Origin of the sequence: Sphingobium sp. DN12 (assembly GCF_051058005.1) — a bacterium.
In the GTDB taxonomy this organism is placed as follows: Bacteria; Pseudomonadota; Alphaproteobacteria; order Sphingomonadales; family Sphingomonadaceae; genus Sphingobium; species Sphingobium yanoikuyae.
This window is the reverse complement of sequence record NZ_CP173717.1, coordinates 2025587-2138098: the sequence shown is the minus strand read 5'-3', so window position 1 is coordinate 2138098 and position 112512 is coordinate 2025587. Positions and strand designations below refer to the sequence as shown.

Below are 112512 nucleotides of genomic sequence, written 5' to 3'. Positions count from 1 at the left end.
ACGACAAATATACCATGCCGCAGCTGTGGAATTTCTACATGTCCTCGCGCGAGAACCACGGCTCCTATTTCTACGACTGGACCACCGCGATCGAGGTGAAGTGGCGGAATTTCTACCACAAATATATGCGCCTGATTAACGACTACAAGAATATCGGCGGGCGCGTGACCACCGGGTCGGATTCCGGATTCATCTTCAAGCCCTATGGCTTTGGCTATGTCCAGGAACTGGAGTTGCTGCAGGAAGCGGGCTTCAATCCGTCACAGGTGATCCAGTCGGCGACGCTGAACGGCGCGCTGACGCTCTATGATCCCAGGGGCGAAGTGCCGCCGATCGGCACGGTTCGCGTCGGCAAGCTGGCGGACCTTGTCATCCTCAAGGAAAATCCGCTGCAGAATTTCAAGACGCTCTACGGCACCGGCACGCTGCGCCTCAACGAACAGACCCAGCGGCTCGAACGGGTCGGCGGCGTCAGCTACACGGTCAAGGACGGCATCGTCTATGACGCGAAGAAATTGCTGGCGGATGTCGCGGACATGGTCGTTGCGGAGAAGCGGCGCATGGGCATGCCGGAACAGGGGCTGCCCCATCCCTGACGGGGCGGGGCATCATAATTCAACAGGGACGGGAAAAGAATGAAGAACAAGATGCTGATCCGGTCGGGCCTTGCTGCGCTCGCCCTCATGACGGTCGCCAGCGCCTCCCAGGCGCATGATCCGGACGAATGGTATGTCGGCGGCGCGGCCGGCATCGTCAATGGCAAGAAGCCGACCTTCGTGCCCGCGCCGGCACGCGGCAGCGCTGACAATGTCGGTCCCTTCCGCAAGCTGGTGATCCGTGGCGTGACCCTGATCGACGGCACCGGCGCGCCGCCGCGTGGCCCTTATGACATCGTGGTGGAAGGGAACAAGATCACCGCCATCACCCAGGCCGGCTGGCCCGGCCTGCCACAGGCGAAGGGGCGTGCGCCGACCGACGCCGATTATGAAATCGACGCGACCGGCATGTATGTGATGCCCGGCTTCAACGACATGCATGTCCACACCCCCGCCAGCGACAAGGCGCCCGACATGAGCTATGCCTATAAGCTGTGGCTGGCCCATGGCGTGACCACGGTGCGCGGCGTGCCGCTCGCCGATCCGGTCGTCGCCAGTTCGGAGAAGAACCGCTCCGCCGCCAACGAGATCGCGGCGCCGCGCATCTTCAACTACCAGACGCTGGGCGCCGGCTGGGACGGCGGGCCGATCGACAGCCCAGACAAGGCGCGCGCCTGGGTCAAATGGGCCGCCGCGCACAATATCGACGGCATCAAATTCTTCAATCGCCCCGAGGAAACGCCGCAGATCATCGCCGCCGCCATTGACGAGGCGCACAAGAACAAGATGGGCACCACGGCCCATCTGTCACAGACCGGCGTCGCCAATTTCAACGCCTATGACGCGGCCGAGGCGGGGCTGGATACCGTCACCCATTATTATGGCCATTTCGAATCCCTGCTGAAGGATGGGACGATCCAGCGCTTTCCGTCCGACTATGACTATAACAACGAACAGCATCGCTTTGGCGAGGTGGCAGAAATCTGGAACCAGACGGTCGAGCCGGAATCCGAACGCTGGTGGGATTATCTGAAGCATCAGAAGGAGAAGCATGTCACCTTCGACCCGACGATGAACATCTATGCCGCGTCCCGCGACCTGATGCGGGCGCGCAATGCCGACTGGCAGAATCTCTACACCACGCCCCAGCTTTGGGCCTATTTCCAGTCGACCCGCGACAATCACGGCTCCTATTTCTACGACTGGGGGACCGAGAACGAGTTTGCGTGGAAGAAATTCTACAATAACTATTTCAAGCTGGTGAACGACTATAAGAATATTGGCGGCCGGGTGACGGTCGGCACCGATTCCGGCTTCATCTACAAGGTCTATGGCTTCGCCTATATCGAGGAGCTGGAACTGCTGCGCGAAGCCGGCTTCTCGCCGCTGGAAATCATGCGCTCGGCCACCATGTGGGGTTCGCAGACCCTCTATGAGCCCAAGGGCATGGCGCCGCCGACCGGCGTGCTGCGCGTCGGCATGCTGGCTGACATGGTCATCACCAAGGAAAACCCGCTGGCCAATCTCAAGACGCTCTATGGCACCGGTCATTCGCGCCTGAACCCGGAAACCAACAAGCAGGAAATGGTCGGCGGCGTCAGCTACACGATCAAGGACGGCATCGTCTATGATGCCAAGAAGCTGCTGGCCGAAGTGGCCGAGATGGTGAAGGCGGAAAAGGCGCGCACCGGCCAGGCTGGCGCCGGCCCGGCCAATCCCAACGCCATGTAATGGATCGAAAGCGGCGCTCTGGGAAAGGGCGCCGCTTTCATGTCATAGCGGCAGCGCCGTCGTCGACTTGACCTCTTCCAGCACCGCATAGGTCCGCGTCTCGCGCACGCCGGGCATGTCGACCAGTTCCTCGGCCAGGAATTTCCGATAGGCGGCCATGTCCTTCATCCGGACCTTGATCAGATAGTCGAAGCCGCCGGCCACCATATGGCATTCCAATATGTCCCGCTGCCGCCGCGTCGCTTCGGCAAACTGGCGGAAGATGTCGCCGGTGGTGCGGTTGAGCAGCACTTCGATGAAGATCAGCAGCGGCCGCTGGTTGAGGTGCGGGTCGAGCAGCGCGACATAGGAAGAGATATAGCCATTGTCGCGCAGCTTGCGCGTCCGGTCGAAACAGGCCGATGGCGAGAGGTTGCAATGCTTGGCCAGATCCTGGTTGGTTATGCGACCGTCGATCTGAAGCTTGTTCAATATCTTCCGGTCAGTTTCGTCCAGGTTCATCGAAACCCCCAAAACGCTAGCAGTTGGCCAAACCTCAACGATATCTGTGCAAGTCGCGGAAAATGCTGGGCTGCGATCCCATGGGCTCATGTCGGGGATAACGTATCGCTGTGGGAAACCCTCAGCGGCATCGCACGTCCCTCGCGGGATTTGCGCCCAACTTGCCAGCGAGGCAGGAGTGTACTAAATGGTACACAATGTCGCAGCCGTCAGGGCTGGGCGACTCGATCGGCCTGTGGACCCGTGGGCACCGCTCTCCGACGACCATAAGAGATGAAGGAGGTGCCGCGTGTCAGGCACGAAAATGCACGGCCAGCCGCTCGTTCGCGGTTGGCTGCTTCTGTTGGGGGCGGTGATCCTTGCCGCTGGCCTCTTTTTCGCCATCGGCGGCGGCAAGCTCGTCAGCTTGGGCGGCAGTCCCTATTTCCTGATCGCCGGCATCGCGCTGGTCCTCGCGGGCGGCCTCATTGCCCTGCGCAAGGCCAGCGGCGGTCTGCTCTTCGGTGCCACCTTCCTGCTTACGGTCCTCTGGGCGCTGTGGGAAGTCGGCTTCAGCTTCTGGCCGCTCATTTCCCGCCTGTTGGCGATGGGTGTCGGCGCGACCGTCGTTGCGCTCTCCTATCCGCTGCTGTGGCGCGGCGACGGTTCTGCGCCCGCCTGGCGGCCTGCATTGCTGATGGCAACGCTGGTCGGCCTGGGTTCGGCGGCCGGTGCGGCCGGCATGTTCATGGTCCATCCGACCGTGCCCTTTGCCGGGCAGGTGGCATCGCTGGTGCCGGTCGATCCGGCGCGCGAGCAGAAGGACTGGACCGCCTATGGCAACACGCCCGGCGGCAGCCGCTTCGTCGCGCTCGACCAGATCACCCGCGACAATGTGAACAAGCTCAAGGTCGCCTGGACCTATCGCACCGGTGACGTAGCGCAGAGCGACGGCAATGGCGCCGAGGACCAGAATACCCCGCTGCAGGTCGGCGACACCCTGTTCATCTGCACCCCGCATAACAATGTCATCGCCCTCGACGCCGATACCGGGCGCGAGAAGTGGAAGACGCTGATCAATGCCAAGGCGTCGGTCTGGATGCGCTGCCGGGGCCTTGCCTATTTCGACGCCCATGCGCCGATCCAGCAGCCCAGCCTGCCCGGCGCAACGCCGGTGACGGCAGCTACCGTGCCGGCCGGCGCCGCCTGCCAGCGCCGCATCCTGATGAACACCATCAATGCCGAACTGATTGCGCTCGATGCCGACACCGGCAAGTTCTGCGCCGATTTCGGCACCAACGGCCGGGTCGACCTGAAGGCCGGCCTCGGCGATGCGCCCGATCCCCAATATCAGCTCACCTCCGCGCCGACGCTGGCGGGCACGACCGTCGTCGTCGGTGGCCGTGTCGCCGACAATGTGCAGGTCGACATGCCGGGCGGCGTGATGCGCGGCTTCGACGTCATCACGGGCAAGCTGCGCTGGGCCTTCGATCCGGGCAATCCGGCGATCACCGGCGCGCCGCCGGCGGGCAAGAGCTATGCCCGATCGACCCCCAATGTCTGGGCCGCCATGTCCTATGATCCCGCGTCCAACACCGTGTTCATGCCGGTCGGCAGCGCCTCGGTCGATCTCTATGGCGTCACCCGCAGCGCCCTCGATCATAAATATGGCGCGTCGATGCTGGCGCTCGACGCCACCACCGGCCGTGAGAAATGGCATTTCCAGACGGTCCATAACGACCTGTGGGACTTCGACCTGCCGATGCAGCCGAGCTTCGTCGACTTCCCCGTCGATGCCGCCCGCAAGGTGCCGGCTTTGGTCTTTGGCACCAAGGCGGGCCAAGTCTATGTGCTCGATCGCGCCACCGGCAAGCCGCTCACCGACGTCAAGGAAGTGCCGGTCAAGCCCGCGAACATTCCGGACGAACCCTATTCGCCGACCCAGCCCAGGTCGCTCGGCATGCCGCAGATCGGGGTCGGCCCGCTGACCGAAGCGGACATGTGGGGCGCCACTCCGTTCGACCAGCTGCTCTGCCGCATCGCCTTCAAGGGCATGCGCTATGAAGGGCTTTACACCGCGCCGGGCACCGACAAGTCGCTGAGCTTCCCCGGATCGCTGGGCGGCATGAACTGGGGCGGCATCTCGACCGATCCGACGAGCGGCACCATCTTCGTCAACGACATGCGGCTGGGCTTGTGGGTGCAGATGTTCCCGCAGACGGCGGCGCAGAAGGGGCAGTCGGGCAGCGCGGGCGAGGCGGTCAATACCGGCATGGGCAGCGTTCCGCTGAAGGGCACGCCCTATTCGGTGGTGAAGGATCGCTTCCTGTCGGCGCTGGGCATTCCCTGTCAGGCGCCGCCCTATGGCACGCTGACCGCGATCGACCTCAAGAGCCGGGCCATCAAGTGGCAGGTGCCGGTAGGCACGGTGCGTGACACCGGGCCGATGGGGATCCGCATGGGCTTGCCAATCCCGATCGGCATGCCGACGCTGGGGGGCACGCTGGCGACGCAGGGCGGCTTGGTCTTCATCGCCGGCACGCAGGACTTCTATCTGCGCGCCTTCAACGCGGCGACCGGTGCGGAAGTGTGGAAGGCCCGCCTACCGGTCGGCAGCCAGGGCGGCCCGATGAGCTACAAGTCGCCCAAGAGCGGCAAACAATATGTCGTCGTGACTGCGGGCGGTGCGCGCCAGTCGCCCGACCGGGGCGATTATGTGATCGCCTACACGCTGCGCTGAACCATGGGCGGGGCGGCCCGGCGCCGCTCCGCCTGCCTATCGTCATCTATCATGTCACCGCTCGCAGATGTGCCGCGCGGAAGGGAGGGGCTTTGGCCCAACATCTTCACCTCCATGCCCGCCTGACCCTGGCGACGTTGCTGACCCTGCTGCCGGTTGCGGGCGCCCATGCGCAGGAGGTTGCGCCGGAAAGGCCGGTGACGGCCCCGCGCGAGACGCTGACCGGCGACTGGGGCGGGCTGCGCACGCGGCTGAAGCAGGCTGGCGTCACTGTGCGCGCGGACTATGTCGGCGAAGCCTTTGCCGCGGTCGATGGCGGCCAGCGGCAGGGCAGCGCCTATACCCAGCAATTACGCGCCAGCCTCGATTTCGACATGGACCGGATTGTCGGCATCTCTGGCGGCATCGCGCATGTCACCATCAACGACCGGCGCGGCGTCGGCCTCTCTTCCGACATTGTCGGCAATCGCCTGCCGATCCAGGAGGCGGCCGGCGGCAATTATACCCGTCTGTCGGAACTCAGCTACGAACAGAATATCGCCAATGGCCGGCTCAACCTGCGCCTGGGCTATTTTGCCATGGGCAATGATCTGGGCGGGATGATCCTGGGCTGCAATTTCGTCAATGCGGCCTTCTGTGCCCATCCGTTGTCGGAATCGGGCAATAGCGGCTGGTATAATTATCCCAATGCCCGCTGGGGCGCGGCGGTGCGCTATCGCATCCGGCCGGATCTGGCGCTGCGCACCGGCGTCTATCAGGTCAATCCCCGTCTCAACGATCCCGACAATGCCTTCCGTCCCTTTGCCGGCGGCACGACCGGCGTATTGCTGCCGCTGGAGCTGGAATATGATCCCGGCATCGCGCCGGGCAGCGATGTGCTGCCGGGCCATTACAAGCTCGGCGCCTATTATGACACGTCGCGCGCCGCGCGGCGCGGCGAGCAGGGCATGTTGCGGGGCCGCTATGGCGTCTATGCGCTGGCCGACCAGATGATCCTGCGCGAAGGAACGGGCAATCGCGGCCTCTCCATCTTCGCCCAGTTCACCGCCAATCCGGAGGCATCGGCCCAGATCACCCACTGGTATGCCGCCGGGCTGGTCAAGACCGGCACCTTTGCAGGGCGGGACGCCGACAGCATCTCGATCGGCATCGTCCATGCGCAGGTCAATCCGCGCCTGCGCCGCGCCGAGGCCGATGCGCAGGCTATTCCCGGCGGTTATGCCGCGCTGCCGGTGGGCGAGACCGCGATCGAAATGAGCTATGGCATCCAGTTGCGGCGCTGGCTCAGCATCCGGCCGGACGTCCAATATATTCTCGATCCCGGCGCCTTTTCCTACCGCCGCACCAATGATGCGCTGGCGCTGGGCGGCCAGGTCAAGATGCAGTTCTGATCCGGTCCATGGTCCCGGCCCAGCCTTCAGCCTTCTGCCCGGCAGTAGCGCAGTACATTGTCGATCACCTGCGCGCGGCGCCGCTCGGCTGCCGCTTCGCTGGTCATGTCGACGCCGAAGATCGCGTGGAAGCTGTGACGGTTGGACACGAAGTAGAAGGCGAGGGCGCTGATCGTCATGTGCAGGTCGACGGCGTCCAGTCCGGGGCGGAAGCTGCCATCGGCAATGCCGCGATCGATCAGTGCCTGGGTCTTGGGCAGGACGATCTCATTATGCCCTTGCGAAATCTCGCCGACATGCGGGCCGCCCCGGATATTCTCGTCCATCACCAGCCGCACCAGTTCGGGATGGTTGAAATGATAGTCGAAGGTGAGGGCGGTCAGCCGCTCCAGCGCGGCGAGCGGCGGCAGGTCGCCCAGTTCGGCCTCCAGTTCGGCCGATCTGATACCGCGATAGGCCTCGGTCAGGACCGCGCGATACAGCCCGTCCTTGCTGCCGAAATGATAATAGATCATCCGTTTGGACGTCGCGGTCGCCGCCGCGATCTCGTCCACCCGCGCGCCGGCATAGCCTTTTTCCGCGAAATGCTGGGTCGCGATCGCGACGATGTCGCGCCGGTTGCGTTCGGTGAAATTCTGCTTGTCCACGCCTCGCTTTGCGACGCCGGGCGGCCTATTGCAATGCACAACCGGCGCGCCGGATCGCGATCCGCCGGCCCGTTGATCGAGGAGGAATGCGCTTGATCCGCGACAAGAAGACCCAGATCGTCATCGTCGGGGGCGGCGCCGCCGGCCTCGAACTCGCGCGCAAGCTCGGCGCCCGCTACGGCCGCAAGCGGCATGACATCATCCTGATCGATCGCAACCGCACCCATATCTGGAAACCGCTGTTGCACGAGGTCGCGACCGGATCGCTCGACGCCAGCCTGGACGAGGTCGGCTATCGCAGCCACTGCCATCGCTGGGGCTATCGCTATCTTTACGGCACGCTGCAGGGCATCGATCGAGCCGCGCGGCGGGTCCATATCGCGCCGGTGTTCGATCCCAAGGGGCGCGAGGTGGTGAGCGCCCATTCGGTGCGCTACGATTATCTGGTGCTGGCCTATGGATCGGTCACCAATGATTTCGGGACGCCGGGCGTCGCCGACAATTGCCTGTTCCTCGACAGCCGGGCCCAGGCTGACAGCTTCCGCGACCAGTTGCTCGACCATTGTCTGCGCGTGTCGCGCGCCATGTCGGCCGATCCCGCGTCGGATGCACGGGTGCGGATCGCGATCGTTGGCGGTGGTGCCACCGGGGTCGAACTGGCGGCCGAACTCTATAATGCGGCCGATGCGCTGGGCTATTATGGGCTGGAGGTGTTCGATCGCCAGCGGCTCGACGTCACCCTGCTGGAGGCCGGGCCGCGCATCCTGCCGGCCTTGCCCGACCGGCTGGCCGATGCCGCGCGGGAGGAACTGGAGGTGTTGGGCGTCAAGGTGCGCGCCGGCGTCGCCGTGACCGCCTCCACGCCCGAGGGGATGGAGACGAAGGATGGCGGCTTCGTCCCCGCCGATCTTCAGGTCTGGGCCGCAGGGGTCAAGGCGGCGGCGATCCGCGATGGCCTGGATGGGCTGGAACTGTCCCGCGCCGGCCAGGTGATCGTGCGCCCGACGCTACAGAGCCTGGCCGATGACCGCGTCTTCGCGATGGGCGATTGCGCCTCCTACACGCCAAAGGGCGCCGATCGGCCGATCCCGCCGCGCGCGCAGGCCGCGCATCAGATGGCCGACACGGTGTTTGCCAATCTCGGCCGGCTGATGGCCGATCGCCCGCTCAAGAGCTTCGTCTACAAGGATCATGGCTCGCTGGTGTCGCTCAGCCGCTATTCGACGGTCGGGTCGCTGATGGGCAGGCTGGTCGGCGGGCGCATGGCGGTGGAAGGGCGGCTGGCCCGCTTCGTCTATATGTCGCTCTATCGCATGCATCTGCTCGCCGTTCACGGCAACATACGCGGCCCCGCGCTGATCCTGGTCAGCCATATCAACCGCTTCGTGCGCCCCCGCCTCAAGCTGCATTGAGGCGCCGGGCGGCTGCGGCGGCAAGTGATAGGGCCATCGCTACAGTATTGCTGCGATCAAGTTGAGACGGGCGGCTGCCTGCGGCCTGGTCTGTCGCTTGAACGCGCCCTCAAGGGCCATTTTCGATGTCTTGGAAATGGTAGCGGAGGACCGTTTCGGTCGATCCCCCTGACATCAAAACTGCGGTTCTCGCTCAAATGTTGAAATGCTGCACCTGGTGAACAAAGCTGGACTGCTTGTCCGCCCTAAACTGGACCAGGAGTCTCCCCCTGGCACGAGTCGATTAGCGATCCAGGATCGACGGTATTGGGGGCGAACTGGCTGGTTTGGCGTTGACGGGGCGTCAATTTGCCATAAGCAATCCGATCATGACCAAGGAGCGGTTTGAACTCGCGTCGCCATCAGACCGCATTTTGCAGGGATAGACCGATATCGTGATATGTGGGCCTACGAGATACCGCATAGCTGATCCCAATGGCGACAGCCGCCACCCCCAGCCCGGCCACGACATCGATAAAATAGTGTCCACCGATGATAGGTGTCGAAGCCAGCATAAGCCCCTCCGCAAGCAGAATGGGCACTCGCAGCTTGCGCACCGGCCAACCGCCCCAGGCAAACAACAGACTGGTTGCAGCATGGAAACTGGGGAGAGAAATCAGGCCGTGCATTTCGGCGAGTTCGATAATCTTTATAGATCCATCGCGCAGCCCTTCAATGACCGGGATGTGTAGCAGGCCGGACCCTGGTGCTAGCGGATGCCCTGCCGGTAGCAGGTTGGCCGCCGCAGACCGAGCCGGAAACAGCAGCATGCAGATGTCGGTAATCACGAGCGCCAGCACGAATGCAGAAATAAAGCGATAGGCGCCCTTTATTTTGCCGGTCGATATAAGTGCGATTACGATGACCGACGGCATGATGAAGAATGTGTTATATGCAAATGCCAGAGCGTAATATAAAATGGGGTTTCCCGTTGTAAAAGCCCAATATGCTGGCCAACTAATCCCAATGGCGGCATCGGCCGCAAGGAATTCACTATCCCACCAACCAGTGCTCATTGCAGCCAGAGGGTAGGTTGAAATACTGGCTGTCGCCGAAGCCAGCGATAACAGCGCAAGGCTCTCCACGATCAGGATAGTGCGATTAAGTATCTGGTTCGTACCGGGTCTGTATGCATAACCGCACAGGATTCCGGTCAGGATCGAGATCGGCGGTCCCAACGGTATATTTTTGAAGGAAACGGATAGCCCAGTGGCATAAAGCAGGACCACACAGCACAGCCCGCCAAGGCCCAATGACATCAAGATAAAATAACGTTGCTCAGTCATGAAGAATCCCCCAGGTCGAACCGGTGAATAGGGTGCCGTCGTTAATTTCACGTTATTTCGCAATGCAGCCCATTTATTGACGCACAGAATACGACAGATTTTCCAGCAGAAGCGAACAAGCATCTATTGGTCGCTTCCTGTCAGGCAGCTTCTCAGGGAACAGACCAGCAATCCGACACCGTGCGGCTCCGGAACATTTCCAGGCGAAATACAGATATTGCCGATCGTGCTCGAAATCGACCGCTTACGATACAGTGACTGTATCGTAATATAGTTTGGCGGAATATTCGATACACCATATGTATCGATACGTCATTTCGATACAGGAAGTGAAGAATGAGCCGCACATTTGCCTATTGTCGGGTTAGCACTGCCGATCAGACGACTGACAACCAGGCCCAGGAGATTATGTCGGCTGACTTCGCCGTCGATGCCAAGCGCGTGGTGACTGAAACGATCTCCGGGTCAGTGGCGGCGATGGAACGCAAAGGCTTCGCCCGTCTGGTCGATAAGCTGGAAGCGGGCGACGTGTTGATCGTGACCAAGCTAGGCCGTAAACTCATAAAATGGCTTGAGGGTTGACCATTTGCGTGATTCAGGAGCCTCCAGATTTGGAGGGCTTGATGGCACGGCGGCGGTATGAACTGACAGATTGGGAATGGGCCATCATCGAGCCGTTGTTGCCCAACAAGCCGCGTGGCGTGGCGCGGGTCGATGACCGACGAGTGCTGAACGGGATCATGTGGCGTTTTCGGTCCGGCGCGACATGGGCGGAAATTCCCGAGCGCTATGGCCCATCGACGACCTGCTATAACCGGTTCGTGCGCTGGCGCAAAGCCGGGGTGTGGGACCGGATTCTGGCTGAGGTTTCCGCCGGATATAATGGCGAACTGGTGATGATCGATTCCACCTGCATGCGCGTCCACCAAAATGGTGCGACGGGCAAAAAGGGGGAAGCTACGATCGTGGCATGGGACGTCCCCGGGGCGGCCTCACCAGCAAACTCCACGCTCTTGTCGATGCTGACGGGCGCCCTGTCAGCCTGAGACTGACAGGCGGGCAGATTCACGATGCCTGCGAGGCGGAGGCGCTGATCGAAGCCATTCCCGAGGGTGCAACCCTGCTGGGCGACAAGGGGTATGACAGCAACGCCATCCGTGAAGCCGCTGCGGCCAGGAACGTCTGGGCCAATATTCCCAATCGATCCAACCGCAAGCAGCGCTTCGCCTTCTCGCCATGGCTCTACAAGCAGCGCAATCTTGTCGAGCGCTTCTTCAACCGCATCAAGCAGTTCCGCAGCATCGCCACCCGCTACGACAAGGATCCCGCCAACTTCCTCGCCGCCATCAAACTCATATGCGTTCGCCTCTGGTGCAACGCGTAATGAGTCTACGCGCTAGATCGCGTTGACAAAATGCTTCAACCATAGCCTTGCTGCGGCAAGGTTGAGGAAGCTGAGGTAGGATAGCGCGGTTTTCTCGAAGCGGGTTGCGATGCGGCGTTGGTGTTTGAGGAAGCCGAACATGCGCTCGACGCGGTTGCGATCGCGATAGCGGCGATAGTCGGAGTGCTCTGGTGACTTGCGGTTCGAACGCGGCGGTATGCCGGCAGGATGCTGTGCAGGAGCAGGTTCTCGCGGAAACGGTCGCCGTTGTAACCCTTGTCGGCGAGCAAGGCCGCAGGCTTTGGCACCGGCATGGCCATGAGGCTATCGACACCGCCGTAATCGGAAGCCTCGCCGCCCGTCAGGTGGAAGCCGAGAGGGAGGCCTTGATTGTCGCAGCGGGCGCGGACCTTGCACGTAAAGCCGCCGCGTGATCGACCAAAAGCCCCCCCCCCTTTTCCGTCCACGGCCGAAACATGACCGCGAACCGTGGTGCTGTCGATCATGTGCTGCCAGTCGTCGGTCAGGCCGAGATCGACCAGAGTTTGCAGCATGGCATCCCAGACGCCTTGCTCGGCCCAGCGCCGGAACCGGACGTAGACCGAGTTCCACTTCCCATAGCGCTCATGCATGTCGCGCCAGGGGCATCCAACTCGCAGGACGTGCAGCATTCCATTGAGACAGCGCCGGTTGTCTCCGGCCGGGCGAGCATGCCTGCCTTTCCAAAAGGCGGGCTTGAATCAGAACTTCACCGGGTTGGGAACCCCTTTTGTCAACGCGACCTAGCTTGCGGCGGGATTGGTCGTCACATCGCGGACGACCGCGCTCCATTGGAGGCTGGCGAGCGCGCGCTTCGGCAATGTCGCGGGCCGCGATCTCGACCTGGCTTAGCCCGGCTCGCGTTTTGAGCAAGACAGAGAAAGCATCATGCTGCCGCTCGCTTTTCCGCTCGCTGAATAGCTGCCCGGCTGACGTTGTATTGCTTTGCCAGAGCACCCAGGGATACGCATGCCCGGCGCTTGGCGTGATGTCGCTCTGCTGGTCGTCGGTGAGGCACTGTGGTCGTCCTAACAACGTGCCAGCCGCCTTTGCACGGGCGAGGCCGGACTGCGTTCGCTCAATCAAGAGGTCGCGTTCAAATTCCGCAACCGCCGCGATAACCGCCATGGTCATTTTTCCGGCCGGACTGGTGAGATCGACCCTGCCGAGTGCAAGGCAATGGACCCGCACACCCTCCGCTGCCAACTTCTGAATCGTGGTCCGCACGTCCATGGCATTGCGGCCAAGGCGATCTAGCGCGTAGACTCATTACGCGTTGCACCAGAGGCGAACGCATATGAGTTTGATGGCGGCGAGGAAGTTGGCGGGATCCTTGTCGTAGCGGGTGGCGATGCTGCGGAACTGCTTGATGCGGTTGAAGAAGCGCTCGACAAGATTGCGCTGCTTGTAGAGCCATGGCGAGAAGGCGAAGCGCTGCTTGCGGTTGGATCGATTGGGAATATTGGCCCAGACGTTCCTGGCCGCAGCGGCTTCACGGATGGCGTTGCTGTCATACCCCTTGTCGCCCAGCAGGGTTGCACCCTCGGGAATGGCTTCGATCAGCGCCTCCGCCTCGCAGGCATCGTGAATCTGCCCGCCTGTCAGTCTCAGGCTGACAGGGCGCCCGTCAGCATCGACAAGAGCGTGGAGTTTGCTGGTGAGGCCGCCCCGGGGACGTCCCATGCCACGATCGTAGCTTCCCCCTTTTTGCCCGTCGCACCATTTTGGTGGACGCGCATGCAGGTGGAATCGATCATCACCAGTTCGCCATTATATCCGGCGGAAACCTCAGCCAGAATCCGGTCCCACACCCCGGCTTTGCGCCAGCGCACGAACCGGTTATAGCAGGTCGTCGATGGGCCATAGCGCTCGGGAATTTCCGCCCATGTCGCGCCGGACCGAAAACGCCACATGATCCCGTTCAGCACTCGTCGGTCATCGACCCGCGCCACGCCACGCGGCTTGTTGGGCAACAACGGCTCGATGATGGCCCATTCCCAATCTGTCAGTTCATACCGCCGCCGTGCCATCAAGCCCTCCAAATCTGGAGGCTCCTGAATCACGCAAATGGTCAACCCTCAAGCCATTTTATGAGTTTACGGCCTAATAGCCTCTATCAGGGTGTCCGGACTTGAAATCGGGTCCGGATGGTCAAAGACCCTGACACTGGCAGGCGCGTGTCGAGGTCGAACGATGCGGCGGATTGGCAGGCATCCGACCTGGATGAAACCATCAGGGTTATATCCGATGACCTTTGGGACCGCGTCCAGGCAGTAAAATCGGATCGCGCGGTTGGCGAGTATAAACCGGGCCATGTGGTGCGAGCGCCCAAGCGCGTCCTGTCTGGCCTCCTTAAATGTGGCGCCTGCGGCGGTGGAATGGGCAGCAAAGGGCAGGTAAGACGCGCATTCACTGCACCCGACACGCTGAATCGGGCGACTGTTCGAGCCCTCGCTCATATTATCTCGATGATATCGAGGCGGACGTTATAGCGCAAATAGCTGGCGAGTTCCGCTCGCCTTGCGTCATTCAGGCATATATCGACGAGTATCAGCGCGAGACCAAAGCTCTCACTGCAACCATACGATCGGAGCGCGACGGTATCGAGCGGCGAATTGCAACGCTGGATGGCGAAGCTAGGCGGTCATTCGACCTGTTGGCGGCAAGAGTTGTTTCGGGTGAACGGGCCGAGCAGAAATTGCGCCATATCGAGGCCGAGATGGTCGCCCTCAAGGATAAACTTGCCCGCATCGAACAGCCCACCCCGGTGATCGCCCTCCATCCGACTGCATTGGTGTCGAATCTGGCCGCCATCGACACGCTGAGGAATGCGCTTGCGAGTGATGGTCAGAGCGAGGCCGCAAGGCTGCTGCGGGCGGTTATAGACAGTGTGACGCTCACCCCGACGGGGGAGGCAAAGCATCGGTGGACGCCGCCACCGCAGATCGGAATTTTAGGCAAGCTCGAAAGCCTTAATGGCGCTCCGGCTATCCCTTCCACATCTATCAGGGGGGTGAATGGTAGCGGAGGAGGGACTTGAACCCCCGACACGCGGATTATGATTCCGCTGCTCTAACCAGCTGAGCTACTCCGCCCCATGGGCCTCGCAGGGGGTGTTTCCCTGCGGTGAGGCGGCGCTATACGCAGGGGATGGACGGTGGTCAACGGGGCGATTGCAAAAATCTGCATTCTTTTTTGAGCGCCCCGCCAGAGGCCCCGTCGCGCGCTCGTTTGCGCGCGTAGAAACGATCGGCGCGACCTATTTCCGCAATCCTGACATCGACGAAGGAACGCTTTTTCCGCTCCGCCATTTTTGTCTTGCAATCGCAACGATGCGGCGCACTATTGTTGCAATGCACAACCGGCCGAGGGCCGAGGGAGGAACGACAACTTGCCCTTCCATGAAATGTTTGAGCCTGATGGTTCGCTGCGCCCCTGTTACGACGAAGTGCAGAAATGGGTGGAGCGGACAGGCATAGCCGGGCTCAATCGTCGCATGGATGAGGCGGAAGCGATCTTCCGGCGCATTGGCATCACCTTCGCCGTCTATGGCGAGGGCGGCGACCCCGAACGGTTGATCCCCTTCGATCTGCTGCCCCGCATCTTCACCGCCAATGAATGGCGCATCCTCGACAAGGGTATCCGCCAGCGCGCCCGCGCCCTCAATGCCTTCCTGCACGACGTCTATCATCGCGGCGAGATCGTGAAGGCGGGTATCATGCCGGCCGACATCATCTATCGCAACAGCGCCTATCTCGCCGAAATGGCGGACTTCACCCCGCCGGGTAAGGTTTATAGCCATATCGTCGGCATCGATATCGTGCGCACCGGGCCGGGCAGTTTCGAGGTGCTGGAGGATAATTGCCGCACCCCCTCGGGCGTGTCCTACATGCTCGAAAATCGCGAGATCATGACGCGCATGTTCCCCGAGCTGTTCGCGCAGGGCATGGTCGCGCCGGTCGACGATTATCCCGCCGAATTGCTCAAGAGCCTGAAGGAAGTCGCGCCGCCCGCCTGCAAGGGCGATCCGGTGGTGGTGGTGCTGACGCCCGGCTCGCTCAACAGCGCCTATTATGAGCATAGCTTCCTTGCCGACCTGATGGGCGTGGAACTGGTCGAGCCGGCCGATCTGTTCGTCGATAATGACCGGGTCTGGATGAAGACGACGCTCGGGCCCAAGGCGGTCGATGTCATCTATCGGCGCATCGACGACGAATATATCGACCCGCTGGTCTTCCGCCCCGACAGCCTGCTCGGCGTGCCCGGCATCTTCAGCGTCTATCGCAATGGCGGCGTGACGCTGGCGTCGGCGCCCGGATCGGGCATCGCCGACGACAAGGCGGTCTATATCTATGTGCCCGAGATGATCCGCTTCTATCTGGGTGAGGAACCGATCCTCGACAATATCCAGACCTGGCAATGCTCCAAGCCCGACGAAATGGCCTATGTGCTGGAGCATCTGCACGAACTGGTGGCCAAGGAAGTCCATGGTTCGGGCGGCTATGGCATGTTGATCGGTCCCAAGGCGAGCAAGGCCGAGGTCGAGGCCTATGCCGAGCGGATCAAGGCCAACCCCGGCGAGTTCATCGCCCAGCCGACGCTCGACTTGTCGACCGTGCCGACGCTCGGTCCGGCGAGCGTAGTCGGACGCCATGCCGATTTCCGTCCCTATTGCCTGGTCGGCAAGCAGTTGCGGCTGGTCCCCGGTGGCCTCACCCGCGTGGCGCTGACCGAAGGGTCGCTGGTGGTCAATTCCAGCCAGGGCGGCGGGGTCAAGGATACCTGGGTGTTGCAGGACTGATGGGCGCGACCGCCTCCTTCCTTCCGATTGCCCCTGATGATGCCGGGCCGGGCGCAACGACGCCGGCTCCCACGGTGAAAAGAGCCAAGACATGCTGAGCCGGACCGCCGAAAATCTCTTCTGGATGGCGCGCTATATGGAGCGCGCCGAAGCCACCGCCCGGCTGCTGTCGATGGGGCAGCGCATGGCGATCCTGCCGGGCGCGCATCATCGCGACGAATGGCGATCGGTCGTGCGCGCGACCGGGGCTGGGCATCAATTCCCCGACGGCGTGCCGGTGACGGAAAGCGATGTCGTGTCCTTCCTGATGCTGGACGCCGACAATCCCAGCTCGATCCGCTCCTGCCTGCTCAAGGCCCGCGCCAATGCCAAGTCGGCGCGCACCATGCTGACCCAGGACATGTGGGAGGCGCTGAACGACGGCTGGCGCAAGCTCGACAGCTATGACGTGGCCGAGGCCAAGGCGCAGCTGCCGGCGCTGATCGACTGGGTGAAGACCCGCGTCATGACCTTCCGCGGCGCGGCCCATTCGGGCCAGCTGCGCAATGAAGGCCATGACTTCCTGCGCTGCGGATCGGCGCTGGAGCGGGCGCAGATGACGCTGCGGCTGCTCGATGTGAAATATTATGTGCTGCTGCCCGAAACCGAGGTGATCGGCGGCAATCGCGACCATTATCAATGGACCTCGGTGCTTTATGCGCTGTCGGGCGCGCGCGCCTATCATCATGTCTATGGCGGCACCTATACGCCCTGGCAGATCACCGATTTCCTGATGCTCAACCGGCTGTTTCCGCGCAGCGTCGCCTATTGCTGCGATCAGCTCGCCTATCGGCTCAACCGGCTGGCCGGCTGGCACAATGCGCGCGGCACCTGTCATGACACGGTGAAGCAGTTGGTGAGCGAACTGGAAGAACTGGACGCCGGCGAGATTTTCCGCCGCGGCCTGCATGAAACGGTGCAGTACAGCCTCATGATGAGCAACCGGCTCGGCGTCGAAATCGCCGAAACCTATCATTTCGGCTGAAGGGGGAGGGGAAGCGCGCCATGAAATTGCTCGTCCGTCACCAGACCGTCTATGGTTATCCCGCCTCGGCCGGCCGCGTCGCCATGCGGCTGAAGCTGGTGCCGGTCGATACGCCGGGCCAGAAGGTCCATGACTGGCAGGTCAGCATCAATGGCGAGGCGCTGACCAATTTCCGTCCCAACAGCTATGGCGAGATGGAGGCGGTGTGGGTCCGCCATGACTGCCTCAGCGAGGCGGTGATCGTTGCCGAGGGGCTGGTCGAGACGCGCGAGACGCATGGCATTGGCGGTCTGCCGCAATGCCGGGTCGATGCCCGCTATTTCCTGCGCGACACGGCGCTGACCAGGGCGTCCGATGCGATCCGCGCCATGGTTGCCGCCCTGCCGGAAGGAGACGGGCCGCTGGCGCAACTCCATGCCCTGTCTGCCGCGATCAGCGATGCCGTTCAGTATCGGCCGGGCGTGACCGGCGCCGACACGACCGCGGCGCAGGCCTTCGCGCTGGGTGCTGGCGTGTGCCAGGATCATGCCCAGATATTCCTTGCCGGTGCGCGCCTGCTGGGCGTCCCGGCCCGCTATGTCTCGGGCTATCTGCTCGCGGCCGAGGGCGATCTGCTGCACGAAACCCATGGCTGGGCCGAAGCGCTGGTGCCGGGGCTGGGCTGGGTCGGATTCGATCCGTCCAATCGCGTCTGCGTCACTGAACGCTATCTGCGCCTGGCCAGTGGTCTGGATGCCGACGAAGCTGCCCCGATACGGGGCTCCGTTACGGTCGCGGGCGATATCAGCATTGACGCCGATGTCCGGATCGCGCAGGCGGAAGACGGAGTCGAGGAACGGCAATTGCAACGCCAGCAACAGCAGAGCACGCCCACGCCCCGCTCCTAGGGTAGAGATAAGCAGGACTTCGGGGCGATGACCTATTGTGTGGCGGTACGCGTGGACCAGGGGCTGGTCATGCTGTCGGACACCCGGACCAATGCGGGCATGGACAATATTGCCCGCTTCCGGAAAAGCTTCACCTATCATGTCGAGGGTGAGCGGGCGATCACCTTGCTCTGTTCGGGCAATCTGTCGATCACCCAAGGGGTGAAGACGATGCTGTCGCGCGCGATCCGCGAGGCGGAGAGCGACCCCGAGGTCGAAACCATCCTCAATTGCGACACGATGCACCGCGCGGCGCAGCTGGTGGGCGACGCGATGCGCACCATGCAGGGCCGCTATCGTGAGAGCATCGCCATGGACGGATCGGCCGCCAGCGCCTCGATCATGATCGCGGGCCAGCGCAAGGGCGGCAAACCGCGCCTCTATCTCATCTATTCGGCCGGCAATTTCATCGAGGCGACCGAGGACACGCCCTTCTTCCAGATCGGCGAGCATAAATATGGCAAGCCTATCCTCGACCGCATCATCCAGCGGGAGACGAGCCTGGAGGATGCGACCAAGGCGGTGCTGGTTTCGATGGATTCGACCCTGCGCTCCAACCTGTCGGTCGGCATGCCGCTCGACCTCACCGTGATCGAGACCGACACGTTCGACTTCCGCGTCCGCACCCGGATCGAGGCGGACAATGAGGAATTTGCGATGATCTCGCAGGGCTGGTCCGCCGCGCTGCGCAAGGGGTTCGAGGATCTGCCCAACGTCCTCGACTGAGGAGGAAGCGGGCCTTTAGCCCGCCACCTCCAGCAACATGGTCGCGACCGCTTCCGGCTCGGTGATCATCAGGTCATGGCCGGTATCGATCTCGAAATTGCGATGGCCGTCCAGCTGGCGGGCGCGGGCCTCCTCCGGGCTGTTCTGCAAGGCCTGGGTGCAATTGATATTGGTGCGCGGCAGGCGGAGGGCGGCATCGCCATTTTCCAGCCGTAGCGGCTGGGCGAAGCATTTCCACGGATGCGGCGTCAGCCGCGCCTCGGTCCAAGCGATGTCCGCCGGATCGGTGATGCCGAAGAAGCCCGCCATGCCGGGGAAGGGCCACATCACCAGTTCGATCCCGTCGACGGTGCGGCCCATGGCACGGGTCGGCTCCATCTGCGCGGGCGCCACTATTTCAAGCGATTCCCCGTCCCTGGGATGGGCGGCATCCAGATAAACCAGTTCGCGGATGCGCTCGGCCGCGCGATCGGCGACGCCGGTGATCACCATCCCGCCATAGCTGTGCCCGACCAGGATGACATCCTCCAGTCCCTCGAACGTCATCAGCGCCACCACATCCTGGATATGCGTGTCGAGATCGATGTCGGCGTTGAGCAGATGGGCGCGCTCGCCAAGGCCCGTCAGCGTCGGGCAATGCACCTCATGCCCCGCCGCGCGCAGCCGCCGGGCGACCTTCTGATAGCACCAGCCGCCATGTCCCCCGCCATGTACCAGCACGAATGTCGCCATGCTCGGTCTCTCCCATTATCTATCGATCCGCCATTTGTGATATATTGTGGATCATAAGGCAACGCGACTTGCGCATCGCCTCGGCGATGCTGCGCCTCAACCTTTGGCCGTCCCAAGCAAATCTCCTGCCCAACTCCTGCTTGCGCGGGGGCTGGCAGGGCCTATCTCTGGCGGCCACACGAATCGCAGCTGGAATTATCGATGACCGCCACCCACTCCACCCGCATGCTCATTCTCGGTTCCGGCCCGGCCGGCCTGTCCGCCGCCATCTATGGCGCGCGCGCGGGCCTGGCGCCGATCGTCGTGCAGGGCATGCAGCCGGGCGGCCAGCTGACCATCACCACCGACGTCGAAAATTATCCGGGCTTCAAGGATGTGATCCAGGGCCCCTGGCTGATGGAGCAGATGCAGGCCCAGGCCGAACATGTCGGCGCGCAGATGATGTATGACCAGATCGTCGACGTCGACCTGTCCGAACGGCCCTTCAAGTTGAAGGGCGACAGCGGCACCCTCTATGTCGCCGACACGCTGGTCATCTGCACCGGCGCCCAGGCCAAGTGGCTGGGCGTCGAGGGCGAGGAGCATCTGCAGGGCAAGGGCGTCAGCGCCTGCGCCACCTGTGACGGCTTCTTCTATCGCGGCAAGAAGGTCGTGGTCATCGGCGGCGGCAACACCGCGGTCGAGGAAGCGCTTTACCTCACCAACCACAGCCATGACGTGACCCTGATCCACCGCCGCGACTCGCTGCGCGCGGAAAAGATCCTGCAGCAGCGCCTGCACGCCCACCCCAACATCAAGGTGCTGTGGAACAAGGCGGTCGACAAGTTCGTCGGCGGCGGCGCGCCCGAAGGTCTGGTCGGCGTCGACCTGATCGACACCGTCACCGGCGAGAAGTCGCATGTGCCGACCGATGGCGGATTCGTCGCGATCGGCCACCACCCCGCGACCGAATTGTTCGACGGCAAGCTGCCGCTCGATGAAGGCTATATCGTGGTGGAAAAGGGCACGACCCACACCGCCATTCCCGGCGTGTTCGCGGCCGGTGACGTGACCGACAAGATCTATCGCCAGGCAGTGACCGCAGCCGGCATGGGCTGCATGGCCGCCCTCGACGTCGAACGCTTCCTCGCCGAAGCCGACTTCGAGCAGCTGGTCGAAGCGTAAGCTGCCAGCACCGGATTATTTGGCGCCCGCCTGTCGCGCGCTTTGGATGCCTTGCACCTGATACTCTATCATGTTAGTAGAGAATTTAGATGCAAGGCGTCATCCGTCTCTACGGTCCGCCACAGGACCATGTAATTTGGGCAGCCCTCTCAGGGTATGAGATAGGTCCGCCCGACGCGGCCTTTTCCTTCACTGCGCGGCTGGCGCGCGAAAATGGCTGGGCCGTCGCTTATGCGGCGCGGGTCGTGGAGGAATATAAGCGCTTCTGCTTTCTGGCCGTGACCGGGGCGGATCAGCAGACCCCATCCGACGCGGTCGACCAGGCCTGGCACCTCCATCTCACCTACACGCGCGATTATTGGGAGCGCTTCTGCCCCCATATATTGGGCCGGCCCCTCCATCATGAGCCGACCAGGGGCGGGCCAGTGGAGCAGGGGCGCTTCTTCGACCAATATGCCCGCACCCTGCACCGTTATGAGCAGGTCTTTGGGACAAGTCCCCCGGCCGATATCTGGCCCGGCGCGGCGCAGCGCCTGCTGGACGATCCCAGGGCCCGGCGGGTCCATCCCCGCAACGCCCTCATCCTGCCGCGATCCGTCCTCCGCCCTGCCTCCTGGTTGGCGGTGCTCCTCGCCCTGCTTCTTATCCTCCTCTGGACCGGAAAGGCGTTTCATCATGCCCCTTGGCCCCTTTGATTGGACCGGCGGCTCCTTCCTTGCCCTTTATGCCGGCCTCCTCGTGCTGGCGCTTGTCGCGGCCATCAGCATCCCGCGCCGCCTTCGCCCGCAAGGGCGCTGGCAAAGGCTGACCGACCCGGACGAACTGGCCTATCTCGCGGGCGGGCCGGTCCGCTTCGTCGATGCCGTGGTAGCCCGGCTGCTGACCAATGGAGACATGTCGCTCCATGACAGGCGCAAGCTGCTCGCCCGACATCCGGGGCAGGGGCGTACCGCCGCCGAAATGCGCCTGCTGGCCTTGCCGGGGCCGGTCGGCTGGGGGCGCATTCGGTCCGAAATCATCGACTATGCGCAACCTGTTCGCGCTACGCTGGAGCGCAAGGGCGCGATGCTGGACGCGGCTGAGGTGCTGCGCCTGCGCCTGCTGGCCACCTTGCCTTTCGCAGCACTGTTGCTGTTCGGTGCGATCAAATGGCAGATCGGCCTGGCCCGCGACAAGCCGGTCGGCATCCTCGTCATCTTTCTGATCGCCACGCTGGTCTGCGCCGTCATTCGCTTCGCCATCGTCGACCAGCGCACGCGCGAAGGCATCGCCACACTGGAGGCGGCGCGTGCCAAAGCAGAGCGGCTGCAGCGCGCACCGGTGACTGAGGAGATGGCGTTGGCCGTCGCCCTGTTTGGAACGACGGTGTTCGTCGGCTCAAGCTGGGCGGGCTACCATGAGCTGCGCCGGGCAGGTGGATCGGATGGCGGCGGCAGCAGCGGCAGCGATTCGTCGCCAGGTGACGGTAGCTGCGGCGGGGGAGGCTGCGGCGGTTGCGGTGGTGGTGGCGATTAAGCGCCCAACTTGGCGCGCAGGAAGGTGACCAGCGTGCCGAAGGTCTCGAACGTGTCGCCGTCGATATCCTCATCCTCGATCAGGATGTCGAAGCGATCTTCCATCTCGGTGAGCAGGCCGGCGACGGCCATCGAGTCCAGCTCGGGCAGGGCGCCGAACAGCGGCGTGTCGGCCTCGAACCCATCGGCCCGCTCCTGCGACAGGCTCAGTACGTCGCGCAGCAGCGCCCGCACCAGGGTTTCGATATCGTCTGTCCGGTCGACCGGCTGAGTGGATTGCGCCCGCATGATGGCGGCTATCTAATGGCTCGCTGCCTATCCGACAAGCGCGGAAATGCAGGTGCGCGCGGCGGGAATCCAGCTGGATGCGCGGCGCGGATTGAACAGGTCGATCTGATGGAGGGGAATGCGCTCGTCCATCCATTCGCGCTTATAGTCATTGTCACCGGTGCCATAATCGATCGTCGCGACCCGGTCCTGGTCGATGGCGTGGGCGAACATCGCATGGCTCAGCAAGGTGCCGGGCGATCCTTCGTCCTGAGCGCTGTCATGGGCCAGCTTGTGGATCAGCGCCGTGCCATGTTCCACCGTCCATAATTGGGTCGCCACGGCGCGGCCGTCCAGACGGGCAAAGCCCAGTCGCAAGGTGCCGGCATCGCTTTCCCGCTGCGCCAGGACGCGCAGGAAGTCGAGGCCAGGCTCGGGCGCCTTCCAGCTATGCGCCTGCACATCGACATAATCCTGCCACAGCGCGTTGGTCAGCTTGTCATGGATGCTGAGGTCATAACGGCCCAGTCGGGCCTTGCGCCGCACCTGGTTGCGCAACCGGCCGGGACGCTGCGCCCAATAGGTTGCGAAATCCCGGCCATCGACGTGCAGCAGATATCGGCCGCCCATCGGCCGTTGCACCGCGAACCAGCCGGCGCGGCGAAAGGCGCCGATCAGTGGGCCGGGCAGGGCAAGCGGATAGAGGTTGATCTGCGCCTGTTCGCGCAGAAGATGGCGGGCGATATTCTCCAGCAGCCGGGCCTGTTGCCGCGCGTCCGGCGCCCCCAGGAAAATCGGGCTCCAGGCGAAACTATACCAATTGGCAAGGGCAGTTAGGCGACGAGCCGAGGGCGCGAGAAGGAACAACCAGGCCTCGCAGGCGTCCTCTGTCTGTTGGAACGCCCTGAGCGGGGTGTCGCCAAGGCAAAGGGGGTGCAATGTTTCAAACCAGTCCAGCCGGTCGAACAGGCTGTCGATATGGGCGCGGTCCATCCGGCCGCCGATCGCCGACCGCACTTCCGACAGCGTCCGATATTCCCTTGGGACCAGCAACCTATTATCTCCCGGCACCTTAGCTGCCCTTAGGACCTAATTCTGGACATGACGTTAAGCGACCCCCTGTTGGCTTCCAAGGCGCCAATCGACGATGCCGATGTGCAGCCGATAGACCATCTGCTGCTGCGTGGCGATCCGGAACGGCCGGCGCTGGCGGGGCGGTCGGGCGCGCAGGATTATGCCGAACTGGAACAGGCCCTTGGTCGCCTCGCAGGATGGCTGGCGGGCTTTGGGCTCGCGCCCGGCGCGCGGGTGGCGAGCTGGGTGGCCAAGGGGCCGGTCGCGGCGCTGATGCCGCTCGCCGCGCCGCGCGCGGGGCTTGTCCATGTGCCCGTCAATCCGCTGCTCAAACATGCGCAGGTCGCCCATATCCTGGCCGACAGCGGCGCGGCGCTGCTGATCGGCACGGCCAGCCGCCTGTCGACGCTGGCACCCGGCGATGTCCCGGCCGGCTGTCATCTCCATCGCGAGGATGATGCGGCCGCGGGGATGAGCGGCGGGGCGGCGTTGCCGCCGTCCGATGCCGCGCCCGATGCTCTGGCCGCCATCCTCTACACCAGCGGATCGACCGGCCGGCCCAAGGGGGTGATGCTCAGCCATGCCAATCTCTGGCTCGGCGCGGTGTCGGTGGCCCATTATCTGGGTCTGGCGCCGGAGGACCGGACGCTGTGCGTGCTGCCCTTCAGCTTCGACTATGGCCAGAACCAGCTGCTTTCCACCTGGTATGCGGGCGGCTGCGCTTATCCGCTCGACTATCTGACCCCGCGCGACGTGGTGAAGGCGGTCGATCGCTGGGACATCACCACCCTGGCCGGGGTGCCGCCGCTCTGGGTACAACTCACCGAACTGGACTGGCCGGCGGAGATCGCGACCAAGCTCCGGCGCCTGACCAATAGCGGCGGGGCATTGACCCGGCCGCTGGTCGCGCGGCTGCGTGCGCTGTTCCCGCAGGCCGATCTCTATCCCATGTATGGCCTGACCGAAGCCTTCCGCTCCACCTATCTGCCGCCCGCGCTGGTTGACAGTCACCCGGATTCGATGGGCGCGGCCATTCCCTTTGCCGAGATATTGGTGGTCCGCCCCGACGGCACGCTGGCCGACGATGACGAGCCAGGCGAACTGGTCCATGCCGGCCCGCTGGTGGCGCAGGGCTATTGGCAGGATGCGGCGCGCACGGCCGAGCGCTTCAAGTCGGCGCCATCCGCCTCGCGGCATGGCGGCACGGCCGTATGGTCCGGCGACACCGTCCGCCGCGACGCGGATGGGCTGCTCTATTTCGTCGGCCGCGACGATGCGATGATCAAGTCGGCCGGCAATCGCATCAGCCCCACCGAGATCGAGGAGGCGGCGGTCGCCGTTCCCGGCGTGGCGGAGGCTGTCGCTCTTGGCGTCAGGGATGAGCGGCTGGGACAGGCGGTGCTGCTGCTGTTGCGCGCCGCCGATCCCGATATATCCGTGGCTGTTGCCGCCCATCTGAAGGCCGAACTGCCCAATTTCATGCAGCCGCGCGAGACGCTAGTGCTTGCACAGTTCCCGCGTAACCCCAATGGCAAGATCGATCGAGTCGCGCTGGCCAAGGAGTATGCGTCATGAAGCCCATGGGCCCCATTCCCGCCTGGTTCGCCGAGGAAGAAGGCATGCTGCTGATCGGCGGCTGCGGCGCGGCCAGCCTGGTCGACGAAGCGGGCGACACGCCGCTGTTCGTCTATGACATGGGGATCATCGAGGCGCAGGTGCGTCGCTTCCGCGAGGCGATCCCCAAGCGGATTGATCTTCATTATGCGATCAAGGCCAACCCCTATGCGCCGCTGCTGGCGCGCATGGCGGGGCTGGTCGACGGTTTCGACATCGCCTCGGGCGGCGAACTGGCGATGGCGCTGGAGGCCGGCATGGACCCGGCGCGGATCAGCTTTGCCGGGCCGGGCAAGCGCAATGACGAACTGGAAGCCGCCATCCATGCCGGCATCACCATCAATCTGGAGTCCGAGGGGGAGGGCGCGCGCGCGCTGACCGTGGCGGAGCGCCTGGGGAAGGTGCCGCGCCTCGCCGTGCGGGTGAACCCGGATTTCGATCTCAAAGGGTCCGGCATGCGCATGGGCGGCGGCGCCAAGCCCTTCGGCGTCGATGCCGATCGCGCGGCCGCGCTGGCGCGTGCGATGATCGATGGTGGCGCGGACTGGCGCGGCTGGCATATCTTTGCCGGCAGCCAGGCGCTTGATCCGATGGCGATCATCGAGACCCAGGCGGCGACCATCGATCTGGCGGCGCGCCTGTCCGATGCCGTCGGCGCTGCGCCACCGCTCGTCAATCTGGGCGGCGGTTTCGGCATTCCCTATTTTCCCGGTGATGAGCGGCTGGACATTCGGCCGATCGGGGTCGCGCTCGACACCGCGCTCAACGCGCTGCCCGACATCCTGACCGACAGCGCATTCGCGATCGAGCTGGGCCGCTGGCTGGTGGGGGAGGCTGGCATCTATCTGACCCGTGTGGTCGATGTGAAGCAGAGCCAGGGTGAAACCTTTGTCGTCGTGGATGGCGGCCTGCATCATCAACTGGCCGCCAGCGGCAATTTCGGCACGGTCGTGCGGCGCAACTATCCGATTGCGGTGGCCAACCGCTTCGGGCGCGAACCGACCACCCAACCGGTCAATGTCGTGGGCTGCCTTTGCACGCCGATCGATCGGCTGGGCGAAAAGGTGGCGCTGCCGCCAGTCGATGTCGGCGATTTCATCGCGATCTTCCTTGCCGGTGCCTATGGCGCGTCGGCAAGTCCCGCGGCCTTTCTTGGCCACCCAAGTCCTCGTGAACTATTACTTGGCTAATCCATGTCCGACAGCAGGCCTAACCCTATCTTTACCCTTTTCCGGCATGACGAGGATGAAGCCATGGGCCTGCACGCGATCATTTTTTCCGGTCGCGCGTCGGCTATGATGGTATGAAGGGGTGAATTTTATGCGTTTCCAGCGGATTTCCAGGCTCCTGATCGGTGCATCGCTGCCTGCGGTGGCCCTGTCGGGCTGCGCTTCGACCAGCTCCGCGCCGCAGCTTCCCCCCGCATCCTTCGTCGCGACCCAGGAGGGGCCGGGCGAGGAATATATCATCGGTCCGCTCGACAATCTGACCATCTTCGTCTGGCGCAACCCGGAACTGGGCGCCAAGGTGCAGGTGCGTCCCGATGGCCGCATCACCACGCCGCTGATCACCGACATGCCGGCCGTCGGCAAGACGCCCAAGATGCTGTCGGACGATATCAAGCTGGCGCTGAGCCAATATATCGAAAATCCGCTGGTGTCGGTGATCGTCGACAATTTCTCCGGCACCTACAGCCAGCAGGTGCGGATCGTCGGCGCGACCGAAAAGCCGGCCTCCATCCCCTATCGCGCGAACATGACGCTGCTTGACGCCATGATCTCGGTCGGCGGCCTCAGCGAATATGCGTCCGGCAATCGCGCCCGGCTGGTCCGCTTCGACAAGGCCAGCGGCAAGCAGAAGGAATATCAGGTCCGCATCGGCGACCTGCTCAAGAAGGGCGACACCAAGGCCAATGTCATGCTGGCGCCCGGCGACGTCATCATCATTCCCGAAAGCATGTTCTGATCATGGCGGGTCTGTACGACGAACTGCAGGTCCTCCTCCACGGCATATGGAGCCGGCGCTGGATCGCGCTGGCCGTGGCCTGGGGCGTGTGCATGCTTGGGTGGCTGGGCGTATCGCTCATTCCCAATGGCTATGAATCCAAGGCGCGGGTCTATGTGAACACCCAGTCGCTGCTGGAGGACAAGATCGGCATCACCCAGGTCCAGTCCCAGCAGGATCTCGACCGGGTGCGCCAGACGCTGCTGAGTGCGGAAAATCTGGAAAAGGTCGTGCGCGGCACCGACCTTGCCCAGACCATTTCCGGGCCGCGCGACGTGGCGGGCAAGATCACCACCCTGCGTGAGCATATCACAGTGCTGGCCCAGGCGGACCCCAGCATGATCGACATCAGCGCGACCTCGGCCGACAGTGGCCTGTCGGATGGCGCCAATGCCCGCATCGCCCAGCAGGTGGTGCAGAAGCTGATCGACATCTTCCAGGAAGAAAATCTGACCGGCGGCCGCACCGAAACCCGCCAGAGCCTGGCCTTCCTCGACCAGCAGATCGCCGGTCGCGGCAAGCAGCTCGAAGCGGCCGACAAGCGGCGCGTCGAATTTGCCCAGCGCTATGCCGGCGTGCTGCCGGGCGCCGGCACGATCAGCCAGCGCATGGATGCGGCTCGTCTGGAGATCAACAATATCGATGCCCAGCTGGTGCAGGCGCAGAGCGCGCTCAGCGCAATGAACGGCCAGCTCGCCGGTACTCCGGCGACCCTGCCGGGCGTGGCGGTCGGTGGCGGTGCATCCCCGCTGGCCCAGGCCCAGGCCGAACTCGCCGGCATGCGCGCGCGCGGCTGGACTGCCAGCCATCCCGACGTGATCGCCGCCCAGCGGCAGGTCGACAATCTGCGTCGCCAGGGCGGCGCCAGTGGCGCGGCCGCTGCCGGCACGCCCAATCCCGCCTATCTGTCGATCAAGTCGATGCAGGCGGAGCGCGCCGCCACCGTGCAGGCGCTATCGACCCGCAAGGCGCAGCTTCAGGCCGATCTCAACACCATGACCGCGCATCAGATCGATGAGCCGGGCGTGGCGTCCGAACAGGAAAAGCTGGATCGCGATTATGCTGCGCTCCAGACCCAATATGACAAGCTGCTCGCCGACCGCGAGGAAATCCGCCTGCGGGGCGATGTGAAGACCGAAACCGGTGCGGTGCAGTTCAGCGTGCTGCAGCCCGCCAGCCTGCCGACGGCGCCGGCTGCACCCAACCGGCCGCTGTTGCTGCTGGGCGTGCTGATCCTCGGCATCGGCGCCGGCATTGGCGTCGCCTTCGCGATCGGCCAGCTCAAGGGCACCTTCCCGACGGCCGCCCGTCTGGAACGGGCCGTGGGCATTCCGGTCGCCGGGTCGATCACCCAGGTCGCCAGCACGGCCCAGGTCGCTCTCGACAAGCAGCGGATGAAATGGTTTGCGGGCGCCAGCGGCGGCCTGGCTGCCCTGTGTCTGTTGTTGATCGTCGTCGAATTCATCCAGCGCGGTACGGCGTGAAGGAGCCTGATCCCATGAACCAGCATAGCCCCATCAAGGGCCGCGGCTCGCTGATCGAACGCGCCACCGAGATTTTCGATTTCCAGGCGGCCCTGCGTGGACGCGCAGCACCGGCCGTCGATGTGCCGGCCGATGCGCCGCCACCGCCGCCGATGTTCGATCCCGCGCCGCCGGCGCCGGCCCCGGTCATGTCCGACGAGGCGCCGATCTTCCGTGCCCAGGCCTGGACCAGCCCGGCCCAGCCGGTCGATCGCGACCGACTGACCGAAGCCGGTTTCCTGGTGCCCGGTGCGCCGGTCACCGCGATGAGCGAGGAGTTCCGCCTGCTCAAGCGCGGGCTGCTGACCCATCTTCAGGACAATCCGCGCGGCAACCGCATCCTCCTCTGTTCGCCCCATAGCGGCGAGGGGAAGACCTTCTGCGCGATCAACCTGGCGCTCAGCCTGGCGGCCGAACAGGATCGCGAGATTTTGCTGGTCGATGCCGATTTCGGCAATCCGGGCATCCCTGAAACGCTGGGCCTGCAGGCCGGGCCGGGGCTGATGGACGCGCTCGCCGATCCGCTGGTCGCGATCGAGGATTGCGTGCTGCGCACCGACATTCCCTCGCTCTCGGTCCTGCCGGCGGGCCAGCGCAGCCATGCCGACACCGAATATCTTGCCTCGGCGCGCACCGAAATGCTGCTGCAGCGGCTGACCGAGGGTCGGCCCGATCGCATCATCGTGTTCGATTCGCCGCCCTTGCTCGCGGCCTCGCCCGCCGCCGTGCTGGCCAGCCATGTCGCGGTCGCGCTGCTGGTCGTACGGGCCGACAAGACGTCGGAAAGCGCGCTGCGGGAGGCGGCCGCACTGCTCAAGGGCGGGGCGCAGGTCCAGTTGCTGCTCAACGCCGTCCGCTACACCGGCGGCGCCCGTCGCTTCGGTTCCTATTATGGCAAGGGGGAGGCGGGATGACCGCGCGCGCCCTGATCGCCGGCACCTCGCTGCTGGTGCTTGCCAGTGTCAGCGCACCGGCGCTGGCGCAAGGCACGCCTGCGTCGACCAGGAAGGTCGATGTCACGCCTTATCTTGGTATCGACCAGGTGGTGATGGTGCCGCTCAAGGGCGACGGCGATGTCGTGACCTACACCAATCTCACTGCCGGCGTGACGGTGGAGGTCCAGACCCGTCGGCTCAATGCGGCGGCGGACGTCCAGTATATGCACAGTTTCGGCTGGGGCCACGCGACCGATTCCGACGTGCTGAGTGGGATCGCCAATGCCGGCTACAAGCTGACCCCCGAACTCACCCTGCAGGCCGGTGGCATCGCCTCGCGCGTGCGGACCGACGGCTATTCGGGCGCTGCGACGATCGACAACCGTTTTACCAGCCAGATCTGGGGCGGCTATATCGGGCCCAGCTACGCCACGAAGGTCGGCGATCTCGACATCAAGGCTTCCTATCGGCTGGGCTATGCCCGCGTCGATGATGATGTCGATGTGAATGTCCCCGGCGCCGCGATCGCCAATGGCTCCTTCGCACAAAGCTGGTCCCATGACCTGAATGGCTCCGTCGGCTTCGCGCCGGGCACGATATTGCCGGTCGGCCTGACCGCCAGTGCCGGCTATAGCCGCGAGGATGCCAGCCAGCTCGATCAGCGGTTCGAGGATGTCTGGGGTCGGGTCGATGCGATCATGCCGGTCTCGCCCACGGTCGCGCTGCTCGGCGGCATCGGCTATGAGGATATCGAGATCAGCCAGCGCGCGCCCTTGCTGGACGAGGATGGCGTGCCGATCATCCGCAACGGCCGCTATGTCACCGACAAGAGTTCGCCGCGCGAACTTTATTATGATTTCGGCGACCTGATCTGGGATGTGGGCGTGCTGTGGCGGCCCAATCGCCGCACGTCGCTCAAGGCGACGGTGGGCGAACGCTATGGCGGCATGTCCTATCAGGGCCAGTTCACCTGGCAGGGCCGCAACAGCAGCATCGGCATCGCCGTGTTCGACGGCATTGAAAGCTTCGGCCGGATGATCACCGCGGACGCTGCGGCCTTTACCGGCACCAACCTGATCGTGCCGCGCAACCCCTTCACCGGCGATCTCACCGGCTGCGCCTTCTCGCCGACCGGCGGGGGCGAATGTTTCAACGATGCGCTGGCCGGCATCACTGGCGCCAATTTCCGTTATCGTGGCGTCGCCGGCCAATATTCCACCCGGCGCGGCCCCTGGGGCTTTGGCCTTGGCGGCGGCTATTCCAACCGCAAGTTCATCACGCCGACGACCCAGAGCGTGCTGATCAGCGGCACCCGCGACCAGAATTGGTATGGCAATGGCACCGTCACCTACGCGTTCAACGATCGCGATTCCCTGGATACGGCGGTCTACATCAATTATTTCGATGCCAGCGGCGCGCGCGCCGATGTCTTGAACTATGGTGCCTTCACAAGCTATTTCAGGGGCTTGACCAGGAAACTTACGGCATCGGCTTCGCTCGGCGTCGATGCGGCGAAGGCGGATGATTTTGACACGCTGATCAACGCGATGGGCCAGGTCGGCCTGCGTTACAGCTTTTAAGGAAATTCGGGCTATAACGGCGTCTATGCGACGCCGGTCGGCCGGATGGAGACGACAGATGTACGATCAGTTCTATGGATTGCAGGGGCGCCCGTTCCAGCTGACGCCGGACCCGCATTTCTATTTCGAGAGCACGACGCATCGCAAGGCACTGTCCTATCTGGGCTATGGTCTGGCGCAGGGCGAGGGCTTCATCGTCATCACCGGCGACATCGGCGCCGGCAAGACGACGCTGGTCGGCCATCTGATGAGCACGATCGATCCGGCGCGCCTGACCGCGACCAAGATCGTGTCGACCCAGGTCGAGGGCGACGACATGCTGCGCCTTGCCGCGCAGAGCTTCGGCTTGGCCACCGACGGCGTCGCCAAGGCGCAGATATTGCGCCAGATCGAGGCCTATCTTCAGGGGCAGGCCCGTGCCGGCCGCCGCTCACTGCTGATCGTGGACGAAGCGCAGAACCTGCCGGTCTCGGCGATCGAGGAACTGCGCATGCTGTCCAACTTCCAGTTGGGCGGTCAGTCGCTGCTGCAGATCTTCTTGCTCGGTCAGCCCGAATTTCGCGATCTTGTCCGCTCGCCGGAGCTGGAGCAGCTGCGCCAGCGCGTGATCGCGACCCATCATCTCGACCCGATGCTGCCGCAGGAGGTCGAACCCTATATCAGCCATCGCCTGACGCTGGTCGGCTGGACCGGCAATCCCTATTTCACCGACGATGCGCTCGACGCCATCTATGCCGCCACCGGCGGCGTGCCGCGTCGCATCAACGCGCTGGTCAGCCGCGTGCTGCTGCTGGGCGCGCTGGAGCAACTGACCGAGATTGACGGGCAGGCGGTCCAGGCGGTGATCGAGGATATGGGCGTGGACGAGGATGTCAGCGCCGAACCGATCGCGCCGTCCGTGCTGGATATTGCCGGCGAAACCGCGCCGGAACCGATCGCACCGGCCAAACCGGTCGCCGCTGCCCCCGCACCGCAGGCGGTCGCCTGGCAGGCGCCGGCGCAGCCCGATCTCGTGTCACCGGCCGTGCATGAGGAGATTGAGGCGCTGCGCGCCGAGATCGCTGCCCTGCGCGCGATGCAGAACCACGCCTCCTACGCCGCGCCGACGGTCGATCCCGAAGCGCTCAAGGGCTGTTTCGCCCTGATCGAGGAGCGCCTGTCGGGCCTTGAATTCCGCGTCGAGGAACAGGATGCGGCGCTGCGCCGCGTGCTGACCCTGCTGGTCGACTGGGTCGAGCGCGACGAACGCGCCGCCGATCCGGAGCGCAACGCCGCCTGATCGCGTCCGCGCGGCAACACCGGGACAAGATCATGATGCACAATGCCCTGTCCGTCGATGTCGAGGACTGGTTCCAGGTCGGCGCCTTCGAGCGGACGATCGACCGTTCCGATTGGGAGGGGCTGACGCATCGCGTCGAACGCAACACCGATGCGGTGCTGGACCTGTTCGCGCAGGCTGGTGTCACCGCGACCTTCTTCACGCTGGGCTGGGTCGCCGAACGCTATCCCGCTTTGATGCGCCGCATTGCTGAGGCCGGGCATGAAGTCGCCAGCCATGGCTATGACCATGCCCGCGTCTTCACCTTCACCCCCGAACAGTTTCGCGCCGACCTACGCAAGTCCCGTGTGATCCTGGAGGATGCCAGCGGGCAGAAGGTGTCGGGCTATCGCGCGCCCAGCTTCTCGATCGATCCGCGCACGCCCTGGGCGCATCCGATCCTGGCGGAGGAAGGCTATGCCTATTCCAGCAGCGTCGCGCCGATCCGGCACGACCATTATGGCTGGCCCGATTCGCCCCGCTTCGCCTGGAAGCCGGTGGCCGGATCGGATCTGCTCGAACTGCCGGTGACCACGGCGAAGCTTGGCCAGCGCACGCTGGCGGCCGGCGGCGGGGGCTTTTTCCGCCTGCTGCCCTATGGCTTTTCGCGCTGGGCGATCCGCCAGGTGAACGGGCAGGCGCAGCGGCCGGCCATCATCTATTTCCACCCCTGGGAAATCGACCCGGATCAGCCGCGCGTCGCCGGTGCGCCACTGCGCTCGCGGGTGCGCCACTATACCAATTTGTCCGTCATGGCCGCCAAGCTGCGCCGCCTGACCCAGGATTTCGCCTGGACCCGCGTCGATGCGCTGGTCGCGCAGGAAGCGGCGCGCGCCGCATGATCGCGGGCAATCGGGCCGATCTGGCGATCACCACGCTGGACCTCAATGATCCGGCGCAGGCGCAGGCGGCCGATGCCTATGTGCTGGCCCATGGCGCCAGCACGCCCTTTCATCGCCCGGCCTGGCTGATCGCAATCGAGCGGGCGACCGCGAACCGGGCGCTGATGCTCGCGGCGGTCGCGCCCTCGGGCCAGATTTGCGGCCTGCTGCCGCTCCAGCATGTGCGCAGTCGCCTGTTCGGTCAGGCGCTGGTGTCCGCCGCCTTCGCCGTCGATGGTGGCATATTGGCCGATGATCCGGCCGTGATCGCCGCCCTGGCTGCTGCCGCCCAGCATGAGGCGCGGGCGCGCGGCGATGTGCCGGTCGAACTGCGCGGCGGTGTCGCACCGGGGGAGGGGTGGCGCGTCTGCGCGGGCGAGCATGTCGCCTTCGTCCGCCCGCTTGCCGCCGATGACGAGGCCGAACTGCTTGCCATCCCGCGCAAGCATCGCGCCGAACTGCGCAAGGCGCTCGCCAATCCGGCGCTGACCGTCGATCATGGCCGTTCGGCGGCGCATCTACGCGATCATTATCGCATCTATGCCGAATGCGTTCGTAACCTCGGCACCCCGGTCTTCCCCGCACGCCTCTTCCGCGAGATAATCGCCGCCTTTGGCGCGGATGCCGACATCAGCATCGTGCGCGATGGCGATCGCCCGGTCTCGGCCGTGCTGACCCTCTATCATGGCGACCGGGTCATGCCCTTCTGGGGCGGTGGCGGCGCCGATGCGCGCCGGCTGCGTTCCAACGAACTCATGTATTACCGGCTGATGGGCCATGGCCGCGCGCGCGGCGCCGGCCGGTTCGACTTTGGCCGGTCCAAGGTCGGCAGCGGCCAGGCCGCCTGGAAGAAAAGCTTCGGCTTCGATCCGCAGCCGCTTGTCTATTTCGACTGGTCGCCCACCGGCCAGTTGCGCGACGTCAGCCCGACCAGCGAAAAATATCAGCGGCGGATCGAACTGTGGAAGAAATTGCCGCTGCCGGTCGCCAATCTGCTGGGGCCGATGATCAGTCGGGGTCTTGGCTGATTACCATATATTCAGCCCTTTGGGCCTATGCCGGTGCCAGGGGTACTGAGGGAATGAGCAGATGAATGCGATTGTCGATCTGAGCGTCATCGTCGGAGAGGCGCGCCTGTCCGATCCGGCTGTCGTGGCGGAAATCGATGCCTGGGTCTGCGCCCAGCCGGGCTCGACGCCCTTTCATCGACCGGCCTGGATCATGGGTGTGGAGGCCGGCACCGGCCAGAAGGCGATCATGCTGGTCGCCCGCACGCCCTCGGGCGAGATCAACGGCGTGCTGCCGCTCACCCATATCCGTTCGGCCCTGTTCGGCAAGGCGCTCGTCGGCAGCGGTTTCGCGGTCGATGGCGGCATCCTCGCAACCCATCGCAAGGCGATCGCCAAGCTGGCCGATGCCGCCTGGTATCAGGCGGAAAGGCTGGGCTGCGACACGCTGGAACTGCGCGGTGGCGAAGCGCCCGGCGGCGCCTCATGGCAGAACAAGGCCGACGCCTATCTCGGTTTCTCCCGCGCGCTTGCCGCCGATGACGAGGCGGAACTGAAGGCGATCCCCAAGCGCCACCGCGCGGAAATCCGCAAGGGCCTCGGCAACGACCTCCAGTTCGAGACCGGCCGCGACCAGCGGCTGCGCGACATCCATTATCGCCTCTATTGCCAGAGCGTCCATAATCTCGGCACGCCGGTCTTCCCGCGCGCGTTGTTCGATGCCATCCTCGACCGGTTCGGGGCGGATGCGGACATCGCAATGGTATCGAAGGACGGCAAGCCCCTGTCGGCGGTCATCAGCCTCTATCATGGCGGCGCTTGCATGCCCTATTGGCATGGCGCCGGACTGGAGGCGCGGGCGATGCGCTCCAACGAAGTCCTCTATTTCACCCTGATGCGCCAGGCCCGCGAGCGCGGCCTCACCCATTTCGATTTTGGCCGCTCGAAGGTCGGCACCGGGCCCGCCGCCTGGAAGAAGACCTGGGGTTTCGAGGGCGATCCGCTCGGCTATCATCTGCGCACCGCGCCGGGCAAGGAGACGCGTGACGTTAACCCGCTCTCGCCGCAATATCGGCGCAAGGTGGAATTGTGGAAGAAACTGCCGCTGCCCGTCGCCAACCTCATCGGTCCGCATATCGCGCGGGGCCTTGGATGACGGGCGAGCTGCTTTTCCTCTGCCATCGTATCCCGTTCCCGCCCGACCGGGGCGACAAGATCCGGTCCTATCATCTGCTTCAGCGGCTGGCGCAGATGGCGCCGGTCCATGTCGGCTGCTTTGCCGATGATGATCGCGACATGGGCTTTGCGCCCGACATGGCGCAGTTGACGGCCAGCCAGTGCGTGCTGATGCGCGACCGTTCGCGCATCGTCGCCGGCCTGACCGGCCTGGCGCGTGGCCAGTCGCTGCTGGTGTCGCTGTTCGATCATCCGGGCCTGCATCGCTGGGTCGCGCAGGTCATGGCCGAACGGCCGATCCGCGCCGTCATTGCCTATTCGGCGCAGATGGCGCATTTCGTGCCCATGCTGCCGGCGGGGGTGCGGTTCCTGATGGATTTCGTCGATTTCGATTCGGCCAAATATGCCGCTTATGGCGCACAGGGTTCCGGCCCGATGGGCTGGATCAACCGGCGCGAGGGCCGCGTGCTGCTCGATTTCGAGCGCAAGGTCGCGGCCCGCGCCGACATCTGCAGCTTCGTCAGCGAAGCCGAAGCGGCGATGTTTCGCGATGCCTGCGGCCTTGGCCCCGACCGGATCGTCGCGCTCGAAAATGGCGTGGCGCTCGACTATTTCGACCCGTCGGCCGATTTCCCGGCCGTCGATAAGGGGGCAGGGCCGCTGATCGTCTTCACCGGCCAGATGGACTATCGCCCCAATGTCGAGGCGGTCGAGAGTTTCGCGCGCCAGACGCTGCCCGCCATCCAGTCCGCACGCCCCGACGCGCGCTTCGCCATCGTCGGTCGCAACCCGTCGAAGCCGGTGCAGGCGCTTGCCGATCTTCCCGGCGTCATCGTCACTGGCGGCGTTCCCGATGTGCGCGGCTGGCTGGCCGCCGCCGATCTGGTGGTGGCCCCGCTGCGCATCGCGCGCGGCATCCAGAACAAGGTGCTGGAAGCCATGGCGATGGCCCGTCCGGTCGTCGCCTCGCCCCAGGCCGCCGAAGGCATTGATGCGGTCGATGGCCGCGATTTCCTGGTCGCGGATGACCCGGCGGCCGAAGCCGAGACGATCCTGTCGCTGCTCGCCGATCCGGCGCGAGGGGCACAACTCGGCCTTGCCGCCCGTCGCCGTGTCGAGGACCGCTATCGCTGGTCGGCGACGCTGGGGGGGCTGCCCGACCTGCTGCTCGGCGCGTCGGGCAAGGCCGATCCGCAGGCCGCATGACCGATCGCGCCCGTTCCCTTGCCGACATGCCGCGCATCGGCCTTGCCGGCTGGCGTGGTCATCTGACCGCGCTGGGCGTGGTGGCCGCCGCCATACTGACGCTCTTCTTCGATGATCTCTATTCGATGGTCTCGATCTGGTGGAATGCCTCCACCTTCGGCCATTGCCTCTTCATCCCGATCCTCATCGCCTGGCTGGTGCAGCAGCGTCTGCCCGGCTTGCGCCAGCTGGAGCCGGTCGCCTGGCCGCCGGGCCTGATCTGGCTGGGCCTTGGCGCCTTCGCCTGGCTGCTCGGCGCGGCGGCGGGCGTCGCGATGGTCCGCCATGGCGCGCTGGTCCTGATGCTCCAGGGCGCGGTGATCGCGCTGCTCGGGCCGATGGTGGCGCGCGCCTTGCTCTTCCCGCTCTTCTACGCCTTCTTCATGGTCCCCTTCGGTGAGGAGATCGTGCCGCATCTCCAGCTGGTGACGGCGCATCTCTCGATGATGTTCCTGACGCTGGCCGGCGTGCCCGCCCATATGGAGGGCATCTTCATCACCACCCCGACCGGCTATTTCGAGGTGGCGGAGGCCTGTTCGGGCGCCAAGTTCCTGATCGCCATGACCGCCTATGGCGCGCTGGTCTGCAATGTCTGCTTCCAGAGCTGGCCGCGCCGCATCCTGTTCATGGCGGGGGCGCTCACCTTGTCGGTGCTGGCCAATGGCGTGCGCGCCTTCGCCACCATATTGGTCGCCCATCTGACCACGGTCGATGCCGCCGTCGGTTTCGACCATGTCGTCTATGGCTGGGTGTTCTTCGCGATCATCATGATCATCGTGATGGCGACCGCTTGGCCATTCTTCGATCGCAAGCCCGGCGACCCCTGGTTCGATCCCGTGCCGCTGCAGCGTCCCGTCCGGCGGCAGGCGCCCGCCGGCATGATGGCGGCCATCGCGCTCGGCATCATCGTCGCCGCGCCGCTCTGGCTGGCGGCCACCGCCGCCACTGCCCGTCCGCTGCCATCGCGCATCGATCTGCCGGCGGTGCCGGGCTGGACCCGGACCAGTGCTGCCCAGGCCTATCCCTGGAAACCGCGCTTCGATGGCGCCGATCATTTCATCTCTGGCCGCTATACCAACGCGCACGGACAGGTCGTGGACCTCGTCGTTGCCGCCTTTGACCGGCAGGAGGACAAGCGCGAACTGGTCGGTTTCGGCCAGGGCGCGGTCGATCCCGACAAGGAATGGACCTGGTCCTCGCCCGCACCGGCACCCGCCGACGCACGCGGCGAGCAGATCACCGGTCCCGGCCCGCTCGTCCGCCATGTCGTCAGCTTCTATGTGGTGGGGCAGGGCGCGCCGACCGGCAGCAAGCCGGAGGTGAAGATCCAGACCATGCTCGCCCGGCTGCTCGGCCGCGATCCGCGCTCGGTCGCGATCCTCGTCTCCGCCGAAGAACATCCCGGCCATCCCTCCGACGCGGCGATCGCCGCCTTCCTGCGCGATCTGGGCAATGTGAAGGAATTGGCTGACCGCAGCGCGGGCATAGGCTAGGACCGTAACAATGTGCGGAATTGCGGGCATCTTCCATCTCGAAACGGCCAAGCCGGTCGATCCTGTGCGGGTGCGCGCCATGCTGGACGTGATGCCGCATCGCGGCCCGGACGGCAGCGGCATCTGGACCGCGCCGGGCGTGGGCCTCGGGCATCTGCGCCTGTCGATCATCGATCTTGGCGGTGGCGCCCAGCCGATGCTGACCGAGGATGAAAGCCTGGTCGTCACCTTCAACGGCGAAATCTACAATTTCGCCGAGGTCCGCGCCGAACTGGAAGCAAAGGGCCATGTCTTCCGCACCGACAGCGATACCGAAGTCATCCTGCACGGCTATCGCCAATGGGGCGAGGAGTGCGTCAGCCGCTTCAACGGCATGTTTGCCTTCGCCCTGTTCGATGCGCGCGCCCAGTCGCTCTGGCTGGTGCGCGACCGGCTGGGGGTGAAGCCGCTCCATTATGCCCTGTTGTCGGACGGCAGCCTGATCTTCGGATCGGAATTGAAAAGCCTGCTCGCGCACCCCTTGCTTCGCCGCGCGCCGGACCTGAGCGCGGTCGAGGATTATCTGGCCTATGGCTATGTCCCCGACGATGCCTGCATGGTCGCGGGCGTGCGCAAGCTGGGCGCGGGCGAGACGCTGCGTCTGGTGCGCGGTCGTCCGCTGCCCCATCCGCAACGCTATTGGGACATCAGCTTTGCCGATCGCAGCAAGGCGAGGCCCGAGGCGCTGGAGGAGGAACTGGTCGCGCTGATGCGTCAGGCGGTGCGCTCGCGCATGGTGTCCGACGTGCCGCTCGGCGCCTTCCTGTCCGGCGGTGTCGACAGCAGCAGCGTGGTCGCGCTGATGGCGGAGGCGTCGAACCAGGCGGTCAAGACCTGCACCATCGGCTTCGACGTCGCCAGCCTGGACGAAACCGCCTATGCCGACCGGATCGCGCGGCGCTTCGCCACCGATCACCGTACGCGCATCGTATCACCCGATGATTATGGATTGGCCGACACGCTGGCCTTCCATTTCGACGAGCCCTTTGCCGATGCCTCCGCGCTGCCCACCTACCGGGTCTGCGAACTGGCGCGCGAACAGGTGACGGTGGCCCTGTCCGGCGATGGCGCGGACGAGGCGTTCGCCGGCTATCGCCGCCACCGTTTCCAGATGCAGGGGGAAAGGCTGCGTGGCCTGATCCCCGCTTCGGTGCGCGAACCCTTGTTCGGCACGCTCGGCCGCTATTATCCCAAGGCCGATTGGGCGCCACGCCCGCTGCGCGCCAAATCGACCTTCCTCGAACTGGCCGGCGACGGCGGGGAAGCCTATGCCGCCTCGGTCGGGGTCACGCCCCATGCGCTGCGTCAGCGTCTCTTCAGCCAGGACATGAAGAGCCGGCTGGGCGCCTATCGCGCCGAGGATCGCTATATCAAGGCGATGGCCAATGCCCCGGCGCGCGATCCGCTCGATCGCGCCCAATATGCCGATATCCGCATCTGGCTGCCCGGCGACATCCTGACCAAGAGCGACCGGATGAGCATGGCCGTCAGCCTGGAGGCGCGCGAACCGCTGCTCGACCATCGGCTGGTCGAATTTGCCGCGCGCCTGCCGGTCGCCCAACGCATTCGCGGCAATAGCGGCAAGTACCTCATGAAGAAGGCGATGGAGCCCTTCCTGCCGCAGGACATTCTTTATCGCCCGAAAATGGGCTTCGTGACGCCGATCAGCGCCTGGTTCCGCGGCGCGCTGGCGGGCGAGGCGACTGCCGTCGCGGGCGGCTCTGCGCTGGCCCGCACCGGCTGGTTCGACACGAAGATGCTGGCCAAGGTCGCGGCCGACCACAAGGCCGGCGTGGCCGACCATGGCCGGCTGCTATGGCAAATGGTGATGCTCGACAAGGCGCTCGGCCGGCTGTTCGGCGCGTGATCCCCTTGCAACCGGCCCCGCCCGGTGCCAACGGGACAGCATAATGATCATGCAGGGCGCCTCATTGACTGTCTCGAAGGAAATTGTGCGGCTGCGCCTTTATGCGCTGTGCCTGGCCGGCGACATGGCGGGGCTGTTCATCGCCTTCCTCCTCGCCAACTGGCTGGTCGTCGGCGCCTTCCTGGGCGAGCCGGGCAAGCCCCATGGCCTGGTGATGTTCTCGATGGTCGCGCCGCTCTATGCGATCCTCGCGGTGCAGGGCGGTGCCTATGGCATCAACACGCTGGATCGGGTGCGGCGCGGCATCTTCCGCGCCCTGTTGGCGCTGGCGCAGGCGGCGCTGCTGATGCTGCTGATCGTCTATCTGGGCAAGATCGCCGAACAGCTGTCCCGTCTGACCTTCCTCACCGGCCTGCTGCTGGGCTCGGCGACGCTGGCGCTGGTGCGCCTGGCGGTTGCGCGCCTGGCGGTTCGCCTGCTGGGCGATGTCCCGCACCTCACCGCCGTCATCATGGACGGGGTCGCGATCGAGACCGGCGCCCATATGGAGGTGATCCAGGCGGACGCCGCCAATCTCCATCCCGAACGCCATGATGCCGACATGGCCGCACGCCTGGCCGCTGCGGTCGGCATGGCGGAGCGGGTGATCGTCGCCTGTCCGCTCGAACGGATGGACGACTGGTCGGCCGCGCTCAAGTCGCTCTCGGCGCGGGGCGAGATCGTCGTCCCCGAACTGCTGCGCTTCGCCCCCGCGCGCGTCGATGAGTTTGACGGCCAGCCGACGATCATCGTCGCCGGCGGCCCGCTGCAATTCCGTGATCGCCTGATCAAGCGGCTGTTCGACATCCTCGTCGCCACCATCGCCACCATCGCGCTGTCGCCGGTCCTGTTCGGCGCCGCGCTGGCGGTGAAGCTGACCAGCCCCGGCCCGATCCTCTTCCGCCAGCCGCGCATCGGCAAGGACGGGCGGCCCTTTTCCATCTACAAGTTCCGCTCGATGCGGACCGAGGCGAGCGACCACAAGGCCGCGACCTTGACCAGGCGCGACGATGATCGCGTGACCCGCGTCGGCGCCTTCCTGCGCAAGACCAGCATCGATGAACTGCCCCAGCTCTTCAACGTGCTGAACGGCGACATGAGTGTCGTCGGCCCGCGCCCCCACGCCGCAGCCGCCAAGGCGGGCGACAGCCTCTATTGGGAGGTCGACGCCCGCTATTGGGAACGGCATTGCATCAAGCCGGGCATGACCGGCCTTGCCCAGGTGCGCGGCCATCGCGGCGCGACCGATCATCATCAGGATCTGATCGACCGACTCCAGTCGGACCTGGAATATGTCAGCGACTGGTCGATCTGGCGTGATCTGCGCATCATCGTCGCGACGCTGGGTGTTCTGGTGCATCACAAGGCCTATTGATCATGATCGACCTTCTGCTTGTCCTTGTCCTGCTGCTTTCGCTTGTCGCGGTCGCCTGGCCTTTCTTCTTCTATCCGCTGATTCTGCGCCTGTTGCCGACCCGTGCGGAAGCGCCGGCCGATGGCCCGCTGCCCAGCGCCTCACTGCTTTTCTGCGCCTATAATGAGGCTGCCTCGATGCCGGACAAGCTCGCCAATCTGGCGATGCTGAAGGATCGGCATCCTACCCTCGAAATCCTGGCCTTCGATGATGGATCGTCTGACGGCACCGCCGGGTTGATCGCGGCGCAGGGGGGCGGCGGATTTATCACCCTGTTGCAGGGCCCCGGACGCAGCGGCAAGGCGCATGGCATGAAATTGCTTGCTGCCCGTGCGCGCGGCGATGTGCTGATCTTCACCGACGCCAATGTGCTGCTGGATGCCGACGCGATCGACAATCTGCTCGCTCGCTATGCCGATCCCGATATTGGCGGCGTGCTTGGATCGCTCCATTATCTGGGGCAGGGGGACAGCGCGACCGCGGCCGTCGGTTCGCTCTACTGGCGGATCGAGGAGAAGCTGAAGGACGAGGAGTCGCGCACCGGCAATGTGCTGGGGGCCGACGGCTCGATCTTCTCGATCCGTCGCTCCCTCTATCCGGAATTTCCCGATAGCGTGCTCGACGACCTCACCGTCTCCATGGCGGTGGTCTTTGCCGGCAAGCGGCTGGTCAAGGCGAAGGATGTGATCGCGCGCGAGCGGCTGGTGACCGGGCGCGGGGACGAGTATCGGCGCAAGGTGCGGATCGCCGCCCGCGCCTGGCACACGCACAGCCATTTGCGCCCGCAACTGCGCCGCATGGCGGCGATCGACCGGTTCAAATATGCCTCGCGCAAGATCGTCCGTTGGTTCGGCGGCCTGTTCATCCTGATTGGCGCGCTCGCTGCGCTGGTGCTGGCGTTGCGCTTGTCGATCCTGCTCGCCATGCTGGGGGTGATCGCGGTGACGGCCCTTTTCCGCATCGGCGGACGGGCCCGCAGCGGCCCGCTGGCAACACTGATGGATATATTGATCGCCTATGCCGCAACCCTGAAGGGCGTGGTCAAGGCCATGCGCGGCCGCACCGTCACGATCTGGAATCCGGCCCAGTCGCGATAATCTTTCGCGCTGATCCCCCTCGCCAAAGCCGCGCCATATTGTATAGGCCGGAAGCTGATACCGAGCGGAGAATGGCGTGATTACTGTCCAGCGGGTGGCCAAGGCCGCCGGCAAGCATCTGACCAAATTGGGTCTCGACCTGCGCAAGGCACTGGGCGCGCGCGCCAATCGTGGCTGCCCGGCCTGCGGCACGACGGTCGTCGGCTTCTTCCGCTATGGCGACAATGGCGAATGGGGCTGCCCCAATTGCAACGCCTCGCCGCGCGAGCGGCTGATGAACTATCTCATCATGAAGGGCGTGTTGACCGTGCCGACCGACGGCGCGATCCTGCACATGGCCCCCAATGAGGGGAGCCTGGTGAAGCGCTTTTCTGAAGCCGCCGACTATGTCCCGGCCGATCTCGATCCCGCGCGCTACACCGTGTCCGGCATGCACAAGGTCGACCTGATGGCGCTGTCCGACACCGATCGCTACGACCTGTTCTACGCCAGCCATGTGATGGAGCATGTGCCCGACGACATGGCCGTGCTGCGCAATATCCTGCGCGCGCTCAAGCCCGGCGGCGAAGCCTGGCTGATCGTGCCGCTGTGGGACAAGCCGACCGAGGATGGCAGCTTCGACATCCCGCCGCGCGAGCGCGAACGGCGCTTCGGCCAGTGGGACCATGTGCGCCAGTACGGCCTCGACTTCGCCGATCGCATCCGCGCCGCCGGCTTCGATCTGGAGGAAATCGACGCGCGCGACATCGACGCCGACACGCGCCATTTCTATGCGCTCGATGATCGGCTGTTCCGCGCGCGTAAGCCGCTGGGAACAGCGACGCAGTGAGCATGCTCGCGCGGATGGAGGCATCCGCCCGCATCCTCGCGCTGGTTAAGCTCGCCAATGTCGGGCTGGTGATGATCTGGGGCTTTGCCGTCACCTTCGTCTTCGTGCGGGTGCTGCCGCTGGCGGAGTTCCAGGCCTTCCTGCTGCTCGTCGCCTTCGGCAATTTCACCATCTCGGCCGAATTCGGCCTCACCAGCATCATCTATGCGCGCCTGCGCCGCTTCTGGCTGGGCAGCGATGAGGCGGCGGCCGATGGCGGCTTCCGGCTGGAGGAAATGGGCGTCCTCTTCCTCTTCCTCGGGCTGCTGATCGCCGGCGCGGTCGCGATCCTGCTCGGCGCGCTGGCGCTGGGCGGGCTGCACACCGCCATGCCGATGCTGTTCCTGCTCTTCTTCCTCACCGCCTGCCTCAACCTGCCGGCTTTGCTTGCCAAGCGGGCGCTGGCGGCGATCGATGGCAATTTCCTGTGGGAAGGGCTGGACTGCGCCCGCCGCCTGGTGACGATCGGCCTGCTCGCGGCGATCCTCTTCGGGCTCGATCCGCGCCTGTCGGTCGCGTTGCAACTGGCCGTCAGTGTCGCGGTGATCGGCTACGCCATCGTCCATGTCCATCGCCGCCTCGGCATGAACCGAAATCACTGGTTCGCCTTCCGTGTCGGCGGTGGCCATGTGCGCCGCCATTATCTGCGCGACATCGGCGCGTCGGCAGCCTTCACCGTGTCGGATATCGTCGCCTATAACGCGCCCTATTTCACCATCGCCATGGCGACCAGCGATGCCCGGCCGATGCTGCTGTTCGACTTCTTCTTCAAGATGTCGCGCTCGCTCTCGATGCTGGTGCGCGCCATGGTGGAGGCGGCCCTGCCGCGCATCACCCGCGCCTATCATGCCGGCGAAAGCGCGCGGGTGCGCCAACTCCTGACCCGCGCGCTCGGCGCCGCGCTCTTCTTCGCGCTCGCCGGTTCGGCGCTGCTGATGCTGATCGGCGGATGGCTGTTCGACAAGCTGTTCGACGGCCGTGCCGCGATCGACCAGGCCGATCTTGGCCTCACCGCGCTGGCGCTGGTCGCGCTCTCGGTCATCTGCGTCTCGGTTTATGTCCAGGCCGCGCTCGGCCGCTTCGCCCATCTGCTCCAGCGCTCGCTGCCCTTCCTCGCCGGCTCCCTGCTCAGCGTCCCGCTCGCCGGCGTGTTCTGGCCCGACCGTTTCGATCTAGGCTTCCTCGGTCTCTATGCCCTGACCCTGATGCTGGCGGCTGGCCTCCATCTCGCCTCGCTGCGCCGGCTGGTGCGCGCATGAAGATTGCCATGCTCGATCCGTCGCTCTTCACCGGGCGCTATGATGACGGGCTGTGCGCCGGCCTGGCGCAGGCGGGCGCGGACGTGACCCTGCTCGGCCGGCCGATGCGCGCCACCGATGCGATCCTGCCGCAGGGCTATAGCTACGCGCCGCGCTTCTTCCGCCGCAGCGAGGCCCTGCGCGATCGGCTGGGGGAGGGGCGCGCCTTCCGTCTCGCCAAGGCGGCCGAATATGGCCTGACCTGCGCGCTCGGCAATCTCGACGCGATGACCGGCGCGGACGTGACCCATGTCCAGTGGCTGCCGCTGGCGCCGGCCGACCGGCTGATGCTTGATCGGCTCAAGGGCCGCACCGCGCTCGTCCACACCGTCCATAATGCCGATGCCTATCATGCTGACAGCGGCCTGCAGGGGCGCGGCTATCGCGCGCTGCTCGATCGGTTCGACGCGCTGATCGTCCATGGCGACACGACGCGCGCGGCGCTGGTCGGGCAGGGCGTCGATCCCGCACGCATCCATGTGACCCCGCACCCGCCGATGCGCCTCGCGCCCGCCACCCCGGCGGACCTCGCCGCCATCCCCGAACCCGCCGCGCCCCGCATCCTCTTCTTCGGCACGATCCGCCCATACAAGGGCGTCGACCTGCTGGTGGAGGCCTGCCTGTCGCTCTGGCGCGCGGGCCATCGCTTCGAACTGGTGCTGGCCGGCAAGCCCTTCATGGATGTCGCGCCGATCCTCGATCCGGTCCATGCCGCCGGCTTTGGCGATCGTCTCATCACCGATTTCGGCTTCCTCACCGAACCCCGGCTCGATGTGCACATGGCGAAAGCCGACCTGATGGTCTTTCCCTATCGCCATATCGATTCGAGCGGCGCCTTCCTGTCGGCGCTGCACCATGGCAAGGCGATGGTCACCTCCGATGCCGGCATGTTCGGCACCCTGCCGGACGGCGTCACCACGCGGGTTCCGGCCGGAAATGCGGCGGCGCTCGCCCAAGCCCTCTTGCCGCTGATCGAAAGCGCGGCCATCAGGCAGGCAGCGGGTGCGCGGGCGCGCGCCTATGGAGATATTATGGGCAATTGGAAGGACATGGCCTTGGCGACGATGGATATTTACCGCCAGGTGCTGCGCGCATGAGCCGCTATGTCCGCGAATTGTCCGACCGTGCATTGGCCCTGCGCCTTGCGCTGGCCGGCCGCGTCCACCAATATCCCGAAATCCAGGCGCTCAAGCGCTTCCTGTCCGCCTTCGCCATCGACTGCCTGTTCGACGTCGGCGCCAATCGCGGCCAATATGCGACCATGGCGCGCAAGGATGCGGGCTTTGCCGGCACCATCCTCTCCTTCGAGCCGAACCCGGACGTCTTCGCCGAACTGAGCAAGGCCGCCGCGTCGGACCGCAACTGGCATGTCTTCAACATGGCCCTGTCCGATTTCGACGGCACCGCCACCTTCAACATCATGGCCGCCGACCAGTTCAGCTCCTTGAAGGCCCCCTCGGGTGCGCAGGACGCGATCTTCGCCGATCGCAACAAGGTGACCAAGACGGTGGAGATGCAGTGCCGCCGGCTCGACAGCCTGCTGCCCGAACTGCGTGCCGCCCATGGCTTTGCCCGGCCCTTCCTCAAGATGGATACGCAGGGCCATGACCTGTCGGTCTGCGAAGGGGCGGGGAGCGTCATCGCCGACATGGCCGGCATCCAGACGGAACTGGGCGTGCGTCCCATCTATGAAGGCGGCACCGGCTATCGCGCGATGATCGACTGGCTGGAGGCGCGCGCCTTCGTCCCTTCCGCCTTCTTCGCCAATAACAAGGGCCATTTCCCGCTGCTGGTCGAAATGGACGGCATCTTCGTCAACAAGGCGCTGCTGGACAGCTGATGCCGAAGGGAATGCCCTTCGTCAGCGCGCGGCGCCTGTTCCTTGCCGGGGCGATCGGCCTTGCCCTGTGGCTGGGCGCGACCTTCCTGTGGCACGTGACCTGGCGTCAGGGTGTCAGCCTCGCCGTCATCCTGTTCCTGGATCAGGATTTCCCGGCGCTGATGATCGGCCTGTTCCTGCTGGCGCTGGCCGCCCCCTTTGCCGAGGGGATGGGCTTTCGCCTGCCGCAACCGCGCGCGCGCATCATCGTGCCGATCATCGTCCTGCTGGGGCTGGCCGCCTGGGCCGGCCATTATGCGCTGTTCCAGGATTATTCGGTCTCCCGCGATGAGGAGGTCGCGCGCTTTGCCGCTGCCTATATGCGCGAAGGCCTGTTCGCCCGGCCGATCCCGGTCGAATGGGAACCCTATCGCCGGGCGATCATGCCCGAATTCTTCTCGCCCTTCGGTGCCGCCGATTACTGGACCGCTGCCTATCTGCCGGTGAACAGCGCGATCCAGGCCCTGTTCTGGCAGATGGGCGACCCCAATCTCGCCGGCCCGGTCTTGCTGGTGATCGGCCTCTTCTCGCTGTGGCGGGTGGCGCTGCATCTCTTTCCCGACCGGCCCGATGCCGTCTGGGTGACGATGCTGCTCGGGCTATCCTCGGCCCAGCTCTGGGTCACGGCGATGACCCCCTATGCCATGACCGGCCATTTTGCATTGAACATGGTCTGGCTGGCGCTGGTGCTGCGCGGCGGCATTGCCGGCCATCTGTCTGCCGGCGTGGTCGCGCTGATCGCGGCGGGCCTGCACCAATGGCATTTCCCGCCCATCTTCATCGCCCCCTTCATCCTCTGGATGCTGCTGGCGCGGCGCTGGACCGTGGCCGCCTTCCATGCGCTGACGCTGGTAGCGATCGTCATCGTCTGGGCCAAGATATGGCCAGGCTTCTTGCTTCATGCGCTGGGCGCGCCGACCGACGTGCGCCCGTCCGCCGGCGTCGCCGACAAGGTGGGCAGTCTGTTCCAGCGTCTGGGCGACCGCTGGCAGCCGCTGGTCAATCTCAGCCGCTATGCCGCCTGGAACAACATATTGATGGTCCCGCTCGCGGGCCTGGGCGTGCTGGCGATGCGCTGGCGCGATGCGATCCATGGGCGGGAGATCGCCTTGCCGCTGGCGCTGGGTTGCCTTGCCGGGTGCCTGCTGGCGCTGGCGCAGGGCTATGGCTGGGGCTTTCGCTATGCCCATGGCTTTATCGGCCCTTTCTGCTTGCTCGGCGGCCTTGGTTGGGCGCGCTTCCGGCCACGGGGCGCGATGCGGCCGATCTTCATCGGCTTCGTGGTGACGCTGCTGACCGCCGGCTTCCTGGTTTGGCGCACCCATGTCTTCGTCGAGCCCTATGCCGCCAGCCACCGGATGATCGACGCCTCGCGCGCCGATGTCGTGCTGGTCGATCCGCGCGGCGGCCTCTACGTCACCGATCTGGTGCGTGGTCGCAACGGCGTGCCGGGCAAGCCGATGGTCATGAACCTTGGCATGCTGACGCTCGATCAGGTGGATGAGTTGTGCAAGACCTATGTGGTCGAGCTGTTCGACCGCGCCGAATTTCGCCCGCTCGGCGTGCCGCTGGCGCGCTGGAACCTCGGGCGCATGGACACGCTGCGCGCCCATATGAAGCTGGCCGGTTGCGATCGCCCGGTCCAGCCGCCGCTGCCCGAGACGATCGACGACGCCATGAACGCCGCCGACAACGCCTTCTAGATACCATGGCCGTCATCGCGAGCGAAGCGTGGCGATCCATGGATTGCTTCGCTACGCTCGCAATGACGCAATGCGTTAGCTTTAAGGGCAAGTGAGGGGCATCACTGCCCCTTCACATAGACCCGCTTGCCGTTGATCCAGGTTTCCAGCACCTGCGTGCCGCGAATGTCGGTTGGGCTGGCCGTCTCGATATTGCGGTCGATCAGCAGGAAGTCCGCCCGCTGCCCCGGCACCAGGCTGCCGAACTTCTTCTCGGCAAAGCCGGCAAAGGCCGCCTGCCGGGTAAAGCCGTCCAGCGCCGCCTCGAAGCTCACCTTCTGCTCGGGCGTCCAGCCGCCGGCCGGCTCGCCCTTCGCATCCTGGCGCGACATGGCGGCAGCGATACCGGGGAAGGGATTGGGGCTTTCGACCGGCACGTCGGAGCCGAACGCCAGCGGCACCTTATTGTCCAGCATCGCCTTCCAGGCATAGGCGCCCTTCAGCCGGGCCTCGCCCAGCCGCGCCGTCGCCATGCGCCAGTCCGACGTTTCATGCACCGGCTGCATCGACGCGATCGTGCCATAGCGGGCAAAGCGCGGCAGGTCGGCCGGATCGATGATCTGGGCATGTTCGACCCGCCAGCGCCGGTCGCCGCTATAGGTGTCCGACATTTCCTGTATCGCGTCGAGTATCTCGCCATTGGCGGCGTCGCCGATCGCATGGACCGCGACCTGGAAATTGTCCATCGCCGCCCGGCTCATGATGTTGCGCAACTGGGTCGACGGGATCATCGGCAGGCCGCGCTGGCCCGGCGCATCGCTATAATCCGCCTTCAGCCAGGCGCCGCGCGATCCCAGCGCGCCGTCCAGCAGCAGTTTGATCCCGCCCATGCGCAGATGATCGTCATACAGCCAGGGCGTGGGTTCCGGCCCGGCGATCAGCACCATATTGTCGAGGCCATAGGCATAGGACATGATCCGCACGCGCAGCGCGCCGCGGTCGGCCGACCGGCGGAAGGCCTGCCAATCCTCGATGCTGGTGCCCATGTCGGCAATGCCGGTGATGCCCACCGCCAGCAGCGCGCGCTGCGCCTTTTCCAGCGCATTGTCGCGATCCTTGGGGGCAGGGGCGGGCACGACCTTCTGGATCAGATCCATCGCCTTGTCGACGAAGACGCCTGCCGGCTTGCCCGCCGCCATCTCGATCCGCCCACCGGCCGGCGCCTTGGTCGTGGCGCTGACGCCGGCCGCGCGGATCGCGGCGCTGTTGGCCCAGCCCGCATGGCCGTCGATCCGCTCCAGCCAGACCGGAATATCGCCCACGGCCGCATCCAGTTCGGCCGCTGTCGGGAACCGGCCCAGTCCCCATGTCTCCTGGTTCCAGCCGGTGCCGATGATCCATTTGCGGCCGGTATTTTCCTGCGCATAGGCGCGGATCTTCGCCTGCGCTTCGGCCAGCGATTTCGTGTCGGACAGGTCCAGCGTGATCAGTGACAGGCCAAGCCCCATGACATGGCCATGCGCGTCGATCAGGCCGGGGATCAGCGTCTTGCCGCCCGCGTCCAGCTTGAAGCTCGGGCCTTTCGGCCGCTCGGGCCAGGGCTGGCCGCGCTTGGGCTTCTTGGGCTTGTACTCGGGCTCCTGATAGCGGCCCTGGATCAGTTTCTCGACCTTGCCCTCATCGTCGATCATCAGCGCGCCGAAATGGACGATCTTGCCATCCGGTCCGATGGCGATGCCGTTCACATTGTCGATCACGCCCGATGCATAAGCGGGCATGGGCAGTGCAAGCGCGGCGATCGCCGCCAGCATCATCTTCCTCATGCGCGGGTGATCCGCCGCACCAGCGCGCTGGTATCCTGCCGATGGCCGCCCATCGCCTGCACGTCGGCATAATATTGATCGACCATCGCTGTCACCGGCAGGGTCGCGCCATTGGCCCGCGCTTCCTCCAGCGCCAGCCCCAGATCCTTGCGCATCCAGTCCACCGCAAATCCGAAATCGAAACTGTCCTGCGCCATCGTCTTCCATCTATTGTCCATCTGCCAGCTTTGCGCTGCGCCCCCCGAAATCGCCTCGAACACCTTGTCCAGGTCCAGTTCCGCCGCCTGGGCAAAGCGCATCGCTTCGGCCAGGCCCTGCAGAACGCCGCCGATGCAGATCTGGTTCACCATCTTCGTCGTCTGGCCCGCGCCGGCCTTGCCGACATGGACGATGCGCGCGGCATAGGCCTGCATCACGATCGTCGCGGCCGCCACTGCCGGGGCGGACCCGCCGCACATGATCGACAGCCGGCCATTTTCGGCGCCAGCCTGACCGCCCGACACCGGCGCATCGACGCAGTGCAGGCCCAGGCTCTCGCCCTCGACGGACAATTGCCGGGCGATCCGCGCCGACACGGTCGTATGGTCGATGAACAGGCCGCCCGGCTTCATCGTGCGGAACGCGCCTTCGCGCCCCAGCGTGATCTGGCTCAGGTCATCGTCGGTGCCGACGCAGCTGATGACGATGTCTGCCTCCTCGGCGGCCTTGGCCGGGCTGATCGCGACTTCGCCGCCATAGGCCTCGGCCCAGCTCTTGGCCTTGCCGATCGATCGATTGTAGACGGTCAGATGATGCCCCGCCTTGGCCAGATGCCCCGCGATCGGGCCGCCCATGACCCCCAGGCCGATAAACGCGATATTAGCCATAAGCCTCGTACATTTCGTGCGTGCAACCAAGCCATAGGGCCAGTTTTCGGCAAGTGCCAGTTTCTTCACCGGCAATTTTGCGTTAGGGCGCTGCGCCATGAACACGCTGAGCAAGATAGAGGGCGCCCTGCCGCTGCCCGTCACCGTCGATGACATCCTTGCGGCCCGGACACGTATTTCCGGGTCGATCGTCAAGACGCCGACGCTCATTAGCCAGACCTTCTCGCAAATGGTTGGCTGCAACGTCTATCTGAAGTTCGAAAATCTCCAGTTCACCGCCGCCTACAAGGAACGCGGCGCGCTCAATCGTCTGCTGCAACTTGATGAAGCGGCCAAGGCCAAGGGCGTGATCGGCGCCTCGGCCGGCAACCATGCGCAGGGCCTTGCCTATCATGGCAAGCGCCTTGGCGTGCCCGTCACCATCGTCATGCCCACCACCACGCCGATCGTGAAGGTCACCCAGACCCAGGGCCATGGCGCCACCGTCGTCCAATATGGCGAGAAGTTCGATGACGCCTATGCCCATGCCCGCAAGCTGGAGGTGGAGCAGGGCCTGACCTTCATCCATCCGTTCGACGAGCCCGACATCATTGCCGGCCAGGGCACGGTCGGTCTGGAAATGCTGGAGGATGCGCCGCAGATCGACACGCTGATCATACCGATCGGCGGCGGCGGCCTCTTCTCGGGCATCGCCACCGCGGCGCGCGCGATGAAGCCCGACATCCGCCTGATCGGCGTCCAGGCGGAGCTGTATCCGTCGATGTATGATTTCATCAAGGGCGCGGACCTTGCCTGCGACGGCGACACGCTGGCCGAGGGGATCGCCGTGAAGCAGCCGGGCGAACTCACCCGCCGCTTCGTCGAGCGTCTGGCCGACGATGTGCTGCTGGTCACCGAACGCCGACTGGAGGAAGCGGTAAGCCTGCTGCTCCAGATCGAGAAGACGGTGGTGGAGGGCGCCGGCGCGGCCGGCCTGGCCGCGCTGCTCAGCTATCGCGAGCAGTTTGCCGGTCGCAATGTCGGCCTGATCCTGACCGGCGGCAATATCGACACCCGCCTGCTCGCCAATGTGCTGCTGCGCGATCTCGCCCGTTCGGGACGTCTCGCCCGCCTGCGTATCATCCTGCAGGATCGGCCCGGCGCGCTGTTCCATGTCGCCCGCATCTTCGATCAGGAGGCGGTCAACATCCTGGAGCTGTCGCACCAGCGCATCTTCACCAATCTGCCGGCCAAGGGGCTCAGCCTCGACGTCGAGTGCGAGACCCGCGATGGCGCCCATCTCCAGCGGCTGATCACGGCGCTGGGCGCGGCGGGTTATGAGGTCGCGCCGATCGAGGTTGCCTGATTTTGGGACATGCTTAACCATCGGTAAAAATTTCGTGGTAAATGACCTTTTCATGGTTGGGCCGGGACGGCATAGTCCGACCATGAAAAGGCAAATTCGCATGACTGAATCGGGGGGAGAGGCATGAGCGCACCATTCCGCTTTCCGCGTTTCTTCGTGACGAACCCCAGCCCTTGCCCCTATCTGCCGGGCAAGAGCGAGCGGAAGGTCTTCACCGAACTCAACGGCGACAATGCCTCGGAACTCAATGATGCGCTCGGCCGCATCGGCTTCCGCCGCAGCCAGAATGTCGCCTATCGCCCCAGCTGCGCCGATTGCTCGGCCTGCGTGTCGGTCCGCGTCGTCGCGCAGGAGTTCAAGCCCAACGCGACCCAGCGCAAGCTGATCCGCCGCAACAGCGACCTCGTCGTCACCGCCTGCAAGCCCTGGTCGACCGAGGAGCAGTTCGAATTGCTCCAGCGCTATCTGCGCGCGCGGCATCCCGGCGGCGGCATGACCGAAATGGACGAGATGGACTTTGCCGACATGGTCGAACAGACCCCGGTCGAAAGCCATGTCGTCGAATATCGCCTGCCCGGCGAGGATGGCCACCCCGGCAAGCTGGTCGGTGCCTGCCTGACCGATCGCCAGGGCGACGGCCTGTCGATGATCTACAGCTTCTTCGACACCGAACTGGAAGATCGTCCGGGCCTCGGCAACTTCATCATCATGGATCATATCCAGCGCGCCGCCCGTGCGGGCCTCGCCTATGTGTATCTGGGCTATTGGGTCGATGGCTCGCAGCGGATGCAGTATAAGATCCGCTATCGTCCGCTCGAAAAGCTCAGCCGCGCCGGCTGGGTCCGCTTCGATCCGGAGGAGCAGGCGCAGGCGATCCGGGTCGTCATGCCACGCGATGAGCCGCCGCTGCCGGTCGAACTGGCCGCCATTCTACGCCGCTGACGGGGCAATTTCTGTAATTTACAGATTCCCGGTCATTCCGGTTACGTGCAGGCTTGTTTAAGCTTTTCCTGCATCATCGCCGGCATGAGGAACAGGGCGGCACGGCAATCGGGGATGGGCGATGGATCGCTTCGCTGATCGGCGCTTTGTCGATGGCGCCCGCGAACTTGGCGGGCCTGCGGCCCATATGCCGTCCGGCGCCCATGTCGCGCACAGGGCATTATCGTCCAAGATCAAGCATGTACGCCCGCCCGTCATTCACTGGTTCGCGGATTATCGCGGTCGCCTGCTGACCTACTGGGTCGAGGGCGAGGTGCGGGGCGGGGGGCTTCGCATGGGACTGATGCGCCATGGCTGGCGCAAGGGCTTTGATTCGGTCGATATCGGGATCATCATACGGGCCGCCGCCGCGTCGTCGCAGCCGGAACCGCTGGTCGTTCGCCTGCGTTGCGCAGATGGCGCAAGCCGCTGGTGCCTGCTCCGCATGACGCGGCAGGCAATGCCCGCAGGGGCATGGCGCTGGTATGGAACGGTCGAGGATATGCATGATCGTCGCGACAAACAGGCTGAATTGCTGGAAACCGCGCTGGCGGAAAGTCGCGAACATCATCGCTGGTCGGTAGAACTCAGCCCCCAGGTTCCCTGGACCGCCACGCCCGATGGCGCGATCGAGGAGGTCGGGCCACGCTGGCGCGATCTGACCGGCAGCTCGCCCGAACAGGCGATGGGGGCCGGCTGGATCAACGCCCTGCATCCCGACGACATGGACCGGACGCTGGCGCTATGGCGCGAACGGCTCCAGTCGGGCGATCCGGTCGATGTCGATTATCGCCTGCGCCTGCGCGACGGCAGCTATCGCTGGATGCGCGCGCGCGCCGCTGCCCGGCGCGATGGCAAGGGCGCGATCATCCGCTGGTATGGCACGCTGGAGGATATCCATAACCAGAAGCTGGCGCAGCAGGCGGTGGCCGAAAGCGAGGAGCATTTCCGCCTCGCGGTGCAGTCGGCGCGGCTCGGCATCTGGGACTATGACGCACGGTCGGGCCAGCGTAGCTGGTCGGCGGAGTTCCGTGCCATGCTGGGCCTGACGGCGGACGCGCCGGCGACCACCGAACTGGCCCTGTCGCTGGTGCATCCCGATGATCGGCACAAGCTCAAGGCGATGATGGACGGCGTCGCCGCCAATGTCCTGCCGCCGCATTTCGAGGCGACCCTGCGCGTCCATCGCGCCGATAATGGCGCGCTGCGCTGGATCCGCAGCACCGGCTGGGCGACTCGCACCGAAGTCGGCCAGTTGCGCCGGATCATCGTCACCTTCCTCGACGTCACCGAACAGCGCGATGCGGAAGAACGCATCCGCTGGGCCGCCACCCACGATCCGATGACGCGGCTGCCCAACCGGACATTGTGGCAGGGCGTGCTGGAGGAACTGGCGGATCAGGCGCGCCCGACCGGCGCGGGCTTTGGCCTGATGCTGTTCGACATTGATGATCTCAAGCGGATCAACGATTCGCTCGGCCATGACGCGGGCGATGCGCTGCTCTGCGGCTTTGCCGAGCGTCTGGCTGCGGCGGCGCCGTCCGATGCGGTGGTCGGGCGCCTCGGCGGCGACGAATTCGGCCTGATCGCTGCCTCGCTGGTGGATAGTGCGACCGTGCAGGCCTGCAGCCAGGCGATATTGGACAAGATGCGGGTGCCCTTCGCCTATCAGGGGCAATTGCTCGAAGCCGGGGTCAGCGTTGGCGGTGCCGTGTTCGGCGAACATGGCGACGATGCGCATGAACTGTTCAAGGCGGCCGACCTGGCGCTCTATGCGTCGAAGGCGAGCGGTCGCAGCCGGCTCACCATGTTCCATTCCCAGTTGCGCGCCGACGCGCAGCAGCGCAGTTCGATGATCCACATGGCCCGCCAGGTGATCGCCGAGCGGCTGGTCGAACCCTATTATCAGCCCAAGGTCGACATGCGCAGCGGACAGGTGCTGGGCTATGAGGCATTGCTGCGCTGGCAGCATCCCCGGCTCGGGGTGCAGGCGCCCGCCACCATCGCCGCCGCCTTCGAGCATGGCGAACTGGCCATCCGCCTGACCGACCTCATGCTCGACGCGGTGCTGCACGACATGGCGACCTGGCTCCGGATGGGCTTCGATCCCGGCCGGGTGGCGGTCAACGCCTCGGCGGCGGATCTGCTTCAGGCCGATTTTGCCGATCATGTCCTCGCCCGGCTGGATCAGCATGGCGTGCCGGCACAGAATTTCGAGATCGAAGTGACCGAGTCGGTCTTCCTTGGTCGCGGCGCCGATCAGGTCGCGCGCGCGCTTGATCGGTTCGCGCGCGGCGGGGTGCGCATCGCCCTCGACGATTTCGGCACCGGCTTCGCCTCGCTCAGCCATCTCAAGCAATATCCTGTCAATGTGCTGAAGATCGACCGCAGCTTCGTCAGCCATGTCGACAGCGATGCCGGCGACGCCGCCATCGTCGACGCCGTCATCAAGCTGGGCAGCAGCTTCCGGATGGAGGTGGTGGCCGAAGGCGTAGAGACCGCCGAACAGGCCGCTTTGCTGCTTCAGCACGGCTGCCATATCGCGCAGGGCTATCATTATGGCCGGCCGCAGCCCGCCGCATCGGTCCTCGCCGCGCGCGGCGCGGCGCCTATCGCGCCGAAAAAGTGACCGCTTCTATCTTGTTGCCGTCGGGATCGCGCACGAAGGCGCCATAATAATGCTCGTCATATTGCGGCCGCACGCCCGGCGGCCCGGCATCGCTGCCGCCCAGCTCCAGCGCCAGCCGATGAAATCCGTCGACCGCGCCGCGATCGGCCGCGACGAAGCAGATATGGATGCCGTTGCCGGCGCTCGCGGGCGCGCCATCGACCGGGGTCTCGACGCTGAACACCACGTCGGTCACGCCATAGTCGAGCGAATGGGGATGGTCGCGCAGGCTGCGATAGCCCAGCAGCGCCATCAGCGGGTCGTAGAAGGCCCGCGCCCGCGCCACATCATTGGTGCCCACCGATACATGATGCAGCATAACGCCGCTCCCGAAATCTGATCCCGCCCGTCAACGCACCAACCCATGGTTGCGGTTCCGGACGGTTCAGCGCGGCGCGGCCTCGGTCGCGTAGCGGGTGGTCGCCTGGGTCGTGCCGTCGGGATTGATGATGATGGTCGTCACCAGCGGCGGCGGATAATAGAAGCCGCCCGAAATATAGCCGCCCGGCGGCAGGCCGGGCACCGGCGGCGCGGCCGACACGACGGTCGTGGTCGCCGGCTGGTTCGACCAGTGCGTGCCGCTCGTCGCTGCCACCGGTGCGGCCGGAGGCGTCGGAGCCGCCGCAACAGTCGTCACCGTCGGCGCGCTCGGGCTGACGGCGCTGCTGGCATAGGCGGGGGCATCATAATCCACGCCGGGGCGGCTGGACGGGGCGGGCTGCGGCGTGGGCTGCGGCGCGGGGCTATAGGTCACCATGTCGTCGGGCGCACTATAGCCGGCCTCGCCACCGGAACTGGCGATGACGGCCGGCTGCGCCGCACCCTCTTCATAGCCACCCTCATAGCGCGACCAGTCGATGCCGCTGCGCACGTCGCGCACCCGGCCATATTGGTCGGTCATCACCGCATCGTCATAATAGCGCGACCAGCCATAGCCGGTGGTCGGCGCCGGCAGGCCATAGGCGCCATAATTGGCGATGAAGAAGCGCGGATGGACCCAGTAGGCGGGCAGGGCAAAGCCCACGCGTGGCCGCTGATAGCTTTGCCAGCCGCCCGGCGCGGCCCAGCCGGCATACCAGCGCCCGTCATAGCGCGGTCCCCAGCGATGGGCGGTCGTGGCCGTCGCCGTGGTGGTGGTGCGGACCACGCTGGTGCCGGACGCGGCGGATGTCTGCGCGGCAACCGGCCCCGCAAGGCTGGCGATCAGCGCCATGGCGCTGCTGGCGGAGAAAAAGCGCGCGGCCATCATCATGCTCCCTGTTCCTGCAGGGGCGTCAGGCCGCCCGCACGGTCATCATGCTAACGCGGAAATTAGCATGACGATCCGTGCAACGCCATGTTCGGCTCATGAAATCCTGTCCCGGAACGGGGCAGGGCGGCGATCAGCCGATGCGGCCGGCGACCCGCGCGACCAACGCTTCCAGCCCCTGCTGGTCTGCACTGTCGAACCGGGCGGGGCGGGGGCTGTCCAGGTCCAGCACGCCGATCAGCCGGCCGTCATGCACTACCGGCACGACGATCTCGGACGCGCTCGCCGCGTCGCAGGCGATATGGCCGGGGAAGGCATGGACGTCGGCCACCAGCTGCGTCTCGCGCGTCTGCGCCGCGGTACCGCACACGCCGCGGCCCAGCGGAATGCGGATGCAGGCCGCCTTGCCCTGGAAAGGGCCCAGCACCAGCTCATCCTCGACCATGCGATAGAAGCCTGCCCAGTTGAGGTCGGGCAGGAACTGCCAGATCAGCGCCGACAGGTTGGCCATATTGGCGACCGCATCGGGCTCGTCACGGGTCAGCGCGTCGGCAGCGGACAGAAGATCGGCGTACAGCGTCGCCTTGTCGGCGTCGGCGGAGGGAGCGAAATCATACATGGGCACGCATATAGGATGGCCCGCACCGCTCGGCCAGAGGCTAGGATGTGGGGACGGGATTATCGATCAATCGCCGCTTGAGAGGTTCCGGCAACAGCAGATCTGCGTAGAACATGCCCGTATAGCAGCGTATCTGGACGACAAGGCCGGCAAGCAGGGCGATCGGTGCAATGAGGTTCCAAGCCATCACCAGCAAGGGCGCGGCAAAGGCCATCCACAGGATGATCCGCTCGTTGCGGTGAAGCGCGTGCCATTGGCCATAAAGCAGGACCGCGAAGCCAAGGCAGCAAACCGTCAGGTCATAGTTGAAGATATAGGGGGTAATCAGGGCCGTCGCGGTGGCCGTGATGAAGGCCAGTTGATGGACGGTGCAGTCACGCGCGCGCCAGGTTAGGTAAAGCGCGCTGCCCGCGAACATGGCTTGAGCCGTCAGCGGCAGCCAATAAGGCCCCTCGCGCAGCGCGACATAGGCCGATGTCATCATGAAGAAGTAGAATTTCTCGCCCTCTGCGGTCATGATCCGGGTCTGGAGGGCAGAGGTGTCCGTCAGCCAGGTGGGCCAGAGATCGAAGCCGAACGCCAAGCCGCTGAGCCCGATCAGCCCCAGGGTGACGGCGAGTGCTGCGCCTATCGCCCGGAAGGCCCTGCGATGCACCAGCGTCAGGGCAATCAGCAGGCCCAGATGGGGCTTGAGCGTCAGCAGCCCGGCGACAAGGCCGGCGCGGACCGGCGCATGGCGCAACTGGGCGAAGAACAGCAGCCACAGGCCGCCAATGACGAACCCATAATGGCCGACCCAGATATTGACGATCGCCGCCGGCGTGAGGAGCGCAAGCCAGGGGGACAGGCCGGCCGGTATGTAGGGACGGGCCGCCCAGGCAAAGAAGATGGCGCCAAGGCCTGTCCACAGCGCGAGCGCAACCGGATAGGGAAACAGCGCAAAGGGCATCGCCAGGAACAGGCTATGCGGAGGATAGGAGTAGTTCAGCATCTCCAGCGGGCCGAAAAGCCTGGCCTGCCAGTCCATATAGGCCTGAAAATCATAGAGACGCTCAAGCTGGCCGGTCAGTGCGAGCGTTCCGCCGGACCAGACATTCAGGAAATCCCGGCCGATCAGAAGTCGGGCTTCGGGCAGGTGCAGGCCGTCAAGCTGGCGCAAATCCGAGAGGATCAGGAAGACACCCAGGAAGGTGGCGGCAACCCACATGAACCAGTTCCAGGGGCGCGGTGGCAGAAGAATAGGGCGTTCGGCCGGCATGGCATCCTCGGGAAGCTGGGAGCGCAGTCCTGCGCTCAGCCCTTCCTAGCAAGGCAATGATGGTTAATTCGTAAATGGCCGCTAGATTCAGTCCATCCTGACCCGGCCGCGTCCCTGTTTCACGGCTGCGCGCTTGACCTTGCCGTCGACGCGGCGCTTCTGCGATGCCTTGGTCGGCTTGGTCGGGCGCCGCTTCTTGGGCACGATCGTCGCCTCGCGGATCAGCGCAAACAGCCGCTCGCGCACCTCCTGCCGGTTGAGTAACTGCGACCGTGCGCCCTCGCTGCGCAGGATCAGTACGCCGTCGCGGGTCATGCGCGATCCGGCCAGGTCCGCCAGCCGCTGCTTCACCGCATCGGGCAGGCCGGGCGAAGCGGCGACGTCGAAGCGCAGCATCACCGCGCTGTCGGTGGTGTTCACATGCTGGCCGCCCGGCCCCGACGCGCGCGCGAAGCTCTCGACGATCTCGTCGCTGTCGATCGCGATGGAGCGGGTGACGGGGATGGCGACCATGGCGCGGGGCCGGGGCTTACAGCCCGGCTTCCTCCAATATCTCGGGGCCGAAGCCTGCATCGACGAAGCTCTGCGGCAGCGGCGCGGTCGCCTGCGCGGGCGGCTTGTTGTCGCCGCGCGGCACGCTCAGGAAGCGGCTGTGCAGCAGCATAGCGCCCTGTCCGTCGCCATAGACCGGGTCGCCGACAATGCCGAAGCCCAGCCCATGCTGGGCGTGGACGCGGATCTGGTGGGTGCGGCCGGTTTCGGGCGTGAAGGCGATCAGCGCACGGCCGTCCTTCACCGCCAGCTTGCGCCAGTGGGTGACGGCCGGCTTGCCCGCCTTGGCCGCGATCATGCGCCAGCCCTGGGCCTGGGTGCTGACCTTCTTGAGCGACAATTCGATCGTGCCTTCGTCCGCCTCGGGTACGCCCTCCAGCACCGCAACATAGCGCTTCTCGACCGTGCCGGCCTCGAACGCGGCGGCAAAGCGCTTGTGCGCCTTGGGATTGCGGGCGAGCAGCAGGCAGCCGCTGGTGTCGCGGTCCAGCCGGTGGACCGCCAGCGGCCAGCGCTGGAAGCCGAAGGTCAGCGAGGCGAGGTGGTTTTCAAGGCTGATCGATCCGTCGCGCGGCGCGTCGACCGGCAGGCCGGCCGGCTTGTCGAGGATGATGGCCTCGCCATCGATGAACAGCACTTTGTCGCTAAGCAGGGTCAAATATCAATCCGATCGGGAAATCTGGCATCCGGGTAATCTGGTTGGGCGATTGACGCCCACGCCGCATCCTATAGGGCGTGGAACCGATGGAGAATAGGGGCCTTGCCTATCAACATGCGCCACAGCGGCTCGACTGGGTCGATGTCGCGCGCGGCATCGGCATCATCGCCGTGGTGGTCGGCCATGTCTGGACGCGCGGACCCTTGCGCGACGCCATGTACAGCTTCCACATGCCACTCTTCTTCCTGCTGTCGGGCATGCTCTCGCGCCCGCACCCTGTCGGCGCCTTCACCCGGCGCCAGTTGCTCGGCCAGATGCGCCCCTATGCGATCTTCCTTGCGCTGCTGATCCTGGCCGATCAGATCATCGAACCGGCCAAGGGCAATCTGCCGATCTTCCACCAATGGCCGCGCGATCTGTTGCCGATCCTGCTCGGCGGCTATTGGCTGCGTGGCCCCTATACCATCTTCTGGTTCGTGCCCTGCCTGATGATCGCGCGCATCCTGTTCAACCTCGCGCTCAACCGCTGGCCCGATCCGCTCGACCGGCGCTGGGCGTTGCTGCTGATCCCGATGCTGCTGCTCGCCTATGGCATTGGCTATGTCACGCCGGCCTCGCCGCTGGGCCTGCTGAGCGTGCCGATGGCGATGATCCTGCTCTGGGTCGGCGCGCTCTGGCCCCGACTGCACTGGCGCAATCTCTGGATCGCGCCGCTTGGCTTGCTCGCGCTGGCGGGGCTGGGCTGCTGGCTGCCGACCCTCAACATGAAGGCGGGCGACTATGGCTGGCCCTTGCTCTCGATCGGATCGGGAATCGCGACGTCGCTGCTGCTCTTCCGCCTCTCGGCGCGGCTCGCGCCGGTCGCCGCCCCGCTCGCCGCGCTTGGCCGGGCGTCACTGGTCATCATGTATCTGCACGTCGCGATCGTCCATTATGGCACGCCCTATCTGGCCAGGCCCTGGCTGCTCGCGCTTGCGCTGCTGACGCCCTTCGCCCTGTGGCACCTCATCCGCCTGTCCCCGCGCCTCAGCCGCTGGATGCTCTAGGACAAGGACGGCGCCGACGCTGGCCAGGATCGCCAGCCTGCCAGGAAAAAGGTGATGGCCGCCATGGCGCGCACGCGCGTTCGGTCTGAAACGCCGGCCGGCTCGATCCCCTGCGCCGCCCGGTCCAGCGCCTCGCCGGCAACCAGCCGCACGAACATGTCCGCGCCCAGCCTGACCGTCTCTGCCGGCCGGGCGCCATCCTCGGCCAGGATGGCGGCGATCGCCGTGCTGGCGCGCTGGAACGGGCCATCGACGCTGAGCGCCAGCCCCGGCTGACGCGCGGCCTCGGCCACGATCATGCGATACAGCGCGATCGCATGGGGATTGAGCAGCCAGCCGAGCAAAATCTCGCCGGCCGCCTGCAAGCGCTGTTCCAGCGGACCGGCCTCGACCCGCGCCAGATTGGGCATGCCCGACTGGCGGGCCAGGCGCTCGACCACCTCGACGAACAGGTCCGACTTGGTCCGGGCGCGGCGATAGAGGGTGCGCTTGGTCACCCCGGCGCGGCGGGCGATGGCCTCCATGCTGGCCCCCTGGAAACCGGCCTCGATGAAGGTCGCCAATGCCGCATCCAGCATCGTCGCTTCAATCTGTTCGGCCGCCTCGCGCGATGGCCGGCCGGTCGGCCGCGCCGATCCGTCGCTCCCTGATCCGTCAGCCCGCTGGCTGGTGTCGGCGGCCATCCCTGCTTTCCTTCCGTTCGGCTCCTGCATAAAAGGATACGGAACCGGATACTTTGAGTCGAGCTTATTTCCCATCGGTCATGCCGTCGCCCGGCGGCGATAATCAAGGAGCAGTTGGAATGGCGTTGTTTCAGGATCGGGTCGCGATGGTCACCGGCGGTGCATCGGGCATCGGCGAAGCGGTGGTGATGGATTTGCTGGCGGAAGGGGCGAAGGTCGTCATCGCCGATTTCGACGAAGCGGGGGCACAGCGTCTCGCGCAATCTTGTGGCGAGGATCGGGCGCGCGCCTTCAAGGTCGATGTCAGCGATGCACAGGCGGTCAGCGCCAGTGTCGACTTCGCCGTCGAAACCTTCGGCGGACTGCATCTGGCGGTCAATAATGCCGGGATTGGCGCGCCGTCCACACCGCTGGCCGACATCGCCATCGATGACTGGCACCGGGTTGTCGGCGTCGATCTGCACAGCGTCTTTTACGGCATGAAATATCAGATCCCGGCGATGCTGAAATCCGGTGGCGGCGCGATCGTCAACATGGCCTCGATCCTGGGCGCGGTCGGCTGGGCCGGTTCGGCCGCCTATGTGACGTCCAAGCATGCGGTCGTCGGCATGACCAAGACCGCCGCGCTGGACTATGCCGGCCAGGGTATCAGGGTGAATGCGGTCGGGCCGGCCTTTGTCGAAACCCCGGCACTCGGCAAGACCATGACCGATGCGGAACGGGCCGTCCTCGCCGGCCTGCATGCGTTCGACAGGCTGGCCCGGCCGGAGGAGATCGCTGCCATGACCAGCTTCCTCCTGTCCGACCGCGCCTCCTTCATGACCGGAACCTATTATCCGGTCGATTGCGGCTATCTGGCGCGCTGACGGCGCGGGGCGTCAGCCCTGCTGGATCAGCGACAGTCGATGATCCTCGCCGGCGCGGGCGACCAGGGCATAGGCGGCCTGGGCGATCACCTGCGCCTGGCTCAGCGCGGCGGCATCCTCCTGCTGGGCGGGAGCGACCGGGTCGGCGACGGCCGATGCCGCTGGCGACGCATAATAGCCCGCGTCGGACAATTGCGTGTCCAGCGTGGTTTCCGGTGCCGCGACGGCCTGCGATCGCGGCGCTGGCGTGGGCGCGCTGTAGGTCAGGGGCGACAGCGAAGCTGACAGGGAAACGCTGTCGCTGACGACGACCGCAGGTTCGCTTGCGATCACCGGCGCCGGCGCGGTCGCTGCGGCAGTTGGTGTCGTTTCGACCGCCGGCTGGACGCTGGCGACCGGCTCGCTTGCCGCAACCGGCGTGGTGGCCGCCGGTGTGCTCGCCTCTGTCACTTTCGCTGTCGTGCTGCCGCTATTCTGGTTCGCCTGCCGAACCTTTTCGGCAAATTCTTCCATCGCCTTCTTGAACTGGCCCCAGCCATTGCCCGAGCCGCCGATCGCACCAACCATCTCTGTTTCGCTCCCGGTCCCCGATCCGGGCATGGCGCGGCAGGGGCTGCGATTTTGACAAGGAACGGGCTTATCCGGCGATTAAGCATTCAATGGAGATGGCGCAGCTTGTCGGGGTTGCGCATGATGTAGATGGCGGTCACCTGGCCATCCTCTATGTCCAGCGCCGTGGTCTGCAATTCGCCATCGGCCTCGCGGGTGACGAAGCCGGGCAGGCCGTTCACCATGCAGGTGCGCAGCAGGGTCGACCCATATTTGCCGAACAGCACCGCCAGCGCCTTGTGGACCTGCATCACCTGGCCATGGCCGATCGCCGGGCGGATCGCGGCCGGGCGCTTGCCGCCGCCATCGCTGTGGAAGCTGACATCCTGCGCCAGCAGTGCACCCAATGTGCTCATGTCGCCGTTGCGCGACGCGGCGAAGAAGGCGCCGGCAATCTCCAGTCCGCGCTGTTTCTCGACTTGGAACCGGGGGCGGGCGTCGCGGACATGATCGCGCGCGCGGGCGGCGAGCTGGCGACAGGCGGCGGCATCGCGCTGGATGGTCCTCGCCACCTCGTCAAAGGCCAGCCCAAATACATCGTGCAGCAGGAAGGCGGCCCGCTCCAGCGGCGACAGCCGCTCCAATGCCAGCATCAGCGGCAGGGTGACATCCTCTTCCTCATCAGCCTCTTCGACCAGCGGCTCGGGCAGCCAGGGGCCGACATAGGTTTCGCGCTGCGCCCGCGCCGACTTCATCTGGTCGAGACAGAGGCGGGTGACGATGCGGCGGAGAAAGGCTTCGGGTTCGCGCACCGCGCCATGGTCGGCGCCCATCCAGCGGATGAAGGCATCCTGCACCACATCCTCGGCATCGGCGACCGATCCGAGCATGCGATAGGCCACCCGGATCATGCGGGGACGCAGCGGGTCGAAGCGCGCCGCCGCGTCCATCTGCGTCCCCCGCGCCATCAGGCTGCTGCCTTCATCGGCATGTCGTACCAGAGGTTGAAGCCGACGGCGATGCGGTTCCAGCCATTGATGATGTTGATCATCAGGGTCAGCTTCACCTGTTCCTCCTTGGTGAATTCCCAGTTCAGCGCCTCCTTGGCGGCCTCGTGGGTGTGGCCCTTGGCGATTTCGGTCAGCGCCTCGGTCCAGCCCAGCGCGGCGCGCTCGCGGTCGGTATAGCAGGGCGCCTCGCGCCAGGCGGACAGCAGGTAGATGCGCTGTTCGGTTTCGCCCTTCTCGCGCGCTTCGTATGTGTGCATGTTGATGCAGTTGGCGCAGCCGTTGATCTGCGACGAACGGATCTTCACCAGTTCGATCAGGCTCGGCTCCAGGCTGTCGGCGACGGCGGTGGAGAGGGCGGTCCAGCTCTTCATCAGCTGCGGCGCGGCGGCATAGGGATTGATCTTGTCGGTCATCATACAGCTCCTTTGCTTGCTATTGCTGACATGACGAGACGGCCGCGCCCGATGTGACATGGGCAGCAACTTTTTTCGTCGGGCTTGAAAATATTTTGCCGATTCCGGCTCTGGACAGGGGGCGCGCGCAGGCGCTAGCGGCCGCGCCCTATGTCTATCATTGCCACCATCATGAACACGGCCACCGGCCAGCCCATCCAGAAGATGAAGTTCGAGCGCATGCCCAAGCCCTGGGTGTCGCTGAACCTTGAAAATGGCGAACTGGTCACCGCCGACCGCGTCGTCGTCGGCAAGCCTGCACCGGGCAAGTTCATCACCCCGGTCGAAGTCTGGGTCACGCCCAAGACGCTGGGATAATAAAAAGAAAAAGGAGCTGGCGCGCAGTCCCGGCGTGCCAGCTCCCTACAACCTGATGGCGCACCCATGCGACCGAAGAACGCAGCCAGGCTGCGTCCCCCAGACGGCGCGGGCGGCGATTAACCGTGCAGCTTGATCGCGGTTTCGGCGATCCGGCGGCCCTGATAGCGGGCGCCGTCCAGCTCTTCCTCGCTCGGCTGGCGGCTGCCGTCGCCATCGGCCAGGGTGGTCGCGCCATAGGGCGAACCGCCGCGCACCTTGTCGACGCCCATCTGGCCGGCAAAGCCATAGTCCAGGCCGACGATCGTCATGCCGAAATGCAGCAGGTTGGTGATGATCGAGAAGAGGGTGACTTCCTGGCCGCCATGCTGCGATGCGGTCGAGGTGAAGGCGCCACCGACCTTGCCGTTGAGCGCGCCACGCGCCCACAGGCCGCCGGCCTGATCCAGGAAGGCCGCCATCTGGCTCGACATGCGGCCAAAGCGGGTGCCGGTGCCGATGATGATCGCGTCATAATCCGCCAGTTCGGCGACGGTCGCGACCGGCGCGTCCTGGTCCAGCTTGAAATGGGCAGCCTTGGCGACTTCCAGTGGCGCGGTTTCGGGCGCGCGCTTGATGTCGACCTGCGCGCCGGCGGCGGCTGCGCCTTCGGCCATGGCCTTGGCCATCGTTTCGATATGCCCGTAGGACGAATAGTAGAGAACCAGAACCTTAGCCATTGTCACGTCTCCTCATCTGAAACTGAAAGGTTGAAAGGGTGGTCGCCCGCACAAGGGAGGGAGCATGCGGGCGACCCGGACCGGTCCGTCTGGGGGAGGGGAATGACGGACCGGTGCGTAAGCGTCATGTCTATTCGCTGTCGACCAGGACGATTTCGCTGTCCTCGACCGCGGTGATGGTGATGGGCGCGCCGCCGATGATGGCCGCGCCGTCCCGTGCCTCGAAGGTCTGGCCGTCAATCTCGATCCGGCCCGTCGCCGGGACCAGATAGAGATGGCGACCTTCGCCGGCCTCATAGGTCACGCTGTCGCCGGCCTTGATCGTGCCGCCCAGCAGCCGGGCGTCGGCCCGGATGCGCAGCGCTTCCTTGTCCTCGTCATGGCCGCTGGCGAGCACGACGAGCTTGCCGGAGCGATCGGCCTTCGGGAAGGGCTTGGCGCCCCAGCTGGGCGATCCGCCGACCGACCGGGGAATGACCCAGATCTGGAACAGGGTGGTGGTTTCGTCCTCCAGATTATATTCGGCGTGGCGGATACCGGTGCCGGCCGACATCACCTGGACATCGCCCGCTTGCGTGCGGCCCTTGTTGCCCAGGCTGTCCTGGTGGGTGATCGCGCCGGTGCGGACATAGGTGATGATCTCCATGTCGCTGTGCGGGTGGGGCGGAAAGCCCGAGCGCGGACCGATCTCGTCGTCATTCCATACCCGGATCGCGCCCCAGCCCATGCGGGCGGGATCATAATAATTGGCGAAGGAAAAATGATGCCGTGCGTTCAGCCAGCCATGGTCGGCATGGCCGAGCGACGCGAACGGGCGGCGCTCGATGCGGCTCGCGGTTGTCGTGCTCATGGGGTCAGCCTTTCGATTGCGATGCCGGATGCTTCCGGCTTGCTTTCCGACAATCTAGCGATCAGGTTCGTTTCTTGAATAAGCAGTGTTGAAACGGATTGTTTCCCTATGCGCCTACCTGATTTCGAGGCCTGGGCGATGTTCGCCGCCGTGGTCGAACATCGCAGCTTTACCGACGCGGCCAAGGCGCTCAGCGTCTCCAAGGCCACCGTGTCCAAGGCGGTGACCCGCCTGGAGCAGCATCTCGACACCAGCCTGTTCAGCCGCACCAGCCGCCGCCTGGCGCTGACCGAGAGCGGCCGCCGCCTCGCCGATCATGCCCAGCGTATCCTGGCCGAAGGGCAGGCGGCGGAGGAGGCTGCGCGCGACGAGACCGCCGAACTCTCCGGCACGGTGCGGCTGGGCGCGCCGATGAATTTCGGCCTGCTGCGGATCGCGCCGCTGATCGCGCAGTTCACCAAGGAAAATCCGCTGGTCGATGTCGACCTGCATCTGTCCGATGCCAAGATCGACATCGTCGAACTCGGCCTCGACGCCACCATCCGCATCGCCGACATGCCCGACAGTTCGCTGCGCGCGCGCCGGCTCGCGGACGTCCATATGCATGTCGTCGCCTCGCCCGCCTATCTGGCCGAGCGCGGCCGTCCGACCCATCCGTCCGACCTCGGCAGCCATGACTGCCTTTGCTATTCCAACGTCACCGCGCCCGATGTCTGGCGCTTCACCGGGCCGGGGCAGCAGAATGTGACGGTGCAGGTCCGCCCGCGCATCACCGTCAACAGCGGCGAGGCGATGATGCCCGCGCTGCGGCTTGGCGTCGGCATCGCCCGTCTGCCCGATTTCATCGTCGGCGACGCGATCCGTTCGGGCGAGCTGGAAGAGATTTTGCTCGACTGGCGGCCGCCGCCCTTCGGCCTGCATCTGGTGACGCCGCCTTCGCGGCTGCGCCCGGCACGGGTGGAGGCGCTGCTCGACTTCCTGACCCGCCACCATGGTTGCTGAGGCTGGTTTACGAAGTGCAAATTTCCGCCTTGTGACGGCCGTGGATCGCCCGTGCGAAAGGCGGAACCAGGGCAGGACTTTGCTCGTTTTGTCCCGTAATCCAGCTTGACTCGATAGGGATCGTTACGGGGTCAACGCTTTGTAAATAGATTCGTTTTTATACGACTCGCGGATTCCTGCGGGTTAGCGAAAAATTAACCTTTGTCCTTCAGAAGTTTTTTGGTTAATGATTGCGAGCAGAAACCGTTCTGGTGGGGTGAACGGACCTGCGACACGAAGGGGCTTCCAATGCGCGTGCTGCTGATTGAGGACGAACCGACCACCGCCAAGGCGATCGAGCTTATGCTCACGACCGAGGGCTTCAATGTCTACACCACCGATCTCGGGGAAGAGGGCCTCGATCTCGGCAAGCTGTACGACTATGACATCATCTGTCTCGACCTGAACCTGCCCGACATGCACGGCTATGACGTGCTGAAAAAGCTGCGGGCGGCACGGGTGCAGACCCCGGTGCTGATCCTGTCGGGCGTCGCCGAAATGGACTCCAAGGTCCGTTCCTTCGGCTTCGGCGCCGACGATTATGTCACCAAGCCGTTCCATCGCGAGGAACTGATTGCGCGCATCCACGCCGTGGTCCGCCGCTCGAAGGGCCATTCGCAGTCGGTCATCCGCACCGGCAAGCTGGCCGTGAACCTCGACGCGAAGACCGTGGAAGTGGACGGCAACCGCGTCCATCTGACCGGCAAGGAATATGCGATGCTGGAGCTGCTCTCGCTCCGCAAGGGCACGACCCTGACCAAGGAGATGTTCCTCAACCATCTCTATGGCGGCATGGACGAGCCCGAACTCAAGATCATCGACGTGTTCATCTGCAAGCTGCGCAAGAAGCTGGCGCTGGCCTGTGGTGGCGACAATTATATCGAGACCGTCTGGGGCCGCGGCTATGTGCTGCGCGATCCCGATGAGGTCGAGGCGCTCGAAGCGCGGGTTGCCTGATCGACCACTGATTGCATGTCAGGGGGTGGAAAGGCCGGCGGTCCGATGGGATCGCCGGCCTTTTCCGTGCGCGCCATATTGTTACAAATTATGTAATTTCCATAAAATTAAGCCGCTATTTACCATCGCGGCCTAGGCCGGGCGTGAAGGAGTTTTATGTTCATGGGCCAGGCCATTCACCCCCACAGCCGCGATGCCGTCTGGGACGCCATCTGCCGTTCGCAGGCGGTGATCGAATTTGCGCCGGACGGTACGATCCTCTGGGCCAATGACCTGTTCCTGGCGACCATGGGCTATGCGCTGGGGGAGATTGTCGGCCGCCATCACCGCATCTTCTGCGACGAAGGCCAGGCGCGCTCGGCCGCCTATGCGGCGCTGTGGGACAAGCTGGCGCAGGGCGATTTCGATGCCGGCGAATATCGGCGCCTCGACAAGCACGGCCGCGACATCTGGCTGCAGGCGACCTATAACCCGGTCTTCAATGCCGAAGGCCGGGTCGAGCGTATCCTCAAGATCGCGACCGACACCACCCCGTCCAAGATATTGCGCGCGGAACTCAAGAGCACGGTCGACGGGCTGGTCGACATTGTCGACACGATCAGCGGCATCGCCAACCAGACCAATCTCCTCGCCCTCAATGCCACGATCGAGGCAGCACGGGCGGGCGAGGCGGGGCGCGGCTTTGCGGTGGTCGCGGCCGAAGTGAAGAAACTGGCGGGGGACACGCGTGCGGCGACCGATCGCGCCCGCGCCATGGTGGTCGCGTCCAGCTGATCCCGTCGCCCGATTGCGGACATGATGCGGCCGGCGATCCGATGGGGATCGCCGGCCGCTTCCGTCAGGCGACGGCTACGGGGTTATGGGGTCAATCGGTCGCCTGATCGGAAGAGGAAGGGGTAGCGGCCTCGCTCTGCGGCTGGCTGGTGCTGCCATGGGTCTCGCCACTGCCCGAAACCTGCCCGCTGGCGTCGATCGAGGCAGCGCTGCCGACGGCATTGGTCGCGCTGCCCGCGACATTGCCCGCCGCCGATCGTGCGCCGCTGGCCGTCGAGCCCGCTCGATCCCGTGCGGAGGCAACCGTGCTGCCTGCCCGGTCACGGGCCGATGCCACGGTGCTGCTCGCCCGATCGCGCGCCGTCGAGACGCCGCTTTCCGCCCGGTCCCGTGCGGCGCCGACCGTGTCGCTCGCCCGGCTGCGCGCCGCATCGGTCGCGCTGGTCACATCGCTGGTGCCCAGCGTATCGACCGCCAGATTGCCGCTGGCCGATCCCGATCCGCTGGCCGAGCGGCTCTTGCCACGACGGCTTGCCGATCCTTCGGCGCGGCCATTGCCGTTGCCGCTGGCACCGACCCGGCCATTGTCGAGGTCGATGCTGCGATCCAGGCTACCCGATCCGCCGAAGGAACCGCCCAGCGTGCCGCCCAGGCCGCCGGTCATGCCGCCCAGGCCGCCACCGCCAAGCCCACCACCCAGGCCGCCGCCGCCCAGCAATTGGGCCGAGGCGGGGGCCGTGGTGAGCGCCGCGAGGCAGGCGGTTGCGATGATAATCTGCGTCTTCATGGACCGTCTCCTTGGTCATCTTGATCCGATGACAGGACAACGGCGGGGCGTTTCGCTTTAATCCCGGACGTCTGAATTTTTCTCTCAAGATACGGAAATTCAATCCATATTTCTGCAAGTCTCGCACAATATGCCGGCGCCATAGCCCTTGCCGCGACCGGGTTTTGCCTCCCGCCGCAGCGCCTCGACCGATCCGCCAGCCATCAGCCGCCCGGCCACCAAAGGCGCCGCAAAGGATGTGCCGCGCACCTTGTCCCGGCCGCCCGCCGTGTCGGCGGCCATCATGTCCGCACCGGGCGCGGCGAAATCGACATGGGCCGCACGCCCGGCCTCGGGCAGCAACCGGCCGCGCCCGTCCACGCCGGTCACCGCGATCACCTGCGGGTAGGATGCGGGGTAGGCGGGCGGGGCGGCCGGGCCGTCATTGCCGACCGCCGCGACCAGCATCACCCCCTTGTCGCGCACCAGCCGGATCGCCCCGGCCAGCAAGGGATTGTCGGGTCCGACCAGGCTGATCGTCACCACCTTCGCGCCGCGCGCCGCCATCCAGCCCAGCGCGCGGACAATGGCAAAGCTGCTGCCGCCGGCCGGATCGTCGCCATAGACATCGGCGACCAGCAGCGGCGTGCCCGGCGCGGCGCCCTTCACGCGGCCACTGCCGCCGATCAGCGAGGCGACCGCCGTGCCATGGGCGCTGGCCCGTGGCGCGCCGGCGACGAAGCCACGCTGCTCGATCGCGCCGGCCAGCGCCGGATGTGCGGCCACGCCGCCATCGATCAGGCCCGCTGCGCCGCGCCCGACACTGCCATGGCTCGCCAGTGCGGCCGATTTTCCCGCCGCAGCCGCGCCGCTCGGGAAATAGAGATTGTCGGCGCTGGCCTGCGCCTTGGGCGCGATCTTGCGCACATTGCGCAGCGCCCGCGCCAGGCTCTGGCCGTCCGGCACGGTCAGGCGCGTGATCGCCATGTCGATCCCCTCCGCCTCGATCCGTTCCACGCCATAGCCGGCCGCACGCAGCGTCTCGATCGCGGCCGCGTCCGCCCCGGTCAGCAGGATGATGCCGCGCCGCGCCGGCTCTCGCCGGTCGTCCAGTTCGACCGCGTCGCCATGCTGGCGCAGCAGCGCGTCGATCCGCGCCGCGCGCGCCGCTGCCAGCCGATCGGCCAGCCGCGCCGGTGACAGCCGGTCCAGTCCACTCTGATCGACGATACCGCCCAGCCGGTCGAGCGTGTCGGGCACTATCTGGCCGACCCCGCCCAGCGCACCGCCCCCCAACGTCCCCGCGGCCGGGGCGGGCAGCAATTGCGCCTGCGCACCCGGCGCTGCGAGCCACAATCCCGCGATCAGCAACGGGCGCGTCCATCTCATCTCTGTCTCTTCCCGCCGGTCATCGCCGGCCTTTTCAGCGTCAAAATCGTCCATCGTCAAAAAAATTCCGGTTGCTGGACTTTCTGAAGGATGAAACGGCCGGGCAGGGACGTTTCATCCCTGAAGAGTTCGTTTGTAAATCCGATTGAAACCGGATTTGCCGCTCCGGCCCACTCCCCCACCCGGCCACCCAACGGCTATATTCTATGGGTGGCCGGGTGGGGGAGTGGGCTGGTGCGGTACCGAAAATGCGCTTCTGCGCATTTTCCAAACGAAGAATATGTTGGAGACATAATGTCGTTCGAGCGCGACCTGCTGGCGATCCTGCCCCGGCTGCGGCGTTTTGCCGCCAGCCTGTCGCATGATCGCGCCGATGGCGACGATCTGTGCCAGGCGGCACTGGAAAAGGGGCTGCGCGCCCGCGACCAGTGGCAACCGGGCACGCGGCTCGACAGCTGGATGTATCGGATCATGCGCAATCTTTGGATCGATGAGGGCCGCGCGCGGCAGCGCGCCGCCAGAACCTTCGCGCCGGAAGAGGCGGGGGCCGATGTCGGCTATGCGGGCGACAAGGCGGTGGAACAGGCCATGACCCTGTCCGACGTCGATCGGGCGATGCAGGCATTGCCGCCCGAACAGCGCGAGGCAATCGCGCTCGTGCTGGTGGAGGGGCTGTCCTACAAGGAGGCGGCTGCGATATTGAACATACCGATGGGCACGCTGACCTCGCGACTGGTGCGCGGTCGCGGCGCGCTCATCGAACTCTTGGGGGAAGCGGCATGACCGACATTGACGAAGCCATGCTGATCGCCTGGGTGGATGGCGAACTGGACGAGGTGACGCGGCGGCGGGTCGACCGCGCCGTGGCGGAGGATCCCGCGCTCGCCGCCCGGCTGGAGCAGCATCGCCGGCTGCGCGCACGGCTGGCCGGCCATTTCGCGCCGATCGCGCAGGAGGATGTGCCCGCGTCGATGCAGGCCATGCTGGCGCCGCCGACGGTGGTGCCGATCGCCCGGCCGTCGCGGCGCTGGGCGTGGGCGACTGGCGGGGCGATCGCCGCCAGCCTGCTGCTGGGCCTTGGCATCGGCCATATGTCGGGCGGGCCGGCAGGGCCGATTGCGGTAAAGGACGGCGCGATGCTGGCACAGGGATCGCTCGCCACCGCGCTCGACAGTCAATTGGCCTCGGCCGGGGAGGATGGCCCGGTCCGCATCGGCCTCAGCTTCCGGCGCAAGGGCGGCGGCTGGTGCCGCAGCTTCGACGGCGCCGCCATGGCGGGCGTTGCCTGCCGCACCGATGCCGGCTGGCAATTGCTGCAGGCTGTGCCCGGCAAGGGCCAGGCGAGCGAATATCGCCAGGCCGCCTCGGCCGATCCGCGCCTTCTCGCTACCATCGACGGCCTGATCGACGGCGCTCCTGCCGATGCGCAGGGCGAGCGGGCAGCGCAGGCGGCCGGCTGGCGCTAACTGCCGCTTCGCTGTCGCCTGACTGTCGCTTCGATGTCGCTTCAGCGTTGCGTCACTGTCGCTTCGGTGGCGCGTCAGGGGGGCGTGGCGGGCGCGCCAGGCCGCCAAAACGGCTGATTTGGCGTCGCACGACACTGTGAACTTTCAACTGTCGCGTCAGAATTCCAGGTTCAGCCGGCCATAATAGAAACCGCCGCTGATCCCATAGGGGGCATAGGCATTGTAGAGGCTGCCCGCCGTCCGGTTCACGGGCTTCAATTTGTTGGGATAGGTGTTGAGCAGATTATTGGCGCCGACCGACAGCTTGACGCCCTTCGCCAACCGGTAGCCCAGTTCGAGATCGAGGATCGTCTTGGGGCTCAGCTTCTCGTCGACATAATCATAAAGGCAGCCGGGGCTGTTGGCGGTGCAGCTTTGGAAATCCTCGGTATGATAGACGGCGGCGCTCGCCCGCTGATAGATTTTGCCATAGCGGGTGGCGCGCAGGTTCAGGTTGAAATCGCCCTTTTCCCACAGGATGTTGCCGATCAGCTTGTCGCGCGGCGTGCCTTCGGAAAGGTCGCCCTGCTTGGCCCGGCCGATCAGCACCAGCCCGGATGCGGCGATCTCGTCGGGGACCGGGTCGATATGGGTGAAGATGGTCTTGTTGAAATTGGCCGACAGGCTGATCGTCGCGGTGCCAAGGTCGCCCAGCCCCGCCCGATAGGTGCTGACGATGTCGAGGCCGCGGGTGCGCGTGTCGGCCGCGTTGGAGAAGATGAGGCCGCCGGCAATGCCCTGGATGCCCGCTGCCGCCAGCGCGTTCATGACCACCGGGCCGCTCAGCGTTTCGGACAGCAGGATACGGTCCCTGACCTTGATCTGATAGGCATCGACCGTGACGTTGAAATTGGGCGCCGGGGTCAGGACGATACCGGCGGAAAAGTTGGTCGACTTTTCCGGCTTCAGCGGCTGCGCCCCCAGCGCCCGCGCGGCGACGCCATCGACCGGCAGCGCCTGCACCGGCAGCAGCTGGTTCACGCCGTTGACGGTGACGTTGATCGTGGAGGAGGAGGCATAATGTTGTTGCTGCAGCGTCGGCGCGCGAAAGCCGGTGCTGGCGGTGCCGCGAATGGCAAAGCCGCGAAACGGCTCGATGCGCAGCGACGCCTTGCCGGTATCGGTGGTGCCGAAGTCGGAATAATCCTCGTGCCGCCCGGCCAGGCCGAACTCCAGCCCCTCGACGATCTGGCCTTCCAGATTGATATAGGCGCTCCAGTTGTCGCGGCTCCAGCTGCCCGATCCTTCGGGCAGGAAGCCGGTGACGCCCTGCGACCCGACTCCGGTCCGCGTCGCCCCCGCGAACCAGCTGCCGGCCGGCGAGACATAGCCGCCATCGATATAGGATTCCGGGTCGCCCGGACCGATCAGGAACTTGTTCTTCTTATATTCGGCGCCGACCGCGACCGACAGTGGCCCGGCAAGGCCGATGTCCAGTTCCTTGCTGAAGTCGAGATTGCTGGTCCATTCGTCGAAGCGGATCTTGCCCAGATAGAAATGGGTCGGGCTGGCCGGCCCCATGGAGGGATTGAGCGATGTGGTCTGCGCATATTTGACCTCGTCCTGCGCATAGCTGGTCGACAGGTCGACATGGATGCCGCCGCCAATCTCGCCACGCAGGCCGCCGGCGACCTGAAAATCCTCGTCATAGACGTGGATGCGCGGGATATAGCCCTCGGGATAGATCTCCAGGATATTGTTGAGCGCCGCCGGATTGCGATAGGTCAGCCAGCCGGCCGCATGCCGCTTGGAGTAGGTGCCGAAGCTGTACAGCTCCATGTCGCCGCCGACCGGCATCATCGCGTCATAGCTGGCATTGCCGCCGATCACCTGCGGCTGGCCATATCTGGCGCGGATGCGGTCCGGGTCGGCATTGCGCGCGTCGCCGGTGGGGTAGAAGGGATTGCTGGTGATCGGGCTGCTGTTCACCACCGTATTGTCCTGCAGCACGCCTTCGCCCGACAGGTGGATATAGCCGCCGTCCGGCCCGATCGCGAAACCCTTGTCGATCTGCCAGCGGCCCTGCCAGCCGCCATTGTCGGCGGTGCTGCCCATGGTCAGCGCCGCGCCGCCCTGCGTGTCGTTCTTCAGGATGATGTTGACGACGCCGGCGATCGCATCCGACCCATATTGCGCCGACGCGCCGTCGCGCAGCACCTCGATCCGCTGGATCGCATTGCCGGGGATCAGGTCCAGGTCGGGCGGCGACTGGCCATTCTGGACCGACCCGTTGATGAACAGGGTGGCGGTATTGTGCCGTCGCTTGCCATTGACCAGCACCAGCAACTGGTCGCCGCCCAGGCCGCGCAGCGACAAAGTGCGCACCGCCCAGCTGGCGCCCGCGCCGTTGTTCGACACGTTGATCGACGGCACCAGCGTGCCCAGCAGGTCGCGCACCGACTGCTTGCCGCTCGCTTCCAGATCCTTTTCGCCCAGCACGTCGATCGGCGCCAGGCTTTCGGCGACGGTGCGGGTCGTCTGGCGGGTGCCGGTGACGATGATGGGCGCGGATTCGGCTGCCGGCTCCGGCGCAGGCGCCATGGCGAGGCCATCGAGCGTGGCGGTGCCGCTCGCCTGCGCGAACTGGATCGCCAGCGGGCGGCGGCGCACCGCGCTGCGGTTGGGCGGGGTGATAAGGGCGATGACGCCGGCGCCGGCCGGGGATCGGCGCAATTCGGTGCCGGCCAGCAACTGGCTGAGCGCATCGTCGGTGCTCAGCCATCCTTCGACCCGGCGGCTGCGGATATTGGCGACTTCGTCATAGGGGAACAGGATGCGTATGCCGGCCTGCGCCGACAGCGCCCGCAGCGCGCCGCTCAGGGGCTGCGATGGAATGGAGAATTTGTGCCGCTGCGACAGGCTGGTGTCCGGCGCAGGGGCGGCAAGCAGTTGGGTCGGCGCAACAAGGCATGTGGCGAGCGAAAGCCCCGCCAGAACATGGCGTTTCTGCATGATATGTCCCCTGCTGATCGGCATTTTTTGCCGTTGGTCATGGGAACGAAATATGGCGGGCGATCCGCCATGGACCGGCAACAAAAGCGCCAGGCCATGGCAGTTGCTCTGGAAGGGCTCAGGTCTCGCCGGTCTGAAGGAACCAGCGATCCGCGCCCTCCAGGCCGATGGCGGTCAGCCGGCCGGAATAATAGGCCCCGGTATCGATGCCGATGCGATTGGCCAGATTTTCGACCTCCAGCGTGATGCTATGGCCATGGACGACCATCTTGTCATGCCGTCCGCCATGGTTGAGGAAGTCGCCGCGTATCCAGCGCAGGTCCGACGGACGCTGCTCGGCGATCGGCACCCTGGGGCGGATGCCGGCATGGACGAACAGATAGTCGCCGACCGTCAGATGATCGACGAAACTGTCGAGGAAGTCGACATCCGCGCGCGGAATATGGTTCAGCATCCAGTGGGCGATCGCCCCATCATCCATGTCGGCACTCAGCGAAAGCGGCAGGCCGTAGCTGGCGAGCGTTTCCATGCCGCCGATGCGCCGGAAGAAGCCGACCGCGCCCTGATCGCCGCGCGCGGCCATGACGAAAATCTCTTCATGATTGCCCTTGAGCAGCCGGATATCGCCGCCCGATCCGTGCAGTGCCCGGACCCGTTCGATCACCTGGGCCGAATGTGGCCCGCGATCAATCAGGTCGCCGAGCAGGATGAGGCACCGGCGCTTTCCAGGCCGCAGCGCATCGTCGGCGGCGAGCATGCCGAGCAGATGGTCGAGCAGGTCGAGCCGACCATGAATGTCGCCGATCGCATAGACGCGCCAGTCATCCCCCACACTGGGAGGCAGCCCGTCCTGGTCGTCGGATCGGCGCAGAAATCTCAGCATCGGGAGGGCCATGTGCGCTTCATGGCCCGCGATGCTGCCACAGCGTCACAGGCGCGGCAATGTCACGCCCTGCTGTCCCATATATTTTCCGGCCCGGTCGGCATAGCTGACCTCGCAAGGCTCGTTGCCCTGCAGGAACAGGAACTGGCAGGCGCCTTCATTGGCATAGATCTTGGCGGGCAGCGGCGTGGTATTGGAAAATTCCAGCGTCACATGGCCTTCCCAGCCCGGCTCCAGCGGCGTGACGTTCACGATGATGCCGCAGCGGGCATAGGTGGATTTGCCAAGGCAGATCACCAGCACGTCGCGCGGCACGCGGAAATATTCGACCGTGCGGGCAAGGGCGAAGCTGTTGGGCGGGATGATGCAGACGTCGGTCTTGCGGTCGACGAAGCTGTTGGCGGCGAAATCCTTGGGATCGACCACGGCGCTGTCGACATTGGTGAAGATCTTGAACTCGTCGGCGACGCGCGCGTCATAGCCATAGGAGGACAGGCCATAGCTGATGCAGCCGTCGCGGCGCTGATTCTCCACGAACGGCTCGATCATGCGGTTCGACTGGGCCTGCTTGCGGATCCAGCGGTCGGAAAGGATGGACATGGGTCTGTCAGCTCTTCTGTGCAGGGGTGATGCCAAGGTCGGCCGGGCCGAAGGCGTGGGGCAGCAGGTCGGCAACGCGATGTTCGACCAGGCCGTTGCCTTCGGGCGCGACGCAATAGATGGCCAGGGTGCGGCCGGCCATCTGTTCGGCCTCGTTGATGACCTGGCGGCATCGGCCACAGGGACTGACGATCGCCTCGCCGCCGACGCTGCCGTCCGCCGCCATGCCGCCGCCGACGACCGCGATCTCGGTGACATCGGCCAGGCGGCCCTGCGCGTTGACGGTCGCCAGCGCGACCGTTTCGGCGCACAGCGACAGGCCATAGCTCGCATTTTCGAAATTGCTGCCGGTGACGATGCTGCCATCGGTCAGGCGCACGGCGGCGCCCACGGCAAAGCGGCTGTAGGGCGCATGGGCATGGGCCAGCGCGCCGCGTGCTGCCGCGACCAGCGCGGCGATATTCTTGTCTTCTGCACTCATGGCGCTACCACATCCCATCTGATCGGTCCGTCGACGCCGTCGATATGCCGCATGTCGCTGGCTGTCCACATCACCCAGGGCCGTTTGGCATAATCGGGCGCGAAGAAATTGCCGTCGACCCACAAGGTCCGGTTGATGCCGCTGGCAATGTCATATTGGGCGTCAAAATCGGCGCTGATGTTGAGCAGGGCGGGCTTGCCGGCATGGCTTTCGACCAGATTGACCAGCGTGTTGAGTTCCGACAGCACCTGGTCGCGGCCGGGGCGCGTGGCGCAGGACGGATCGAACCCCAGCCGGATGACCGGGGGCAGGGCGGCATTGTCGCGCGGCACGGTGGTCATGAACTGGGTCGCCTGATCGACGGCCTTGGCGCACAGGCTATAGTCGAGCGCCGCGCCATAGCGCATGCCCGCGCCGCGTGCGCCGCGCCAGTTGGCGGCGAACAGCGGGTCGCGCAGGCTGGCGCCCCTGGCCGCGCGAATATAGGCGAAGTCGGCCCCCTGCGCGGCCAGCGTGCCCCATTCGACCAAGCCATTGTCGGATGTCACCGATACGCCCTGGGTCGGATATTCGTCACGGTTCGGAGCCCATCCGCGTGCATAGATCCACAGTGCCGAACCCAGCACCATGATGATTGCCAGAACCGCCCCCAAGCGGACCAGCAAGCCCCCCAAAGTCAAACGCCCGATGATATTACCCCTTGATGTGCAGGACGCAGATAAGTGTGAACAGGCGGCGCGCAGTGTCGAAATCGACCGCGATCTTCCCCTCCAGCCGCTCCTTCAGCATGTCCGCTGCGTCGTTGTGAATGCCCCGCCGGGCCATGTCGACGGTTTCGATCTGCGCGGGCGAGGCATTGCTGATCGCCTGATAATAGCTGTCGCAGATCGCGAAATATTCGCGGATCGGCCGGCGGAAACGGCCCAGGCCCAGGATGATCGCCTCCAGCGGGCTGTCGTCCGCGCGATTGATCTCGATGACCAGGCGCCCTTCCTCGACCCGCAGCACCACCTTGTAGGGGCCGGCATAGCCGTCGGCATGGACGCGCTCGGGCGCGAAATGATTATCCTCCAGCAGGTCGAAGATGGCGATGCGCCGTTCCTGCTCGACATCCGCGTTGCGCCACAAGATGGTGCGCTCGTCGAGCTTGATGTCTATGATGCGCGGATCGGCCATGGCGGGTCTGCTGTCAGTGCGGCGGCGGGCCACGAAAAGCAAGCGGGACTTGTGGCGGGGGAGATGCGGTTGTTTCAACCTTCGCCCTTGCGCGACCCGCGTCGTGGCGCGATGAGGGCCCATGGTCGAACTTGTGAAACTCAATGCCGCTCCCGAAGAGGGCGGGCTGGAACTGCCGCGCAACGTCGAAGCGGAAGCTGCGCTGCTCGGCGCGCTGATGATTGACAACCGCATCGCGGAGGATGTGCAGCTCAAGCTGAAGCCCGAACATTTCTTCGAGCCGCTGCATGGCCGTATCTATGAGGCGGTGATGCGCCTGATCGAGCGCGACATGATCGCCAATCCGGTGACGCTCAAGCCGATGCTGGAACAGGATCCGGCGCTCAAGGAGCTGGGCGGCGCGGCCTATCTGGCGCAGCTCACCGGCAGCGGCGCGGCGCTGCTGGGTGCGCGCGACTTTGCGACCCAGATCTATGACCTTGCCCTGCTTCGTCAGCTTGTGAACGTCGGTCGAGAACTGGTTGATAATGCCCTGGATACCAGCGAGGATGTCAATCCGCGCGAGCAGATCGAGCTGGCCGAAGTCGCGCTTTACAAAGTGTCGGAAGGCGAAGGCGAGAGCGGGTCGGTCAAGAGCTTCCTTTCGGCCTCCACCATGGCAGTACAGGTGGCTGAACGTGCGCTCAACAGCGGCGGCCATGTGTCGGGTATCACCACCGGCATCAACAGCCTCAACGAGAAGATCGGTGGTCTGCACAATTCCGACTTGATGATCCTGGCCGGTCGTCCGGGCATGGGCAAGACGTCGTTGGCGACCAATATCGCCTATAATGCGGCGTCGCGCTGGCTGCGCGACCATAGCGACGGCATCCCGCCGGAAAAGAATATGGGCGCCAAGACCGCCTTCTTCAGCCTCGAAATGTCCGCCGACCAGCTCGCCACCCGCGTTCTGGCCGAACAGTCGGGCATTAGCGGCGAAGCGCTGCGTATGGGCAAGATCAGTCGGGCGGACTTCCAGAACCTGTCGCGCGCCGCGCGTGACCTGCAGGAACTGCCGCTGTTCATCGACGATACGCCGGGCCTGACGATCGCGGCGCTGCGGACCCGCGCTCGTCGCCTCAAGCGCCGTCATGATGTCGGCTTCATCGTCGTCGACTATCTGCAGCTGCTGCAGGGCAGCGGCAAGGCGGGCGATAGCCGCGTCAATGAAATTTCGGAAATTTCCCGTGGTTTGAAGACCTTGGCGAAGGAACTTCATGTCCCCGTTCTGGCGCTGTCGCAGCTCAGTCGTGCGGTGGAACAGCGTGAGGACAAGCGCCCGCAGCTGTCCGACCTTCGCGAATCAGGCTCGATCGAGCAGGACGCAGACATGGTCTGGTTCGTGTTCCGCGAGGATTATTATGTCGCCGCCAAGGAGCCGGGCAACAAGGAAGGTCCCGAGCATCAGGAATGGGTGCAGGAGATGGAGCGCATCTATGGCCTCGCCGAAGTGATCGTCGCCAAGCAGCGTCACGGTTCGACCGGCCGTATCCGCATGAAGTTCGACGCCAAGATCACCCGCTTCTCGGATCTGGCCGAGGGCAGTTCCTACCTCGAGGACCTCGAATAAGAAGGCATGGCGGCGGACATGTCCGCCGCCACCCGGTTCAGCCGGCGACGAACGCCTTGAAGACGATGCACAGGCCGATCATGCTGGCGAGATAGGCGAGCGAGCGGACCACTGGCACGCCCAGGCCATAGAGCGGCAGGTAGAGCGCGCGCGACACCAGCCACAGCCAGCCACCGATCGCCGTCCATTCGCTGGTGCGGCCGGCCACGACCACGCCGAACAGGACGATGATCGCGATCGGGAAGGTTTCCAGGAAATTGGCCTGGGCGCGGACCAGCCGGCCGCCGACGGGATCGAGCGGCGGCAGGTTCTCGTCCCGCGCCCCGGTATTCCATTTCAGGCCATATTGCTTGGTCTTGAGATGCGCCGCCGCGAAGATATGGACCAGTAGCAGGACGCAGGCCCAGGCCAGGATCTTCAGTTCAACCGCCATCATGCCCTCCCTTGATCGCGGCGGCGCATTGCCATCCGCTTATTTGACGATTGGCAACCATATCGCGCTGGCACCCGCCGCGCCATATTGCACGCTCTGGGTCGCCGGCTTGTAGTCGCCCGGCTTCGCGTCGAAGATCGACGGCACATAGGTCTGCGGGTTGCGGTCATAGACCGGGAACAGGCTGGACTGGATCTGCACCATGATGCGGTGGCCCGGCTTGAACACATGGTTCACGTTCGGAAGGCCGAACTTGTAATTTTCCGCCTTGCCCGGAGTCAGCGCCTGCGGCTTGTCGAAGCCATGGGCGTAGCGGCCCCGGAAAATGTCGATGCCGATCGGCAGTTCATAGCCGGCCATCACCGGATTGGCGGTGTTCTCTTCCGGATAGAGGTCGATCAGCTTCACCACCCAGTCGCTGTCGGTGCCTGAGGTGGCGGCGAACAGGTCGACCATCGGTTGGCCGGCGATATGAACGTCCTTGTCCAGCACCGGCGTCACATAGGTCAGCACGTCGGGGCGGCCATCGACGAAACGCTGGTCCTTCACCAGCCAGGTGCGCCAGGCCTCATTCTGATCCTGATGGATTGGCCGAGGCAGATAGGGGACCGGCTTGGCCGGATCGGAGACATAGGAGTCGCTGCCCGCCGCTGCCGGCTTGGCCCAGGACAGGCTGTAGCTGGCGCCGAGATACAGCGGGGTCGGCGTGCCGCCCGGCCATTTGGCGCGAGTTTCCCATTTGTCGATGCCGGTCGCGTAGCTGAGCGATCCGGGCATGGTGTAGCCGGCGGGCGGATTATCCTTGAGATAATGGTCGAGGAACGGTTTCATCGTGCCGACGCGGAACTGGCGGCCGGTATCGCCCTGGAACTGGAGGTCGCCCAGGCTCCGGCCCTCATAATTGACGCCGCTATGGCGCCACGGGCCGATCACCAGGCTGACCATGTCATTCTTCTTGTCCTGGGGTTCCAGCGCCTTGTAGACCGCCGGCGCGCCATAGCTGTCCTCCTGGTCCCACTGGCCCACGACCAGCATGGTCGGCACGGTCAAGGTGCGCTTGGCTAGCAGCTTGTCGACCGCCTGTTCCTGCCAATAGGCGTCATAGGCCGGATGTTCGAGCAGCTTGCGGACCGAGGGGAAGGCATCGAGGCCATAGGCGCGGGCGAAGTCGCCGGCCGATCCGGCGTTCAGCATCGTGGTATATTCGTCGCCATTGCCCATCGGGATCGCGCCGCCGCCCTTCTTGGCGGTCTGCGACAGGCTGTAGCCGAAACCGAAATTGCGGAAGGCGCCATTGTGGAACCAGTCGTCGCCCATCCAGCCGTCGACCATCGGGCTCTGCGGCACGGCGGCCTTCAGCGCAGGGTGCGGATCGATCAACGCCATCAGCGAGGTGAAGCCGGGATAGGAGGAGCCGGTGATGGCGACCTTGCCGTTGGTTTCCGGCACATTCTTCACCAGCCAGTCGATCGTGTCATAGGCGTCGGTGCTATTGTCGACGTCGGTTTTGTTGAGCGGGCCACGCAGCGGACGGGTCATGACATAGTCGCCCTCGGACCCGTGCAGGCCGCGCACGTCCTGATAGACGCGGATATAGCCGTCATTGACGAAATCGGCGTCCATGACCGGCAGGATTTCCTCGATCCTCTGGCTGCGGTTGCGGCTGGTCGCCTTGCCGGCATCATAGGGGGTGCGGGTCAGCAGGATGGGGCCGTGGCTGGTGCCCTTGCGCATGACGATGACGGTGAACAGCTTCACCCCGTCGCGCATCGGGATCATCACTTCCTTGCGCACATAGTCCGCCTGTGGCCGGGCCGGATCATAGACATCGACCTTGTCGGGGGTCATCGGATCGGTCTGGGCGGCGATCGGCGCGGCGAGCGCGACGATCATCAGGGCGGCAGCGGAAATCTGTGCGGCACGAAGCATGGCGATACCCCTTTGTTATTTTGTAATCATGCAACGGGCCCGGCCTTGAGGGAAGGCCGGACCCGCTTGTCCTTTGTCAGGCCTGCGCGAGGGCGCGGGCGCGATCCTCGATCCGCTTTTCCAGGATCGACAGCGGCATCGCGCCTTCCTCAAGAACGGCGTGGAACTGCTTGATATCGAACTTGTCGCCCAGCAGCGCCTGCGCCTTTTCGCGGGCCTTGGTCCAGCTGCCATGGCCAACCTTGTAGCTGGTCGCCTGGCCCGGCTGGGTGCAGTAGCGCTCGACCTCGCGCTGGCAGCGGGGGCGGGCAAAGCCGGTCTTCTCGACCATGTAATCGGTCGCCTGCTTGACGCCCCACTGCTTGGAATGGATGCCGGTGTCGACCACCAGGCGGGCGGCGCGGAACAGGAAGGACTGGAGATAGCCGGCACGGTCGATCGGCGTCGCATAGCCGCCCAGTTCGTCGGCCAGTTGCTCGGCATAGAGCGCCCAGCCTTCGCTATAGGCGCTCATGAAGGCGACCTTGCGCAGCATCGGCACGTCACCGGCGGTCTGCGCGGTCGAGATCTGGAGGTGATGGCCGGGCACGCCTTCATGATAGGTGAGGGCGGGCAGGCCATATTTCGGCCAGTCGCCGACATCCTTGAGGTTGATGAAATAGATGGCCGGGCGCGAACCGTCGAGCGCAGCGCGATTATAATAGCCGTTGGAGGCGCCGTCCTGGATCTCGACCGGCACCGCGCGGATTTCGAGCGGGGTATTGGGGATGGTCGTGAACGCCTGGGGCAGCTTTACCTTCATGGCGTCGAGGTCGCGGTTGAGCTGGGCGAGCAAGGCGGCGCGGCCGTCCGGGCTGTCGGCATAAAGCTGGGCCGGGTCGACATTGAGCGCGGCCAGCTTTTCGCCGACGCTGCCCTTGGTAAAGCCGGCGCCGTTCAGGATCACGTCCAGCTTGGCGCTGATGTCGGCGACCTGCTCCAGCCCCATGGCGTGGATCTGGTCGGCGCTAAGATCGGTGGTGGTCGCCTGCTTGAGCGCCGCTGCGTAGATTTCATCGCCGCGCGGGGTGCGCCATACGCCGTCACCGGCGGCGGTCTTGGGCTTCAACGCTTCGATCGCGGCGATCTGTTCGTCGAGCGCGGGATAGATCGACTTTTCGACGATCGCGGCGGCCTGCGTCTGCCAGTCGCCGGTCACGCCCTTGGCCGCGGCGCGCTTCGCCAGCGACTGGACCAGGCTGCTGGTCGCGGCGGGCTGGCCGCGCAGCTTCTTCATCTGGCCGAGCGTCAGGTCGAGCGACCAGCCGGGGGCGAGATAGCCGCGCGCGGCCTCGTCCCGCTGCAGCGCGGTATCGGTCCGCAGGTTGCGGGCAAAGGCATCGAGCCGGGCGACATAGGCCTCGCAATCACCGACCGTGTTGATGGTGTGCGCGGTGTTGAGGAAATCAGGCATCTGGAAATAGCTGCCGCCCTGCTGGAAGATGCGATAGGGGCGCTGGACGCTGTTGAGGCCGAATTTTGCCGGGGCGACCGTCTGCTGGTCGAGCGAATAGAGGATGACCTCCAGGTTGAGGCGCTGCGCATCCGACAGGGCGGCGCCCTCATAACCCTTGAACTCCTTGATCGCGGCCTGGGTGGCGGCCAGCTTCTTCATCGTGCCGGACTTGCTGTTGTCGTCGAGCTGGCTCTTGGCGGCGGAGCGAGCGCCCTTGTCGAGGCCGAGGCTGGTGACCATGGCGGGCGACAGGTCGAGCTGGCGCTCGAAGGCGGTGGCGAAGGCGGCCGACAGGCGCGCATCATCGGCGCCAGCCGCCTGGGCCAGGGCACGGGGCGTGGCGGTGGCGAGCGCAACCGCGCCCGAGGAAAGCAGGAATTGACGACGATCCATGGGGCGACTCCCTTAAGTCCCGTTGGAAAGGGGGGAGTGTATTGCGCTGCTGACACGACAGGTCCAGCGCGCGCCCGCGCTTGTTACGCAATGTTACAATAAGATAGGGGATGGGCACCCCGCAGGGCGCCCGGTGCGATCAGAAGGCGGGCAGGTTTGCCGGGTCTTCCGGATCGATGACGGGGATCGGCGTTACCGGCGAATGGATGCCGCATTCCACCTTGTCCCATCCGCGCCAGCGACCGGCACGCGGGTCTTCGCCCGGCAGAACCTTGGACGTGCAGGGTTCGCAGCCGATCGACAGATAGCCCTGCGCCTCCAGCGGGTGACGCGGCAGTTGTTCGGCTTCGAAATAGGCTTCCAGATCGGTCTTGGTCCAGTCGCCGAGCGGATTGATCTTGAGCCGGCCGTCCTCGACCTCGAAGCGGGGCAGGTTCTGGCGCGTGACCGACTGGAACGCCTTGCGGCCCGAAATCCAGGCGTCCAGGCTCGCCTTGGCACGCTTCATCGGTTCGACCTTGCGGATTTCGCAGCAGCCGTCGGGATCATAGGACCAGCGCAGGCCGGTTTCGTCCTTCTTGGCCAGCACGGCAGCGTCGGGCGCGACCACGCTGCTGTTGGTGAAACCCAGCCGCGCGACCAGCGTGTCGCGATAGTTGAGCGTCTCGGCGAACATCTTCTGCGTATCGACGAAGATCACCGGGATAGCCTTGTCGGCCTTGGCCACCAGATCGAGCAGCACCGCGCTTTCCGTGCCGAAGGAAGAGACGACGCCGACATTGCCGGCGAGGCCTTCCGCGAACACGGTCTTGAGCATGGTCAGCGTATCGACACCCTCGAAACGCGCGTTGAGCGCGTCGGCATCCCCCTGGGTAAAGACGGGGCGGGCATCGATAATGTCGATCTGGCGGGCAGGTTCAGCCATCAATTTTCTCCGGATGCCGTTTCGCCCAGACGGGCTGACGGCCATCGATCGTCTTCTGATAGACGTCGGCATAGCGGGTGAGCGCACGCTCCACGGCGGCGTCATCCAGGGCTTTGGCGGGGTGGAAACTGTCGAAGCCGCAGCGGCGCATGGCGTTGATCTGGTCGACCAGCACGTCACCCACGGCGCGCAATTCGCCCTGATAGCCCGATTCCCGCAATATGCGCGCGGCGGAATAGCCGCGCCCGTCGCCATAGGCGGGGAAGTTCACCTCGACCAGAGAGAGGCGGTCGAGATGCGGCAGCAATTCGCGCGCATCCTCGCCCGGCTCGATGCGGACGGCGGTGGCGTTGGACTGGCCGGTGAAGGATTCGACCGTGACGGCCGGTTCCTGTGCGGCTTCACCGTCGCGGAAGGAGAGGAACTCAACCATAGATCGCCTCCTTGAAGGGCTTCATGCCGATGCGGCGATAGGTGTCGAGGAAGCGCTCCCCGTCGGTGCGTTCGGCGAGGTAGATGTCGGTGACCTTCTCGATCGCGTCGACCACGCCGTCTTCGGAGAAACCGGGGCCGGTGATCTGACCGAGCGACGCATCCTCCGCGCCCGATCCGCCGAGCAGCAGCTGGAAATTCTCCACGCCCTTCCGGTCGACGCCCAAAATGCCGATATGGCCGGCATGATGGTGGCCGCAGGCATTGATGCAGCCCGAAATCTTGAGCTTCAGCTCGCCCAGTTCCGTCTGACGCGCATTGTCGGCGAAGCGCTGCGCGATCTTCTGCGCCAGCGGGATCGAACGGGCATTGGCCAGCGCGCAATAATCAAGGCCGGGACAGGCGATGATGTCGGTGATGAGGTCGAGATTAGCCTCGGCCAGACCCGCTTCGTCCAGCTTCTGCCAGATGGCGTAGAGATCCGCCTTCTTCACATGCGGCAGGACCAGGTTCTGCGCATGGGTGACGCGCAGTTCGTCGAGCGAATATTGCTCAGCCAGCGACGCGACCAGTTCGATCTGTTCCGCCGACGCGTCGCCGGGGATGCCGGTCAGCGGCTTCAGGCTGATATTGACGATCGCATAGCCGGGCTGCTTGTGCGCCGCGACCTGACGGTCGACCCACAGGGCGAAGGCCGGATCGGCACGATCGATCTCTTCGCTCAGGTCCGTTTCATAGGCCGGGTTGGCGAAGAAGGCGCGGATGCGGTCCAGTTCCTCGGTCGGCGGGTTAAGGCCGAGTTGCTTCATATGCGCAAACTCTTCCTCGACCTGGCGCTTATATTCCTCGACGCCGATCTCATGGACCAGGATCTTGATCCGGGCCTTGTACTTGTTGTCGCGGCGACCGTAGCGATTATAGACGCGCAGGCAGGCTTCGAGATAGGAGACGATCTCCTCTTCGGCCACGAAATCCCTGATCTGCGGCGCGACCATCGGGGTGCGGCCCATGCCGCCACCAGCATAGACTTCGGCGCCGATGACGCCATCCTTCGACACCAGCTTCAGGCCGATATCGTGCAGGCGCATCGCCGCGCGATCATCGTCGCTGGCAATCACGCAAATCTTGAACTTGCGCGGCAGATAGGTGAATTCCGGGTGGAAGCTGGACCATTGGCGCAGCAGTTCGGCCCAGGGGCGGGGGTCCGCCACCTCGTCGGCGCTAACGCCGGCATATTGGTCGGAACTGATGTTGCGGATGCAGTTGCCGCTGGTCTGGATCGCGTGCATCTCCACCGTCGCCAGTTCGGCGAGGATGTCGGGCGCATCGGCCAGCTTGATCCAGTTATATTGCAGGTTCTGGCGCGTGGTGAAGTGGCCATAGCCCTTGTCGTACTTCGCCGCGATCTCGCCCAGCTTGCGCATCTGCTTGCCGGACAGGGTGCCATAAGGGATGGCGACGCGCAGCATATAGGCGTGAAGCTGGAGATAGAGGCCGTTCATCAGCCGCAGCGGCTTGAACTGATCCTCGGTCAGCGCGCCGGTCAGGCGGCGCTGCACCTGGTCGCGAAATTCATCGACGCGGGCGTCGACGATGGACTGGTCATAGCTGTCGTAGCGATACATGTCAGATCACCCAGTTGCCGGCGTCGGCATCATTCGGTTTCAAATTGAGGTCGGGGCGCACCGTGGGGCCAAGGGCGCGGATACGGTCCTTGATATGGGCCGGGCGCACACCCTCGTCGGTGACGGTCGCGTCGATCACATAGGCGCCGACGACACGCAGCGCCGCTTCCTCGGTGCGGGCGAGGTCGTCGCCCTGTTCGCCGACATCGGCGCTGTCGCCGACCTGGCGCGACCAACCATCGCCGGCCCACCAGATGACATCACCGGTCACCAGATCATTGCCCGTCAGGATCTTCACGAACGCATCTCCGAAATACTCTCCCCTTTTGCCGCCCAGTCCGCCAGCACATCGCGTGCCAGGGCATGGGCCGCCACGTCTCCGACCACGATCAGGGCCGGGCTTTTGACTTCTTCACGCGCCACCATGTCGCCCAGATCGGCGAGCAGGGTGCGCAGGCTGCGCATATCGGCGCGCGTGCCATTTTCCAGCACCGCGACCGGGATTGCCGGCGACACGCCGTCGGCCATCAGCTTGTCGGCGATGTCGGCGGCGGTCGCGACGCCCATATAGATGACGAGCGTGCGGCCTTTTCCCGCAAGGCCCGACCAATCCTGATCGGTAAGACCCTTGCACTGGCCGGCGACGAAGCTGACCGCGCTCGACGCCTCGCGATGGGTCAGCGGCAGTTGCGCCTGGGCGGCGGCGCCGATCGCGGCGCTGATCCCCGGCACGACCTCTACCGGGACGCCGGCGGCGCGGCAGGCGTCGACTTCCTCGCCACCACGGCCGAAGATGAAGGGATCGCCCCCCTTCAGGCGGACGACCGGCTCGCCGGCCAGGGCAAAGCGGACCAGCAGGGCATTGATCGCCTCCTGCGGCATGGAGTGGCGGCTGCGCTGCTTGGCGACCGAGACCAGTTCGGTCTGCGGCCCGGCCAGCGCCAATATGTCGTCGGACACCAGCCCGTCATGCACGATCAGGCGCGCGTCGCGGATCAGGCGCACGGCCTTGATGGTCAGCAGTTCCGGGTCGCCCGGTCCCGCGCCCACCAGGTGGACGGTAGCAGGTGCAATGTCAGCCATGCTCGCCACATGGCGAAAGGGCGGCGGAGTTTCAATTCAGAATGGATATGGAGGGGCTTAGGAAAAGTTTTGTCCAGTAGCCGGGTTGTCAATCGCCCATGGCGCTGACGTCTATGTCCTTGAGGCCGATGCCGATGGTGGCGCGGGGCTGTTCGATCTCGGCGGATGCGACCGGATAGGCGCAATAATCGGCGGCATAATAGGCGCTGGGACGGTGGTTGCCGGATACGCCGACGCCGCCGAACGGGGCGGTGCCCGACGCGCCATTGGTGGGCCGGTTCCAGTTGATCACGCCGGCGCGGACGTTGCCCCAGAATTGCGCATATTGTTCGGGACTGCCGCCGACGAGCGAGGCGGACAGGCCATAACGGCTGCTATTGGCTTCGGCGATGGCGGTTTCGAAATCGGGCACGCGCACGATCTGGAGCAGCGGACCGAACAGCTCGACATCGGGCCGTTCCTTCATCGCGGTCACGTCGATGATTGCGGGCGTCAGGAAGGGCAGGCCCTTTTGCGGCCGGACCATATGCTTGATCGGCCGGCCGCCATGGCTCATCAGATAGAGGAAGCTTTCGGTCAGGCCATCGGCGGTCGGATTGTCGATGACCGGCCCCATATAGGGCTGCGGATCGGCATGGGGGTGATCGACGATCAGCCTGTCGGCGAGCTTCTTGACCTCCGCGATCAGGGCGTCGGCCATGGCGTCGCGGACGATCAGCCGGCTGGCGGCGGTGCAGCGCTGGCCGCTCGACAGGAAGGCGGACTGGATCACCAGCGCGGCGGCGGCGCCGATCTCCGGCGTATCCCAGACGACCAGCGGATTGTTGCCGCCCATTTCGAGCGCGAGGATCTTGCCCGGCTGGGTGGCGAACTGGCGGTTGATGGCGATGCCGGTCTGGGCCGATCCGGTGAACAATATGCCCGCGACATCGGCATGGGCGGCGAGCGCCTTGCCTTCCTCCGCGCCGCCGAGCAGCAACTGGACGGCGTCGGTCGGGACGCCCGCCTCATGATAGAAGCGCACCAGCATCTCGCCGACTGCCGGGGTTTTTTCCGACGGTTTGAAGATGACGGCATTGCCCGCCAGCAGCGCCGGGATGATGTGGCCATTGGGCAGATGGGCCGGGAAATTATAGGGGCCAAGCACTGCCATCACGCCATGGGGCTTGTGCCGCACCGACTGGCGGGCGCCCAGATTGGCCTCCAGCCGGCGCTGGCCGGTGCGTTCGGAATAGGCGGCGACCGATGTGTCGATCTTGGCCATCACCGCCGTCACCTCGGTCCGGGCGTCCCATAGCGGCTTTCCGGTTTCACGGGCGATCAGGTCGGCCAGTTCCTCCTCATGGGCGCGCACGACATTGACGAAGCGGCGCAGCGTCTCGATGCGGAAGGCGACCGGCTGTGCGGCCCAGCGCGGCCAGCCGGAGCGGGCGCGGGCGACGATATCGTCCACGTCGCCGCTTTCGCCCTGCCATAGCAGGGCGCCGGTCGCGGGTTCATGGGACGTCAGCGCGGCGGACATGGTGCAGGATATGACCGAAAATGGTTAACGAAGGAAGAGCGGGGCATGGAGGGCGCTCTTCTACGTTCGGCCAATAGGAAATGTTCCGCTTAACTTCCCATATTTCCCGCATATTTGGACATTTAAGAACCGAAGTTGGAAATTTTATGATGCTGGATCGATCCGGCCGGGCTGGGCGCCCGTGCCGGATCGATCCTGTACCATCCTGCCGTCGAATAGGACAGCGCGGCCGCCTGTCAGCGGCGATCAGAAGCCGTAGCGGATCGACATTTCGGCGCTGCGCCGGGCTTCTTCGTTGCGGACCGCGGCAAGATCGGCCGGCGCTGTCCGATCGGTCAGGCGGTGGAGCAGGAACTGGCCGAAATTCCATTCGCCCAGATCCGACGCGGCGTTGATATGGCCGCTTTCGCCCGCGTCGGCGAACTGGCTGCCCCAGAATTGGGCGAGCCGCCGGGCACTGGCAAAGTCGATATAGGGATCGTTGCGGCTGGCGACGACGATCGAGGGGAAGGGGAGCAGCCCCTTGGGCGTGGGGCCGAAGCCGACGAGGCGGCGGTCGACCGCGCCGCTGTCCACTTCCGGCGGCGCGACCAGCAGGGCGCCGGCCACCTTGTCCCGCAACTGTCCGGTTTCGAACGCTGCCCACCAGGCGACCGCATGGCAGCCAAGGCTGTGCGCGGCCAGGATCACCGGCCCGTCAACCTGGGCGATGGCATGGCCCAGGTTGGTGATCCAGGCATTGCGATGGGGCGCGTCCCAGCTGCCCAGTTCGACCCGATGGCAGTCGGGAAGCGCCTTTTCCCAAAGGCTTTGCCAATGGCCCGGACCGCTGTTCATCAGGCCGGGCACGGTCAGGATGGTGGGGGTCTGGTCATCCGACAGGGTGTGAATCGTCATCTGCACCTCCAAATCTATGGGGCGATTTTATCACTACTGATTTGATTGACAATAAAGCTTTGCTGATGCGTGGCGAAGCTGCGGTGGATTGCGTTGCGCGAAAAATACCAAATATAAAAATATAACGCCGACTGTTGGTGTAATTTTCGTGCGATAAATATGATCTGCGCGAACTGAAGCCCGATTTTCCGGGCTTTCGGCAAATTGGCACGGCCCCTGCAATGCTCTTGGCACGACCCGATCGGGGTCGCGGAACGAGATTTCAGGGAAGGAATTTGCTCATGAAGACCATCGCCATCATCGCCGCCGCTGCCGCCATGACCGTTGCCGCCACGCCCGCCTTCGCCCAGCCCGAAGGCAAGTTCGGTAACGCCAAGGTCAGCTATGAAGAAAAGACCGACCGCTACTGCTTCCGCGAAGTGCAGCCCAGCACGCTGGTGCCGCGCGTCGATTGCCGCAGCAAGCAGGACTGGGCCGACGCGGGCCTGACCATCAGCCGCAAACCGGCTGTCCAGTTGGCCCAGCGCTGAACGCCGGCGCCACCAATCCATCAAAATCAGGGAAGGAATTTGCTCATGAAGACCATCGCCATCATCGCCGCTGCCGCCGCCATGACCGTTGCCGCCGCGCCCGCTTTCGCCCAGCCCGTGGGCAAGTTCGGTAACGCCAAGGTCAGCTATGAAGAAAAGACCGACCGCTACTGCTTTCGTGAAGTGCAGCCCAGCACGCTGGTGCCGCGTGTCGATTGCCGCAGCAAGCAGGACTGGGTCGAGGCTGGCCTGACCATCAGCCACAAGCCGGCTGTCCAACTTGCCCGGCGCTGAAGTGCAGCGCCACCCGGCGATACGATCGGGAGGCTGCCCTGATGAGGCAGATTTTGCGACGGATCGCGGCAGGGCTGCGATCAACCCGGGAACGACCTTTTGCCCATATCGTTGGTTCGACGGACGCGGCCCGCGCATGGTTATCACGGGGCGGCCTGCGACCGATGGAGCGTCCCGTCCCGCCTTCCGGGGCAAAGGCGGGACGCTTTTTCCGTGTTACGCTGCTGCGATAAGCTGTAATCGGCCGGACGGATCCGGCTTCTTCCTGAAAATTGCTGGCGGGTCTCGACCCGAAATCGACGCGACAGTCGAAGTTCACAGTGTCGTGAGGCTGATTCCGGCGAAATGCGCCGGTGACGCCTCTGCGCCGCTCTGATGGCGCGCCTGTAACGCGACACGAGCATGGAAATCGGGTCATCATCACGCGTCGGTGACGCGACGGCGGGGCGACAGTGAAGCGACGTCCATGCGCCAGCAGGCGATTGTTGCACGACCGCAAGAGGGCGTGAAGTTCGTGCGATTGATCCATGCCCAAGGGTAGATCAGAGACCGGCCGAGTAGGAAAGCTGAGTTAGGCGGTCTGGCAACGACCATTTTTGGTCGTTCAGTCAGATGATCCGCAACGCTGGGTCCGGCCACTCATTCAGATTACAAGTTGAAAGCTGCATGATCAAATGTGGTGGTTAAGTGCCGCTCGGAAGGTTTTCATGATCGTCAGCTATCCTGCCCCGGAACTTCACGTCCGGCTGATCAATATCCTGCTCGGCGTCACTCCACCGAAGTTGGGCCGCATCAACGACTTCGCTCCCCATGTGAGCAACGAAAGCGGTGGTCAGTGCAGCTTTGTGGCGCTCATATTCAGGCAGGTTTGGATTGACGTTGTCGGCAAGCAGAAGCCATTCAACGAACTGTCTCGCATGAACCGGGCCGCTTGGCGGAATGAGGTTTGTAACGTGAAGCGGCTCTCCCCGCTTCATGCATCCGCAGAACCCCCAAACGACGCACGCCGTGTGCATCAGCCCGTCAAAACCCGTCTTGCTCATTTGAGACGTTTAGCTGTTTCCCAAATTGTCCGCCACTTGACGATTGTTGCCAAATGATTTTTCCATGCAACGTCAGCTTTCGCCGATCATCTGCCCAGAAGCAGACTGTCGACCTTCCACCCAACTCCGTCATCCCAGCGCAGGCTGGGATCACTCTTTTCTTCTAGGGGGACTAGAACAAGTGGGATGCCAGCCTTCGCTGGCATGACGGGTCTGAAGGACAGTGCTGATCCACTCAATTCCCCACTCGATCAGGGGGCACAGCACTCGCTTTGCCGGACTTCGGCCTTTCTCAGGGCAATGCCGGCGCACTTCCATGCGCCTCACCCATGCGGCGGATGGCGGTGACCTTGGCGTGGAGCGGGGACCAGTCGTCGGACTGGTCGATGGCGCTCCAGATCGCTTCCACCTCGTCGATATGCATGGAGCAGGGGGCGTCGTCCGACCAATAGGCGTGGTCGCAGGCGCCGGGGACGGGCGGGTGGTTGGTCAGTTGGTCGCGCAGTTCGGCCCAGATCGGTTCGCTGTAGCGGGCGGGGTTGCGGGGCGTGCCGCCGCGCCAGTCGTGGAAGAAGATGTCGATCGGCGTCGCGGTGGTCATCATCGCGCGCACGGCGGTTTCGGTCATGGCGGCGCTGTCTGCGCCCGGCAGGACGCCGAGGCGCCAGCAGAAGCGGCGCTGCATCGCCTGGGCGTAGAGGGCGGGGAAGCGTTCGAGCTGTTCGATCAGCGGCGGCGCTTCGCTGAGCGGGCGTAGCGAGACGGCAAGCTGGGCGACGTCCCAATGGATCGCCTCGGCCTGGCGGGCGAAGGCGTAGAGGCCGGCATGGTCGAAATAGGCGGCGGTGAAGCCCGCGTCCCAGAGCGGCGTGAAGCGCCAGGGGCCATAGTCGAAGCTTTCGCCGGTGACATTGATATTGTCGCTGTTGAGCACGCCATGGACGAAGCCGGCGACCATGTAGCTGGCGGCCAGGTCCGCGGTGCGATCGACCACGCGGCCGAGCAGCTGGGCGGGCGGGTTGTCGCCGGGCTGTTCCCCATAGAGGTGGGTGAGGGCATAGTCGGTCAGCCGTTCGAGCAACCTATTATCCTCGATATAGGCGGCGCGCTGGAAGCTGCCGATGCGGATGTGCGAATGGCTGAGACGGACCATCGCCGCGCCGCGCGTGGGCGAGGGTTCGTCATTGCGCTCCAGCGCCTCGCCCGTCTCGATGATTGAGAAGGTCTTGGACGTGTTGACGCCCAGCGCCTCCAGCATCTCGGTCGCCAATATTTCGCGCACGCCGCCCTTGAGCGTCAGGCGCCCATCGCCGAAGCGGCTATAGGGGGTCTGGCCCGATCCCTTGGTGCCAAGGTCGAGCAGGCGGCCATCCGCGTCGCGCATCTGCGCGAACAGGAAGCCGCGGCCGTCGCCGATATCGGGATTATAATGGCGGAACTGATGGCCATGGTAACGCAGGGCGAGCGGCTGGGGGAGCGTGCCGGGCAGGGGCGCAAAGCGGCCGAAATGGGCGATCCACTCTTCGTCGCTCAGATGATCGAGGCCGACCGATGCGGCAGCGCGGTCATTGCGGAAGCGCAACAGGGTCTGCGGAAAGTCGGCAGCATGCACCGGATCGGCGATGTCGGGCATCAGCGCGGTGATTTCCGTGGCGGGGCTGTAATTGGCGGCTTGCGGCTTGTTGTCCATGCGGCGATATGGGGGAGCATGGGCGGAAGGATCAAGCTTGACCGGCTATAGTGACGCATATTGGTGGTCCCCGGATGGACTGCGGCTGCATTATCGCGACTATGCGGGCGGCGAGGACGGGCGACCGCCCTTGCTGTGCCTGCCGGGGCTGACCCGCAATGCGCGCGATTTCGAGCCGCTGGCGCAGCGGCTGGCGGGCGAGTGGCGGGTGATCTGCCCGGATATGCGGGGGCGCGCCGAAAGCGCCTATGCCAAGGATCCGATGAGCTATGTGCCGCTGACCTATTTGCAGGATATCGGCCGGTTGCTGGCGGACCTGGCGATCACCCGCTTCGTCGCGGTCGGCACGTCGCTGGGCGGGATCATCACCATGCTGATGGCCGCGACCCATCGCGAATGGCTGGCCGGCGCGGTGCTGAACGATGTCGGCCCGACGCTGGACGAGGCGGGGCTGGAGCGGATTCGCGGCTATGTCGGCGTGGGCCAGTCGCACCCCAGCTGGGTCCATGCGGCCCGCGCGCTGGAGGAAGCGAATGGCGATGTCTATCCGGCCTATGGGCTGGAGCAGTGGCTGGCCATGGCCAAGCGCCTCTATCGGCTGAACAGCGGCGGGCGGATCGTGCTCGACTATGACATGCGCATTGCCGAGCCGCTGCGCGCGCCGGGCGGCGAGGCGGGTGTCGACATGTGGCCGGTGATGGCGGCGTTTCAGGATATTCCGACCCTGTTGCTGCGTGGCGGCCGGTCGGACCTGCTGAGCGCGCCGACGGCGGAGCGGATGGCGCGCGAGGTGGGGGCAAGCGCAGAACTGGTGACGGTGCCCGATGTCGGCCATGCGCCGGCTTTGGACGAGCCGGAGGCGGCGGCCGGGATCGGCCGTTTGCTGGAACGCGTGCTGCGTGGCTGATGGCGGCGGCGTGAGGCGGGGCGATCCGCCGCGCATCCTGCATATCCATGGCAGCTTCACGCTGGGCGGCAAGGAAGCCCGCGCGATCCGGCTGATGAACATCTGGGGCGACAAGGCGCGGCACAGCATCGTCAGCGCCGCGCCCGAGGCGCTTGCCGCCCGCAGCGCGATCGAACCGCAGGTGCCGGTCGATTTTCCCGAAGCGCCGCCCTTTGCCGGGCGGCCGGGGCTGGCGCGGTTCCGCGCGATCGCGCAGTTCCTGTCCGGCTATGACCTGGTGCTGGGCTATAATTGGGGGGCGATGGACGGGGTTATGGCGCACCGGCTGTTCGCCCGGTCGATGCGCCTGCCGCCGCTGATCCATCATGAAGATGGCTTCAACGCCGATGAGGCCGCGGGGCTGAAGCCGCAGCGCAATCTCTATCGGCGCATGGCACTGGGGCGGGCGCAGGCGCTGGTCGTGCCCTCGGCCCGGCTGGAGCGGATCGCGCATCAGGCGTGGAAGCAGCCGGCGGGCAAGGTGCATCTGATCCGCAACGGCATCGATGTGGCGCGTTATGCGCAGGCGCCGGCACCGGATGCGATACCGGGGCTGGTGCGCACGCCGGGCAAGCTGCTGGTCGGCACGCTGGCGGGGCTGCGCGCGGTCAAGAATATCCCGCGACTGGTGCGGGCGGTGGCGGCCCATCGCGCGCGGCTGCAACTGGTGGTGGTGGGCGAGGGGCCGGAGCGCGACGCGATCCTGGCCGAGGCGGCGGCGCAGGGGCTGGACGATATCTGCCTGGCCGGGTTCATGACCGACCCCTGGCGCTTCGTCGGCCTGTTCGACATGTTTGCCCTGTCGTCGGACAGCGAGCAGTTCCCGATCTCGCTGGTCGAGGCGATGGCGGCCGGGCTGCCGGTGGCGTCGACCGATGTCGGCGACGTCGCCAATATGGTGGCGCCGGCCAATCGACCCTTCGTCGCGGCGGACGAGCAGGGGCTGGCCGACGCGCTTGGGACGCTGGCCGCAGACGCGGAATTGCGCGCTACATTGGGGGCGGCAAACCGGGCGCGGGCGCAGCGCGATTATGACGAAAAGACCATGGTCGACGCCTATGCCGCATTATATGGCGAGGCTCTGGCCAGCCCCCATATTTTGCGCTAGGGCGCCCTACAGTTCGTCATCCCTGACAAAAACTGTTATAGGACGACATTTCAACCGGTCTGGGGAGGCCGGTTCATTTCGCGGGAGAAGTCGTTGTTCAAGGGTTTGAAACCCATCGTCTATGGTGGCCGTGAAGTCTGGCCGCTGGTCGAAGGTGGCAAGGGTGTTGCTGTTTCCAACCATGCCAGTTCGGGCGCCTGGGCGGCTGCCGGGGGCATCGGCACGGTATCGGCGGTCAATGCCGACAGCTATGACTCCATGGGCAATATCATCCCGCAAATCTATCATGGCCGCACCCGCCGCGACCGCCATGAGGAACTGATCGCCTATGCCATCGACGGTGCCGTCGAGCAGGTGAAGCGCGCCTATGAGATTGCCGGCGGCAAGGGCGCGATCAACATCAACGTGCTGTGGGAAATGGGCGGTGCGCAGCGCGTGCTGCACGGCGTTCTGGAAAAGACCAAGGGCATGGTCGCCGGCGTCACCTGTGGCGCGGGCATGCCCTACAAGCTCAGCGAAATCGCTGCCTCCTACAATGTCAGCTATCTGCCGATCGTGTCGTCGGGCCGTGCCTTCCGCGCATTGTGGAAGCGCGCTTATTCCAAGGCATCGGAATGGCTGGGCGCGGTGGTCTATGAAGATCCCTGGCTGGCCGGCGGCCACAACGGCCTGTCCAACGCGGAAGACCCGCGCGCGCCGCAGGATCCCTATCCGCGCGTGCGCGACCTGCGCGCCACCATGCGCGAAGGCGGCATTTCCGATGATGTGCCGATCGTCATGGCCGGCGGCGTCTGGGCGCTGAAGGACTGGAACGACTGGATCGACAATCCGGAACTGGGCGCGATCATGTTCCAGTTCGGCACCCGTCCGCTTCTGACCCAGGAAAGCCCGATCCCGCAGGATTGGAAGGACCGGCTGATGCAGCTGGAACCGGGCGACGTGCTGCTGCACAAATTCTCGCCCACCGGCTTCTACAGCTCGGCGATCCGCAATCCGTTCCTGCGTTCGCTCGAAGCGCGGTCGGACCGCCAGATCCCGTTCAGCACCGAACAGGCGGGTGATCATACCCATCAGCTCGATGCGGGCGTGAAGGGCAAGAATTTCTGGGTGACGGTCGGCGACCTGCTGCGCGCCCGCGAATGGGTGGGCCAGGGCTTCACCTCCGCGCTCAAGACTCCGGACAACACGCTCGTCTTCGTGACCGAGGAAGAGAAGGCGGAGATCCGCAAGGACCAGACCGACTGCATGGGCTGCCTGTCGCAGTGCAGCTTCTCCAGCTGGATGGACAGCGAGACCAACTCGACCGGTCGCCTGGCTGATCCGCGCAGCTTCTGCATCCAGAAGTCGCTGCAGGAATCGGTGCATGGCGGCGACCTGGACAAAAATCTGCTGTTCGCCGGCCATGCCGCCTATCGCTTCAAGCAGGATCCCTTCTATTCGAACGGGTTCGTGCCGACCGTGAAGCAGCTGGTCGACCGCATCCTGACCGGCGACTGATGGCGGCGGATATTCAGGGGCTGGCGGTGCTGCACTATGACACGCCGCATTTCGACGTGGTACGGCCGGGGCAGTTCGTGCTCTGTGCCGTATCGGGCGCGCGAATCGACCTCGACGACCTGAAATATTGGAGCGCCGAGTTTCAGGAAGCCTATCGCGGGCCGGAGGAGGCGACGGCCTCCTTCCTGCGCCACCGCGGTGCAGCATTTCGCTGAACCGCGGTAAGTGCCTGCCACCATTCGGCTTTTTGGCGTCGTTCTATTAGTTGAATGATCGCTGTGCGCTGCAGCGAAAATTTCAAGATGTTGCGATTTCCATTCATCGTCCCGGCGGCACGTCTTGTCGTGAGATTGCTGTTCCCACGTCCATTTATCTGATGTATTCTTCCTCAACAGGCGGCGCAGATCGTCTTTTGGGTGAAGGATGTGTCAGATGTCTCGAATTGATGTCTTCGGCGATCGTATCTGTCTGGTGAGCAGCCTGCTGATCCTGGGCTGGTTCATTTACAACGTGTCCTTCTAAACAGGACGCGACCGGGAAAGGCAGGGCGATCCATTTGGCGATGCAAGTCGCTGGATGCGCTTTGTTTTTTTCGGATCCTGCTGGATTTTCCTCTCCTTTGGACAGCGGTATCGGCTGGCAATTGCTGCCGGAACCGATATGAACGCCGGGAATGCTTTTAACAGGGCGTCCTCGGGGCGCCCGTTCACGCCAGTCATGGGAGTAGCCCGCCGTGAAAACCCGCGCCGCCGTCGCCTTCGAAGCGAAGAAGCCCCTCGAAATCGTCGAAGTCGATCTGGAAGGCCCCAAGGCGGGCGAAGTCCTGGTCGAGATCATGGCGACCGGCATCTGCCATACCGACGCCTATACGCTGGACGGGTTCGACAGCGAGGGCATCTTCCCCTCGATCCTGGGCCATGAGGGCGCGGGCATCGTCCGCGAGGTTGGCCCCGGCGTCACCAGTGTCGTGCCCGGCGACCATGTCATCCCGCTCTACACGCCGGAATGCCGCCAGTGTAAGTCGTGCCTGAGCGGCAAGACCAACCTCTGCACCGCGATCCGCGCAACCCAGGGCAAGGGGCTGATGCCCGACGGCACGACCCGCTTTTCCTACAAGGGCCAGCCGATCTTCCATTATATGGGCTGCTCGACCTTCTCCAATTTCACCGTCCTGCCCGAGATCGCGCTGGCCAAGATCCGCGAGGACGCGCCGTTCCAGAGCAGCTGCTATATCGGTTGCGGCGTGACCACGGGCGTGGGCGCGGTGATCAACACCGCCAAGGTGCAGGTGGGCGACAATGTCGTGATCTTCGGCCTGGGCGGCATCGGCCTCAACGTCATCCAGGGCGCGCGCCTGGCCGGTGCGAACAAGATTATCGGCGTCGACATCAATCCCGATCGCGAGGAATGGGGCCGCAGGTTCGGCATGACCGAATTCCTCAACTCCAGGGGCATGAGCCGCGAGGAGGTGGTCGCCGCGATCGTCGCGATGACCGATGGCGGCGCGGACTACACGTTCGACGCCACCGGCAATACCGAAGTGATGCGCGTGGCGCTGGAGGCCTGCCATCGTGGCTGGGGCACCAGCATCATCATCGGCGTGGCCGAGGCCGGCAAGGAAATCAGCACCCGTCCGTTCCAGCTGGTCACGGGCCGCAACTGGCGCGGCACGGCCTTTGGCGGGGCCAAGGGTCGCACCGACGTGCCCAAGATCGTCGACATGTACATGACCGGCAAGATCGAGATCGACCCGATGATCACCCATGTCATGGGGCTGGAGGACATCAACAAGGGGTTCGACCTGATGCATGCGGGCGAGAGCATCCGCAGCGTCGTCGTCTTCTGAACCGATAACCCAACAGGAGAGTGACCATGTTCAGCCATGTGATGGTGGGATCGAATGATCTCGACGTTTCCCGCGCCTTTTATGATGCGCTGTTCGGTGCGGTCGGCGGCAAGCCGGCGATGCAGGACGACAAGGGGCGGCTGATCTACATGCATGACGGCGCGCTGTTCATGGTCACAAAACCGATCGACGGGGAACCGGCCTGCCACGCCAATGGCGGCACGATCGGTTTCCGCATGACATCGACCGAGCAGGCCGATGCCTGGCATGCGGCCGGGGTCGCGGCGGGCGGCACGGCGTGCGAAGATCCGCCGGGCGTGCGCGAGGGCGGCTTCGGCAAGCTTTATCTCGCCTATCTGCGCGATCCCGCCGGCAACAAGCTGTGCGGCCTGCATCGGATCGGCTGAGGAAGGAAATACGGGTGGAAACGGTTTCGACCAACAGGGCCTTTGGCGGCATCCAGGGCGTCTATCGCCATGCCTCGCGCGAGACGGGGACGGAGATGACCTTCTCCGTCTTCGTGCCGCCGTATGCGCCCGGCGCGAAGCTGCCGGTGGTCTGGTATCTGTCCGGCCTTACCTGCACCCATGCCAATGTGACGGAAAAGGGCGAGTTTCGCCGGGCCTGCGCGGAACTGGGGCTGATCTTCGTCGCGCCCGATACCTCGCCGCGGGGCGAGGGCGTGGCCGACGATCCGGACGGCGCCTGGGACTTTGGCCTGGGCGCAGGCTTCTATGTCGATGCGACGCAGGCGCCCTATGCCGCCCATTATCGCATGTGGTCCTATGTGACGCAGGAATTGCCGGCGCTTATCGCGGACCAGTTCCCCGCCGACATGGATCGCCAGTCGATCATGGGGCACAGCATGGGCGGCCATGGCGCGCTGACCGTCGGGCTGACCTATCCCGAGCGTTATCGCGCGGTGTCTGCCTTTGCGCCGATCGTGTCGCCGGGACAGGTGCCCTGGGGCGAGAAGGCGCTGGGCGGCTATCTGGGCGAGGACCGGGCGGCGTGGCGCAAGCATGACGCGGTCGCGCTGATCGAGGATGGTGCGCGGATCGATGCGCTGCTGGTCGATCAGGGCGCTAGCGACAGCTTCCTGGAGGGGCAGCTACGCCCGCAATTGCTGCGCGCGGCCTGCGATGCGGCAGGCATCGACCTGACGCTCAATCTGCGTGATGGCTATGACCATAGCTATTATTTCATCTCCAGCTTCATGGACGATCATCTGCGCTGGCACGCCGCGCGGCTGGGCTGAGCAATTGGTCTGATCGCGGGCCGTCCGGGCAAAGCCTGGATGGTCGCGGCACAAGATAAGCTATTTTGCCTTTCTCTATTTGATAGGTAGATAGAGTGCCGAGCGTTTCGCTCCGCGGCTTTTGAAGGATGTCAGCTTGCTCCGCGTCACCAACGGCTAAAGCGCACGGTACCCAAGCGACAACGCCCGGTTTCGTGTTCCTCCCGCACAAGGAGAAGACGATGACCCACAAGCAAGCTCGTGTCCGCCAGCAGCGGCAGGACCAGACCCCACAAATCCATATTCCCCATAGCAGCTGGTCGCGCGTCGAGCGCAACCGCAGCGCTGAGGCCGTGCTGGCGCCGGGCGATTTCTGGGCGCGATTGGGACTGTAGGGAGCTTTCGCTACAGGCGCCTCTTAAGCGGCAAGTGGCGTCTGTAGCTTGGTCACAGATAGTCTGCGGTCTGGCCGTCTCTCAGATATCCGAAAACCCGAAATCCCTCGGCTGTCTCTTCGCCTGGAACGTGGATGGTCCGTAGCGCTTGCAGAACATGCGAGCGTTGTGCCGCATCATCGACCAGAATGTCGACATATTGCATCGAGGTGTAGCCGCCGGCTCGGAAATGATAATACCATTCTCGATCGATCGCAGATTGATAGCCCGATAGATCGAATGCGCGCCAAGCTGGACTGGGCGACAGGCCGTACATGGCCAGCCGAATTTCATTCCATTTGGTGTCGTTCATGACGCGGGTGAGTGAATTACTCTGCATCGTCGCATTCCTTTACCGGAACACAACCGTCTTGCCGCCATTGCGCAGCACGCGCCGGTCGGCGAGCCAGCCGACGGCGCGGGCCAGCACCTGAGCCTCGATATCGCGGCCGATGCGGATCATGTCGTCGGCGGTGGCACGATGGTCGACGCGCTCGACCGCCTGTTCGATGATCGGCCCTTCGTCGAGGTCGGCGGTGACGAAATGGGCGGTCGCGCCGATCAGCTTGACGCCGCGCTCATGCGCGCGGTGATAGGGGCGGGCGCCCTTGAAGCCGGGCAGGAAGCTGTGATGGATGTTGACGCAGCGCCCCGCCAGCCGATCGACCAGATTTTCCGACAGCACCTGCATATAGCGGGCGAGGATCAGATATTCCGACCGGCTGCGATCGAACAGGTCGAGCAGGGCGGCCTCCTGCGCGGCCTTGTCGCCATTGGGCGGCAGCTCATGATAGGGGATGCCGTGCCATTCGGTGATGCGGCGCATGTCGGGATGGTTGGACACCACCCCCATGATGTCGACCGCCAGCGTGCCGGTCTGCCAGCGATGCAGCAGGTCGGCGAGGCAGTGCGACCCCTTCGACACGGCGATCAGCATGCGCGGGCGTTCGGCCGCTTCGGTGAGGCGCCAGTCCATGGCGAAGCGGGTGCCGATATCGGCAAATTCGTCGCGCAGGCCGGCAGTGTCGAAGCGCATGCCGGTGTCGGTCGCTTCGAACGCCACGCGCATGAAGAAGAGGCCGGCCTCGCGATCGGCATATTGCTGGCTGTCGGTGATGAAGCCGCCCCGTTCGGCGAGGAACTGGCTGACCGCCGCGACGATGCCGACACGATCGGCGCAGACCAGGGTCAATATCCAGGACGGGATGGTCTTGTCGTTCACTCTGCGGCTCCCAGCAATTCTGCCGAGGCGTTGCCCCAAGCCGGGGCCGCGATCAAGCCTTGGCGCTGGTCATGGCGAAGATGCCGGTGGCATTGCCGGTGTCGAAGGCGAGGTCCAGCCGGCCGGTGTCCGGGTCGATATCGCGGCTGATGAATTCGTAGAAGGAGCCGGGCACGGTGCGCAGATCGCGGTCGGCAAAGATGCGCTCGACGCTGTCGGCACGGAAGGCGGTCTGGCGGACGCGGCCGGTGGCGGAGATTTCCAGCTTGGGCTTCATCGGCCGGTCTTCCGCCTTGAGGCGATCGGCCAGCGCCGCGACATCGGGCACGCGATCGGTCGCATGGTTGAAGGCATTGCCCTCGGTCGCGATCCAGGCGGCTTCGTTGGAGCGGGAGAGCAGCAGCTCATAATCGGCAAAGGCCGGCGGTTCATGCTGGCGGTCGAAGGCGCAGACGATGACGGGCAGGGCGGTGGCGGCGTCATCGAAGCCGACCGGTTCGCCGGCGGCATAGCGGTCGAGCAGGGCGATGGTCGGGGCATCGAGCGGATCGCGCGAGGTGCCGAAGATGCGGGTCGCCGCTTCGCCAAATTCTGGATCGAACCGGTCGACATGCAGTTCGGACAGGAAGAATTGCGGGATCGCCTCGGGCGCGTCGACATGGGCATAGGCGCGGCCGGTCATCTTGAGGCGATCGAGCGGATAGAGGGCGGCCATGCGATAGCCCAAGGGCAGGAAAATGCGGGTGAAGGCATCCTCACCGGCGGGAAGGGCGCCGGTCGGTCCCTCGGCAAAGCGGATGGTGCGCAGCGCGCCATGGTCGAACATCACCCGGCCGCCACGCGCCAGCGTGTCAGTGACATAGGCCGCGCCGCTCGGCACCCGTTCGAGCAGGTCGTGGAACAGGATGACGTTCATCGCCATGGCAAAGGCGGCGCGGCTGACGGTCGGGCCGCTTTGCGCCAGCAGCGCGGGATCGATCGCCAGTGCGTCCAGTGCGGCCTTGCCGGCGTCTTCGCCCAGCACCGACCGAACCAGGGCGACGATGCTTCTTTCATTCTGTGACGACATAAGAACGCTCCACGATGACAGCGTCCTTATCGCAGGATAGGGTGGGTCGCGCAAATAGGGAGCTGTCATCACTTGATGCGGAACGGGAATGGATAGGGCGCGCAAATGGCTGCCGCCGATGAGCGCGCTCAACAGTTTCGACGCGGCCGCGACCCATGGCAGCTTCTCGCGCGCCGGGGTGGAAGTGGGGCTGACCCAGAGCGCGGTCAGTCGCCAGATCGCACTGCTGGAGGATTGGTTGCAGACGCCCTTGTTCGACCGGGTCGGGCGACGGGTGCAACTGAACGAGGCGGGACAGGCCTATGCCGAGGAGATCCGCCCGGCGCTCGATAGGATCCGGCGCGCGACCCGGCGGGTGGCGGCGCGGCGGGCGCAGGGGGCGCTGCGGATCGCGACCCTGCCCAGTTTCGGCATGCGCTGGCTGGCGCCGCGCCTGCCGGGCCTCAGTGCCCTGCATCCCGATCTGGTGGTGGATTTCGCATCGCGATCCGACCCGTTCGATTTCGCGCAGGAGGAATTTGACGCGGCGATCCATTATGGCCTGCCGCAGGAATGGCCGGGCGTGGCGCAGGATTATCTGTTTCGCGAACAGATGGTGCCGGTCTGCGCGCCGGACTGGCTGGCGGCCAATGGGCTGCGGTCGCCGGCCGATCTGCTGGGCAAGCCGCTGCTGAGCCAGAGTTCGCGGCGCGACGCCTGGGCACGCTGGTTCGTGGCAGCGGGCGTCGAGGCGGGGCCGTTGCCGGCGGGGCCGGCGTTCGAGCATTTCCTGATGCTGGCGCAGGCGGTGGTGGCGGGGGCGGGTGTGGCGCTGATCCCCAGCTTCCTGATCCGGCCGGAGCTGGAATCGGGCAGTCTGGTCATCCCGTTCGATCGCCCCTTGTCGAGCGAGCAGGCCTATTATCTGGTCTATCCCACGGGGCTTGGTGGCCATCCGGGACTGGCACGGTTCCGCGCCTGGATGCTGACGAGCGCGGGCGCGGAATAGGCGCCCGCGCTAGGGTGCCTAGTTCTTCTTCGGCATGCAGTCCGCGCCGGCGGCCTTGATGCTGCTGCACAGGCGTGAGGCGTCGGCGCTGCTGGCGATCGGGCCGGCCTGAAGGCGGGTCACGCTGCCGGCCTTGACCAGATAGGGTTGATAGCCGGAGAGGCCGCTGACCTTGCGGGTCAACTGGCTCCACAACGCACGGGCGCGGCCTTCGTCGCCGAACGCGCCAAGCTGGACGCGCCAGTCGCCGGCGGCCGGTGCCGGTATCCTGGACGGCGCGGGCTTGGGTGGCGTGGGCTTGGATGGAGCCGGTTTTGCTGCCTCCGGTGCCGGCTTGGGCGCGACCGGCTGCGGCTTGGCGACCGCGACCTGGGTCACGGGTGCGGGAGCTGGCTTTGCTGGTGCCGGGGCGGGAGAAGTCGGGCGGGGCTGTGCCGCTGTCGCGGGTAGGGTCAGGCTGGCGCTGGCCAGGCTCTTTTCCTGCGCCTCCATCGACGAGGCCAGGGCAAGGCCCTGCTTGCGCTGGTCGGCGGGGATATATTTGTCCATCTGCTGCAGGCTGGTGGTTGCCTGTGGCAGGCCGGAGGCGGAGGCACGGGTCATCATCGCATAGGCGCGGACCCAGTCCTTGCCGATCATGTCGCCGTTGAACAGGGCGGTGCCGACAATATATTGCGCGCGGGTTTCGCCGCGGGCGGCGGCATGCTGCAGATAGGGCATGGCCCCGGCGCGATCGCCCTGCTGGAACATCAGCAGGCCCAGATTATCCTCGGCGCGGGCATGGCCCTGCGCCGTCGCCTTGCGATACCAGTCGACCGCGCTGTTGAGATCGGCCGGAACGCCGCGGCCAAGCTTGTAGGCCTGACCCAGATTGAACTGCGCATCGGGATCGCCGGCATTGGCGAGCGGGCGCCATTCGGCGATCGCCTTGGCATAATCGCCCTGCTGCCAGGCATCGACGCCGGCCTTCACATCGGCAAGCGCCGGCAAGGCGGCCGTCAATAGCGTGCCGAACGCAACGGCTCCCCAGATAGGCTTCATATCCATGCTCCAGACCGGAAATATCGTCCGGCACTATCGTCAAACAAGGTTAACGTCTTCTTAGCATTGCCGGATCCATGATGTGAAACCGGGGATAGGTGATCCTCAACAAGGTTGCCAGACCAGTTAACCGAATTTTAGGCGGCGCCATGCCAAATCGTTTCGGAACTGGATTTACCTGGGGGAAGGCGCGTGCGCATATTGGCATTGGCATCGCAAAAAGGCGGATCGGGCAAGACGACCCTGTCCGGTCATCTGGCCGTACAGGCGCAGTTGGCCGGGGCCGGTCCGGTCGTGCTGATCGACATCGATCCCCAGGGTTCGCTGGCCGATTGGTGGAACGAGCGCGAGGCCGAATATCCCGCCTTTGCCCAGACCACGGTTGCGCGGCTGGCCGCCGACCTCGAAATCCTGCGCCAGCAGGGGTTCAAGCTGGCCGTGATTGATACGCCGCCGGCGATCACCATGGCGATCCAGAGCGTGATTTCGGTTGCCGAACTGATCGTCGTGCCGACCCGTCCGAGCCCGCATGACCTGCGCGCCGTCGGTGCCACGGTCGATCTGTGCGAACGTGCCGGCAAGCCGCTGATCTTCGTCGTCAATGCCGCGACGCCCAAGGCGCGCATCACCTCCGAAGCCGCTGTCGCTTTGTCGCAGCATGGCACGGTGGCGCCGGTGACGCTGCATCATCGCACCGATTTCGCCGCCTCGATGATCGACGGCCGCACGGTGATGGAGGTCGATCCCAAGGGCAAGTCGGCCGCCGAAGTAACGGGCCTGTGGAGCTATATCTCCGATCGCCTGGAAAAGAATTTCCGCCGCACGGTCTTTTCCGTGCCCCAGAACAGCGTCGGCACCGCCGCTGCTTCGCGTCCCGCCGGTGGTGGCTTCGGCCGCCGCGTCGTGCAGTAAGAAAAGGGGGCTATCATGGCTGAAGCCAAACCGATCGCTTCCCTGACGTCCGGCCTGCTGGCGCGCAAGGGCGCCGCCACGCCGGCGATGCGCCGCCCGATGCTGGGCTTTGGTCGCCCGAGCAATGCCGGCATGGTGTCCGACGATCTGGGCTGGAACGACATGGGTTTCGACGTGCCGATGCACGATGACGAGCCTGCCGCGCCGACCGCGCCCGTCGCCACCGGCCTGACGCCGATGAGCACGGTGCTCGCACCGGTTCCGGTCCCGGCGGTCGTGACCGAACGCGAGGAACTGGCCGAGCGCGTGGCGCAGGTCGTTCTGCCCGAGACGGTCGAAGCCGAGCCGGAACCGGCCGAACTGGTGATGGCTGCCAAGCCGATGCGGGCAAAGCCGGCGCCGGTGCGCGCCGCACCGGCCAAGGCGATGGCGGTCGACAACGCACGCAAGGCGGCCTTCACGCTGCGGCTGGATGCGGGGCGTCATCTCAAGCTGCGCCTGGCGGCGGCCGTGACTGGCCGGTCGGCGCAACAGGTTGTTACCGAAGCACTGGATGCTTTCCTCGAAGGGCTGCCCGAGATTGATCGGCTTGCCCAGCAATTGCCGCACTGACGCGGCGATCTTTGATTATAGGTGGGTAAGGTCATGAAACGAACGGCATTTGGCAAGGCGGCCGTTTCCTCCTTGATGGTGGCGACGACGATGGTCGGCTGCACCGGCGCGGCATTCCATCCGCGTTCGGCGGCGGTCAAGCACGCCAATCCCGGCAAGCCGGCCGAGGCGGCAGAAAAGGCGCTGGCCGATCGCGACGGCGCAAAGGCCGTGCAGGCAGCGGAAGCGGCCGTGCAGGCGGCGCCCGACAATGCGCAATATCGCCAATTGCTGGGCCGTGCCTATGTGCTGGATGGCCGCTTCGTTTCGGCCGAGACGGCCTTCACCGACGCGATGACCCTGGGCAACCGCGATTCGCGCACCATCGTCAGCCTGGCGCTGGTCGAGGTGGCGCTGGGCAAGAATGATGCCGCGCGCGATCTGCTGGCGGCCAATACCGACAATGTGCCGGCGGGCGATTATGGCCTGGCGCTGGCCATGGCCGGTGATCCGACCGAAGGCGTTCGTATCTTGTCCGCCGCGATCCAGGATCCGTCGGCCAATGCCCGCACCCGCCAGAACCTGGCCTATGCCTATGCGCTGGCCGGTCGCTGGAAGGATGCGCGGCTGGTTGCCGGGCTCGATCTGGCGCCGCTTGCCGCCAATCAGCGTATCGCCCAATGGGCCGGCATGGCCGACCCGGCACTGGCGCCGCAGCGCGTCGCCGCGCTGATGGGCGTTACCGTCAACGGCGCCGATCAGGGCCAGCCGGCGGTGCTGGCGCTGGCGCCCGCTGCGCCGGATGCCGCACCGGTGGCGTTGGCCGCCGCGTCGACCGAGCCGGCCCCGGTGCTGGACCTGCCGACCGGATCGCCGATCGAGATGGCTGCGGCCGAGCCGGCGCCTGCCGCGCCGGCACTCAACACCCGGATCATCGAAACCGCCGTGCCGGCGTCCACGCCCGCACCCGCGGTCAAGGCTGCGCCCAAGCCGATGACGGTCCTGGCCGTCGCCAAGACCAAGCCGGCCAAGGCCAAGGTTGCTCCCGCTGCCAGCCCGGCGGCTCGGATGCAGCAGGTTGCCTATATCAAGCCGGTGACCACGGGCGCGAGCGCCTGGGTCGTTCAGCTTGGCGCCTTCAATTCGCCGGCCGTGGCCAAGGAAAAATGGACGAGCATGGCGCGCGTCAACGGACGCATCGCCGCCTTCCCGGTGCTCACCAGCCAGGCGACCGTCAACGGTCGGACCTTCCACCGGATCGCGATCAGCGGCTTTGGCAGCCGTGCGGATGCGCAGACTTTGTGCCAGTCGATCAAGGCGCAGCACGGTCAGTGTTTCGTGCGGGAAGGCGCGCCGAACGCGACGCCGCAGCGCTGGGCCGTGGCATCGACGCGCGGTCGCCAGTTCGCATCGCGCTGATCGCACGACGCCTTCGGGCGTAACCATAACTTCATGCGGGCCGGGCCGAGAGGTTCCGGCCCGCAATGCATTTGTGCGCTGTGCGTGCCGCAATCGTGCGATGCGCTTAATTTCGGATTGTCTGGAGCCAGCCCGGCCTTGCCAAGGGCTGAAATAGTGGCTCCCCGAGTAGGATTCGAACCTACGGCCATTCGATTAACAGTCGAATGCTCTACCGCTGAGCTATCGGGGAGCAGCCCCGCTTGCGCCGGGCAGGCCGCGCATATGCAGCGGCTTGTCCCAAATGGCAAGCGCTGCTTTTGCCATTCCTGAAAAAAATCTGTGCATATGCATGCGCTTGCGGAACGGACGCATTTTCGTCCTTTTCCGCCGGTTTTTCAGGTTTCGCCGATGTGGATGGCGAGCCAGATGGTCGGCGCGTCCGTATGGGTGACGCGGTGCGGGATGCCCGCTCGAATCAGTCGATGATCCCCCGGTTCCAGGCGATAGGTGCCGATCCCTTCCAGCAGCAGTTCGGCGGTCCCGGTCAGCACCAGCACCCATTCATCCCAATGCTGGACATAGGGGCGCTCCGGCGGTGTGCTGTGGCCGTGGGATATAATCCGTTCGATCCGCACGCCCGGCATCGACACTATATCCTCGAACAGTTCCTCGGCCTCATGTCCGGACGGGATATCGAGCAGGTTGGTCGGCGCATCGACCGGCAATGCAGGAGGTGGGCATGTCATCGGCGCATGATGCCGATTGGCGGAAAATTGGAAATGGGGGTTTTTACCGGGGCGTCAGTCTGTGGGACGGGGCGTGCCATCTCCGTTGTCGCCGCGCTTGTTGCTTGAAATCCTGCGCCTATCGTGCTGACCATGCGGTCTGGCCGTTCGGCCCAATGTCAGAACAGGGGTTTGATACCGTGACAATGATATCCCGTTTGCTGCTGTCGGCGGCAATGGTGGCGGGCGCTTGCGCCGCGCCGGCAATCGCACAGCCCAAGCAGGTGCTGACCCACGAAACCTTGTGGATGATGAAGCGCGTCGGCGCGCCGGTGGCGAGCCCGGACGGCAAATGGGTGGTCTATGCGCTCAGCGAACCATCCTATGAGAAGGATGGCGCGGTCAGCGACCTGTGGATCGTGCCGGCCGACGGATCGGCCGCGCCGCGCCGCCTGACCGCGACGAAGGCGGGCGAGGGTGATCCGGCCTGGGCGCCCGACAGCCGCCGCATCGCCTTTTCCGCCAAGCGCGAGGGCGACGATGTCGCGCAAATCTATGTGCTGGACCTGGCCGGTGGTGAAGCCCGCCGCGTGACCAGCATCCCGACCGGCGCGGGCAAGCCGATCTGGCGGCCCGATGGCCAGGCGATCCTGTTCGAAAGCGCGGTCTATCCCGGCGCGATGGACGCCGCCGCCAACAAGAAGGCGGCCGAGGAACGCAAGGCGCGCAAATATAATATGCGCGTCTATGAGCATTTCCCGATCCGCTACTGGAATGACTGGCTGGACGACAAGCGGCCGAGCCTGTGGATCCAGCCGCTGGCGGAAGGTGCGCCGGCGCGCGATATCCTGTCCGCAACCAAGCTGGCGCAGGCCGATGGCTTTGGCGGCAACGCCCAGAGCGACGGCGGCATGACGCTGGCCCCGGTCTGGAGCCCGGATGGCAAGGAGATCATCTTCACCGCCACCACCGAGCGCTGGAATGCGGCGCACGCCCGCGTCAATTTCGGCCTCTATCGCATGCCGGCCGACGGCGGTGAGCCGGTGCTGCTAACGCCGACGCCGGGCGAATATGGCGACATGAAGTTCACGCCGGACGGCAAGAGTCTGATCTTCCAGTTCAACACGCAGGGGCAGGAGGTCTATGACCTGGCCAAGCTGCACCGGGTTGCCTGGCCGGCGGGCGGGGCAGCGACGCTGCTGACCGGGCCCTTCGATCGCGCGGTGGACAGCTATGCGGTGACCCCCGACAGCCGCAGCCTCTATCTGACCGTGCCCGACGCGGGGATGGAAAATCTCTATCGTGTGCCGGTGAGCGGCGGCACGCCCGAACTGGTGATCGCGCCCAAGGTCGGCGGCTATGCCGGGATCGACATTCCGTCGGACGCCAAGTCGACGCAGATTATCGCCAGCTATGGCAGTTCGGTGAACCCGGCGGAAATCGTGCGGATCGACCCGGCCGCCAAGCGGCACAAGAATCTGACCAACGTCAATACGGCGCTCGCTGCGACGATCGACTGGGCCAGCCCGGACCATTTCTGGTTCACCACCGACAAGGGCCGGCGCATCCACAACATGATCGTCACGCCCCCGGCGTTCGACCCGGCGAAGAAATATCCGCTGATGGT

Annotated in this window: 108 protein-coding genes, 2 tRNA genes and 2 pseudogenes (2 of these 112 only partly in view); 63 read left to right on the top strand and 49 right to left on the bottom strand. The window is 65.1% G+C overall.

The genetic code is table 11. The features are described 5' to 3' along the window. Together ACI6S0_RS10040 and ACI6S0_RS10035 are read left to right on the top strand one after the other, a co-directional pair. On the top strand, positions 1-596 hold the final stretch of the coding sequence (locus tag ACI6S0_RS10040; RefSeq protein WP_125999983.1) for an amidohydrolase family protein. The gene continues 1054 nt to the left of window position 1, outside the view; only the last 596 of its 1650 coding nucleotides appear in the window; its start codon lies beyond the left edge, outside the window; it ends in the stop codon at positions 594-596. A gap of 39 nt (positions 597-635) precedes the next feature. Further along, positions 636-2327 (top strand): amidohydrolase family protein, encoded by a 1692-nt coding sequence (locus ACI6S0_RS10035; protein WP_434405713.1) that lies wholly within the window; start codon positions 636-638, stop codon positions 2325-2327. A gap of 42 nt (positions 2328-2369) precedes the next feature. On the opposite strand, the gene ACI6S0_RS10030 is transcribed toward ACI6S0_RS10035, so the two are convergent. Continuing rightward, positions 2370-2828 carry an Lrp/AsnC ligand binding domain-containing protein gene (locus ACI6S0_RS10030; RefSeq protein ID WP_017499923.1) on the bottom strand — a complete coding sequence of 153 codons (459 nt, stop codon included), beginning with the start codon at positions 2826-2828 and terminating at the stop codon, positions 2370-2372. 304 nt (positions 2829-3132) lie between these two features. On the opposite strand from ACI6S0_RS10030, the gene ACI6S0_RS10025 reads away from it, so the two are divergent. Both ACI6S0_RS10025 and ACI6S0_RS10020 read left to right on the top strand, forming a co-directional pair. Then, a complete protein-coding gene (locus ACI6S0_RS10025) occupies positions 3133-5547 on the top strand; it encodes a glucose/quinate/shikimate family membrane-bound PQQ-dependent dehydrogenase (protein ID WP_434405922.1) in 2415 nt (804 codons plus the stop codon). 92 nt (positions 5548-5639) lie between these two features. Beyond that, positions 5640-6938, top strand: a complete 1299-nt coding sequence (locus tag ACI6S0_RS10020) for a carbohydrate porin (protein ID WP_434405712.1) — start codon at positions 5640-5642, stop codon at positions 6936-6938. 26 nt (positions 6939-6964) lie between these two features. Here ACI6S0_RS10020 and ACI6S0_RS10015 read toward each other — a convergent pair whose 3' ends face one another. Continuing rightward, positions 6965-7585: a TetR/AcrR family transcriptional regulator gene (locus ACI6S0_RS10015; RefSeq protein ID WP_434405710.1), complete on the bottom strand. Its 621-nt coding sequence runs from the start codon at positions 7583-7585 to the stop codon at positions 6965-6967. An 86-nt stretch (positions 7586-7671) separates the two neighbouring features. Here ACI6S0_RS10015 and ACI6S0_RS10010 point away from each other — a divergent pair, with 86 nt between their 5' ends. Continuing rightward, positions 7672-8997 (top strand): NAD(P)/FAD-dependent oxidoreductase, encoded by a 1326-nt coding sequence (locus ACI6S0_RS10010; RefSeq protein ID WP_434405709.1) that lies wholly within the window; start codon positions 7672-7674, stop codon positions 8995-8997. A gap of 401 nt (positions 8998-9398) precedes the next feature. Here ACI6S0_RS10010 and ACI6S0_RS10005 read toward each other — a convergent pair whose 3' ends face one another. Next, on the bottom strand, positions 9399-10322 hold the full coding sequence (locus tag ACI6S0_RS10005) for a phosphatase PAP2 family protein (protein WP_434405708.1): 924 nt from the start codon (positions 10320-10322) through the stop codon (positions 9399-9401). A gap of 336 nt (positions 10323-10658) precedes the next feature. Here ACI6S0_RS10005 and ACI6S0_RS10000 point away from each other — a divergent pair, with 336 nt between their 5' ends. Beyond that, a complete protein-coding gene (locus tag ACI6S0_RS10000; RefSeq protein WP_434405707.1) occupies positions 10659-10904 on the top strand; it encodes a recombinase family protein in 246 nt (81 codons plus the stop codon). Between the two features lie 41 nt (positions 10905-10945). Beyond that, positions 10946-11706, top strand: a protein-coding gene (locus tag ACI6S0_RS09995; protein ID WP_434405706.1) for an IS5 family transposase whose coding sequence is annotated in 2 segments (ribosomal slippage) — positions 10946-11282 and positions 11282-11706 — 762 coding nt in all. Because the reading frame shifts where the segments join, the coding sequence is not laid out codon by codon here. 12 nt (positions 11707-11718) lie between these two features. Here the strand turns inward: ACI6S0_RS09995 and ACI6S0_RS09990 are convergent. The 3 genes and pseudogenes from ACI6S0_RS09990 to ACI6S0_RS09980 all read right to left on the bottom strand — a co-directional run. Beyond that, positions 11719-12428: pseudogene (locus ACI6S0_RS09990) on the bottom strand (IS5 family transposase); the annotation flags it as partial. Continuing rightward, positions 12331-12978 carry a recombinase family protein gene (locus ACI6S0_RS09985; RefSeq protein WP_434405705.1) on the bottom strand — a complete coding sequence of 216 codons (648 nt, stop codon included), beginning with the start codon at positions 12976-12978 and terminating at the stop codon, positions 12331-12333. The pseudogene ACI6S0_RS09990 and the gene ACI6S0_RS09985, both read right to left, overlap by 98 nt. Positions 12979-13014: 36 nt before the next feature. Then, a pseudogene (locus ACI6S0_RS09980) lies at positions 13015-13775 on the bottom strand (IS5 family transposase). 326 nt (positions 13776-14101) lie between these two features. Between ACI6S0_RS09980 and ACI6S0_RS09975 the strand changes: the two are divergent. After that, positions 14102-14785, top strand: a complete 684-nt coding sequence (locus tag ACI6S0_RS09975) for a hypothetical protein (protein WP_434405704.1) — start codon at positions 14102-14104, stop codon at positions 14783-14785. Here the strand turns inward: ACI6S0_RS09975 and ACI6S0_RS09970 are convergent. Further along, positions 14764-14840: transfer RNA gene (locus ACI6S0_RS09970), tRNA-Met, on the bottom strand. The two genes, ACI6S0_RS09975 and ACI6S0_RS09970, sit on opposite strands and share 22 nt — an antisense overlap. Before the next feature lie 296 nt (positions 14841-15136). On the opposite strand from ACI6S0_RS09970, the gene ACI6S0_RS09965 reads away from it, so the two are divergent. The 4 genes from ACI6S0_RS09965 (at position 15137) to ACI6S0_RS09950 (ending at position 19222) form a co-directional block, all read left to right on the top strand. Beyond that, positions 15137-16546: a circularly permuted type 2 ATP-grasp protein gene (locus tag ACI6S0_RS09965; RefSeq protein ID WP_004212139.1), complete on the top strand. Its 1410-nt coding sequence runs from the start codon at positions 15137-15139 to the stop codon at positions 16544-16546. Positions 16547-16637: 91 nt separating this feature from the next. After that, positions 16638-17570 carry an alpha-E domain-containing protein gene (locus ACI6S0_RS09960; RefSeq protein WP_004212140.1) on the top strand — a complete coding sequence of 311 codons (933 nt, stop codon included), beginning with the start codon at positions 16638-16640 and terminating at the stop codon, positions 17568-17570. 20 nt (positions 17571-17590) lie between these two features. Then, positions 17591-18457: a transglutaminase family protein gene (locus tag ACI6S0_RS09955; protein ID WP_434405703.1), complete on the top strand. Its 867-nt coding sequence runs from the start codon at positions 17591-17593 to the stop codon at positions 18455-18457. A 27-nt stretch (positions 18458-18484) separates the two neighbouring features. After that, on the top strand, positions 18485-19222 hold the full coding sequence (locus ACI6S0_RS09950) for a hypothetical protein (protein ID WP_004212142.1): 738 nt from the start codon (positions 18485-18487) through the stop codon (positions 19220-19222). 15 nt (positions 19223-19237) lie between these two features. On the opposite strand, the gene ACI6S0_RS09945 is transcribed toward ACI6S0_RS09950, so the two are convergent. Beyond that, entirely contained in the window at positions 19238-19954 is a 717-nt protein-coding gene (locus ACI6S0_RS09945) for an alpha/beta fold hydrolase (RefSeq protein WP_434405702.1), read from the bottom strand. A gap of 201 nt (positions 19955-20155) precedes the next feature. Here ACI6S0_RS09945 and trxB point away from each other — a divergent pair, with 201 nt between their 5' ends. From trxB to ACI6S0_RS09930, 3 genes are all read left to right on the top strand, one after another. Then, on the top strand, positions 20156-21118 hold the full coding sequence (trxB, locus tag ACI6S0_RS09940) for a thioredoxin-disulfide reductase (RefSeq protein ID WP_434405701.1): 963 nt from the start codon (positions 20156-20158) through the stop codon (positions 21116-21118). Between the two features lie 89 nt (positions 21119-21207). Then, complete coding sequence (locus ACI6S0_RS09935) at positions 21208-21813, top strand: glycine-rich domain-containing protein (RefSeq protein WP_434405700.1); 606 nt, start codon at positions 21208-21210, stop codon at positions 21811-21813. Then, positions 21794-22633: a TIGR04222 domain-containing membrane protein gene (locus ACI6S0_RS09930; RefSeq protein ID WP_434405699.1), complete on the top strand. Its 840-nt coding sequence runs from the start codon at positions 21794-21796 to the stop codon at positions 22631-22633. Before ACI6S0_RS09935 ends, ACI6S0_RS09930 begins: the two co-directional genes overlap by 20 nt. On the opposite strand, the gene ACI6S0_RS09925 is transcribed toward ACI6S0_RS09930, so the two are convergent. Next, positions 22630-22920, bottom strand: a complete 291-nt coding sequence (locus ACI6S0_RS09925) for an acyl carrier protein (protein WP_434405698.1) — start codon at positions 22918-22920, stop codon at positions 22630-22632. The genes ACI6S0_RS09930 and ACI6S0_RS09925 overlap by 4 nt on opposite strands. 27 nt (positions 22921-22947) lie before the next feature. After that, positions 22948-23952 (bottom strand): GNAT family N-acetyltransferase, encoded by a 1005-nt coding sequence (locus tag ACI6S0_RS09920; RefSeq protein ID WP_434405697.1) that lies wholly within the window; start codon positions 23950-23952, stop codon positions 22948-22950. Positions 23953-24000: 48 nt separating this feature from the next. Between ACI6S0_RS09920 and ACI6S0_RS09915 the strand changes: the two genes are divergently transcribed. The 20 genes from ACI6S0_RS09915 to ACI6S0_RS09820 all read left to right on the top strand — a co-directional run bounded on the left by ACI6S0_RS09915 (position 24001) and on the right by ACI6S0_RS09820 (position 48953). Beyond that, positions 24001-25548: an acyl-CoA ligase (AMP-forming), exosortase A system-associated gene (locus tag ACI6S0_RS09915; RefSeq protein WP_434405696.1), complete on the top strand. Its 1548-nt coding sequence runs from the start codon at positions 24001-24003 to the stop codon at positions 25546-25548. Continuing rightward, on the top strand, positions 25545-26777 hold the full coding sequence (locus ACI6S0_RS09910; RefSeq protein ID WP_048936977.1) for a pyridoxal-dependent decarboxylase, exosortase A system-associated: 1233 nt from the start codon (positions 25545-25547) through the stop codon (positions 26775-26777). Before ACI6S0_RS09915 ends, ACI6S0_RS09910 begins: the two co-directional genes overlap by 4 nt. Before the next feature lie 130 nt (positions 26778-26907). Further along, positions 26908-27552 carry an XrtA/PEP-CTERM system exopolysaccharide export protein gene (locus ACI6S0_RS09905; protein WP_037507924.1) on the top strand — a complete coding sequence of 215 codons (645 nt, stop codon included), beginning with the start codon at positions 26908-26910 and terminating at the stop codon, positions 27550-27552. A gap of 2 nt (positions 27553-27554) precedes the next feature. Continuing rightward, positions 27555-29075 carry an XrtA system polysaccharide chain length determinant gene (locus ACI6S0_RS09900; protein ID WP_434405695.1) on the top strand — a complete coding sequence of 507 codons (1521 nt, stop codon included), beginning with the start codon at positions 27555-27557 and terminating at the stop codon, positions 29073-29075. 14 nt (positions 29076-29089) lie between these two features. Continuing rightward, complete coding sequence (locus ACI6S0_RS09895) at positions 29090-30028, top strand: AAA family ATPase (RefSeq protein ID WP_017499985.1); 939 nt, start codon at positions 29090-29092, stop codon at positions 30026-30028. Next, the gene (locus ACI6S0_RS09890) at positions 30025-31629 is read left to right on the top strand and encodes a hypothetical protein (RefSeq protein ID WP_434405694.1); all 1605 of its coding nucleotides are present in this window, start codon (positions 30025-30027) and stop codon (positions 31627-31629) included. Before ACI6S0_RS09895 ends, ACI6S0_RS09890 begins: the two co-directional genes overlap by 4 nt. A 58-nt stretch (positions 31630-31687) precedes the next feature. Continuing rightward, positions 31688-32908 (top strand): XrtA/PEP-CTERM system-associated ATPase, encoded by a 1221-nt coding sequence (locus tag ACI6S0_RS09885; RefSeq protein ID WP_434405693.1) that lies wholly within the window; start codon positions 31688-31690, stop codon positions 32906-32908. Between the two features lie 32 nt (positions 32909-32940). Then, the gene (locus ACI6S0_RS09880; RefSeq protein ID WP_434405692.1) at positions 32941-33789 is read left to right on the top strand and encodes an XrtA system polysaccharide deacetylase; all 849 of its coding nucleotides are present in this window, start codon (positions 32941-32943) and stop codon (positions 33787-33789) included. Continuing rightward, the gene (locus ACI6S0_RS09875; protein WP_434405691.1) at positions 33786-34856 is read left to right on the top strand and encodes a FemAB family XrtA/PEP-CTERM system-associated protein; all 1071 of its coding nucleotides are present in this window, start codon (positions 33786-33788) and stop codon (positions 34854-34856) included. The genes ACI6S0_RS09880 and ACI6S0_RS09875 overlap by 4 nt, the downstream gene beginning before the upstream one ends. A gap of 61 nt (positions 34857-34917) precedes the next feature. Continuing rightward, positions 34918-35991 (top strand): FemAB family XrtA/PEP-CTERM system-associated protein, encoded by a 1074-nt coding sequence (locus ACI6S0_RS09870; protein WP_375187670.1) that lies wholly within the window; start codon positions 34918-34920, stop codon positions 35989-35991. After that, complete coding sequence (locus ACI6S0_RS09865) at positions 35988-37217, top strand: TIGR03087 family PEP-CTERM/XrtA system glycosyltransferase (RefSeq protein WP_434405690.1); 1230 nt, start codon at positions 35988-35990, stop codon at positions 37215-37217. Before ACI6S0_RS09870 ends, ACI6S0_RS09865 begins: the two co-directional genes overlap by 4 nt. Further along, entirely contained in the window at positions 37214-38749 is a 1536-nt protein-coding gene (xrtA, locus tag ACI6S0_RS09860) for an exosortase A (RefSeq protein WP_434405689.1), read from the top strand. Before ACI6S0_RS09865 ends, xrtA begins: the two co-directional genes overlap by 4 nt. A gap of 10 nt (positions 38750-38759) precedes the next feature. Further along, positions 38760-40655 carry an XrtA/PEP-CTERM system amidotransferase gene (locus tag ACI6S0_RS09855; protein WP_434405688.1) on the top strand — a complete coding sequence of 632 codons (1896 nt, stop codon included), beginning with the start codon at positions 38760-38762 and terminating at the stop codon, positions 40653-40655. 43 nt (positions 40656-40698) lie between these two features. Beyond that, positions 40699-42069 carry a sugar transferase gene (locus ACI6S0_RS09850; RefSeq protein WP_434405687.1) on the top strand — a complete coding sequence of 457 codons (1371 nt, stop codon included), beginning with the start codon at positions 40699-40701 and terminating at the stop codon, positions 42067-42069. A gap of 2 nt (positions 42070-42071) precedes the next feature. Then, positions 42072-43205 carry a glycosyltransferase family 2 protein gene (locus tag ACI6S0_RS09845; protein ID WP_434405686.1) on the top strand — a complete coding sequence of 378 codons (1134 nt, stop codon included), beginning with the start codon at positions 42072-42074 and terminating at the stop codon, positions 43203-43205. 76 nt (positions 43206-43281) lie between these two features. Further along, positions 43282-44034: a class I SAM-dependent methyltransferase gene (locus ACI6S0_RS09840; protein ID WP_434405685.1), complete on the top strand. Its 753-nt coding sequence runs from the start codon at positions 43282-43284 to the stop codon at positions 44032-44034. Between the two features lie 14 nt (positions 44035-44048). Continuing rightward, positions 44049-45332: a hypothetical protein gene (locus ACI6S0_RS09835; protein WP_434405921.1), complete on the top strand. Its 1284-nt coding sequence runs from the start codon at positions 44049-44051 to the stop codon at positions 45330-45332. After that, the gene (locus tag ACI6S0_RS09830) at positions 45329-46468 is read left to right on the top strand and encodes a glycosyltransferase family 4 protein (protein ID WP_434405684.1); all 1140 of its coding nucleotides are present in this window, start codon (positions 45329-45331) and stop codon (positions 46466-46468) included. Before ACI6S0_RS09835 ends, ACI6S0_RS09830 begins: the two co-directional genes overlap by 4 nt. Next, positions 46465-47211 (top strand): FkbM family methyltransferase, encoded by a 747-nt coding sequence (locus ACI6S0_RS09825; RefSeq protein ID WP_072893037.1) that lies wholly within the window; start codon positions 46465-46467, stop codon positions 47209-47211. The genes ACI6S0_RS09830 and ACI6S0_RS09825 overlap by 4 nt, the downstream gene beginning before the upstream one ends. Beyond that, positions 47211-48953 carry an MFS transporter gene (locus ACI6S0_RS09820; protein WP_434405683.1) on the top strand — a complete coding sequence of 581 codons (1743 nt, stop codon included), beginning with the start codon at positions 47211-47213 and terminating at the stop codon, positions 48951-48953. The genes ACI6S0_RS09825 and ACI6S0_RS09820 overlap by 1 nt, the downstream gene beginning before the upstream one ends. Positions 48954-49054: 101 nt before the next feature. Here ACI6S0_RS09820 and ACI6S0_RS09815 read toward each other — a convergent pair whose 3' ends face one another. Further along, positions 49055-50743 (bottom strand): amidohydrolase, encoded by a 1689-nt coding sequence (locus ACI6S0_RS09815; protein WP_434405920.1) that lies wholly within the window; start codon positions 50741-50743, stop codon positions 49055-49057. Between the two features lie 8 nt (positions 50744-50751). Next, the gene (locus ACI6S0_RS09810) at positions 50752-51621 is read right to left on the bottom strand and encodes an NAD(P)-dependent oxidoreductase (protein ID WP_010339958.1); all 870 of its coding nucleotides are present in this window, start codon (positions 51619-51621) and stop codon (positions 50752-50754) included. Between the two features lie 97 nt (positions 51622-51718). Here ACI6S0_RS09810 and ACI6S0_RS09805 point away from each other — a divergent pair, with 97 nt between their 5' ends. The 3 genes from ACI6S0_RS09805 to ACI6S0_RS09795 all read left to right on the top strand — a co-directional run bounded on the left by ACI6S0_RS09805 (position 51719) and on the right by ACI6S0_RS09795 (position 56576). After that, complete coding sequence (locus tag ACI6S0_RS09805; RefSeq protein ID WP_434405682.1) at positions 51719-52966, top strand: threonine ammonia-lyase; 1248 nt, start codon at positions 51719-51721, stop codon at positions 52964-52966. Between the two features lie 123 nt (positions 52967-53089). Continuing rightward, the gene (locus ACI6S0_RS09800; RefSeq protein ID WP_099230726.1) at positions 53090-53908 is read left to right on the top strand and encodes an arginyltransferase; all 819 of its coding nucleotides are present in this window, start codon (positions 53090-53092) and stop codon (positions 53906-53908) included. 121 nt (positions 53909-54029) lie between these two features. Continuing rightward, the gene (locus ACI6S0_RS09795) at positions 54030-56576 is read left to right on the top strand and encodes a sensor domain-containing protein (RefSeq protein WP_434405681.1); all 2547 of its coding nucleotides are present in this window, start codon (positions 54030-54032) and stop codon (positions 56574-56576) included. Here the strand turns inward: ACI6S0_RS09795 and ACI6S0_RS09790 are convergent. The 6 genes from ACI6S0_RS09790 to ACI6S0_RS09765 form a co-directional block, all read right to left on the bottom strand. Beyond that, complete coding sequence (locus tag ACI6S0_RS09790) at positions 56557-56934, bottom strand: VOC family protein (RefSeq protein WP_099230728.1); 378 nt, start codon at positions 56932-56934, stop codon at positions 56557-56559. The two genes, ACI6S0_RS09795 and ACI6S0_RS09790, sit on opposite strands and share 20 nt — an antisense overlap. 66 nt (positions 56935-57000) lie before the next feature. After that, a complete protein-coding gene (locus tag ACI6S0_RS09785; protein WP_434405680.1) occupies positions 57001-57867 on the bottom strand; it encodes an RcnB family protein in 867 nt (288 codons plus the stop codon). A gap of 130 nt (positions 57868-57997) precedes the next feature. Next, positions 57998-58483 carry a GAF domain-containing protein gene (locus ACI6S0_RS09780; RefSeq protein WP_159367989.1) on the bottom strand — a complete coding sequence of 162 codons (486 nt, stop codon included), beginning with the start codon at positions 58481-58483 and terminating at the stop codon, positions 57998-58000. A gap of 40 nt (positions 58484-58523) precedes the next feature. Further along, complete coding sequence (locus ACI6S0_RS09775; RefSeq protein WP_434405679.1) at positions 58524-59741, bottom strand: glycosyltransferase family 87 protein; 1218 nt, start codon at positions 59739-59741, stop codon at positions 58524-58526. An 87-nt stretch (positions 59742-59828) separates the two neighbouring features. Beyond that, complete coding sequence (arfB, locus tag ACI6S0_RS09770) at positions 59829-60254, bottom strand: alternative ribosome rescue aminoacyl-tRNA hydrolase ArfB (RefSeq protein ID WP_434405678.1); 426 nt, start codon at positions 60252-60254, stop codon at positions 59829-59831. A 16-nt stretch (positions 60255-60270) separates the two neighbouring features. Then, on the bottom strand, positions 60271-60951 hold the full coding sequence (locus ACI6S0_RS09765) for an RluA family pseudouridine synthase (RefSeq protein ID WP_004212186.1): 681 nt from the start codon (positions 60949-60951) through the stop codon (positions 60271-60273). An 86-nt stretch (positions 60952-61037) separates the two neighbouring features. Between ACI6S0_RS09765 and ACI6S0_RS09760 the strand changes: the two genes are divergently transcribed. Continuing rightward, positions 61038-61997: an acyltransferase family protein gene (locus tag ACI6S0_RS09760; protein ID WP_434405677.1), complete on the top strand. Its 960-nt coding sequence runs from the start codon at positions 61038-61040 to the stop codon at positions 61995-61997. Here ACI6S0_RS09760 and ACI6S0_RS09755 read toward each other — a convergent pair. Beyond that, positions 61994-62680, bottom strand: coding sequence for a TetR/AcrR family transcriptional regulator (locus ACI6S0_RS09755; RefSeq protein ID WP_434405676.1), 687 nt, complete (start codon positions 62678-62680; stop codon positions 61994-61996). The two genes, ACI6S0_RS09760 and ACI6S0_RS09755, sit on opposite strands and share 4 nt — an antisense overlap. Positions 62681-62799: 119 nt before the next feature. On the opposite strand from ACI6S0_RS09755, the gene ACI6S0_RS09750 reads away from it, so the two are divergent. Beyond that, positions 62800-63546: an SDR family NAD(P)-dependent oxidoreductase gene (locus ACI6S0_RS09750; protein WP_434405675.1), complete on the top strand. Its 747-nt coding sequence runs from the start codon at positions 62800-62802 to the stop codon at positions 63544-63546. 12 nt (positions 63547-63558) lie between these two features. Here the strand turns inward: ACI6S0_RS09750 and ACI6S0_RS09745 are convergent, their stop codons facing one another. The 3 genes from ACI6S0_RS09745 to ACI6S0_RS09735 form a co-directional block, all read right to left on the bottom strand. After that, a complete protein-coding gene (locus tag ACI6S0_RS09745) occupies positions 63559-64113 on the bottom strand; it encodes a hypothetical protein (RefSeq protein WP_434405674.1) in 555 nt (184 codons plus the stop codon). Positions 64114-64202: 89 nt separating this feature from the next. Beyond that, entirely contained in the window at positions 64203-65063 is an 861-nt protein-coding gene (locus tag ACI6S0_RS09740) for a sigma-70 family RNA polymerase sigma factor (protein ID WP_434405673.1), read from the bottom strand. Then, the gene (locus tag ACI6S0_RS09735) at positions 65063-65518 is read right to left on the bottom strand and encodes a carboxymuconolactone decarboxylase family protein (RefSeq protein ID WP_434405919.1); all 456 of its coding nucleotides are present in this window, start codon (positions 65516-65518) and stop codon (positions 65063-65065) included. Before ACI6S0_RS09735 ends, ACI6S0_RS09740 begins: the two co-directional genes overlap by 1 nt. Before the next feature lie 150 nt (positions 65519-65668). Between ACI6S0_RS09735 and ACI6S0_RS09730 the strand changes: the two genes are divergently transcribed. Further along, positions 65669-65875, top strand: coding sequence for a hypothetical protein (locus ACI6S0_RS09730; protein WP_010339971.1), 207 nt, complete (start codon positions 65669-65671; stop codon positions 65873-65875). 119 nt (positions 65876-65994) lie between these two features. Here ACI6S0_RS09730 and wrbA read toward each other — a convergent pair whose 3' ends face one another. Both wrbA and ACI6S0_RS09720 read right to left on the bottom strand, forming a co-directional pair. After that, entirely contained in the window at positions 65995-66594 is a 600-nt protein-coding gene (gene wrbA / locus ACI6S0_RS09725) for an NAD(P)H:quinone oxidoreductase (RefSeq protein ID WP_434405672.1), read from the bottom strand. Positions 66595-66724: 130 nt separating this feature from the next. Next, entirely contained in the window at positions 66725-67444 is a 720-nt protein-coding gene (locus tag ACI6S0_RS09720; RefSeq protein WP_434405671.1) for a pirin family protein, read from the bottom strand. A gap of 108 nt (positions 67445-67552) precedes the next feature. On the opposite strand from ACI6S0_RS09720, the gene ACI6S0_RS09715 reads away from it, so the two are divergent. From ACI6S0_RS09715 to ACI6S0_RS09705, 3 genes are all read left to right on the top strand, one after another. Then, a complete protein-coding gene (locus ACI6S0_RS09715; RefSeq protein ID WP_029548055.1) occupies positions 67553-68446 on the top strand; it encodes a LysR family transcriptional regulator in 894 nt (297 codons plus the stop codon). Positions 68447-68734: 288 nt separating this feature from the next. Then, positions 68735-69442 carry a response regulator transcription factor CtrA gene (gene ctrA / locus ACI6S0_RS09710; RefSeq protein WP_004212203.1) on the top strand — a complete coding sequence of 236 codons (708 nt, stop codon included), beginning with the start codon at positions 68735-68737 and terminating at the stop codon, positions 69440-69442. A gap of 156 nt (positions 69443-69598) precedes the next feature. After that, the gene (locus tag ACI6S0_RS09705; protein WP_017502956.1) at positions 69599-70216 is read left to right on the top strand and encodes a methyl-accepting chemotaxis protein; all 618 of its coding nucleotides are present in this window, start codon (positions 69599-69601) and stop codon (positions 70214-70216) included. A 91-nt stretch (positions 70217-70307) separates the two neighbouring features. Here the strand turns inward: ACI6S0_RS09705 and ACI6S0_RS09700 are convergent, their stop codons facing one another. Together ACI6S0_RS09700 and ACI6S0_RS09695 are read right to left on the bottom strand one after the other, a co-directional pair. Beyond that, on the bottom strand, positions 70308-71003 hold the full coding sequence (locus ACI6S0_RS09700) for a hypothetical protein (RefSeq protein WP_004212207.1): 696 nt from the start codon (positions 71001-71003) through the stop codon (positions 70308-70310). Positions 71004-71102: 99 nt separating this feature from the next. Then, complete coding sequence (locus tag ACI6S0_RS09695) at positions 71103-72425, bottom strand: S8 family serine peptidase (RefSeq protein ID WP_434405670.1); 1323 nt, start codon at positions 72423-72425, stop codon at positions 71103-71105. A 240-nt stretch (positions 72426-72665) separates the two neighbouring features. Here ACI6S0_RS09695 and ACI6S0_RS09690 point away from each other — a divergent pair, with 240 nt between their 5' ends. Next, on the top strand, positions 72666-73154 hold the full coding sequence (locus tag ACI6S0_RS09690; protein WP_004212209.1) for an RNA polymerase sigma factor: 489 nt from the start codon (positions 72666-72668) through the stop codon (positions 73152-73154). Next, positions 73151-73837, top strand: a complete 687-nt coding sequence (locus ACI6S0_RS09685) for an anti-sigma factor family protein (RefSeq protein ID WP_434405669.1) — start codon at positions 73151-73153, stop codon at positions 73835-73837. The genes ACI6S0_RS09690 and ACI6S0_RS09685 overlap by 4 nt, the downstream gene beginning before the upstream one ends. A gap of 156 nt (positions 73838-73993) precedes the next feature. On the opposite strand, the gene ACI6S0_RS09680 is transcribed toward ACI6S0_RS09685, so the two are convergent. The 6 genes from ACI6S0_RS09680 to ACI6S0_RS09655 all read right to left on the bottom strand — a co-directional run bounded on the left by ACI6S0_RS09680 (position 73994) and on the right by ACI6S0_RS09655 (position 79968). Then, the gene (locus ACI6S0_RS09680) at positions 73994-76828 is read right to left on the bottom strand and encodes a TonB-dependent receptor plug domain-containing protein (RefSeq protein WP_434405668.1); all 2835 of its coding nucleotides are present in this window, start codon (positions 76826-76828) and stop codon (positions 73994-73996) included. 118 nt (positions 76829-76946) lie between these two features. Continuing rightward, on the bottom strand, positions 76947-77723 hold the full coding sequence (locus tag ACI6S0_RS09675) for a metallophosphoesterase family protein (protein ID WP_434405667.1): 777 nt from the start codon (positions 77721-77723) through the stop codon (positions 76947-76949). Between the two features lie 33 nt (positions 77724-77756). Next, positions 77757-78311: a dCTP deaminase gene (gene dcd, locus ACI6S0_RS09670; RefSeq protein ID WP_004212213.1), complete on the bottom strand. Its 555-nt coding sequence runs from the start codon at positions 78309-78311 to the stop codon at positions 77757-77759. Between the two features lie 7 nt (positions 78312-78318). After that, positions 78319-78792 (bottom strand): cytidine deaminase, encoded by a 474-nt coding sequence (locus ACI6S0_RS09665; RefSeq protein WP_434405666.1) that lies wholly within the window; start codon positions 78790-78792, stop codon positions 78319-78321. Further along, positions 78789-79421 carry a GH25 family lysozyme gene (locus ACI6S0_RS09660; protein ID WP_434405665.1) on the bottom strand — a complete coding sequence of 211 codons (633 nt, stop codon included), beginning with the start codon at positions 79419-79421 and terminating at the stop codon, positions 78789-78791. Before ACI6S0_RS09660 ends, ACI6S0_RS09665 begins: the two co-directional genes overlap by 4 nt. Positions 79422-79485: 64 nt before the next feature. Further along, positions 79486-79968, bottom strand: a complete 483-nt coding sequence (locus ACI6S0_RS09655) for a UPF0262 family protein (RefSeq protein ID WP_010339983.1) — start codon at positions 79966-79968, stop codon at positions 79486-79488. 121 nt (positions 79969-80089) lie between these two features. On the opposite strand from ACI6S0_RS09655, the gene ACI6S0_RS09650 reads away from it, so the two are divergent. Continuing rightward, positions 80090-81577 (top strand): replicative DNA helicase, encoded by a 1488-nt coding sequence (locus ACI6S0_RS09650; RefSeq protein WP_037520904.1) that lies wholly within the window; start codon positions 80090-80092, stop codon positions 81575-81577. Positions 81578-81614: 37 nt separating this feature from the next. Here the strand turns inward: ACI6S0_RS09650 and ACI6S0_RS09645 are convergent, their stop codons facing one another. The 10 genes from ACI6S0_RS09645 to ACI6S0_RS09600 form a co-directional block, all read right to left on the bottom strand. Next, positions 81615-82010 (bottom strand): MAPEG family protein, encoded by a 396-nt coding sequence (locus ACI6S0_RS09645; protein ID WP_004212218.1) that lies wholly within the window; start codon positions 82008-82010, stop codon positions 81615-81617. Between the two features lie 39 nt (positions 82011-82049). Continuing rightward, on the bottom strand, positions 82050-83939 hold the full coding sequence (locus tag ACI6S0_RS09640; RefSeq protein ID WP_434405664.1) for a CocE/NonD family hydrolase: 1890 nt from the start codon (positions 83937-83939) through the stop codon (positions 82050-82052). Between the two features lie 76 nt (positions 83940-84015). Next, on the bottom strand, positions 84016-85827 hold the full coding sequence (locus ACI6S0_RS09635; protein WP_434405663.1) for a DUF885 domain-containing protein: 1812 nt from the start codon (positions 85825-85827) through the stop codon (positions 84016-84018). Positions 85828-85966: 139 nt separating this feature from the next. Next, positions 85967-86752 (bottom strand): phosphoadenylyl-sulfate reductase, encoded by a 786-nt coding sequence (locus tag ACI6S0_RS09630; RefSeq protein WP_004212222.1) that lies wholly within the window; start codon positions 86750-86752, stop codon positions 85967-85969. After that, positions 86745-87185: a DUF934 domain-containing protein gene (locus tag ACI6S0_RS09625; RefSeq protein ID WP_004212223.1), complete on the bottom strand. Its 441-nt coding sequence runs from the start codon at positions 87183-87185 to the stop codon at positions 86745-86747. The genes ACI6S0_RS09630 and ACI6S0_RS09625 overlap by 8 nt, the downstream gene beginning before the upstream one ends. Further along, positions 87178-88809: a nitrite/sulfite reductase gene (locus ACI6S0_RS09620; protein ID WP_434405662.1), complete on the bottom strand. Its 1632-nt coding sequence runs from the start codon at positions 88807-88809 to the stop codon at positions 87178-87180. Before ACI6S0_RS09620 ends, ACI6S0_RS09625 begins: the two co-directional genes overlap by 8 nt. A 1-nt stretch (position 88810) precedes the next feature. Beyond that, positions 88811-89107 (bottom strand): DUF2849 domain-containing protein, encoded by a 297-nt coding sequence (locus ACI6S0_RS09615; RefSeq protein WP_004212225.1) that lies wholly within the window; start codon positions 89105-89107, stop codon positions 88811-88813. After that, positions 89104-89892 carry a uroporphyrinogen-III C-methyltransferase gene (cobA, locus tag ACI6S0_RS09610; protein WP_048936929.1) on the bottom strand — a complete coding sequence of 263 codons (789 nt, stop codon included), beginning with the start codon at positions 89890-89892 and terminating at the stop codon, positions 89104-89106. Before cobA ends, ACI6S0_RS09615 begins: the two co-directional genes overlap by 4 nt. Positions 89893-89980: 88 nt before the next feature. After that, positions 89981-91414, bottom strand: coding sequence for a succinylglutamate-semialdehyde dehydrogenase (gene astD, locus ACI6S0_RS09605; RefSeq protein ID WP_004212228.1), 1434 nt, complete (start codon positions 91412-91414; stop codon positions 89981-89983). A gap of 246 nt (positions 91415-91660) precedes the next feature. After that, the gene (locus ACI6S0_RS09600) at positions 91661-92311 is read right to left on the bottom strand and encodes an RBBP9/YdeN family alpha/beta hydrolase (RefSeq protein WP_206434217.1); all 651 of its coding nucleotides are present in this window, start codon (positions 92309-92311) and stop codon (positions 91661-91663) included. Positions 92312-92592: 281 nt separating this feature from the next. Here ACI6S0_RS09600 and ACI6S0_RS09595 point away from each other — a divergent pair, with 281 nt between their 5' ends. From ACI6S0_RS09595 to ACI6S0_RS09585, 3 genes are all read left to right on the top strand, one after another. Further along, positions 92593-92841 (top strand): hypothetical protein, encoded by a 249-nt coding sequence (locus ACI6S0_RS09595; protein WP_434405661.1) that lies wholly within the window; start codon positions 92593-92595, stop codon positions 92839-92841. Between the two features lie 45 nt (positions 92842-92886). Further along, positions 92887-93135, top strand: coding sequence for a hypothetical protein (locus tag ACI6S0_RS09590; RefSeq protein WP_434405660.1), 249 nt, complete (start codon positions 92887-92889; stop codon positions 93133-93135). A 707-nt stretch (positions 93136-93842) separates the two neighbouring features. After that, positions 93843-94235, top strand: a complete 393-nt coding sequence (locus ACI6S0_RS09585) for a hypothetical protein (RefSeq protein ID WP_270093010.1) — start codon at positions 93843-93845, stop codon at positions 94233-94235. Between the two features lie 235 nt (positions 94236-94470). Here the strand turns inward: ACI6S0_RS09585 and ACI6S0_RS09580 are convergent, their stop codons facing one another. After that, positions 94471-95868, bottom strand: coding sequence for a protein adenylyltransferase SelO family protein (locus ACI6S0_RS09580; protein WP_434405659.1), 1398 nt, complete (start codon positions 95866-95868; stop codon positions 94471-94473). Between the two features lie 37 nt (positions 95869-95905). Here ACI6S0_RS09580 and ACI6S0_RS09575 point away from each other — a divergent pair, with 37 nt between their 5' ends. The 8 genes from ACI6S0_RS09575 (at position 95906) to ACI6S0_RS09540 (ending at position 102897) form a co-directional block, all read left to right on the top strand. After that, on the top strand, positions 95906-96775 hold the full coding sequence (locus ACI6S0_RS09575) for an alpha/beta fold hydrolase (protein WP_434405658.1): 870 nt from the start codon (positions 95906-95908) through the stop codon (positions 96773-96775). Further along, positions 96768-97922, top strand: coding sequence for a glycosyltransferase (locus ACI6S0_RS09570; protein ID WP_434405657.1), 1155 nt, complete (start codon positions 96768-96770; stop codon positions 97920-97922). The genes ACI6S0_RS09575 and ACI6S0_RS09570 overlap by 8 nt, the downstream gene beginning before the upstream one ends. A 93-nt stretch (positions 97923-98015) precedes the next feature. Further along, entirely contained in the window at positions 98016-99419 is a 1404-nt protein-coding gene (locus ACI6S0_RS09565) for an NAD(P)H-dependent flavin oxidoreductase (protein WP_004212237.1), read from the top strand. Next, positions 99419-99634 (top strand): DUF2093 domain-containing protein, encoded by a 216-nt coding sequence (locus ACI6S0_RS09560; protein WP_004212238.1) that lies wholly within the window; start codon positions 99419-99421, stop codon positions 99632-99634. Before ACI6S0_RS09565 ends, ACI6S0_RS09560 begins: the two co-directional genes overlap by 1 nt. A 518-nt stretch (positions 99635-100152) precedes the next feature. After that, a complete protein-coding gene (locus tag ACI6S0_RS09555) occupies positions 100153-101265 on the top strand; it encodes an S-(hydroxymethyl)glutathione dehydrogenase/class III alcohol dehydrogenase (protein ID WP_004212240.1) in 1113 nt (370 codons plus the stop codon). A 26-nt stretch (positions 101266-101291) separates the two neighbouring features. Then, the gene (locus ACI6S0_RS09550) at positions 101292-101672 is read left to right on the top strand and encodes a VOC family protein (protein WP_004212241.1); all 381 of its coding nucleotides are present in this window, start codon (positions 101292-101294) and stop codon (positions 101670-101672) included. Between the two features lie 14 nt (positions 101673-101686). Further along, on the top strand, positions 101687-102523 hold the full coding sequence (gene fghA, locus ACI6S0_RS09545) for an S-formylglutathione hydrolase (RefSeq protein WP_434405656.1): 837 nt from the start codon (positions 101687-101689) through the stop codon (positions 102521-102523). A gap of 221 nt (positions 102524-102744) precedes the next feature. Then, a complete protein-coding gene (locus ACI6S0_RS09540; RefSeq protein WP_010338958.1) occupies positions 102745-102897 on the top strand; it encodes a hypothetical protein in 153 nt (50 codons plus the stop codon). Positions 102898-102949: 52 nt separating this feature from the next. Here ACI6S0_RS09540 and ACI6S0_RS09535 read toward each other — a convergent pair whose 3' ends face one another. From ACI6S0_RS09535 to ACI6S0_RS09525, 3 genes are read right to left on the bottom strand one after another with little or no spacing between them, the layout of a single operon-like run. Then, entirely contained in the window at positions 102950-103276 is a 327-nt protein-coding gene (locus ACI6S0_RS09535; protein ID WP_434405655.1) for a DUF6678 family protein, read from the bottom strand. Between the two features lie 12 nt (positions 103277-103288). Next, complete coding sequence (gene purU, locus ACI6S0_RS09530) at positions 103289-104158, bottom strand: formyltetrahydrofolate deformylase (RefSeq protein WP_017500643.1); 870 nt, start codon at positions 104156-104158, stop codon at positions 103289-103291. A gap of 52 nt (positions 104159-104210) precedes the next feature. Next, positions 104211-105227 (bottom strand): DUF1338 domain-containing protein, encoded by a 1017-nt coding sequence (locus ACI6S0_RS09525; RefSeq protein WP_434405654.1) that lies wholly within the window; start codon positions 105225-105227, stop codon positions 104211-104213. 88 nt (positions 105228-105315) lie between these two features. On the opposite strand from ACI6S0_RS09525, the gene gcvA reads away from it, so the two are divergent. Then, positions 105316-106215, top strand: coding sequence for a transcriptional regulator GcvA (gene gcvA / locus ACI6S0_RS09520; RefSeq protein ID WP_434405653.1), 900 nt, complete (start codon positions 105316-105318; stop codon positions 106213-106215). A gap of 18 nt (positions 106216-106233) precedes the next feature. Here the strand turns inward: gcvA and ACI6S0_RS09515 are convergent, their stop codons facing one another. Beyond that, complete coding sequence (locus ACI6S0_RS09515) at positions 106234-107262, bottom strand: SPOR domain-containing protein (protein WP_434405652.1); 1029 nt, start codon at positions 107260-107262, stop codon at positions 106234-106236. A gap of 186 nt (positions 107263-107448) precedes the next feature. Between ACI6S0_RS09515 and ACI6S0_RS09510 the strand changes: the two genes are divergently transcribed. The 3 genes from ACI6S0_RS09510 to ACI6S0_RS09500 are packed head-to-tail and all read left to right on the top strand — an operon-like array spanning position 107449 to position 110178. Continuing rightward, the gene (locus ACI6S0_RS09510; protein ID WP_004212248.1) at positions 107449-108168 is read left to right on the top strand and encodes a ParA family protein; all 720 of its coding nucleotides are present in this window, start codon (positions 107449-107451) and stop codon (positions 108166-108168) included. A 15-nt stretch (positions 108169-108183) separates the two neighbouring features. Continuing rightward, the gene (locus tag ACI6S0_RS09505) at positions 108184-108780 is read left to right on the top strand and encodes a hypothetical protein (protein ID WP_099234235.1); all 597 of its coding nucleotides are present in this window, start codon (positions 108184-108186) and stop codon (positions 108778-108780) included. Between the two features lie 33 nt (positions 108781-108813). Then, entirely contained in the window at positions 108814-110178 is a 1365-nt protein-coding gene (locus ACI6S0_RS09500) for an SPOR domain-containing protein (RefSeq protein ID WP_434405651.1), read from the top strand. A gap of 157 nt (positions 110179-110335) precedes the next feature. On the opposite strand, the gene ACI6S0_RS09495 is transcribed toward ACI6S0_RS09500, so the two are convergent. Next, positions 110336-110410 (bottom strand) — tRNA-Asn (locus tag ACI6S0_RS09495). A 145-nt stretch (positions 110411-110555) separates the two neighbouring features. Next, entirely contained in the window at positions 110556-110906 is a 351-nt protein-coding gene (locus ACI6S0_RS09490; protein WP_234831776.1) for a cupin domain-containing protein, read from the bottom strand. 185 nt (positions 110907-111091) lie between these two features. Between ACI6S0_RS09490 and ACI6S0_RS09485 the strand changes: the two genes are divergently transcribed. Further along, positions 111092-112512, top strand: partial view of a S9 family peptidase gene (locus tag ACI6S0_RS09485; RefSeq protein ID WP_434405918.1) — the 5' portion only. 727 nt of this gene lie beyond the right edge of the window; the window shows 1421 of its 2148 coding nt (coding positions 1-1421); the start codon lies at positions 111092-111094; its stop codon lies off the right edge, out of view.

Coding starts and splice junctions, on each gene's coding strand:
- ACI6S0_RS09910 (WP_048936977.1), top strand. CDS start 25,545: ATGAAGCCCATGGGCCCCATTCCCGCCTGGTTCGCCGAGGAAGAAGGC.
- ACI6S0_RS09660 (WP_434405665.1), bottom strand. CDS start 79,421: ATGGTGCTGGGTTCGGCACTGTGGATCTATGCACGCGGATGGGCTCCG.
- ACI6S0_RS10025 (WP_434405922.1), top strand. CDS start 3,133: ATGCACGGCCAGCCGCTCGTTCGCGGTTGGCTGCTTCTGTTGGGGGCG.
- ACI6S0_RS09815 (WP_434405920.1), bottom strand. CDS start 50,743: ATGCTGGCGGCGATCGCCGCGCTTGCACTGCCCATGCCCGCTTATGCA.
- ACI6S0_RS09825 (WP_072893037.1), top strand. CDS start 46,465: ATGAGCCGCTATGTCCGCGAATTGTCCGACCGTGCATTGGCCCTGCGC.
- ACI6S0_RS09820 (WP_434405683.1), top strand. CDS start 47,211: ATGCCGAAGGGAATGCCCTTCGTCAGCGCGCGGCGCCTGTTCCTTGCC.
- ACI6S0_RS09730 (WP_010339971.1), top strand. CDS start 65,669: ATGTCTATCATTGCCACCATCATGAACACGGCCACCGGCCAGCCCATC.
- ACI6S0_RS09700 (WP_004212207.1), bottom strand. CDS start 71,003: ATGAAGACGCAGATTATCATCGCAACCGCCTGCCTCGCGGCGCTCACC.
- ACI6S0_RS09885 (WP_434405693.1), top strand. CDS start 31,688: ATGTACGATCAGTTCTATGGATTGCAGGGGCGCCCGTTCCAGCTGACG.
- ACI6S0_RS09740 (WP_434405673.1), bottom strand. CDS start 65,063: ATGGCGCGGGGGACGCAGATGGACGCGGCGGCGCGCTTCGACCCGCTG.
- ACI6S0_RS10035 (WP_434405713.1), top strand. CDS start 636: ATGAAGAACAAGATGCTGATCCGGTCGGGCCTTGCTGCGCTCGCCCTC.
- cobA (WP_048936929.1), bottom strand. CDS start 89,892: ATGGCTGACATTGCACCTGCTACCGTCCACCTGGTGGGCGCGGGACCG.
- ACI6S0_RS09645 (WP_004212218.1), bottom strand. CDS start 82,010: ATGGCGGTTGAACTGAAGATCCTGGCCTGGGCCTGCGTCCTGCTACTG.
- ACI6S0_RS09985 (WP_434405705.1), bottom strand. CDS start 12,978: ATGGACGTGCGGACCACGATTCAGAAGTTGGCAGCGGAGGGTGTGCGG.
- ACI6S0_RS09720 (WP_434405671.1), bottom strand. CDS start 67,444: ATGAGCACGACAACCGCGAGCCGCATCGAGCGCCGCCCGTTCGCGTCG.
- ACI6S0_RS09960 (WP_004212140.1), top strand. CDS start 16,638: ATGCTGAGCCGGACCGCCGAAAATCTCTTCTGGATGGCGCGCTATATG.
- ACI6S0_RS09500 (WP_434405651.1), top strand. CDS start 108,814: ATGAAACGAACGGCATTTGGCAAGGCGGCCGTTTCCTCCTTGATGGTG.
- ACI6S0_RS09845 (WP_434405686.1), top strand. CDS start 42,072: ATGATCGACCTTCTGCTTGTCCTTGTCCTGCTGCTTTCGCTTGTCGCG.
- ACI6S0_RS09900 (WP_434405695.1), top strand. CDS start 27,555: ATGGCGGGTCTGTACGACGAACTGCAGGTCCTCCTCCACGGCATATGG.
- ACI6S0_RS09950 (WP_004212142.1), top strand. CDS start 18,485: ATGACCTATTGTGTGGCGGTACGCGTGGACCAGGGGCTGGTCATGCTG.
- ctrA (WP_004212203.1), top strand. CDS start 68,735: ATGCGCGTGCTGCTGATTGAGGACGAACCGACCACCGCCAAGGCGATC.
- ACI6S0_RS09880 (WP_434405692.1), top strand. CDS start 32,941: ATGATGCACAATGCCCTGTCCGTCGATGTCGAGGACTGGTTCCAGGTC.
- ACI6S0_RS10005 (WP_434405708.1), bottom strand. CDS start 10,322: ATGACTGAGCAACGTTATTTTATCTTGATGTCATTGGGCCTTGGCGGG.
- ACI6S0_RS09535 (WP_434405655.1), bottom strand. CDS start 103,276: ATGCAGAGTAATTCACTCACCCGCGTCATGAACGACACCAAATGGAAT.
- ACI6S0_RS09505 (WP_099234235.1), top strand. CDS start 108,184: ATGGCTGAAGCCAAACCGATCGCTTCCCTGACGTCCGGCCTGCTGGCG.
- ACI6S0_RS09905 (WP_037507924.1), top strand. CDS start 26,908: ATGCGTTTCCAGCGGATTTCCAGGCTCCTGATCGGTGCATCGCTGCCT.
- ACI6S0_RS09785 (WP_434405680.1), bottom strand. CDS start 57,867: ATGATGATGGCCGCGCGCTTTTTCTCCGCCAGCAGCGCCATGGCGCTG.
- dcd (WP_004212213.1), bottom strand. CDS start 78,311: ATGTCCATCCTTTCCGACCGCTGGATCCGCAAGCAGGCCCAGTCGAAC.
- ACI6S0_RS09830 (WP_434405684.1), top strand. CDS start 45,329: ATGAAGATTGCCATGCTCGATCCGTCGCTCTTCACCGGGCGCTATGAT.
- ACI6S0_RS09945 (WP_434405702.1), bottom strand. CDS start 19,954: ATGGCGACATTCGTGCTGGTACATGGCGGGGGACATGGCGGCTGGTGC.
- ACI6S0_RS09550 (WP_004212241.1), top strand. CDS start 101,292: ATGTTCAGCCATGTGATGGTGGGATCGAATGATCTCGACGTTTCCCGC.
- ACI6S0_RS09800 (WP_099230726.1), top strand. CDS start 53,090: ATGAGCGCACCATTCCGCTTTCCGCGTTTCTTCGTGACGAACCCCAGC.
- ACI6S0_RS09925 (WP_434405698.1), bottom strand. CDS start 22,920: ATGCGGGCGCAATCCACTCAGCCGGTCGACCGGACAGACGATATCGAA.
- ACI6S0_RS09620 (WP_434405662.1), bottom strand. CDS start 88,809: ATGTATCGCTACGACAGCTATGACCAGTCCATCGTCGACGCCCGCGTC.
- ACI6S0_RS09560 (WP_004212238.1), top strand. CDS start 99,419: ATGGCGGCGGATATTCAGGGGCTGGCGGTGCTGCACTATGACACGCCG.
- ACI6S0_RS09675 (WP_434405667.1), bottom strand. CDS start 77,723: ATGGCCCTCCCGATGCTGAGATTTCTGCGCCGATCCGACGACCAGGAC.
- ACI6S0_RS09540 (WP_010338958.1), top strand. CDS start 102,745: ATGACCCACAAGCAAGCTCGTGTCCGCCAGCAGCGGCAGGACCAGACC.
- ACI6S0_RS09635 (WP_434405663.1), bottom strand. CDS start 85,827: ATGGATCGTCGTCAATTCCTGCTTTCCTCGGGCGCGGTTGCGCTCGCC.
- ACI6S0_RS09680 (WP_434405668.1), bottom strand. CDS start 76,828: ATGCAGAAACGCCATGTTCTGGCGGGGCTTTCGCTCGCCACATGCCTT.
- ACI6S0_RS09935 (WP_434405700.1), top strand. CDS start 21,208: ATGCAAGGCGTCATCCGTCTCTACGGTCCGCCACAGGACCATGTAATT.
- ACI6S0_RS09640 (WP_434405664.1), bottom strand. CDS start 83,939: ATGCTTCGTGCCGCACAGATTTCCGCTGCCGCCCTGATGATCGTCGCG.
- ACI6S0_RS09795 (WP_434405681.1), top strand. CDS start 54,030: ATGGATCGCTTCGCTGATCGGCGCTTTGTCGATGGCGCCCGCGAACTT.
- ACI6S0_RS09875 (WP_434405691.1), top strand. CDS start 33,786: ATGATCGCGGGCAATCGGGCCGATCTGGCGATCACCACGCTGGACCTC.
- xrtA (WP_434405689.1), top strand. CDS start 37,214: ATGACCGATCGCGCCCGTTCCCTTGCCGACATGCCGCGCATCGGCCTT.
- ACI6S0_RS09930 (WP_434405699.1), top strand. CDS start 21,794: ATGCCCCTTGGCCCCTTTGATTGGACCGGCGGCTCCTTCCTTGCCCTT.
- ACI6S0_RS09600 (WP_206434217.1), bottom strand. CDS start 92,311: ATGACGATTCACACCCTGTCGGATGACCAGACCCCCACCATCCTGACC.
- ACI6S0_RS09895 (WP_017499985.1), top strand. CDS start 29,090: ATGAACCAGCATAGCCCCATCAAGGGCCGCGGCTCGCTGATCGAACGC.
- ACI6S0_RS09625 (WP_004212223.1), bottom strand. CDS start 87,185: ATGGTTGAGTTCCTCTCCTTCCGCGACGGTGAAGCCGCACAGGAACCG.
- ACI6S0_RS09690 (WP_004212209.1), top strand. CDS start 72,666: ATGTCGTTCGAGCGCGACCTGCTGGCGATCCTGCCCCGGCTGCGGCGT.
- ACI6S0_RS09655 (WP_010339983.1), bottom strand. CDS start 79,968: ATGGCCGATCCGCGCATCATAGACATCAAGCTCGACGAGCGCACCATC.
- ACI6S0_RS09695 (WP_434405670.1), bottom strand. CDS start 72,425: ATGGACGATTTTGACGCTGAAAAGGCCGGCGATGACCGGCGGGAAGAG.
- ACI6S0_RS09850 (WP_434405687.1), top strand. CDS start 40,699: ATGATCATGCAGGGCGCCTCATTGACTGTCTCGAAGGAAATTGTGCGG.
- ACI6S0_RS09810 (WP_010339958.1), bottom strand. CDS start 51,621: ATGGCTAATATCGCGTTTATCGGCCTGGGGGTCATGGGCGGCCCGATC.
- ACI6S0_RS09750 (WP_434405675.1), top strand. CDS start 62,800: ATGGCGTTGTTTCAGGATCGGGTCGCGATGGTCACCGGCGGTGCATCG.
- ACI6S0_RS09665 (WP_434405666.1), bottom strand. CDS start 78,792: ATGAGTGCAGAAGACAAGAATATCGCCGCGCTGGTCGCGGCAGCACGC.
- ACI6S0_RS09865 (WP_434405690.1), top strand. CDS start 35,988: ATGACGGGCGAGCTGCTTTTCCTCTGCCATCGTATCCCGTTCCCGCCC.
- ACI6S0_RS09630 (WP_004212222.1), bottom strand. CDS start 86,752: ATGGCTGAACCTGCCCGCCAGATCGACATTATCGATGCCCGCCCCGTC.
- ACI6S0_RS09490 (WP_234831776.1), bottom strand. CDS start 110,906: ATGACATGCCCACCTCCTGCATTGCCGGTCGATGCGCCGACCAACCTG.
- ACI6S0_RS09775 (WP_434405679.1), bottom strand. CDS start 59,741: ATGCCGGCCGAACGCCCTATTCTTCTGCCACCGCGCCCCTGGAACTGG.
- ACI6S0_RS09760 (WP_434405677.1), top strand. CDS start 61,038: ATGGAGAATAGGGGCCTTGCCTATCAACATGCGCCACAGCGGCTCGAC.
- ACI6S0_RS10030 (WP_017499923.1), bottom strand. CDS start 2,828: ATGAACCTGGACGAAACTGACCGGAAGATATTGAACAAGCTTCAGATC.
- ACI6S0_RS09585 (WP_270093010.1), top strand. CDS start 93,843: ATGATCGTCAGCTATCCTGCCCCGGAACTTCACGTCCGGCTGATCAAT.
- ACI6S0_RS09915 (WP_434405696.1), top strand. CDS start 24,001: ATGACGTTAAGCGACCCCCTGTTGGCTTCCAAGGCGCCAATCGACGAT.
- astD (WP_004212228.1), bottom strand. CDS start 91,414: ATGTCCGCCGCGCTGACGTCCCATGAACCCGCGACCGGCGCCCTGCTA.
- gcvA (WP_434405653.1), top strand. CDS start 105,316: ATGGATAGGGCGCGCAAATGGCTGCCGCCGATGAGCGCGCTCAACAGT.
- ACI6S0_RS09870 (WP_375187670.1), top strand. CDS start 34,918: ATGAATGCGATTGTCGATCTGAGCGTCATCGTCGGAGAGGCGCGCCTG.
- ACI6S0_RS09955 (WP_434405703.1), top strand. CDS start 17,591: ATGAAATTGCTCGTCCGTCACCAGACCGTCTATGGTTATCCCGCCTCG.
- trxB (WP_434405701.1), top strand. CDS start 20,156: ATGACCGCCACCCACTCCACCCGCATGCTCATTCTCGGTTCCGGCCCG.
- ACI6S0_RS09715 (WP_029548055.1), top strand. CDS start 67,553: ATGCGCCTACCTGATTTCGAGGCCTGGGCGATGTTCGCCGCCGTGGTC.
- ACI6S0_RS09580 (WP_434405659.1), bottom strand. CDS start 95,868: ATGGACAACAAGCCGCAAGCCGCCAATTACAGCCCCGCCACGGAAATC.
- ACI6S0_RS09705 (WP_017502956.1), top strand. CDS start 69,599: ATGTTCATGGGCCAGGCCATTCACCCCCACAGCCGCGATGCCGTCTGG.
- ACI6S0_RS09735 (WP_434405919.1), bottom strand. CDS start 65,518: ATGACCGACAAGATCAATCCCTATGCCGCCGCGCCGCAGCTGATGAAG.
- ACI6S0_RS09780 (WP_159367989.1), bottom strand. CDS start 58,483: ATGTATGATTTCGCTCCCTCCGCCGACGCCGACAAGGCGACGCTGTAC.
- ACI6S0_RS09525 (WP_434405654.1), bottom strand. CDS start 105,227: ATGTCGTCACAGAATGAAAGAAGCATCGTCGCCCTGGTTCGGTCGGTG.
- ACI6S0_RS09590 (WP_434405660.1), top strand. CDS start 92,887: ATGAAGACCATCGCCATCATCGCCGCTGCCGCCGCCATGACCGTTGCC.
- ACI6S0_RS09975 (WP_434405704.1), top strand. CDS start 14,102: ATGTGGCGCCTGCGGCGGTGGAATGGGCAGCAAAGGGCAGGTAAGACG.
- ACI6S0_RS09835 (WP_434405921.1), top strand. CDS start 44,049: ATGGAGGCATCCGCCCGCATCCTCGCGCTGGTTAAGCTCGCCAATGTC.
- ACI6S0_RS10010 (WP_434405709.1), top strand. CDS start 7,672: ATGCGCTTGATCCGCGACAAGAAGACCCAGATCGTCATCGTCGGGGGC.
- ACI6S0_RS09745 (WP_434405674.1), bottom strand. CDS start 64,113: ATGGTTGGTGCGATCGGCGGCTCGGGCAATGGCTGGGGCCAGTTCAAG.
- ACI6S0_RS09755 (WP_434405676.1), bottom strand. CDS start 62,680: ATGGCCGCCGACACCAGCCAGCGGGCTGACGGATCAGGGAGCGACGGA.
- ACI6S0_RS09790 (WP_099230728.1), bottom strand. CDS start 56,934: ATGCTGCATCATGTATCGGTGGGCACCAATGATGTGGCGCGGGCGCGG.
- wrbA (WP_434405672.1), bottom strand. CDS start 66,594: ATGGCTAAGGTTCTGGTTCTCTACTATTCGTCCTACGGGCATATCGAA.
- arfB (WP_434405678.1), bottom strand. CDS start 60,254: ATGGTCGCCATCCCCGTCACCCGCTCCATCGCGATCGACAGCGACGAG.
- ACI6S0_RS09890 (WP_434405694.1), top strand. CDS start 30,025: ATGACCGCGCGCGCCCTGATCGCCGGCACCTCGCTGCTGGTGCTTGCC.
- ACI6S0_RS09805 (WP_434405682.1), top strand. CDS start 51,719: ATGAACACGCTGAGCAAGATAGAGGGCGCCCTGCCGCTGCCCGTCACC.
- ACI6S0_RS09650 (WP_037520904.1), top strand. CDS start 80,090: ATGGTCGAACTTGTGAAACTCAATGCCGCTCCCGAAGAGGGCGGGCTG.
- ACI6S0_RS09515 (WP_434405652.1), bottom strand. CDS start 107,262: ATGGATATGAAGCCTATCTGGGGAGCCGTTGCGTTCGGCACGCTATTG.
- ACI6S0_RS09685 (WP_434405669.1), top strand. CDS start 73,151: ATGACCGACATTGACGAAGCCATGCTGATCGCCTGGGTGGATGGCGAA.
- ACI6S0_RS10000 (WP_434405707.1), top strand. CDS start 10,659: ATGAGCCGCACATTTGCCTATTGTCGGGTTAGCACTGCCGATCAGACG.
- ACI6S0_RS09595 (WP_434405661.1), top strand. CDS start 92,593: ATGAAGACCATCGCCATCATCGCCGCCGCTGCCGCCATGACCGTTGCC.
- ACI6S0_RS09855 (WP_434405688.1), top strand. CDS start 38,760: ATGTGCGGAATTGCGGGCATCTTCCATCTCGAAACGGCCAAGCCGGTC.